Genomic DNA, 115,343 nt, shown 5'->3' on the forward strand with positions numbered 1-115,343 from the left:
CTCACCTGTCCCGCTGCTCCCGCAGGAGTCTCACACTTCCGCTCCAATCAACCTTAAATAGTTTCGTTTTAAAAACAACAATCTTTACGAAAAGAGCCTAAATAAAAAACTGCAGGCAAACTGATCTTCTTTAAATTTGTCTGCAGTCTGACATATAAAGATGTGTTTTTCTTATTCCAGATGAATTTTCCAAACATCATTTACCGGTTATTGTGATTTCAGAACAGGGTATATTATTAAACCATTGTATTTGTTAACTTTGCGATTTTCGGAATCCAGCATCCTGTGCGTCTTGTTCAGTACAAAACATTTCTTCTGGTTTAGTTATTTCGTAATATTGGCCCGAAGGAATGTGATAAATTTTATTGCCTTTGGAATTTATATTCCCTTTAATTTGCGGGTTATTGCAAGACCCAGTGGGCTTTTCCACAAATGCTTCTTTTGACTTCGAATCATCAAACCCTTTTGAAGTTGCATAGTTTTCAATTGACCAAATACCGATTTCGTCTTGTTGCGCTTGTTTTTGAATATTTTCCAATTCATCAAGGTATTTCGTGTTCGGTGCATAAACATAGGCTACCCTTGCCAGTCCTTTTTCCAGCAGGAGTTTATTCACCATTTTACCATCAACATAAAAATAGGCCAGCAGCCGGCCATATTTATCTCTTTCACCTATGCCGGTTTCTACTTCCACTTTAGAGCCCGCAGGCATAAGTTCCTTGGCGAACTTGCTTGCTTCAGGTCCAAAAGGCTGAACGGGCTTGGATGGGTGCACGGTTTCTGGAGTATCTATCAAAAGGAGCCTGACCGTTTCTTCATTTCCATTAGCCATATTGATTTTTACTGTATCTCCGTCAATAACTTTGATGATCTCGGCTGTGAATGTCTTGCCTTTTTCTTCATTTGAAGAATCCGAATTGGATCGGATGTCTTCGTTGGAAAGTGAATCTTCCTGTTTGGATTGATTGATCAGGTTATCGGATGCTGCCTGGCAGCCAGATAACGTGATCAGGCAAAGTGCAGTAAGGAGAAAAACATTCAGGTAAGAATGTAAAAAGGATTTTCCGTTCATGATAAGTCCCTCCATTTATTAAGGTGTTTTCCACGTACGTCATGGATATATTCAGCAGGACTAATACTAACCTATAAAAATCCGAAAGAAAATGAAAATCTTTACATGCATCGCTACCCCATATCATGATAGTTTCTTATAATGTTATGGTGGAGTAAGGGAGGCAGGCGGCAAAATGATATTCAGGCTAGAAAATATTGAGTATAAAGGGATTTTGAAAATTGATGATTTGAAAATACCGGCGGGCATGGTCACTTGTTTGACTGGGGAAAGCGGTGCAGGAAAAACCTCACTACTACGATTATTGAACAGGATGGATGACCCGGACAGCGGGTCGATTTATTTTCAAGATCAGTTGCTGGATAAATTCAACCCGATAGAGCTCCGGCGTAAAGTCACAATGCTTTCTCAGGCACCGTTCACTTTACCGGGTACGATTGAAGAAAATCTTCAGGTTGGCCTGGAATTGACAGAACGGGAAAAAAAAGATAAGGCAGAATTGGTTAAAGCACTCGAAACCGTCCAGTTGCAGAAGTCTTTAGACGAGAGTGCGGAGAATCTTTCTGGCGGGGAGAAACAGAGGCTGGCACTGGCAAGGTTACTTTTATTGAACCCCGAGGTGTATTTACTGGATGAGCCGACTTCAGCTCTTGATGAGGAAGCCGAGCTGACGGTCATGAGCCGATTTTTAGAAGAAGTAAAGCGGGAAAAAGGAACGGTCATCATTATAACCCATTCAAAACAGCTGGCGGACATTTGTGCTGAAAAAAGGATCGTTCTGAAAAAGGCGAAGGAGGGTGACTATTAATGGAGGCGAATGGGATAATAGATATTGAGTTCTGGCGTCTTTGTGCAGCCTACGTGTTTGTAGTGATTCTGCTCATAATCGTGAAATGGCGCGGGATTTCACGGGAAAAGCAAATCATGCTCGCTACGGTGCGGATGACTGTCCAACTCATTCTCGCAGGATATGTTTTGACATATATCTTTGAAAATCCCCACCCTTTACTTTCTTTAGGGTTTTTATGTGCGATGGCCATGTTTTCCATCCATAATATTTTTAAGCAAGTGTCCCATACACTCAATAAGAAAATCAAAAGGATGGTTATCATAAGTATGTTGTCAGGTCCCATGGCTGCCTTGTTTTATTTTAATGTGGTCGTGATCCATTTCACGCCATGGTACGAGCCGAGGTATTTCATTCCAATTGCAGGGATGATCGTGGGGAATGCCATGACAGGAGTGACATTGGCGCTTAAAAACCTCCATGATGGGATTAGCAGTAATCGTGAAAAGGTAGAGGCGATGTTGATGCTTGGAGCGACTCCAGCGAGGGCTGTTAAGAAATATGTGGATGCTGCATTCGACTCGGCTGTGCTCCCGACTTTGAACAATATGCTCGGGATGGGGATTATCTTCCTTCCAGGAATGATGACAGGGCAAATCCTGTCGGGGATAAGCCCGCTCATAGCTATTGAGTACCAGATTGCGATACTAATCGGGATTCTCGGAAGTGTTTCATTAACGGTGGTCCTTTTCATTATGCTGAGTTTCAGGGCTTTTTTTACCAAAAATGCACAGCTGTCCATTTAATCATTGAAGAATCTGAAAAGTAATAGTTGCAGTTCCATCTATATTTTTGTACTATTTTGTAGGTACCAATAGTTTTGGTTTGTTTGTTGGGAATGATAATGCTATCCTGATAAGGAAAAGGGCATTTCTTTTTTCATTTCTTCCTGATTGGATGGAGAAAACCCCTTACATAACCTATTTTTGTTAATTTATCTTAAAGGAGATTGATTTATATGGTAGAAAAAACATTTACAGTAACTGCAGAAACAGGAATTCACGCTCGTCCGGCTACATTGCTTGTACAAGCTGCAGGAAAATTTGATTCAGAAATAAACCTTGCATATAAAGAGAAAAAAGTGAACCTTAAGTCCATTATGGGTGTAATGTCCCTAGGTATCGGCAAAGGGGCGGAAATTACGATTTCTGCTGAAGGAAGCGATGAAAATGATGCACTAAACACACTTGCTGAAACGTTGAACAGAGAAGGATTAGCAGAATAATGTCCACTTTGATTAGTGGGATAGCAGCTTCAAACGGAATAGCCATCGCTAAAGCCTATCGACTGACTGAGCCAGATTTATCGATTGAAAAAAGAAGCATAGAAGATGTCGGGGCTGAAATATCCCGTTTTAAGGAAGCTATTCAAAAGTCAACAAATGAATTGGAAATAATCAGGGATAAAGCCGAAAAGGATCTAGGGGCCGATAAAGCCGCGATCTTTGACGCGCACCTGCTTGTTTTGGCTGATCCGGAACTTATCACTCCGATTCAGGATAAAATACAATCAGAAAACGTCAACGCTGAGTATTCCTTAAATGAAACCGCAAGCATGTTCATTACGATGTTTGAACAAATGGATAATGAATACATGAAGGAACGTGCAGCGGATATCCGTGACGTCACGAAACGGGTGCTGTCACATCTTTTAGGTGTTCATATTCCAAATCCGAGCATGATTGCTGAAGAAGTGATCATCATTGCGGAGGATTTGACTCCATCCGATACAGCACAGTTGAATCCGGCATATGTTAAAGGATTTACGACCGATATCGGTGGACGTACATCCCATTCAGCCATAATGGCACGTTCATTGGAAATTCCAGCAGTCGTTGGAGCGAAGTCAGTGACCTCGTCCATTGAAAATGGTGACTTGGTCATAATTGACGGGTTAAAGGGTGAAGTTCACATCAATCCTACTCCTGAACTCGTGAAACGCTACGAAGAGGAGCAGGAAGCCTATGCTAGGCAAAAGGCTGAGTGGGCGAAGCTGGTTAATGAAAAAACCGTTACGAATGATGGACATCATGTGGAATTGGCAGCCAATATTGGCACGCCGAAAGATCTGGAGGGCGTCCATCAAAATGGCGGTGAAGGCATCGGGCTATATCGTACGGAATTTCTTTATATGGGCAGAAATGACTTTCCAAGTGAAGAAGAACAGTTCGAGGCATACAAAGCGGTGCTGGAAGGAATGTCAGGTAAGCCTGTAGTCGTCAGAACGCTTGATATAGGCGGAGACAAGGAGTTGCCTTATTTAGAGCTTCCAAAGGAAATGAATCCTTTCCTTGGATACCGTGCGATTCGCCTTTGCTTAAATGAGCAGGAGATTTTCCGGACTCAGCTCCGTGCCTTGCTTCGTGCAAGCATTTACGGGGATTTGAAGATCATGTTCCCGATGATTGCCACACTGGCTGAATTCCGCGAAGCTAAAGCCGTCTTGGCTGAAGTCAGGCAGGAATTGCTTGATAATGGTATACAAGTTGCCGAAAAGATTGAAGTCGGAATCATGGTTGAAATCCCTTCAACTGCAGTGATGGCTGATATATTTGCTAAGGAAGTCGATTTCTTCAGCATAGGCACTAATGACTTGATTCAGTATACGATGGCCGCTGACCGAATGAATGAGAGAGTATCTTATTTATATCAACCATACAATCCAGCGATTTTACGCTTGGTTAAAATGGTCATAGATGCAGCTCATAAAGAAGGGAAATGGGCCGGAATGTGCGGGGAAATGGCTGGAGATGAAGTGGCCATCCCGATTTTGATCGGATTGGGCCTTGATGAATTCTCAATGAGTGCCACTTCGATTCTGAAAGCACGTTCTTTAATTAGCCAACTTTCGCTTGAAGAGATGAAAAAACTATCTCAGGAAGTTTTAGGTCTGGATACGAATGATAATGTGAAAGAAGCGGTTGTTAACGCTTTGAAGAAATAATTAAAATCAGGAAAAACGCACCCCATCCATAGAACCTTCGGATGGGGTGCTGTCCTGTTAATTCTTGCTTGAATATTTGAGAAAAAGTGTTTATTGCACCAAAATGGGGGTAAATAAAAAGCAAGCACAGTTCTTTAGCTCTATTAGGGCAGCTGACATTCTCATTTCCCCCTTTGAAGCCGGTTGGTTATCCAGCCGGCTATTTTTTTTGCAAAAAATCATAAGAATGATTATTCAGATTTTTCACTTTACGGTTATGACGATATAATGGAATTATATTTTTAAGAAGATGGAGGTTAAATATTATATGGAATTACATTTGGGAAAGAAAAATGCCTTGATTTTAGCTTCAAGTCAAGGTTTGGGGAAGGCTATGGCAGCCGAATTGGTTAAAGAAGGAGCAAATGTCATGCTAGCCAGCCGTGATGGAGAAAAGCTAGCCGCCGTACAAAGGGAATTATCGCAGCTTGGGACTGGAAAAGTTTCTTATATGGTAACGGATATAACAAAAGCTGAAGATATTAAAAGCCTGGTTGGGCAAACTGCTGAGGAATTCGGCGGTATCGACATTCTTATTAATAACGCCGGAGGTCCTCCAGGGGGTTCGTTTTCAGATTTCAATGATGAAGAATGGCAACAATCTTTCGAACTTAATTTACTAAGCTTCATAAGGACGATTCGTGAGAGCTTGCCACATTTAAAAAAACAGGGCGGCAAAATCGTTAATATTGCTTCTTCATCCATTAAGGAACCGATCCCAGGACTGATATTATCGAATACATTCCGGACGGCAATCGTTGGATTGTCAAAGACATTAGCTTCAGAATTAGCACCAGACAGGATTTTGGTCAATACAGTCGGACCAGGAAGAATCGCAACGGACCGCGTTCAGCACCTTGATGAAATGAATGCAGAGAAACAAGGCGTCACTCCTGAGGAGATGACTGAACAATCCATTAACAAAATCCCTCTTGGCCGTTATGGGGAACCCGAGGAATTTGCAAAGTTCGTTACCTTCCTTGTTTCAGGTGCTAATACATATTTGACAGGGCAGTCCTATTTAGTTGACGGAGGAATGATAAAGTCCATTTAAGTTTTTTGAAACAAAATGATTGGGAGGAATCTGCAGTGATGCAATCGAACAAAGTGATCGGATTCATAGGTTTAGGAGTTATGGGAAAAAGCATGGCCGCACATCTACTTAAGGCGGGATTTGAGGTAATTGTTTATACAAGGACGAAAGATAAGGCAAGTGAACTGCTCTCACAGGGTGCGAAGTGGGCATCTTCACCAAAGGAAATTGCCCAAAAAGCTAATGTGATCATTTCCATGGTGGGATACCCTAGTGATGTGGAAGAAATCTATCTTGGGGAAAATGGGCTTATCGAGAACGGGAAACAAGGAACCCATTTAATCGATATGACGACCTCCACTCCAACTTTGGCAGTGACAATAGCAGAGGAAGCCAAGAAAAGGGGCATGGAATCATTGGATGCACCGGTTTCCGGAGGAGATATCGGTGCTCGTGATGCAAAGCTCACGATCATGGTCGGCGGGTCTAGTGAGGCATTTGAAGCGGTCCGGCCCATTTTTGATATCATTGGCAGCAATGTTGTCCATCAAGGCCCGGCTGGCTCAGGACAGCATACGAAAATGTGCAATCAAATCGCCATTGCATCCAATATGATCGGAGTGACTGAAGCGATTTCCTATGCCAAAAAAGCGGGGTTGGATCCGGACCGGGTATTAAGAAGCATATCATCGGGGTCTGCCGGGAGCTGGTCATTGTCCAATCTTGTACCGCGGATGGTTGAAGGCGATTTTGAACCTGGTTTTTATATCAAGCATTTTATCAAGGATATGAAGATTGCACTTGATGAAGCGGAAAGAATGGGAATGGACGCTCCTGGATTAAGCCTGAGCAAATCCCTGTATGAGGGGCTGGCAAAAGCTGGCGAAGAAAATAGCGGTACACAGGCATTATATAAACATTATAATTAAGTGCTAGCATTTCTTTATCATGAATAAGCTGATAGCGACAGCCTTTACAAAAAGGAGTGAAAGCTATGGGCGAATTCGATGATATCAATATGAAATTTCAGGAATTGGAAGATGGTAGATATATTGTAAGGATTGAAGGATTTAAACGAGAAAAAACCATTCATCAAACAAAGCCCATTCGTTGGGATCTGAAATTAATGAATGAAAGTCCGCTAATCTTGCCGGTGAAATTCAGTCATATCGAAACGAATGCCGGTTTTCAGATACTGATGCGCGAATTGAAGAGCTTAGGTTTTTCAAAGCCGCGCTCCGCAAAGGAATTTGAAGAAGTGATGGCTGATTTACTTGGGTCCATCGTCGAAGTGAGCCTTACCACGACAAACAAGGAAGAAGGATATCGGGAAATTCGTTTTTTACGGAGATTGTATTAGTTGGCTTGCTTGGTGAAAAAACTTAGGTAGCCTGACATCATTGAAAATAGGAAAGTGGCCTTCAATTGTCCATTCAATTGAAGGCCACTTTTTTTTTCGATTACTTTTTAGCTAAAAAAGCTTCAATACGGTCCAAGGCCTTTTCCAGGGTCTCCATGGAATAGGCATAAGATATCCTGAAGTAACCTTCGCCAAGGGGAGAGAAGGCATCTCCAGGGACCACTGCCACTTTTTCCTGTTGAACAAGCTTGAGGCAAAAATCAAGGGAAGAGGCAAAGCCTTCAGGCAGCTTTATAAAGAAGTAAAAGGCACCATTCGGTTTGACTATTTCCAGTTTCATCGCTTGTAAGCGACTGTATACGTATTCCCGTCTCCGTGCATACTCGGTCTTCATGGGTATTGCATCATTTCTGCCTGTCGTCAATGCTGCCAAGGCAGCTCTCTGCGATATGGAAGCGGCACATGTCACATTGTATTGATGAACCTTCAGGAGATGCTGAGAGATGGCTGCAGGTGCAAACAGAAGGCCGATCCTCCACCCGGTCATGGAATGGGACTTGGACAGTCCGTTCAGGACGATGGTTTGTTCTTTTAAGAAAGTGGCAATCGAAACATGCTCCTGATCGAATACCAGTTCACTGTAAATCTCATCAGCCAATATGAAGGTGTCCTTGCCCCTAACAAGTTCGGCAATGTCCAATAATTCTTCGGCAGATAATGTAACCCCGGTCGGATTCGACGGATAGGGCAGAACGATGCACCGAGTATGTTCAGTTATGTACTTTTCAAGTATGTCTGCAGTCAAACGAAATCCATTTTTTGTTGTATCGGCATAAACAGGTGTTGCACCGCACATCTTAATGATGGGTTCGTATCCCGGATATACCGGACCCGGTAATATTACTTCGTTCCCTGGGATGAGGATTGTCCGAAAAGTAATGTCTATGCCTTCGCTGGCACCAGAGGTCACTATCACTTCATTCGCCGGATCATAGCCAAGCTTGTATTTATCTTTTACATAATTTGAAGCGGCTTCCCTTAACTCCAAATAGCCCGCATTGTGAGTATAAACGGTATAGTCATTATCGATGGCTTGTTTTGCCGCTTCTTTAATATGCATCGGAGTTGGAAAGTCAGGCTGCCCTATCGTTAAGGAAATGGTGCCTTCGATATCGGCGACCATATTGTAGAATTTACGGATTCCTGATATTTGAATGTCTTTTACTAGAGGGTTTATTAAATGTTCCATCTATGAATATCCTCCCTTTTCTAACTACATGAATTATGTACTGTTTGACTCATTCATTCTATTTTATCATTTAGTTTGGAGGGGGAGAAATCTTTTTGAGATTAATGAATTAAAGGTATAATGTATGATAAGAAAATTTTGAGGGTTGATACATATGATAAGGACTTGCGCAATTACTTCAAATCATGAAGTCAGTTTTGGTTTACCGCTAACGGAAATGAATAATCCGGATATCGAGTGGTACTGGGTGGATTTTTCCAATCCCACGAACAAGGAAATCGAACTTTTAACCAATCATTTTCACTTTCATCCGCTGGCAATTGAAGACTGCCTGGATGATTTTAACCAACGTCCCAAAATGGATTTTTATGAGGGCTACCAATTTCTTGTGATTCATGCTCTAAGGGAGAAGGTATTTAAAGCAGTGGAATTGGACATGTTTGTTGGTGAAAAATGGATAGTCAGTTTTCATAAGGAGGATTTGCTTGAACTGGAAAAGGTTTGGGAAGAAATTGATGGTAATAAAATGTTGAAGCAAAGTCCTTTTTTCTTGTTGCATAGGATTATTGACAGGATCGTCGATGAATTCTTCCCGCCTGTTTATAAAATTGAAAGCGAATTGGGCAGCATAGAGGAAAATACTGAAAATGACTCGATTAACGAATTGATGGATCAGCTTTTCGATTTACGGACAGATATGTCCAGGCTCCGTCGGACCATATTGCCGATGCGTGATTTATTGTACAGAATGATTTCATCAGAGCGTCTGAATTACTTGAAAGATCAGCATCTTTATTTTAATGATGTGTACGATCATCTTCTTAAATTGACAGAAATGCTTGAATCGTATCGAGATTTTTCGTCCGATATCCGTGATAGCTATTTGTCTGTGAACTCTAATAATATGAATTCAACGATGATGACATTGACTGTCATCACTACCATTTTCATGCCGCTGACCTTCATTGTGGGCGTTTATGGGATGAATTTTGAATATATGCCGGAATTAAATTGGCATTATGGTTATTTCCTCATTCTTGGAATGATGGGCTGTATTGCCTTGACTATGTTTTTATTCTTTGTAAAAAAAGGTTGGCTCAATCCAAAGAAAAGGTCACGAAAGAGATGAGTATCAGTTGAGAAATTGGTGAATAAGCTGGGTTTTGTTTGCTCAGTTAGAATATTGAGGGGGTTAGAGGCAGGCCTTACGATCGATAGGTTGGCCGGAATGGCAGTGGTGAAAAATGGGCTTGGAAAAAGGGGACTCTGATGGGTCCCTTTTTAGTTTGGCTTTAATAAATGATTACTTATTGATTCTTTTTTTATCTGTGCTCTAAACAAAAGAAATATTTAACCGAATTATTAGGTATGAGTTCATTGATAAAACCATGATTTTTTCCTAGCGGTTAATTGATTATGGAATTATGAAATGAAAAAGCAGAAGGGCGAGATGAAACAATGGAAGCGAATAAAGGAATATTACTGGAAAGTGGAACGAATGAGCTTGAGATAGTGGAATTCGGTCTCGGAAAGAATAAATTCGGCATTAACGTAATTAAGGTGAAGGAAATCATTAATCCTGTCCCCATCACGCTTGTCCCTCATTCCCATTCAAATGTGGAGGGGATCATCGAGCTTCGCGGAGAAGTCCTGCCAGTTGTGAATGTCGCGGATGCTTTAGGATTTCCGCCATCTGAAACTCCTGAGCAGGATAAATTCATAGTGGCTGAATTCAATCAGCAAAAAGTGGTTTTCCATGTCCATACCGTAACACAGATCCACCGTATTTCCTGGTCCCAAATCGAAAAGCCTTCGGATATGTATCAAGGCCTTGAAAGTCAGATTATCGGAGTAATAAAATTAAATAGTGAAATGTTACTGTTACTCGATTTTGAAAAAATAGTGGTCGAAATCAATCCAGAATCAGGAATAAACATCCAACAGGTTAAAAAGCTTGGTATCCGGCAAAATTCAGACAAGAGAATCCTGATTGCGGAAGATTCTCCATTACTGAGAAAGCTGCTGTTTGATACATTATCAGAAGCCGGATTCAAGTACTTGGAGTTTTATGAGAATGGACTTGATGCTTTTAATTATCTGGAGAATTTGATTGAATCAGGAAAAGTGGTTGAAGATGAAGTGCAACTGGTGATTACCGATATTGAGATGCCTCAGATGGATGGACATCATTTGACTAGAAGAATAAAGGAAAACGGGGAACTCGCTGGTTTGCCAGTGATTATTTTCTCTTCTTTGATTACTGACAGCCTGCGTCATAAAGGTCAGGTCGTAGGGGCTGACGCACAAATCAGCAAACCTGAAATTGCAGAGCTTATAAAGTTGATAGACAAATTGATATTATGAATGTGAAAACGGGCCGATGAGGTGTTACCTCACGGCCCGCTTGGTTTATCAATGATTAATACTTGGAACCTTTTCCTAAAAAGGAGGATGGGAATGGATTGTGAAAAGGTTGCTTGACCGACCCGCGCCCGTGAGCCCTTTTCTCGGTGTTGGTTGGGTTCGGTTGTTTTTCACCTGCTTGTCCAACATAAGATTGCAGGATCTGTTTTGCTTTGGATAATGACAACGCGGCTTTAGGGTTCCGTATGGAGGCTGCCCGGCTGCCGAGGTGGGGTAGTTTTTTCAAATCTTCCTTAGTGGGAGGTAAATGAAAAACATATGATCCGCATTCGACAATGACGTCGGATTGTTGTGCTGCAAAGCGAGGGTTATCAGAGAAATGAAGTCCAATCTTCTTCGCTTTTCCTTCTTGCATAAGCTTGCTTAATGCGAGCCGTTTTAAATTATATAAATTCTTGGGCTCCAATGCAGTCTTTGCATGTTTATTGACAATAAACACGGCTTGGGCAAGGGAGTTTATCGAAAACTCATCCCTTTCAGAATGTCCTTTCGTTTGGTTCATTAGTGGAAACTCCTTTTCTTAATAAGGTTAGAAGGACGTTACAAACAGACTTCCTTCAGCAAAAACCTGTTTTATATATTGGTTGAAATAGAGACATGTGTGCAACCAGGCAGAAAATAGCGAAACAATTATGCATGTACATCTCTAGGGTATGACCATCATTTCCCAACACTTTACCATCTATTCATTTTCATATTATACCACTTCAAAATATATAGGGAAGTAAAATTCAATCGGACTCCCTTTTGGTCCAAGAAAAAGAAGGCGTTTATGTCGCCTTCTGTCCAAACCTTATTGAGTGTATATATTGATATTTTCAGATACCCCAGCCTGTGCGCCGAATTGTTGTTGCTGGTAACCCTGAAAGCCTTGATAGGGAGGGTACGCTGGATAAGCAGGGTAAGAAGGATAAGCGGGCGGGTATGGAGGAGGATATGGAGGATAGACAGGTGGACGGTTATTGAATAGCAACGGTCCAATTGCCAATCCTGCAACAAAAGCTACAGGCGCCAATAGCGGAAAGAAAGGAAAGTAGCGCTGGTCATTCCAATATTCAGGTCCATATTCATTCCCATATGCATTTCTGTAATCGTTCTGCAGCATTATGGTCTGCGGATAGTGGTAGTAAGGAAAATACTGTGTTTGCATAATTAGCCTCCTTTTCTCAAATTCTTTACATAGTATGGATTTTTTTTAGAAAAGAGCCTGTTTCATCTTAATCTGTTATAATGAATCTACTTATGAGAAAAATTTGGGGGGACCTTGATGGATCGGTTTAAAGGCATTTTTGCAGTCGGTTTTGGAGGAGCGGCTGGAGCGATGTTGCGTTATTGCGTAATCTTGACTGCGGACCATTCCTTCTTTCCGTTTGGAACCCTTTTAATAAATATAGTAGGCAGCTTTTTACTTGGAATGATAAATGGGTATTTCGCCTCGAAAAAGAAATCGTTTGTTTTTTTGGCGCTGGGCAGCGGGTTTTGCGGCGGTTTCACCACGATGTCCACATTTTCCCAAGAAGTGGTGAATCTCCTGCAGACTTCTCTGCCATTGGCGGGACTGTATCTTGGAGCCACGCTTTTATTTGGTTTGGTGGCTGGTTTCCTCGGACTGGGCCTGTTTAATAGACGGAGAGGTGAGACTCTTTGATTGAGGTTCTTTCGGTTTTTATAGGGGGATTTTTTGGAGCGGCCTCAAGATATGTCTTGCAGATTATTTTTAATAGGCTATTTCCAGCCGTCTCGATACCCATTAGCATTTTACTGATTAACCTTATAGGTTCCTTTGGGCTGGGAATGGTGTTGCCACAGAAAGAAAGCTGGGCTTTATCTTTGCAGGTTTTTCTGACGATAGGTTTCCTGGGCGCTTTTACGACCTTTTCTACATTCAGTATGGAAACACTTGAACTTATTAGAAAACACCGTTATATAGATAGCCTTATCTATATAACGGTGTCTGTTTTAGGTTGCATCGGCACTTTTCTGTGTGGTTATTTAAGTATGGTATAACCTTAATGGCAATTACCATTGGTACTGGTAAAAAAAACCTGGTTTTCTCAGATATACTTCTAATGCTATAATTCATAGGAGTCGATTACAAATGATTCATGGCAACAAGTTGTTTTATCCGCACAGGTTTTGTTAATAAGTCTGGCGGTTTTTCCCTGTGTTCTTTTTCTATCATTTTTCGGCTTGGAATTCGTAAACAGTTAACTCCGGACGTGAAAGAAAACGATATGGGAGACGGGTAGTGCCAAGTCCTCTATTAACATGTAACGTTAATGAATCGATTTCATATGTGCCTTCCCGGTACTTTTCAGCGTATGGAGGAGTTACTAGGGCACCGGCAAAGGGGATTTGTACTTGACCTCCATGACTGTGACCGCTTATTTGATACTGGATGTCATAAGTCCTTGATATGTCGGCAAGGTCAGGGGCATGCGAAAGCATAATGGTGAACACTTCTTCCGGGATGCCAGAAAGTGCTTTTTCAAAATCCGGTTTTCCAAGCATGGCATCATCAACACCAGCAATGACTATTTCTTCATCTGTTAATAAGGTAATTTTAGTGGAGGTATTTTGCAACATGGTAAAATGGGATTTTTCCATGACATCGCTGTAAATTTCTGAGCCATATCCCCCATGATCATGGTTACCGTAGATGCTGAATTTTCCAAGCGGCGCTTTGAGCTGTTTCAAAACGAGAGGGATTTTCTGGTGAGCCTTGTATTTATTAGGCTGGTCCATCAAATCTCCGGTAAATAAAATAACATCAGGGTCCAGTTCGTTTATCTTATTGACAATTGCTTGTAAATCTTTAAGCTGAAATTGAAAGCCTAAATGCGTATCACTGAATTGGGCCATTTTCATGCCATGAAAACCTTTTGGGATAAGCGGGTGACTGATAATTTTATGCTTGATTTCTAACCATTTTGGCTCCAAATTGTGGGCATAATAGCTTCCGCCGATACCTAAACCGGTTAAGGTAGCCAAAGTGCCAAGACTTTTCTTTAAGAATGTTCTTCTGGATATGGGTTTATTCAAATTAATCAACCTATCTAATATAAAAATGTTACTTCCTCATACTAACAAACAATATACATAAAAAGAAGAAAATATCTTCTATAAGCCTATGAAAAACATGTAAACTGGGGTTTGATAAAACCGTATCCGGTTTGAAATTGAACATCTATACGGAGGTAACATGATGACCGAACCAATGTTTATTACACTGATTATACTTCTATGCGCGATTGCGCTTTTTATACAAGGAAAATTTCGAGCAGATTTAATTGCACTTAGTGCACTATCCATTCTGGGTTTACTGGGGATTCTTACATTGGATGAGCTAATGGCAGGTTTTGCGAATCAAGTGGTCATCATGCTGGCTGGACTATTTATCGTCGGTGCCGGCCTGTTAAATACAGGAATCGTGGAAAAGGCAGGAAATAAGTTATTGGGTTTATGTGGGGGCAGTGAATGGAAATCGCTGCTTATCGTCATGCTGACAGCAGGAATATTAAGTGCTTTTTTAAGCGGGGCAGGAATTGTTTCCATACTGCTTCCGCTCGTTATGAGCATGGCGTTACAACAAAAAACAAGTCCGACAAGGTATTTATTGCCCCTTGCCTATGCAAGCAGTATTGGAGGGCTATTAACACTGACAGGTACTCCCTCCAATATGATCGTTGCTGATGTATTACGGCAAAACGGAATAGGGACTTTAGCATTTTTTGACTTTACACCTGTGGGCTTAATCGCCTTTGCGGCAGGGTTATTCTTCATGCTGACACTCGGACGCCTGTTGCTTCCCGAAAAGACCATTGCCGCGAACAATAGTGTCAAGGGACTGTCGGCAGGGGAGCTTGCCGGCATGTACAAAGTATATGATCGATTGCATTATCTGCATATACCCGCTACTTCCGATATTGTTGGGGAAAGGCTGTCGGACCTCCAGCTTCCCATTCAGTATGAATTGACTTTGATTGAAATCCAGCGGAAGGCAAAGGATAAGCAATTGCCGCTGTTGCAAAGGCAGCAGACGATTTCAGCCAGGGCGGATGAGGTTCTTCACCCTGAAGATATCATTTTGGTGTTTGGAGAAGAAGAAGCAGTTGAGAGATTGGCTCTTAACTATGAACTGGAATTTAAACATTTCAATACCGAACAAATAAAGAAACATTTTCTTAGCAGTAGATTTGGATTGACGGAAATATTGATCGTCCCGAACTCGGATTATGAAAATCAAACCTTGATAGATGTCCATTTTCGTGAGAAATACCAATGTAATGTGCTGGCAATCAATCGGAATGGGGAATATATTCAAGCGGATGTCGGAACGGAACGCCTGAAACCGGGGGATGCAATCCTGATACATGGAGAATGGGAAAACATTGAAAGGATTTCCTCGGATTTACAGGATGTCATCGTTATTGGGAGTACATCGGAAGATGGCTCTCCGGTGAACTCCAAGGGCAAAGCATGGATTGCCTTGGGAATCACTGCTTTGATGGTCATTCTTTTATCGATGGAGTCTGTCCCTGCTGTACTGTCGGTACTGACGGCAGCATTGTTGATGGTGATTACTGGCTGTGTCCGTTCGATGGAGGATGCTTACCAAAAGATTAACTGGGAACCTGTTCTATTGATTGCCGCCATGTTCGGAATAACGGCTGCATTGGATAATACGGGTGGAGTGAGAATGATAAGTGATTGGCTGGCCGTTTTATTCAGTAATATCGGGGCACACGGCATTTTAGCGGTCTTTTACCTCCTGACACTGATCCTGAGCCAATTCATCCCGTATGGAGCCGCGACGGTTATTATGACGCCTATTGCCCTGACATCTGCCGTTAATCAAGGAATCGATCCACTTCCTGTATTTCTATGCCTTGCCGTTGCTGGCAGTTTGGCGTTATCCACTCCAAGGGTTGCCACTACCAACGCGCTTGTCATGACGGCAGGTGATTACAAGCATAAAGATTTTATCATGATCGGGATATCCATACAGATCTTCATTGGGGTTATCATGGTGATCACGATACCATGGTTCTTCCCTTTTTGATAAGACATAAGGCATTGTCCATTTATGGGCAATGCCTTTTCAGTGTGCTTCTTTTCAATTGGATAGGATGAATGGGGAATTTTAATGTACTGAAAAAAGAGTTATGCAGTAGGAATTAAAATTATTTATTATCAATGCAAGAAACTAATGGTATAATTTTGGCATATTGGTGTTTTCGTAATTAGGGGGAAGATGCATCATGGATACAGAAAAGATATTGAAGAATTTAGACAGGGTGACACCATTCTTTCAACCGATTTTCAGTGCAGATCAACATCAGGTAATCGGATATGAAATTCTAGGGCGCTATGAGGAACAATCTGAATATAAAAGCCTTGGCCCATTTTTTCACGATTCTGCAGTGCCGGAAGAGTATAGGGTGGAAGTGGATAATTACGTACTTGAAATTGCCTTGGAGAGAATAAAAGACTATGGTGAAGATTTTCTTATCTTTATCAACAGAGATCCTAATTTGCTTATGCTGGATCATGGCGAAGAATTCATGGAGATTTTACATCGTCATTTTCAACCGGAGGAAATGCACCGGATCGTGTTGGAATTATCAGACACGATCAGTCCGGAAAACTTAGATCCTCTGCAGCATGTGCTTGCTTACTTTAAAACATATGGGATTAAGATAGCTTTAGATCATTTAGGACAAGATACGCAATTGGACCGAATCGCGCAGATTTCTCCGAATATTTTAAAAGTTAACCTGGATCAGCTTCGCATCTCAGGCGGAGATGCCTATCAGGTCATCCTGTTTTCTTTAAGCATGCTAGCACGTAAAATCGGCGCCAACTTACTATTTGAAAACATTGAGTCCGAATACCAGCTTCGCTTTGCATGGAAGAATGGGGGACGATATTATCAAGGGTATTTTTTGGCGAAACCGGAAGGCGAATTCATTAATAAAGATTTACTTCGTGAAAAATTCCATCAAGAATGCCAGTCCTTCATTTCTTTAGAGACCAAGAAGCTTGAAGCCGTTTATCAAAAGACTTTGCAATTCAACGAGAATATGCAAAATTTCTTAAAACAGCAAAAGCGTGCCGGCTCCCATGAAGAGTTTCTCGGTGTTTTGGCGAAAAAATTGGATTCCGTATGTTTTCGTCTTTATATTTGTGATGAAGAGGGGTATCAAAAATCCCCCAATATCCTACATAAGGACGGGAAATGGTTAGTCCAACCCAGTTATATGAATAAAAATTGGAGCTGGAGACCTTATTTCCTCGAAAATATCGTAAAGATGCGAAATGAGAAAAAAGGAATACTATCCGATTTATACAGTGATATCGAAACGGGGGAAACCATTCGGACCTTTTCATATCCACTGAATAATAAGGAATACATTTTCTGTGATCTTTCTTATAGTTATTTATATGAAAATGAAGCACTATTATAAAAAACGATTCATGAATATTATCGCTTTAAATGTGTAACGATAAGCAGAAATGATGCGCTTGGAGGAGACATATTTTGAGCACGTACATCTGGATTCTAATCATAATCGTTACAGTCATGGCGTTATATCTGCTCTTTTATACTTATTCTGTAGCAAGGGCACAGAAAGTGAAAGTCAGATATGATTCGACTATCGATGATTCAGTTAAGGAACACCCTTATTTAAAGAACCCGATATTCGTTTCTCTTTTTATTGGTACGATTTTGGTTGCCGGTTTTATTTTTTACTATGCTTTTCGATAATTGTAAGAAGAAGATTTCAATATCATGAAATCTTCTTTTTTATTGTGAAGAATGGGCAATGGTTTCAAGGTCTAACGGAGAATGTGATTTTGTAGTTTGGCTTTGATCTGGACGGGTATTGAAAGACATAGGCAAAAATCCGAATCAGTAGGAGAAATTCTATAACTAGGAGATGATTGTAATGTGTAAGTATTTAGTTGCATGTCTTGCCAGCGTCCTTTTATTTTTAAGTGGGGGGTTCACTGCTTCAGCGGAGGGCTTACATAGAGAGGAAGTACTATCTTTAGTACAAGATGCCATGGAGAATCAAGGTTCTATCAGTGAGGAAGTACGTTCTAAGGAAGCTATTGAAGGAAAGTTGGATCAACATTTCACAGATGATTTCATCGAGAAGTTTGTCCAAGCGAATGTAGTGAAAGTCGATGGCGGTTATATCGCATTTGGTTCAGATTTCGCTCCTTATTATATCCCTTTTTTCAGTTACGACAAGAATACTGAAATTGTATATGGGAAAAACGGTGATGTCATTTATGTTCAGGAAGAATTCCAGGACACTGGGGACGGACCTGTATCGATGGGAAAACATGTTGAATCAGTTACTTTGAAAAAGGAAAATGGCGTTTGGAAGGTAATGGATGTAAAGTATGAAAAGGGAAAATGAAATGGAGATATTAAAGGAAAGCCCTTCAAAGTTAAAAAGTATGGGGCTGAAATGAAAAAGTCTAGAGGAGGCCACAGCCTTCTCTAGACTTTTTATTATATATTCAGTTCTTTTTTTATTTCTTCCAATTCAAAACCAATAATGGCTTTCCCGTCGATGACGACCGTTGGTGTGGAATAAGCCCCATATTTATTGGTTAGTTCTTTACGTGCATGCCCATCTGCTTTAATATCTTTTTCTTTGTATACTATATTATTATCATCAAAGAACATTTTCATGATTTTGCAGGGAGGGCAATCAGGTTGGGTATACAGTGTAACGTCTTTCATTTCATTCCTCCATATATGCTTTAGTAAGATTCACTTTTCATTATAGAGAATGCCAAGACATTTGAATAGGGATAAACCTTAAGGATCGTTTTACCGATCTTTCTCCTGTTTTACAAGATAGTCTATCAATCCCATGGAACAAACGTTCAGGTCCATGGCAATGATATCAAAAACAGGATGATCAGCGGTAATTCCTTTTTCGCTTAAATGAACAGCGACTTCCGTGAAAATATTTTTACTGGTTGCTGCCACTTGATCCTCGAAGCTAGCATATTCCCTATATGCCGATTTGGCAGTCTCCACAAATATAGGCAACCAATAATGAAGTTGTTTATATACTTCCTTAGGATTTTCCGATACCCCGTAATGGCCGAAATATATACGTTCGACGCCGATGCTTTCATACAATTCCGCTGCAGCAAGCATCGCATCGGGATTAAATTGGTTTGGCGATGTTGAAGGTAAGTAAAATTCCAAACCTTCTTCATCGAGTTCACGATAATAGATGCCTACGGTGTCACCTGAAAACATCCCTTTGGAAACCGAATCGTAAATGCTTAAATGATGGTTCGCGTGTCCTGGCGTATCATAAAAGGTCAACGTGGAAGTTTCACTTGTTTTTAGGGATTCCCTATCTTGTTTAATCAGCATTCTTTCAAATGGAATAGGTAATATCGGATCGAAAAGCTTATTGAATTCTTCACCATAGACTGCTTTAGCCCCAGCGATCAAACGTGTTGGATCTTCTAGATGCCGTGCGCCTTTTGGGTGGACGATCACTTTGGCATTCGGACAATGCTGTAAAAAAAGTCCAGCTCCACCTGCATGGTCCAAATGAATATGGGTAAGAATGATATATGTAATATCTTCGAGGGCGATTCCCAAATGTTCGAGCCCCTTCATTAAGTGGGGGATGGAAGGGCTGGCGGAAGTTTCGACTAAGGTGATGTCTTCATCGGCAATTACATATGTTCCTGTACGATTTCTTCTATCCAAATCAAAACCATCAATCAATGAAATACGATAACCAAGCTCACTAATGTTTTGCAACAGAATCTACCCCCAGAAAATTTTTCATGTACAAAATCCATTCCTTATTTTATTCTGTTAATAGTGCCATGTAAAGAATGAAGTTTTAAATTATTCTGAATTTATTTCGGCGTGGCTACTGGATAGAAAAGTATGGTATAGTGAAACCTATCGAAAAGGTTTTATTCAGAAAGGAGAGGGAGTATGTCTCAATTACAGGGCATCCTTACCAGATTGAAAAGTCTTCAAGAGCAAGCGAAGGAATCTGAATCTGCTCAACGTTTTTTTGAAATAGATGGTGTGAAAAAGTGCCAGGTTACATATTTCAGCAAAACAGAAATGTTCGAGCTTGAAGTATACAGTGATAAAGGGAAATCATCAAAATATCAATTCGATAATATTGATATGATTACCATTGAAATCTTTGATCTTCTTCAATCTTAAAAAAATCACAAAAGGCCGCCTTCCATTGGAAGCGGCTTTTTTATTGTGACCCGGTCAATTTTTACTTGAATGAAGTAGTGATTTTTACGACATCTTATTAATTGGAGGGATGTAAATGAAAAATCCAATGGTAATATGCCCGGAATGCGGTGAGAAAAGGGAAATGGAAAATGTATTAACGGCACAATCCAACCAAAATGTGATTTATCAATGCCCGGAATGCGGTTTTAAACAGGTTAACATCAAAACTAGTAAGGGCTAAAGATCTCTTGCGAATCCCATCGTTTGGGATTTTATTGGTCTAGGAATGAGCCTTTTCTGCTTACATATGTTAAACTATAGAAAGAGCTGTATATAAAAACATATGGTAAGGGGTTTTAACATGATCGGTACTCATGATGGGGATTTATTGGCATCCAGCGTTAAAGACTTAATGATTTCTTCTGAACGCGTGGCCCACGTGCAGGTAACCAATAATTTAGAACATGCACTATTGGTATTAACAAAGAGCGGTTATACGGCCATTCCTGTGTTAGATCCGATGTATAAACTGCATGGTTTAATTAGCACACCAGTCATTCTTGATTCGATCTTGGGACTGGAACGAATTGAATTTGATAATCTTGAGCATAAAAAAGTTTCCGAAATAATGAATATAGAAATACCTCGCCTGCATATTGAAGATACATTGACCAAGGGTGTGGAATTGTTGATTGATCATCCATTTGTCTGTGTGGAGAATGACGAACATGTGTTTGAAGGTATCTTAACAAGAAGGGCAATCTTGAAAAAAGTATTTAAACAATATACACCTGATAAATAAGCAAGGCATAAAATGACGGTTAACCTCTAGACTCGCCAGTTGGCGAGTTTTCTTGTTTTTTACATATTTGATCCAGTTAGTGGTGAAGTCTATAAACAGTTAGGATCATTAGGAGAGGATGCGAAAATTGGGCCATACAGTGGATAGTGCAAAAGTGCAGAATAAAAAATTGAAACGTCCCTTCATATTAGCTGCCATCATGTTGGCTATGTTTATGAATGCTATTGAAGGGACTATCGTTTCGACGGCAATGCCGGCCATTGTTAGTGATTTAGGTGGTTTTTCACTATACAGCTGGGTCTTTTCAGGCTATTTGTTAATGAACGCCGTAACAGTTTTGATATATGGAAAGCTATCGGATATTCTCGGGAGAAAACCTGTCTTATTATTTGGAATCGTTGTCTTTTTAATTGGCTCCCTTCTTTGCGGCTTTTCCAATTCGATGACGGAACTCATCATTTATCGCTTTGTACAAGGTTTTGGGGCGGGAGCTGTAGCTCCTGTAGCTTCGACAATTATTGGTGATATCTATAAAAATGAAGAGAGGGCACGCGTTCAAGGGTATCTCTCGAGCGTTTGGGGCATTTCAGCTATCATGGGCCCAGCTTTGGGTGGCTTGCTCGTTGAATCCCTGACTTGGAAGCTTGTCTTTTGGGTCAATATTCCTTTGGGCTTACTATCTTTTATTGGAATTTGGTTTTTCCTTCATGAAAATATCGAAAAGAAAAAACGTGATATCGATTACCTAGGTGCAACTCTATTGACATTATCCATTTCCACTCTAATGGTGCTGCTCGTAGAAGGAGGAGTGAAATGGTCATGGGCTTCGGCTCCGGTCATATCCTTGGCATTAGTGGCCATCATCACCTTTATCTTATTCATTCTTCAGGAAAAGAAAGCGGCCGAACCGATGATGCCATTTGAAATCTGGCAGGAGCGTTCCATTCTGATTGCGAACCTAGTATCCTTGACGACCGGGGTGATGATGATTGGATTATCAAGTTTCCTCCCCACATTCGTTCAGGGTGTGATGGAGCGCTCGCCTACGGTAGCTGGTTTTACATTGACAGCCATGTCAATTGGCTGGCCGATCGCATCTATGGTCTCAGGCAGGTTATTGTTGAAAATAGGATTTAAATCAACCTCCCTTCTTGGAGGGTGCTCATTGATCCTTGGGAGTTTGATCCTAGTATGGATGAAGCCGGAATCCGGCCCCGTTATTGCTGCCATGGGATCCTTCTTTGTCGGTGTAGGAATGGGCTTGACTTCTACCTCATTCATTGTCGTCATTCAAAAAAACGTCAGCTGGGAACGAAGGGGGATTGCGACAGCTTCCAATATGTTCATGCGTAATTTAGGAAATACTGTAGGTGCTGCATTACTTGGGGGAATCATGAATATGAGGCTTCACGCTTATTTGAACGAGCATGCGCCAGCCGGTTCGGGAGTGACAATAGATACGGCTAATAAACTGTTGAACAGTCAAGAACGCACGTCGCTTCCTGAAAATGTGGTAAATGTTTTACAGGAAGGACTTACATTGTCTTTACAGACGATTTATCTCATCGTACTGGTCTTCTCTGTAATCAGCTTCCTGTTACTTACGAGACTAAGAAAGAATAAGAAGGCATAGGAAAAAGGGCAGACTCATTTAATGGAGTTTGCCTTTATATTTAAGGAAACGCAATTCTGATGACCAATTGAATCAATAATGCGATCGTGACCGAATGTAAAATGAATTTCAACTGTCTAGTGGAGATTTTTTGAGCCACACACAAGGCAAGCTGTGATCCGATAAGGAAACCGATCGTGTAATAAATGGCAATCCACCATGCAATGTTACCGGCAATGAAATAGGTAGTGAATGCAGACGTATAGCTAATGGAAGTTTGAAATCTAGTAAAGGTCGCCTGTCCCGGCCAATGTGCTGACAAAGGATGCTGCAAAACTGATCGCAAGCAATAAAATGATTGTCAAAGGATATTCACTCCATTTCTTTTCTCTTGTATTATAAGCGGACTTTGTTGATAATAAAATTTAAATAAATTAAATCATCATGATAAGAATTAATTATCAAGAGGTTGGTGTGTATGTCATTTTCAGAATTTCATTTATTATCAGTGCTTGCTCAGGAAATGAATATGAGAAAAGCAGCTGAGCGGTTGTTCGTTTCCCAGCCGGCTTTATCCCAGCGTTTACAATCAATAGAAAAGGATTGGGGCTCGAAACTGTTTCTGCGTTCACAAAAAGGGCTGTCACTGACGCCTGCAGGTGAAGCGGTAGTTCGTTTGGCCAATGAGGTTATAGAAAAAGAAGAAAAGGTCAGGGAAAGCATTCAAGCCATGGACCATGAAGTATATGGCACTTTGAAAATAGCCTGTGCATCGATTGTCGGTCAAAATTGGCTGCCGCAAGTATTGAAAAAGTTCGTCCAAAAATACCCGTATGCAAAAATTTCCTTGATCACTGGCTGGAGCAGTGAGATTTTAAAGTCTTTGTATGAAGGGCAAGTGCATATTGGCATCATAAGGGGAGCCCCGGATTGGAAAGGGGTTAAACAGCATTTATTCACGGATATGCTGTATTTAGTGGATACTGAAATGAAGGAACTGAATCAAGTGTTCGAAACGGACCGGCCATTCATTCAGTTTAAAAGCGATTCGAATTATTACCAGGAAATCCAGGACTGGTGGCATCGGCAATTTAAAACGACACCAAAAAACACCATAGTCGTTGATCAAATCGAAACATGCAAACAAATGGTATTTAATGGGATTGGTTATGCGATCCTGCCAGCCATCACTTTACATGATAAAGATACGAATGTTTTTAAAATCCCTTTACTGGATGGGCATAATCACTCAATCGAACGTGATACATGGCTTTGCGGCTATGAATCTGCATTCCAGTTAAAGCAAGTACAGGCATTCACGGAAGTGGTGAAAGAGCACATTCGCGACCAAGGAATGTTATAGGTTCGCCGACAAAAATGTCAATGGGGCAGAATAATATATAAGAGTGACATTCAACTTGTCTTGCCGGCAGTTGTCTGGTAAATTTAAAACGAGTAATGATACATAATTAGGAGGTTTACCCGGAATGAATAAAATGGATGCAAACGAAATTATTTCTTTTATCTCGAATAGTAAAAAATCAACACCTGTAAAGGTATATGTCAAAGGCGATTTAGAAGGCGTGGATTTTGGTGCAGCTTCTAAAACTTTCATAACAGGAAATACAGGGGTTGTATTCGGTGAGTGGTCTGAAGTCGAAGAAGCAATCAAGGCAGCAGGAACAAAAATCGAGGATTATGTAGTTGAAAATGATCGTCGTAACTCTGCGATTCCTTTATTGGACCTAAAAGGCATCAAAGCCCGTATCGAGCCAGGCGCAATAATCCGTGACCAAGTGTCCATTGGAGACAACGCAGTCATCATGATGGGTGCATCAATCAATATTGGTTCTGTCATCGGTGAAGGTACAATGATCGACATGAACGCAATTCTGGGCGGACGTGCAACAGTGGGCAAAAACTGTCACGTAGGTGCTGGTGCCGTTTTAGCAGGTGTCATCGAGCCGCCTTCAGCCCAGCCGGTCATTTTGGAGGATGATGTGTTAATCGGAGCCAATGCGGTCGTACTAGAAGGTGTCAAAATCGGTGAAGGTTCCGTTGTGGCAGCTGGTGCAGTTGTAACGAAAGACGTTCCTCCTTACTCCGTGGCTGCTGGTATCCCGGCGAGGGTCATTAAACAAATTGACGAAAAAACTAAATCAAAAACAGAAATCATGCAAGAACTTCGTCAACTTTAATTTCTTTAGTGAATATTGCCTGAAGCGTGGATAAATATATCCACGCTTTCTGTATAGGAGGGAATAATGTGGAAATAAACCCTTTTGCCAAGATCCGGCGTGATTTGCATCAAATACCGGAGATAGGGTTCAAAGAATTCAAGACACAGCAATACCTACTGAATTACATAATGAATTTGGCCCAGGAGCGGATGGAAATAGAAACTTGGCGGACTGGGATATTCGTGAAAGTGAAGGGAATGAACCCGCGAAAAACAATTGGCTACAGGGCTGATATTGACGGTCTGCCGATAAAAGAGGAAACCGGATTGCCGTTTTCATCCAATCACGGGGAATATATGCATGCCTGCGGTCATGATTTTCATATGAGCATAGGTTTGGGATTATTGACATATTTCACGGAAAATCCGATCGATGATGACTTGCTATTCATCTTCCAGCCTGCAGAAGAGGGTCCTGGCGGAGCTGAACCGATGCTTAAATCGGAAACCATGAAAAAATGGAAGCCGGATATGATTCTTGCTTTACATATTGCTCCAGAGTATCCAGTTGGGACGATTGCCGTTAAAGAAGGGCTTCTATTTGCCAATACATCTGAATTATTCATCGATTTGAGGGGGAAAGGAGGACATGCAGCCTATCCGCACGAAACAAATGACATGGTCATTGCGGCCTGCTCGCTTGTAGGGCAGCTTCAAACGATCGTTTCCAGGAATGTCAATCCACTTGATTCGGCTGTCATTACAGTTGGGAAGATTACTGGAGGCACCGTTCAAAATATTATTGCGGAGACAGCGCGGTTAGAAGGCACAATACGCACTCTTAACCCCGAATCGATGGTAAAGGTCAAGTCTAGAATAAAAGCGCTTGTGGATGGTATACAAGTGGGATATGAGTGCTTTGCTGAAATCGACTATGGCGCGATGTATCACCAAGTGTATAATGAAGAACGGTTGACCCGGGAATTCATGGAATTCACAGAGAAGTCAACATCTGTTCATTTGCATCAATGTACTGAAGCGATGACTGGTGAAGATTTTGGTTATATGTTAAAGGAGATTCCAGGATTCATGTTCTGGCTGGGGGTTTCATCGGAATACGGATTGCATCACGCTAAGTTAAGCCCGGATGAAAAAGCGATTGAACTTGCCATCGATCACTTAACGGATTATATAACGTTTAAAGGAAGCGAAGCGTAAAAATGATTTTCAGTACAGAACATGCTCTAAAGAAAGAACGAATGACGTTGGAGGGCTTATTGTGAAAAAAGAATTTGCGGTGATTGGACTTGGCCGTTTTGGCGGCAGCATAGTCAAGACATTAGCTGAAGAAGGATTAGGGGTTCTGGCTATCGATGCCGACGAAGATCGAGTGAATGAATTTGCCAGAATAGCTTCACATGCCGTAGTAGGGGATACGACAGATGAAAATGTACTGAGAAACATAGGAATTCGTAATTTTGATCACGTCATTGTAGCGATTGGCGAGAATATTCAAGCTAGTATATTGACGACTCTCATGCTTAAGGAATTGGGTGTCGGAAATGTTACGGTTAAAGCGCAAAATGATTATCATGAGAAGGTTCTTCGTAAAATCGGGGCCGACTTTGTCGTGCACCCCGAACGAGATATGGGGAGAAGGATTGCCCATAATATCGTCTCCAATAATATTCTCGATTATTTGGAGCTTTCTGATGAACACTCCATCGTCGAAATTGTTGCAAGCCAAAAGATGAATGGAAACTCGATATTTGACCTTGATATCCGTGCTCACTATGGGCTGAATATAGTCGCGATCAAAAGAGGGAACGAAATAAATGTCTCCCCACAGGCGAGCGATTTAATTCATAAAGGTGATATATTGATCGTCATCGGCGCGGATTCGGACATCAATCGCTTTGAAAAAAAGATTGTGGAATAAGTAAACGTCCTGCTAAAATCGAGCAGCGCTTTTATCAAAGGAAAACAAAAAGGTTTCGGAATGGTCTCATTCCGAAACCTTTTTGTTTTTGGATTTTAAGTAGTTATAGAGAATAGCCTGCATTGACAATTTTTTAATTCCTTTAAGTAGTCCTGGAAAACGATTCTTTTCTTTTACATCTGAGAGTACAAGCAATATTGTTTCTTTGCGTTTCGCATAATAGATTTAACATCTACATAATGACAAAAATGATCTTTACTTTCTGTACACTGTGATAAAAGTGAACAAGTCGCACAAATGGGTTTGGATGATTTGTACTCTATTTTGATTTATTTCTTCTTGAAGGAGTACTTGATAAACTCGTGTTTCCGGCACTGGCTTTCCACAGTGTGGAATCAACAAATACATGCTTCTTATCAGTTTAGTTTCGGAAGCTTTCCGATAGAAAATCCATTCAAGCATCCTTATCACCTCAAGTTTTAATACTCCTTTTTTAAAACAAAAAAGACAGTAGTCAAAAGGAGTTCTATCTAACTGTTAAAACAAAGTTGATTGGAATGGGTGTTCGAGACTCCTGCGGGAGTACGCGTCAAGGGAGACCCCACATACGCTAAGGCGCCGAGGAGGCTCCCTGACAGCCCGCGAAAAGCGAGTGCCTGGAGTGTGGAATTCAACGTTCGAGATTTACAAACCTAAACAAAAAAAGCCCAGCTGAATGATGGCTGGGCTTCTATTATTATTGGACTTCCATGATGATCGGCAGGATCATTGGACGGCGTTTAGTTTTTTCATATAGGAATGGAGATAAAGTGTCTGTAATTTCATTTTTAATTTCAGACCATTGTGTAGTTTTGCGATCCATCACTTTATTTAAATGCTTTGTGATCAAGGATTGAGCATCGCTGATAAGGTCTCCGGATTCCCTCATATAAACAAATCCGCGTGAGATGATGTCAGGACCGGATGCAATTTTGAATTCCTTCATATTGATGCTGACAACAACAACGACAAGGCCTTCCTCGGAAAGAATCCGACGATCACGGAGAACGATATTACCGATATCCCCAATGCCGCTTCCATCGATATAAACTGAACCTGAAGGGATTTTACCAGCGATTTGAGCTGTGTTTTCACTTAAGGAAAGAACTTCACCATTATCCATGATAAAGCAATTTTCTTCCGGAACACCGCAATCGACTGCATGGCGGGCATGCAGTTTTTGCATACGGTATTCACCATGGATTGGCATGAAGAATTTTGGTTTTATCAAACGAAGCATTAGCTTTTGTTCCTGCTGTCCGCCATGTCCTGATGTATGAATGTCATTCAAAGGACCTGAAATGACGTCTGCTCCTGCACGATATAATTGATTGATCGTTCTGGAAACACTGATTGTATTACCTGGGATGGGTGATGATGAAAATACTACCGTATCACCAGGAATGATTTGAATTTGACGGTGAGTGCCATTCGCTATGCGCGATAGGGCTGCCATTGGTTCACCTTGGCTGCCTGTACAAAGGATGGTTACTTTATTCGCAGGCATACGATTCAATTGCTGTACATCAATAAATGTATCTTTAGGCGCTACGATATAACCAAGGTCTTGTCCAATTGATATGGCTGAATCCATGCTTCGGCCAAAAACGGCTATTTTACGGCCGTTAGCCACGGCTGCTTCCACAACTTGCTGAAGGCGATGGATGTTCGATGCAAACGTTGCAAAAATAATCCGGCCGTCAACCTTACGGAAAATGTCTTGAATGGTATCGCCGACACGGCTTTCGGACATAGTAAAGTTCTGCACTTCACTATTGGTGCTATCCGAGAGTAAGCACAATACACCTTCTTTACCGATTTCAGCCATTTTGGTCAGGTTTGCTGGCTCGCCCACTGGTGTGAAGTCGAATTTAAAATCACCAGTATGGACAATTTGTCCAGGTGGGGTTTTAACAACGATTCCATATGAGTCAGGGATACTGTGAGTTGTGCGGAAGAAAGAGACGGACGTTTTCCGGAACTTGATCACTTCATCTTCACTGATTTCAATCATGGTTGTCTGACGTAAAAGGCCGTGTTCTTCCAATTTATTACGAAGCAGTCCAAGTGCAAGCTTTCCGCCGTATACAGGGACATTCACTTTTCTAAGTAAATAAGGAATTCCGCCAATATGGTCTTCATGACCATGGGTAATGAAAACACCTTTAATTTTATCTACATTTTTCTCTAAATAGCTGTAATCTGGAATCACATAGTCAATACCGAGAAGTTCATCTTCAGGAAATTTAATTCCAGCATCAATGATGATGATTTCATCTTGAAACTGAACAGCATATGTGTTCTTACCGATTTCGCCTAAACCGCCCAGGGCGAATACAGCTGTTTGATCGTTTTTTACAAATTTCATAAATTATAGCTCCAATACTTTGTAATCTTCATTTTGTTTTTCATATTCTAAATATGCTCCGGTTACGGGTAGTACGATTTCTACGTTATAAGGTTCTTTTTTTAATTTTAAACGAACGTCACGAACGGATTCACCTTCGACAAACATTGTTTTAGTATTCTCCCTGATGGGAACCTCTGATATGGTTACTTGATAGTATACCTTAAAAACCATTTTAATCTCTCCTCACTTGTTTGCATTGCTTTTTTCATTATATATAAAAACAACAATTTTTTCATGTTTTTCAACATCATGTAAAAATAAACCCAGCTCCGCCATAAAAACGGAAGGGGTTTGATGAATTAAATATACCAATGTCTAAAAGTATATAAAAAAATAGATGGCCGATTCTGGTATCAATCCAATTGTAGCTTCCTCTATCTTATATCCTATCCGTTTTTGCCATGTGTAAAACTTAAATCATGGGATCTTTTTTCGTAAACGATTTCTTTCTAAATTAATACAGTGCCAGTGTACAGAGTTTCATGAAAACACAATGGACTCATATATTGATTGAAATATGTATTCACCTGACCGTATAACAGCCAAGATAGAAAGAATGCTTAACAAGAACTTTACAACAAGGAAGAAGCCCTCCGCAAGTTTTTGAAGGGCTGTCCGAAAAAAATTCGCATATGGATGACGGCCAAGGCAGGAATGAGTGGCAAATCATGCGATAGATTTTTTTCTTAAAAGATCATTCCACTGTTTAGCAAGCTTTTTACGAAGCTTTTTTAACATGGCGATCACGCTCCCTTAGTTATTATTGTATAGGATTATTCAATAATGTAAATACGTCTTTACAGGTCCTTGGCCCATTTTTGAAAAAAAAGGCTCTTTCAAACAAGCAACTGGGATTATTAGAGGCAAGAAGGATGGGAGAAGTGTAATCTCGAAAGCCTGAGTTGGTTTCTATTAAGAATAGTATATGCCCATTCCTGAATTAAAAACGTAACTTTGAGTTGGATCTGGTAGAGTTACTTGACTTATCTTGATGACAATTATTAAATGGGTACATATTAAAAAGGAAAAAATGAATGAATTGGAAGTGAATCGTTAGTGAAAATCGTATTCTTTGATATTGACGGAACATTGCTTGATCATGAAAAAAAATTACCTGCTTCAACAAAAGGAGCCATTAAGCAACTGCAGGAAAGCGGGGTTTTTGTAGCGATTGCCACAGGAAGGGCTCCGTTCATGTTCGAGTCTTTAAGGGAAGAGCTTGGCATCGATACATTCGTAAGTTTCAATGGACAATACGTTGTTTTTGAAGGGAAAGTCGTTTATAAAAACCCTTTGAGCATACCTGAGATAAAACGGCTCCACGAACATGCTGAAAAAAATGAAATACCGATCGTTTTCATGAATGAGGAGACAATGAAATCGAGTGTTCCACATCATAGTAGAATTGAAGAAGCATTAAGCAGCCTTAAGTTTCCCCACCCTGAACATGTGGCGGATTTTTATGAGGACCATGATATATACCAAGCCTTATTATTCTGCTCGGAAGATGAAGAAGTGAACTTTGTTGGGGAATATGATGATTTTCACTTCATTAGATGGCATGAGTATTCGACGGATGTACTTCCATTCGGTGGTTCAAAGGCTGAAGGCATTAAAATATTAATGGAAAAAGTCGGGTTTGCTCTTGAGGATGTTTATGCCTTTGGAGATGGCTTAAACGATATAGAGATGTTAAAAGTAGCGGGATATGGCGTGGCAATGGGGAATGCCGGTCAGCTTGTGAAGCAAGAGGCCGACTTTGTAACGAAGGATGTCGATGATGATGGCATACTTTTTGGTTTGAAGGAACTTGAACTGATATAAAAAATAAACCCCCGTCAACAAACAGACGGGGGTTTTGCTTATTACATTACCTTTCTACCGCAATTGAATTTTCCGGAATGGCATAGGGGTCTTCCTGATTGATATGATCATAAAACATGATTCCATTAAGATGGTCGATTTCATGTTGAAAGCAAATGGCTGCGATGCCTTTCAGGCGGAGTTGAACCGATTTTCCTTCGAGGTCCGTACCCACAACCGTTATTCGGGCATAACGTGGCACATAGCCGGAAACGGGACGATTTACGGAAAGACAGCCTTCCCCGGATGTCAAGTATGCTTTTTCCACTGAATGGCTAACGAGTTTAGGGTTGAAAAGTGCATAGCTATAAAGTTGATCATCTTTATCTTTCAAATGAACCGCAATCATCCTTTTTGAAACGTTAACCTGTGGTGCAGCCAAGCCAATTCCTGCCCTTAACCCGTATAGAGAAGCAATATCAGGCTTCTGGCTGTTTTGGACATATTCCATCAAGCTGGCTAAAAGTTGCTTATCTTCATATGATGCCGGAAGCGGAACCTCTGCTGCAACTTGCCTTAAGATTGGATCGTCTTCATTAACAAAATCATCCATGGTAAGCATAATCTTTCACCCCATAAAAATTCTAATAATATGTATAGGATTATTTTAACAAAAAAAATGCTGAAAGTTAATGGATGGTTTAATGAAAGAAAAATGGAAGGGATGGATTCAAGTCGTTGATTTCCTATCCCAGCCATTATTCTATTTGCGTGTTAGGTGTCTATTTAAAAAAATAAATCATTTTTTGTGAATCAGGGTAAATAGTTAACATTTTCGGGTAAAGGTAATAGTAATTATCTGCTTAGCATAAGCAAGCGCCGACGATGATTAACAAAATGAACAGGACAATGATCAGGGCAAAGCCGCTTCCAAAGCCGCAGCCTCCACCATCACCATATCCATAGCTGGGTGCAACGGAAACCGGATAACAACATTCTTGGTTGAAACCTCCATACATAATTTCATACCTCCGTTTTTGTATTATTAAAATGCTGACCACTCTGATTTGAAACGGTCCCTACAGCCTATGCAGTATGGTTTAAAGGGTGTAGGCTAGCGCCCAGTAATGAAAAAAACCTGTTCGGAATATGATTGTAACAAATGTCTGCGTCTTATAGGAATTGAGAAATATGAATCTTCGAAGAACTATCAGAAGGAGTTGTCTATGTTGAATCGTTTTGGTCCATTTGTTATCTTACTTCTTTCTTTAGTGATCTTGACTGGTTGTTTTAATGGTTCACCGGAAGAAAGAATCCACAAAATCCTGGAGAAAACTGCAGAAAAGGAAAGTGAATTCACCGAGAATCAAGAGCCGCTTAATGATTTGGAGAAAAAAGAAAAAGAAAAATATGAGAAAATCATTAACCTTGGATTGGATGATTATGAACAGATCGTCGAGCTTTCAAATGAAGCAACCAAGAATATCGACGAAAGGGAAAAAATAATTGAAAAGGAACAAAGCAGTATGCAATCCTCAAAAGAACAATTCAATCAGATAGATGAACAAATCGGGAAAATAGAGGATGAAAAGATAAAAAAAGAAGCGACTGAAATGAAAAAGGTCATGAGTGAACGCTATAGCACCTACGATGATTTATATGATGCCTATCAACAAAGTCTCGCTTATGATCGTGAATTATATGAGCTTTTTAAAAAAGAGGATTTGAAAATGGATGAATTACAGGTGCAAATCGAGAAAATAAATACCGCATATACAAAAGTTTTGAAAGCGAATGAGGAATTTAATGCATTAACGGAAAAATCAAATCAAAAAAAAGAAAGTTTTTATGATAGTTCCGGCATAGAAATGGCGGATTCAACAAAATAATATAAATAATGATGGGCTGTGATCCTCACTCACAGCCCATATTTTGTTCAATGCAGTTCTTTTTTGGGCTGAAAAATTCTAGAATGGCTCTTTTTTGTGCAACCAGCTTGATGTGAAATTTTCATAACCTGTACTAAAAAAAAACGATAATTAAAAATCAAACAGCAGACTAAAATGAAAGCGTTTGAATATTTTTTCGGAATATTATTTTAAAGGCTCAAACGCCTTTAGTTAAAGCGGTTTTGGAATCGATGGGATATGCTGGGGAATTGAAATGTTATCCTTCGCCATCCTTAAATTCATAATTACGGGAAATTTAATGGTACAGTTGTAAATCGAAAACTAATACAGAGAAGAAGTATGGGTATTGGAAATTCTATTAAATCAAAATTATAAGGAACTCCAAGTGATTGACTTGATGTTAATTCATCTTGTAAACTTAATCTATAAAAAATCTTGTATCATTTTCCTTGATTTTTTTTATGGTACAGAATAAGATTGAGACATATTAAGCATATCCACGTTTGAGGATTGGTCTTAAGGGAAAAATAAAAGAATGAATTGTTGAAGAAACTAAAAAGCAAACTATTTTTGCTTTATAGAATAATAATAGCAAACCTTTTTAATGAAAGGATGAGGTGCCAAATGGCTCAAAAAACTAAACAAGCTAAAATTAATGTTCAGGATCAGCTTAAGAAAGTAGAAGAACAATTTGAAACTTTTCAAATTTTAAATGAAGAGGGAGAAGTCGTTAATGAAGCGGCTATGCCTGATTTAAGTGATGAACAATTGCAAGAATTAATGCGTCGTATGGTTTATACACGCATCTTGGATCAGCGTTCCATATCACTGAACCGCCAAGGCAGATTAGGTTTCTATGCACCGACTGCCGGTCAAGAAGCTTCTCAAATCGCTTCCCAGTATGCTTTGGAAAAAGAAGATTTCATTCTGCCTGGTTACCGTGATGTTCCGCAAATCGTTTGGCATGGCCTGCCGCTTTGGCAAGCATTCCTATTCTCCCGGGGACATTTTAAGGGAAATCAAATTCCTGAAGACGTCAATGTAATTTCTCCTCAAATCATTATCGGCGCTCAATATGTCCAAGCTGCCGGAGTGGCTCTTGGGTTGAAGAAACGCGGGAAAAAAGCGGTTGCCATTACATATACGGGTGACGGTGGTACTTCACAAGGTGACTTCTATGAGGGAATTAACTTTGCAGGTGCATATAAAGCGCCAGCTATCTTCATCGTGCAAAATAACCGTTTCGCAATCTCGACACCAGTTGATTTGCAATCAGCAGCGAAAACATTGGCCCAAAAAGGTGTGGCTGCAGGTATTCCTGGAATCCAGGTTGATGGTATGGATGCGTTGGCCGTTTATACAGCCGTTAAAGAAGCGCGTGAGCGTGCAATCAATGGTGAAGGGCCTACATTGATTGAAACATTAACTTACCGTTATGGACCACATACGATGGCTGGGGATGACCCGACACGCTACCGTACTTCCGAAATGGATAACGAGTGGGAACTGAAAGATCCGTTGGTTCGTTTCCGCAAATTCTTGGAAAACAAAAAACTTTGGAATGAAGAATTAGAGAACGAAACGATAGAAAAAGCAAAAGACGATATTAAAGAAGCAATCAAATTGGCTGATGCAGAACCTAAACAAAAGGTTACAGACCTAATTGAAATCATGTATGAAGAAATGCCTTATAACTTAAAAGAACAATATGAAATTTATAAAGAGAAGGAGTCGAAGTAAGCCATGGCTCAATTGACGATGATTCAAGCAATTACAGAAGCATTACGTACAGAACTTAAAAATGACGAGAATGTACTCGTTTTTGGGGAAGATGTAGGTCTTAATGGAGGAGTTTTCCGTGCAACGGAAAATCTTCAAAAAGAATTCGGTGAAGATCGTGTATTCGATACACCTCTTGCTGAATCTGGAATCGGTGGATTAGCGGTCGGTCTTTCTTTACAAGGTTTCCGTCCTGTTCCTGAAATTCAATTCTTTGGGTTTGTATATGAAGTGATGGATTCCGTAAGCGGTCAGCTTGCTCGTATGCGCTACCGTTCAGGCGGACGTTACAGTGCACCGGTTACCATTCGCTCACCATTTGGGGGCGGAGTGCATACTCCGGAAATGCACGCTGATAGCTTAGAAGGTTTAATGGCTCAGCAACCAGGGTTAAAGGTAGTTATCCCTTCCACTCCTTACGATGCAAAAGGCTTATTGATTTCAGCGATTCGTGATAATGACCCTGTCATTTTCCTTGAGCACATGAAATTATACCGTTCTTTCCGTCAGGAAGTTCCTGAAGAAGAATACACAATTCCATTAGGAAAAGCGGATGTGAAAAGAGAAGGAACGGATTTATCCATTATTACGTATGGTGCGATGGTGCAGGAATCCATCAAGGCAGCTGAGGAATTGGCTAAGGATGGTCATTCCGTCGAAGTGGTCGACTTACGGACTGTATCTCCATTGGATATCGATACAATCATTGCTTCTGTAGAAAAAACAGGACGCGCTATCGTTGTTCAAGAAGCACAAAAGCAAGCTGGTATAGCAGCGAATGTCGTAGCGGAAATTAACGAACGTGCCATTTTGAGCTTGGATGCTCCAGTACTGCGAGTGGCGGCTGCTGATACGGTATTCCCGTTTTCACAAGCTGAAACAGTATGGCTCCCTAATTATAAAGACATTATTGAAACGGCGACTAAAGTCTTGAAGTTTTAACAATCTTAAGTAATGGAATGAATGTCCTGCTTGGGAAAGTGATTTTGCATTAACGGTAATGCAAGATAAAGGACTTTATTCAAAGCACTAAGTATGATTTAATATAGGAGGTTGAACTCAGTGGCATTCCAATTTAGACTCCCTGATATCGGAGAAGGTATACACGAAGGTGAAATAGTGAAATGGTTTGTAAAACCAGGAGATAAGATACAAGAAGATGACGTGCTTTGCGAGGTTCAAAACGATAAGGCCGTTGTGGAAATCCCATCACCGGTGGAAGGTACCGTTGAAGAAATCCTTGTTCAAGAAGGAACGGTTGCCGTTGTTGGCGATGTGCTTGTAACATTCGATGCTCCAGGTTATGAAAATCTTCAGTTTAAAGGGGATCATGGAGAAGAAGCGAAGGCAGAAGGCGAGAAGAATACGGAGGCCCAGGTTCAAGCAACTGCTGAAGCTGGACAGGAAGTCAAGAAAGAGGCTGCTCCGGTTCAAGAAAATAGCGGAGTAACGGGCGCGGGAGCACAACCACAGGTTGAGGCAGATCCTTCACGCCGTATTATCGCCATGCCTTCTGTCAGGAAATATGCACGCGAACAAGGGGTAAATATTCGTGAGATCACTGGTTCTGGGGATAACGGCCGCATCATGAAGGAAGACATAGATGCTTTCAAAAACGGCAAAACCGCTCCACAGCAACCAGCAGCTCAAAGTGAAGCTTCACAACAAAATGATACGGAAACAACCGAAAAACAAAAAGTTTCAATTCCAGAAGGGCAATATCCTGAAACTCGTGAGAAAATGAGCGGTATGAGAAAAGCGATCGCAAAAGCAATGGTTAAATCCAAGCAGACAGCTCCGCATGTAACATTAATGGATGAAGTCGATGTGACGCTATTGGTTGCTCACCGTAAGAAATTCAAGGAAATTGCTGCACAAAAAGGAATCAAGCTTACATTCCTACCTTATGTTGTTAAAGCGTTAACAAGTGCATTGCGTGAATTCCCTATGCTTAACACATCATTTGATGATGAAGCTAGTGAGATTATCCATAAACACTATTACAATATCGGAATTGCGGCAGACACAGAAAAAGGACTGCTCGTTCCAGTTGTAAAAGATGCAGATCGTAAATCAACTTTTGCTATTTCACAAGAAATTAACGAATTAGCAACGAAAGCCCGTGACGGCAAATTGGCTCCTAACGAAATGAAAGGTGCTTCTTGCTCCATTACGAATATCGGTTCCGCAGGCGGTCAATGGTTCACACCTGTAATCAATCATCCAGAAGTTGCCATTCTAGGGATTGGACGCATTGCCGAAAAAGCAATTGTACGCGACGGGGAAATTATCGCCGCTCCAGTTCTGGCATTATCACTGAGCTTTGATCACCGCATGATTGATGGAGCAACAGCTCAACATGCATTGAATCATATCAAAAAGTTATTGAACGACCCAGAATTATTGTTAATGGAGGCGTAAACAATGGTAGTAGGAGATTTTCCAATCGAAACAGATACTTTAGTAATCGGTTCAGGACCAGGGGGATATGTTGCCGCAATTCGCGCAGCACAGCTTGGACAGAAAGTAACGGTCGTTGAAAAAGGAACAATCGGCGGAGTTTGTTTGAATGTAGGCTGTATCCCATCGAAAGCATTAATTTCGGCTGGACACCGTTTCCATGAAGCTCAGCATTCAGAAGATATGGGTATCTTTGCAGAAAAAGTTACTGTTGATTTTTCTAAAGTACAAGCTTGGAAAGGTTCTGTTGTAAAAAAATTAACAGGCGGTGTAAGCAGCCTGTTAAAAGGCAATAATGTTGATGTTGTAACTGGCGAAGCTTATTTCGTTGATGAAAACAGCATCCGTGTTATGAATGATGACTCAGCCCAAACATATACATTTAAAAACGCAATCATCGCCACTGGTTCAACGCCAATCGAGATTCCGTCATTTAAATATACGAAACGTGTACTTAATTCCACTGGCGCTCTTGCTTTGGAAGAAGTTCCAAGTTCGATCGTGGTAATCGGCGGAGGTTACATCGGAACGGAGCTTGGCGGAGCATTCGCAAGCTTTGGTACTAAAGTGACGATCCTTGAAGGTACGGAAGAAATCCTTTCAGCGGGCTTTGAAAAACAAATGGCTGCACTTGTTAAGCGTAACCTTAAAAACAAGGGTGCTGAAATTGTTACTAAAGCAAATGCTAAAGGCGTGGAAGAAACTGAAACAGGTGTAACCGTTACTTATGAAGTAAAAGGCGAAGAGAAGAAAGTTGAAGCCGATTACGTTTTAGTAACAGTTGGACGTCGTCCAAATACTGCTGAAATCGGTTTGGAACAAGTCGGAATCAAAATGACTGACCGCGGTTTGATCGAAACGGATAAACAATGCCGTACAAGCGTGAAAAACATTTACGCAATCGGTGATATCGTTTCTGGACCTCAGTTGGCTCATAAAGCTTCTTATGAAGGTAAAATTGCAGCTGAAGCCATTGCAGGACATTCATCTGAAATCGACTATCTTGCTATTCCGGCTGTTGTATTCTCTGAACCGGAACTTGCTTCTGTCGGTTATAATGAAAAAGAAGCGAAGGAAGCTGGAATCGAAGCGCTTGCTTCTAAATTCCCATTCGCTGCAAATGGACGTGCTCTTTCCTTAAATAATACGGACGGATTTGTGAAGCTTATCACTCGCAAAGAAGACGGATTGGTTATTGGAGCACAAATTGCAGGACCAAACGCTTCTGATATGATTGCAGAACTTGGTTTGGCTATCGAAGCAGGAATGACTGCCGAAGATATTGCGATGACAATCCATGCACATCCAACTTTAGGGGAAATCACAATGGAAGCTGCTGAAGTTGCCCTTGGAACTCCTATTCACATCATTAAGTAATTGAGTTATATAAAAAGCGTACTGCATAATGCAGTACGCTTTTTTTTGTGATACCAGATTCACAAAAATGAAGGATGTCTCCCCATTCATGATTTTCTTCTCGCCAGTTAAATGAAAAGGTCAAAAAGGGCATAAGCTATAAAAAGGACTTCTTACTTTTTTCCTTGAAAGGGTTTGAAAACGGTAATAGATGATAAAAAATAAGATGAGCGATTTGTTAAAGGAATATTTTTTGCCAATAAAAAGATCATGGCTGATATATTTATATTAAAATGGGGTGGATCACTTGAAAAATTATCTGGTAATCCTCTTTCAACTAATCGTTTGGAGTGGGTATACATTAGTTGAATGGCTGTCTGTTAACGATCGATTCGTTTTCAAAGTATTCATGTTTCTGGTTTTTTCTTATCTAGCCATTTACATTGGTAAAATGATTTTAAAAACCAATAGACGAACCATGCTTGTTACCGTAATAAGTCTATTATGTTACGGGATTTTGCAAATCCTTTTGGAAACGCTGGTACCCGTTTATTGAATTTGTCGTAAGCTTCATGACACAAGAAACCACGGAGGTATCATGATAAACAAAGTAGTAGCATTATTTACATTTGTATCATTTTTATTGATGGCTTGTAATGACCTGAGTTCCGGTCAAACTGAAAATGAGAATGAAAAAAGTGTGGAAACGGCGACAACGGTCCAAGATGAAAGCCAGCAAGAGAAAGATTTGGAAATAGAAACATCACAAACGATTGGAGAAGGGAATGTAAAGGCAGAATATCGGGTGGATAAAGAGAATTGGTCATTTAAACCGATTGGGGATGCAAATCCGAAAGTTGTGCTGTTAACATTTGATGATGCACCTGATACATATTCCCTGGCAATCGCCCAAACCCTGAAGCGACTTGAAGTACCTGCGATATTTTTCGTGAACGGTCACTTTCTTGAAAATGATCAAAATAAAGCGATGCTGAAAGAAATTCATGAAATGGGTTTTTCCATCGGCAATCATACGTATTCCCATGTAAATTTAAAAGAGTTGAACGAAAAGGAACAAGAGCGGGAAATCGTAAAATTGAACAATTTGGTTGAGGGAATAATAGGGGTACGCCCTAAGTACTTCAGGGCGCCATTTGGATCGAATACCGAGCATTCAATAAAAGTCGCTGAGAAAGAAAAAATGTTGGTCATGAATTGGACTTACGGATATGACTGGGAAAAAGAGTATCAGGATAAAAAAGCTTTAACGGAAATCATGTTGAACAGCCCTTATTTAGGAAATGGTGCGAACTTACTAATGCATGACCGGAAATGGACGAGTGAAGCGATAGAGGATATCGTGAAAGGTTTTCAAATGAAAGGCTATGAGATCCTTGATCCCAAATTAATTGAAACGCCTGCATGAGCCAATTTCGGCATTTGCAGGTTTTTTTATTTCCTTGGATAATAATACATCACCCGTTTATTGAAGAGATGCAGCTGCGCCCGTAATTTCTTTGCAAGGAATTTGCACAATTCATTAGCTTTTCCCTTATCTCCGAAAGTTGCTGTTTCAGGGAGGGTGAATTGGATATAGGATTGAATCCGCTCTGATCCATCTTCATCCTTTACGACTTCTTGGTCAACTCCTATCAATATCATGTGATATCGATCTTCTTTGGCTTGTAGATATATGGCTTTATCTTTCATTCTTTCCGGTTCTTTCATTTCATAAGGAAATGCTTTCTTATCATAGTCCCAATCCAGTTGCTTTCCGGTTTTCGCTGTGATCATTTGATAATAGTTCAGCAATTCTTTCACGTCTTCGATGGTTACAGTCCCTTTCACGGACTCAGGAACAAGTTTGATATAGGCGTTTTCAGTCATGTGGATCCCCCTTAAATCGATAAGATGTAAGAATATATTAACATTTTATGGATGTATTATATACCTATCTATATGTAAATGAAAAGGCGAAATTTCTGTTTCACCTTGCTATGCTAAAGCGAGGAGTGTGATCAATTGAGTCCAGGGCCCTTCGTTTATAAATAAATTCCCGTGTTTTTAAAAAAAGAATCAGTCTAACGAACGATTGGAATCCAATTCTTTCAAGATGATCGTTCATTAAGTGGGAAAAAGTATATATGTTATACTTTTTAGCTTGAAATAATAAATGTGTTATATTATAATTCATTTAAAGCGGTTACATTACGTCAATAATGCATACAATATAGGGGAAGGGGTTGTAAAAATGGGAACTATCGTATGTCAAACTTGCAATAGCACGATTGAACATTTTGAAGATGAGAAAGTAAGTGTACTATATACACACAATCACAACTGCCAATGCTGTGATACAGCTGCCTCTGATAAATAAATGAAAAAAGGATTTTAAGATTAATAGAATGTAAGGGTGTTTCAGGATTGTAACCTGGAGCACCCTTTTTATAGAAGCCAGTGCTTAAAAAATAAAAGGTTCAAAAAAACCAGAGCAGTACCCTGCTCTGGTTTGAGGGGATCAATCAATTTTTTATGATGCGTAAATGTTTTATTTCTGGGTCCTCAGGGCCTTGAACCGGAAGGCCGGCCTCGATGTTTTTCCGGATGTAATTGATATTATCTTCAGTAATCAGTTCACCTGGAATGAAGATCGGGATTCCAGGCGGGTAAACCATGATGAATTCAGCGCTAATTTTGCCGACGGATTCCTCAATGGGAACCACTTCGGTTTCTGCATAAAATGCCTCCCTGGGTGATAAAGCCAGCGGTGGTGTATCAGGAAGCAGGACTTCGATCTTTTCATGTTCAGCTGCCATTTCCTTAAACTCATCCGCTAAGTCCCTAAGGGCAGCGATCAGCAGGTCCGCTTCTGTTTTTGTGTCTCCAGGTGTTATCAGGCAAAGGATATTGTACAAGTCGGAAAGTTCCACTTCGATATTATGCTTTTCACGAAGCCATTTCTCAACGTCGTATCCGGTAATATTCAATTCCTTGATGGATATGATCAATTTTGTAGGATCATAACTAAAGGCTGCCTCGCTCTCGAGAATTTCGCTGCCGACGCAGTAAAGATAAGGAATCTCATTAACGGCCTCACGGATATACCCTGCGAGATTGATCGCTTCATCGATCATTTCCCTGCCTACCGTCGCAAGTTGTCTTCTAGCCGTATCCAGGGAAGCCAGAAGGATATAGGAGGTTGAGGTGGTTGTGAGCATGCTCAATATGGCTTGAACACGATTTGCGGAAACCAATCCAGTCTTAACATTCAATATGGAACTTCCCGTTAGTGAACCGCCCAGTTTATGAACACTAGTTGCAGCCATGTCTGCTCCAGCCTGCATGGCTGACATCGGCAAGTCCTCATGGAAGTGTATATGGACACCATGCGCTTCATCTACGAGTACTGGGATTTGGTGGGAATGAGCAACTTCCACTATTTTTTGCAAATCAGCCGAAATGCCGAAATAGGTGGGATTGATGACAAGCAATCCTTTTGCATCGCTATGTTCCCTTAAAGTTTTTTCAACGGCATCGACGGTGATTCCATGTGAGATGCCCAAATCTTTGTCTATTTCAGGATTGATGAAAATGGGAACAGCTCCGGAAAATACAATGGCAGACATTACGGATTTATGTACATTCCTTGGGACGATGATTTTGTCCCCAGGTCCGCAGACTGTCATGACCATCGTCATGATTGCTCCACTTGTTCCTTGAACGGAAAAGAATGTGTGATCTGCCCCAAAAGCTTCAGCGGCAAGATCCTGAGCTTGTTTGATGATCCCCTTTGGCTGATGGAGATCATCGAGTGGAGCGATATTGATTAAATCTATCGATAATGCATTTTCTCCAATGAAATTACGGAAATCAGCGTCCATTCCTTTTCCTTTTTTATGACCCGGAATATGAAATTGAACGGGATTTCTTTTTGCATGCTGCAATAAGGCAGTGTATAAGGGTGTTTCATTCTGTGACAATTCTTTGTGGCCCCTTTTCAGTAAAATAGGTACGAAATATGGGAGGTTATACTCCCTTTCTATTAATGATCGTATGTTTCTCCGATTCCATTCAAATGGTTAGTAAGCTGTGGATAGACATAAAACATATGAATTATAGCACGTCTTATAATAAATGCCTAGTGACTTTAATGTCCTGACTTAAACAATTTATATATGTCTTTGTTGTTAAGGAACCCAATAAAATTATCAGCAGTTTATAAATATCCATTTTCCTAGTATTTACTGGATTTACTCAAGAATTCTTCTTTTTTATATTGTATGTGTGAGTTAAAAATTGAACGGGTAAACAATATTTGCCATAATGAAGCTAATGATTTGGATTCAGCTAAATAAACTTAACCAGAAAATGAAAAGGGAGATGAGGAGTTTGAAGTGGAAAACGCGTGTGACCGATTTGTTAGGTATTCAATACCCAATCGTACAGGGGGGATTGGCCCATTTGGCATATGCAGACTTGGCTGCGGCAGTTTCGAATGCAGGGGGGCTAGGGCAGGTAACGGCCATGTCCTTGGATAACCCGGAGCAACTGGTAGATGAAATTAGAAAAACCAAATCATTGACGGATAAACCGTTTGGTGTGAACTTTGCGATCGGTCAGCATGGAAGGCCTTATGAACACATGCTGGAAGCTGCGTTGGAAGAGGGGATAGCAGCTGTTTCGGTAACCGGCGGCAACCCTGGCCCATTTCTTGATTACGTCAAAGGCACTCAAGTGAAGAAACTGGTGCTTGTTGCTGCAAGAAGGCAGGCAATGAAGGCTGAACAGCTTGGTGCAGATGCAGTGATGGTAGTTGGCCAGGAGGGCGGAGGACATTTAGGGCGTGATGATATTGGAACTTCTGTGTTAATTCCTCAAGTTGTGGACTCCGTTAAAATTCCAGTCATCGCCTCGGGTGGTTTTGGCGATGGGCGCGGTTTGATGGCAGCATTGGCACTTGGTGCCGAAGGAATCGAGATGGGGACACGATTCATAGCAGTCAAGGAGTGTGTTCATGCACATGAATTATATAAAAATGCCTTGGTTTCCGGCACGGAAAATGATACCGTTATCATCAAGCGGTCCATTGGTGCACCAGCAAGGGTAATTGCAAACAGCTGGACCGATAAGATCCTTGAAATAGAAAAAGAAAACGGCGGATATGAACAATTGCAGGATTACATAAGTGGCAAAGCGAACCAGCGTTATATCCATGACGGTGTCGAAGCTGAAGGCTTTGCCTGGGCTGGACAAGTGATGGGGCTGATTCATGATGTACCATCGACTGCCGAACTATTCAGTCGGATTATCGACCAGGCGGAAGCAATTCGTTCAAAATGGGCAGACTGAAAATAGTCTGCCGGACAACATGAAAAACTATCTAGAAGGAGCGTGTTTAGGGTATGGATTATCAATATCCAATGGATCTTGATTGGTCTACTGACGAAATCGTGGATGTGATTAAATTCTTTGAAGCGGTAGAAAAAGCTTATGAAAATAAAATACAAAAGGAAGAATTCATGAAGGCTTACCGAAGATTCAAGGAAATAGTCCCCGGTAAGGCAGATGAAAAAAAGTATACGGATGAGTTCGAGCAAGTCAGCACCTATTCAGCCTATCTTGTTATAAAGAAGGCAAAAGGAATCGATGACGGGGAATGGATAAAAATGAAAAATTAAAAATATAATTTTTCGAAAACTCCATTGACTTACTGAAAAGATTGTTTTAACATAATAATCAAGAAAAAGATAAAGGCAGTGACGAAGAAGAGTACCTTAATGATGTTCTGCAGAGAGCCAGTGGTTGCTGAAAACTGGTGAACGAATTTAAGCGAATGGACTTCCGAGCCCCAAACCGAAACGGATGTACGGAGTAGGCTTTGGCGATTATCTCATCGTTAATGGAGATAGGCATGTTAATGCCGTAAAGTGAGCTAATTTAGCTAATTAAGGTGGTACCACGGGTTCCTCGTCCTTTGGATGAGGGCCCTTTTTGCGTTTTTATGGAAATGATAATTAAATCTATGAATGAGAGTAGTAATCTTTTTAGATGCGTCACAGAGAGCCGGAATAGGTGGAAACCGGTACGATATAAGAAGATGAATGGACTCATGAGTGGTTTCTTGAAAATAAGTAGGGAAACTCGGCTGCCACCGTTAAAGGGTAATCGCAAGAATTTTTCATTCTTGCTTGAGAGGGAAAAATGATGCATTTTTCCAACTTGAGGTGGCACCGCGGTATACCGTCCTCTGCAGGCACATATTTGTGTTTGCGGGGGATTTTTTTATTGGAATTTCAATATATATACTTTTTAAAGAAAATATCCAGAGGAATGAAAACTCAGTCACTTGGCCAAAAGTTTTTTCCCTTCGGGGGGTTATAAGGGCGCATAAGAATCGGGAGGGAATTAATATGAATAATTTGGATGAAAAAAAAATACTCCGTTTCAAAATGGACACAATTGAAGGGGATATCCATACACCCATTGCCATATTTCAGAAATTGGATGGTGACCAGAAGTTTTTATTGGAAAGTTCGAATTCGCATCATGACAACGGCCGCTACTCATATCTAGGTTCAAAACCTTATCTGGAGGTGACATCACTTGCTGACCAAGTATATGTGAAAGACACTGAAACAGGTGATCAAATCGTAAAGAACATCAATATCATTGAGTTTCTAAAAAAAGAATTATTAGTGGAAATAGAAGAGGTTCCCATACATCTTCCGCCATTTAACGGTGGTGCAATCGGGTATATGGGCTATGATATCATTCGTCTTTATGAAAATATTGGTCCGGTTCCTCCTGATTCTTTACAAATGCCTGATGCTCACTTTCTTTTTTATAAAGAACTGTATATATTCGATCATGTTTTGCAGAAGATCCATCTTTTGACTGCGGAAGAAGATAGTGAAAAAAGTTTATTGGGAATGAAGGAAAAAATCAATCAGGCAAGCAAGCCGTCAAAGGAGATATCGTCGGAATATTTGGAATTCAACTCGAATTTCAGTCAGGATGAATTCGAGAAAATGGTCCTTGAAGCTAAATCAGCGATCATAGCTGGTGAAGTGTTCCAAGTTGTTTTATCACAAAGGTTTAAAGCGGACTTCGATGGGGAGCCTTTCGATGCTTACCGTCGTTTGCGATTAGCCAACCCCTCTCCTTATATGTTTTATATAGAATTTGGTGACTATACAATCATTGGGTCTTCTCCAGAAAGTTTAATCAGTGTTTCATCAGGAGTGGTTCATGTTAATCCCATTGCCGGTACACGGCCGAGAGGGAAAACGGATGAAGAAGATAAGGGCTTCGAAAAAAGCCTGCTGATGGATGAAAAGGAACTTGCCGAGCATAAGATGCTTGTTGATCTAGGTAGAAATGATCTTGGCAGGGTTTGCGAAATCGGTTCAATCCACCTTACCGAGGAAATGGAAATACAAAGATATCAGCATGTCATGCATATTGCTTCGAAGGTTAGCGGAAAGCTTAGGGAAGGGTACACGAGTTTAGATGCACTGACGGTCTGCCTTCCTGCCGGAACAGTTTCAGGTGCTCCTAAAATCAGGGCAATGGAGCTGATCAATGAACTGGAAAATTGTAAACGGGGGATGTATTCGGGCTCGATAGGCTACATAGGTTTTGGAGGGGATCTTGATATGGCATTAGCCATTCGGACGATGATCATTAAAGATGGCAAGGCCTATGTACAGGCAGGAGCTGGAATTGTATATGATTCAGATCCAAAAACGGAATATGAAGAAACACAAAATAAAGCACGCGCTTTAATGGAGGTTCACACTAAATGATTTTATTAATTGATAACTATGACTCGTTCACTTACAACCTTTACCAGTATTTGGGCGAAGTGGAAAAAGAAATCGTAGTAAAAAGGAATGACGAAATCACCATTGCGGAAATTGAGGAACTGAATCCAATGGCAATCGTCATTTCCCCGGGACCCGGCAGGCCGGAAGATGCTGGCATCAGTATGGAAATCATCCGCAATTTTTACGAGAAGGTTCCGCTATTAGGCATTTGTTTGGGGCATCAGGCCATTGGGGCGGTTTTTGGTGCGAATGTGGTTGGAGCGAAACAAATCATGCATGGGAAAACATCGGCAATCGAACACGATGGAACAGGTGTATTCGCCAAACAGGACTTACAATTCCCGGTAATGCGTTACCATTCCCTTGTAGTTGAAAGGGCGAGTTTGCCAGAAGAACTGACTGTGACGGCAGTGGCACTGGATGATGGGGAAATCATGGCCCTTAAACATCAGGAATTCCCTCTCTACGGTTTACAGTTCCACCCTGAATCAATAGGGACGAAAATCGGCAAGGAATTATTACATCAATTTTATGAGATTGCGAGAACCTTTCAATCAGAGAAGGAACAATCCATTTTATAAAACTAAAAACGACTGGGGGAGTTAGCGGTGAAGGAGTATTTAGCGAAGTTAGCAGAGCGTCAAACATTGACGGAAGAAGAGATGAGCAGAGCAGCCCAATCGTTATTTTCAACAGATATCACCGAAAGCGAGATGGCAGCATTCATGATTGCCTTAAAAGCCAAAGGGGAAACCGCAGGTGAAATAGCAAGCCTTGTCAGAGTCATGAGAAAAGAAGCAAGAAGTGTACAAACAAGCTCCCTTAATGTAATGGATAATTGCGGAACGGGAGGAGATGGGTCACAAAGCTTCAATATAAGTACAGCATCGGCCTTCGTACTTGCTGGGGCCGGTGTCAAGGTTGCCAAACATGGCAACCGTAGCATATCAAGCAAAACGGGAAGTGCGGATGTATTGGAAGCATTAGGCGTTAATTTGTACTTGGAGCCTGACATGTTAAAAGAGCTGTTGGAGGAAAATGGAATCACATTCTTATTTGCGCCATCGGTCCACCCTAATATTGCAAGGGTAATGAAAGTGAGAAAAGAACTGAAAATTCCGACGATATTTAATCTCATCGGTCCTCTGACAAATCCAGTCCAACTCGACACGCAATTAATGGGAATCAATCGACGCGATATGCTCGAGCTTTTTGCGGAAGTGCTACATAAATTAGGCAGGAAACGCGCTGTCGTGATAAATGGTGCCGGTTTTATGGATGAAGCGAGCCTGCAGGGTGAAAACTCACTCGTCCTTTTGGAGCAAGGAGATATTATACCATTTACGCTGCATCCTGAAGAAGTCGATCTGCCGGTTTACGGAAATGATGCCATCCGTGGCGGTGACGCCAAACAAAATGCCGATATCATGCTTAGGCTTCTCAAAGGGGAAAAAGGGGCCTATCGTGATACCGTTTTATTGAATGCTGGCTTGGGATTATACGCACATGGTACGGCAGCGACGATCAAAAAAGGAATCTCCATGGCCAAAGAAAGCCTCGATAGCGGATCGGCTCTTGCAAAGTTAGAAAATCTGATTGCTTATGGCAATAGAAATAAGGTGGTCATGTAATGGAAAATATCTTAACGAAAATCATCGAACAGAAAAAGGTGGAAGTCGCAAAATTAAAAGAAAGGGGCTTACAACATTCGGTAATGATCAACATAGTCAGACCATCTTTGGTGGAAAATTTGAAAACGGCGAAATCGATGGCTGTCATCGCGGAAATAAAACGGGCTTCCCCTTCAAAAGGGGACATTAAAATCAATGTAAATCCGATCGAGCAGGCCCTTTCATATGAAAGGGGCGGAGCGGCAGCGATATCCGTATTGACCGATGAGGTTTTCTTTAAAGGATCAATTGCAGATTTGAGAATCGTAAGCGAAGCCATACGGATTCCAAGGTTGTGCAAAGATTTCATCATCGATGAAATCCAAATCGATCGGGCCCATCAAGCTGGTGCCACTATCATTCTTTTGATTGTGGCAGCACTTTCTAAAGAACGCCTTCATGAATTATATCAATATGCAAAAAAGAAAGGGCTTGAAGTATTGACGGAAGTCCATGATGAAGACGAACTGGAATGTGCTCTAGGGCTGAATGCAGAGCTCATAGGGATTAATAATCGGAATTTAAAGACCTTCAAAGTGGATTTGGCTGTAACGGAGCGACTGGGGAAGTTACTTGATCCCAAACGCCATATCATTATCAGTGAAAGTGGGATCAAAACAAAAGAAGACGTGATGCGTGTAAAGGATGCTGGTGCAAAAGCGATTTTGGTTGGGGAGACACTGATGACTGCATCAAATCTTTCGCACACGATGGCCGAACTGCAAATGAGTATATAAGGAGATTAATATGTTAGTGAAAATCTGTGGGATAAAGACTTTGGCAGCTGCTCAGACTGCTGTTAGTTCCGGGGCGGACTTCATTGGTTTTATTTTTGCCGAGAGTAGCAGGAAGGTTGAGCCAGAGATAGTAGGAGAATTCGGAGCGAATCTAGCTGGACATATTAAAAAAGTCGGAGTGTTTGCCAATCAAACTGAGCAAGAAGTGATAAAAAGTGCTGAAATTGCGGGATTGGATTATATTCAGCTTCATGGTAACGAGCCCGCCAGCTTTGCTAGCAGAATGCCCCTACCGGTGATCAAAGCCTTTGCCGTAAATTCAGAGAAAGACCTTGAAAACCTTCATGAATATCCAGCAGATTATCTATTGGTCGATCTTCCTAAGAGTGCATCTGGAAACGGATTGACTTTGGATTGGGATATGATTCGAAAAGCGGATCTGCCACTGGGGAAGGTAATTCTAGCAGGTGGCCTGACTCCGGAAAATGTTGGAAAAGCGATTAATGCCGTTTCACCATTCGCAGTTGACGTAGCCAGTGGTGTTGAAACAAACGGAATAAAAGATGCTGTAAAAATAAAAGCATTTATTAATGAGGCTAAAAAACAGCCGGAAAAGAGGAATGAATAGATGAACACCTATACACAGCCTGATAAAACTGGACATTTTGGAGCATATGGAGGCCGCTTTGTTCCGGAAACTTTAATGGCGGCGATTACTGAGCTTGAAGAAGTATATGAACAATCTAAAAATGATCCTGAATTCCAAAGGCAGCTAAGTTATTACCTGAAACAATATATCGGTCGGGAAACACCTCTTTATTTTGCGGAGAACTTAACGAGACTGGCTGGTGGTGCAGATATTTACCTGAAGCGCGAAGACTTGAATCATACCGGGGCCCACAAAATAAATAATACGATCGGTCAGGCTTTGCTGACTCAGAAAATGGGCAAGAAAAAAGTGATTGCCGAAACGGGTGCAGGACAGCACGGGGTTGCAACGGCGACTGTGTGTGCTTTGCTGAAGTTGGAATGCATCATCTTTATGGGAGAAGAAGATATCAGGAGACAGAAATTGAATGTATTCAGGATGGAGCTTTTGGGAGCCAAGGTCATATCTGTATCACAAGGAAGCGGGACACTGAAGGATGCAGTAAATGAAGCGTTACGATATTGGGTGGCGAATGTGGATGACACCCATTATATAATGGGATCAGTTCTTGGTCCGCATCCATTCCCAGTAATTGTCCGTGATTTTCAAAGCGTGATAGGGAATGAAACAAAACGTCAATATTCTGAGGCGGTTCATTCCCTGCCGGACGCAGTAGTCGCATGCATAGGCGGAGGAAGTAATGCAATGGGGATGTTTTATCCCTTCATTGAGGATGAAACGGTAAAATTATACGGAGTGGAAGCAGCAGGGCATGGACTTGAAACACCATTACATGCTTCTAGTTTGACAAAGGGGAAACCTGGGGTGCTCCACGGGGCATTCATGTATGTTTTGCAGAACGAGGACGGTCAGATCCAGGAGGCACATTCAATTTCAGCAGGGCTTGATTATCCAGGGGTAGGGCCTGAACATAGTTATTTAAAAGATACGAATCGGGTGGAATATACTTCCGTAACCGATGATGAAGCCTTGGAAGCCCTAGCGATGCTGTCAAGGGAGGAAGGGATCATCCCTGCTTTAGAAAGTTCACATGCCATTTCCTACGGTTTAAAGCTTGCTAAGGAAATGGAGAAAGGAACAGGACTGGTGATTTGCCTGTCCGGCCGTGGTGATAAGGATGTTGAAACGGTCCAATCATTGATGGGGGGTAGTGAACATGAATAAATTAACAAATGCACTTGAAGAATGTCAAACAAAGCAGGAAAAAGCATTCATACCATATATCATGGCAGGCGATGGAGGTCTTGAACGGTTAAAGAGCCAGCTTCTTTTTCTTGAAAACAGCGGGGCGACTGCCGTTGAACTAGGTATACCTTTCTCTGACCCTGTCGCTGATGGCCCCGTTATCCAACAAGCTGGCATCCGTTCTTTGGAAAATGGAACAACTTTAAAAGATGTCCTTAAAAAAGTAATGGAAATCAAAAATGATGTGAACATCCCAATTATTTTAATGGGATATACGAATTCAATCCTGGCATATGGACTTAAAGAGTTTACGAATGACTGTCTGCTAGCAGGGATTTCCGGGTGCATCATCCCCGATTTACCGATTGAAGAAGAAGCCATCTTTTCATCAATCAAAACTGCAGGGATCGTTCTTATCCGACTTGTGACACTCACGTCTCCGGAAGAGCGCATCACCGAGATTACCGCAGGGGCGGAGGGTTTCATCTACGCAGTTACAGTCAAAGGCATCACAGGTGCCCGTGACGCCTTCGGGGAAGAACTTGGAGGCTATTTAAAGAAGGTAAAAGAGATAAGTCCGGTTCCCGTTCTTGCTGGGTTCGGCATATCGACGACAGAACATGTCCGTGATGCAATACAATACTGCGATGGAGTCATTGCCGGCAGCAAGATCATCGAATGCTTCGAGACAGGTAAGGAAGACCAAATTAGAGACTTGATACAAGCAAGCAAAGGCTTAGTGCAAAAATAGGAATGGAGAGCTCCCAGGCTGCCCTCAGTTTGTAGGCAAGTTCTAACTTAAACAAAGTCGATGGGGGCGGGTGTTCGGGACCGCCCGCGGAAAGCGAGTGCTGGTGGCAACGGTCAAATTTTAAAAACCTAAAAAACTGTAGGCAAACTCAATGATTGAGTTTGCCTACAGTTTGAGGAGAGCCTTAAGGCTCTCCTTTTATCTTAACCTTAACCAGTTTTTTTGTCGGATCCGAATAGGAATCAAATGTGTTTAATTTAATTGATATAAGGGTAAAAGATGTTCAAACGCATCTTGAATGGTTTGAATGAAATCATCATCTTTTAACTTTATAGCGTCATCACGTGAAATTTTTATACCGCATAGGATTTCGGCTTTCTTTACCGTTTGCAAACGGGTGAACATTGAATTCAAATCATCTACTCCAAGACCATCATGAGGGATGACATCAGGTTTTGTATGGTCCATTGACCAAACATAATGGGAGGGAATGCTATTCACCAAGCGGTCTGCCTGCTGCTCCAGATGCTTTCCGATTTCCATTTTATTAGGGGCTTCATAAATGACGGCATACCAGATGAACATATGCGTTTCCCATAACCCGATTTGGAAATGCGGCATCATTTTATAACCTCTGCTATTGGCAGCAAAAGCAACCCATGTATCATTGGGAGGATTCACTGTCCGTCTAGCATGCTTTGCAACGTGAGGGTGCATTTCATCGCCGGTCATAACTGACAGTTTTTGAGAAAAGTGCTCTCCTAGGGCTTGTAATTTGGGCTGGATCCGTTCTTTTAAAGCATCCATGCGCGGTTCCAATCCATCAATTTTAAAAACATCAAAATCATTTGCTGTAAAACTTTCTATATTCATTTTCATCTCTCCTACCGTAATATCTGCACATATTGTAGCATAAGTAAAAGTAAAATTTAAAAAATACGATTCGGGTTGGCGATGTAAAATTCCTTATAGGTTATAGCACAAATTAGTTGCTATTTGAGGTAGGAAGTCATATGATAAAATAAATTCAGAAAATTACGTTAATTAACGAAGGGAGAATGTTAATTATGAAACAAGTCATGAACCAAGCATTAAAAGCTAAAGAAGTTGAAAAACATAGAGCTGCAGTGTTAAGAATGGAAATGGACTATGAATTAGCAACCCTTTTTGAAGCAATCGGTGAAGAGAATGACCAAAAGAGGTCACAATGCAAGCAAAGGCTAGAACGCATCCGCTTGGAATTGTTGAAACTGAAAGCCTTGTAAATGATGGGCTGCAGAGATCTTGAAGGAGAATGAATTAAGGAAATGAATCAATTTCAATACAAGGAATTTTATTATAGATGAACGGGCACTTTATTTTATTAAAAATAATGTGTCCGTTTTTCATTAAATGTCCAATATATATAAGGCGGTATTTTATTTTGGTTCGCGTCCCTTTAATAAGGAAGGGAAGCGTCGAGTAAAGGATTAATGGATGGGTAGTCAAGGAACCTTCTTTCCCCATAAGATAAAAAAATGGAAAATTTAAGATGTTAAAAGCTTGAAGGCAAGCTATATTTGCTTTAATCTTTAAAAGAGGATCATTTTAATGTAGTTTCTGATCATAAAGGACGGGGATATTATAATGGCATCGGTCAAGGAAATGGATACATATGCGAAGTTATGGATGAAAGAAGCGGGTACTAGGCTAAGGGCGTCCTTTAAAACCAAGTTGAATATTGAAATGAAAACGAATCCGAATGATTTGGTCACTAATATGGATAAGGGGATAGAAAAGTTTTTTTGCGAAAAAATCGGCGAAGTTTTTCCAGAACACCGCATTTTTGGTGAAGAGGGAATGGGCAATGATATTAAAGACCTAAAAGGTACGGTGTGGATCATCGATCCTATTGATGGAACTTTGAATTTCATTCATCAACAGAGGAATTTTGCAATTTCTCTTGGGGTTTATGTGGATGGCATCGGAAAGATTGGCATGGTTTATGATGTCTTTAGTGATGAATTATATCATGCGATTAAGGGTCAAGGAGCATTTTTGAATGATCAAAGGCTTCCCTCTCTTGAAGAAGCATCAGTAAGCAAAGCGATCATTTCCATCAATGCAAGCTGGGTAACGGAAAACCGGAGGATAGACCCGAGTCTTTTGGCACCGTTAGTTCGCGATGCAAGAGGAACACGATCTTATGGCTCGGCAGCATTGGAGCTGGCATTCGTGGCCGCTGGAAGGATTGATGCATACATAACCATGAGACTCATGCCTTGGGACTTTGCCGGGGGAGTTTTACTGGTTGAGGAAGTGGGCGGGGAAATTAGTAATATTAAAGGTGACAAATTGGATTTTTTAGAAGGCGACTCACTTTTTGTATCTAAACCAGGGCTACACAAAGAAGTATTCGACAAATACTTGTCAGGAAACTCCAACCGTTAGTAAATGCGGCCATGATAAAAGTCTTGCACGGAAGGAATTCTCATTTAGAAATAATTAACAAAAAAAACTCGCTGTCTGTCAGCGAGTTTTTTATATTATAACTTCCCGGCTTCACGTAATTTCTTCTTCTGAGTGAAACCGAACCCCATGATTCCGCAAAGAATAACGATTGCAGCTAATATTCCAATCAAGCTTTTTTCAGCAATGAAGATGCCAATGGAGCCAATGCTGGCTGTTGCCAATAACGCTAATATTAAGAAATTCCATTTAATGTTCATTAATATCACCCCTAATAAATCTATTGTACATAATTTCTGTATTTGTTTCTAGTATGTTTGTGATATAATATGTAAGTTAATACTAGTGATACGTTTTACACAAACTTTTTTAGGAGTGAATTTTTTGAAATTAAGAGAAAATATTCGTAATATAGCCATCATCGCTCACGTTGACCATGGTAAAACGACGTTAGTGGATCAGTTGCTAAAGCAATCTGGTACTTTCCGTGAAAATGAACATGTGGAAGAACGTGCGATGGATTCTAATGCGATTGAAAAAGAACGCGGAATTACGATTCTTGCGAAAAATACAGCAGTTCAATACCAAGACACAAGAATCAATATTTTGGATACACCTGGTCATGCCGACTTTGGCGGTGAAGTGGAACGGATCATGAAAATGGTTGATGGTGTTCTTCTTGTAGTTGATGCATATGAAGGCTGTATGCCGCAAACTCGCTTCGTGTTGAAAAAAGCATTGGAACAAAAGATCACACCAATCGTTGTCGTGAATAAAATCGATAAAGATTCTGCACGTCCAAATGAAGTGGTAGATGAAGTAATTGACTTATTCATCGAACTAGGAGCAGAAGAAGAACAGTTAGACTTCCCAGTTGTCTTCACTTCAGGTATCGCTGGTACTGCAAGCTTGGATTCAGATCCTGCTAAACAAGAAAAAGACATGACCCCACTTTTCGAAACAATCGTCGAAACGATCCCTGCACCAATTGATAACTCAGATGAACCGCTTCAATTCCAAGTGGCTTTACTTGACTACAATGATTATGTAGGACGTATTGGCGTTGGCCGTGTATTCCGCGGTAAAATGCATGTAGGTCAACAAGTTTCATTAATGAAACTTGATGGGACGGTCAAACAATTCCGTGTAACGAAAATCTTTGGTTATATCGGCTTGAAGAAAGTTGAAATCCAAGAAGCCGTTGCCGGTGATTTAATTGCCGTATCTGGTATGGAGGATATAAACGTAGGGGAAACGGTTTGTCCGACCGAGCACCCTGATGCACTACCTATCCTGCGTATTGACGAGCCAACATTACAAATGACTTTCCTTGTAAATAACAGCCCATTTGCAGGCCGTGAAGGGAAATTCGTTACAGCTCGTAAAATTGAAGAGCGTTTGAGAAACCAATTACAGACGGATGTCAGCTTAAGAGTCGAAAATACTGATTCTCCGGATGTCTGGGTTGTTTCAGGTCGTGGAGAGCTTCACCTTTCCATCCTGATCGAAAACATGAGACGTGAAGGTTATGAACTGCAGGTTTCCAAACCGGAAGTTATCGTTCGTTTGATTGATGGTGTCCGTTGTGAACCGGTTGAACGTGTACAAATCGACGTACCTGAAGAGCACACTGGTTCGATCATGGAATCAATGGGAGCCCGTAAAGGTGAATTGTTGGACATGATCAATAGCGGAAGCGGTCAAGTTCGTTTACTATTCACTGTTCCAGCTCGCGGACTTATTGGATATTCAACTGAGTTCTTAACGATTACACGCGGATATGGTATCATGAACCATTCATTTGACAGCTACCAGCCAATGGCTCAAGGTCAAGTCGGCGGAAGACGTCAAGGTGTACTTGTATCCATGGAATCAGGAAAAACTACACAATATGGTATTATGCAAGTAGAAGACCGCGGTGTTATTTTCGTTGAGCCAGGTACGGATATTTATGAAGGCATGATCGTTGGGGAACATAACCGTGATAGCGATTTGACTGTTAATATCGTGAAAGCGAAACAAATGACAAATATGCGTTCAGCGAATAAAGACCAAACTTCTTCCATGAAAAAACCGAGAATCATGTCCCTTGAAGAAGCTCTGGAATATTTGAACGATGACGAGTACTGTGAAGTAACTCCGGATTCTATCCGCCTTCGTAAAAAAATACTTGATAAAAACGAGCGTGAAAGAGCAGCTAAAAGAAAAAAAGTTGCACTTGAAGAAAAATAAATAGCAAGAGGAGGAGAAAAGATTGGATATCCAAGAGCGATTATCATTTTTTGCAGCATTGTACAGAGTGGATGAAAATCCTGAAGCAGGAATGTGGTATTTATATTTGACGGTCTTTGGATTATGCATCCTTGTCTATCAGTTGGGTTTTGCCAAAAAGTTACCTTTGCTAAAAAATGTGGTCATTTATGTGGTAATGGCACTTGGATGTACCCTTCTTTCTTTCTTTGCTGTGTTTCTTCCTATGGGGGAGGCATTAGTCATCGCTTCACTTGTTCTGGGGATTTATAGAATCCGTCTTAATAATTCAAGAAAAGAAGAACAGGCTTAAGATGATGAAATCATTACAGGATGCTTTATACAATTGGTTGACGATCAAAGTTGTCTGTGATGCAAGGCCTGATGATACAGCTGCACGTGATACAGAAATGTTTTTCATGAAGATGCTGAAAGATGATCATCAGGTGATTATCGATTCGGTTACAAAAACAGAACCTTTTTATTTCGTCGAGTATCTTTTGGGAGACGAAATGAAAAAGCAGCGTTATCCGATTGAATTGATTGATATCATGTTAGACCAAATTCAGTTAGAGCCAGAAAAGTATAAAAATATCGAGTAATGATAAAAAAAGAACCGTGCGATAATATGCACGGTTCTTTTTTTATATTGCTTTGGAGAGGGAAAATCCGTATAAAAGATGTAGGATTGTCCATAAAAAGAAAGCTGCCAAATCAGAAGGAAGGACAACTCCTGTATTCGACAGCGCCGATAGTAGGAAGTAAAGCATGATGGCTGGAATGGTCGTGATAAAAGCAAGTGCGTATTTGTTCCATTTCCTGAAAAATTTCAAAGGATGAAGAATAAGCGTAACCATTACGTAATGGCCAGTGAGACAAGAAGGTGGAAAAAGAACAATGATGCCTCACTCCAGGAAACTGCTCCAATTAGGGGAAGGAAGTCCACATTCATTAAAAGCTTATACAAGCTTATACACTTGTTTACCGGAAAACATTTCGACCCACTTCATTATCCATCCAAGCAGAATTCCATTGATCAGACCAATCAGGGTAACTTTATGAAATGTTCTACCATTCATCTTCATTTTTGATCGTCCGGTAAAGGCGGAAGTTACCGGTAGCAATCCGCTCGTTCGTACGCTCTTCTATGCGTTGGTTGCATGTATTGCACATATAGGTATGTATAGGACGGTTTCGAAGTTTTTTTGCTTCTGGGCTATCGTCAGGTATAGATTCAATTTGATCGCATATTACACATTTAACCTTCATATTAGTTGAACCTCACTTCAATTTGAATATGCTTTTAAGTATACCAATATTTTTATGGTAAAACGAGGATAAAGTGAAACTAACATTTGAACGTTAATTGTTGAGTATGAAAAAGACCCGAAGATTCATTTCGGGTCGGGAAAATTCATTCTTTAAAGTGATTGGATTGATCATTTTGCTCTTTATCGAGTTCTTTTCTTTCCGTATCATCATCAAGTTTATTTTTTTCCTTTTCAATGTTCTTAGATGGCGTTGGGGTTAAAATATCACCAGGAACCTCAGGAATGACTCTACTTGTGATGTCAGCGAGTTCATTTAGTATCCCGGTTACCGGTTTGCCGTCTTTAATATCTTTGGCTACCTCCCTGATACGCTCATTTAAATCCGGGTCAGCGACGATGATGGCATTTGCACCGTCAGGATCATGTTTTAAAGTTTCTCCGACTGAGTACTTTATCGTTCCAACCTGTGAACGCTCAATATCTTGGTCAATATCTATTCCGACGATGGCGTATTTGCCAAGTACGACTGCGGTGGCATCGTTCACCTCCGGAATGGATTTAGCCAAACCGGTGAGTCTTTCCGCTGTTTGCTGACCTGTATTTCTGTCTGCTTCCTTAATGGTCGTATTATTGACTTTCGTTATATTGTTTTCCGCATTATTTTCAGACACTTCATTTTTATTATCCATTGTGCAACCTGACATCAACAGAACAGCGGCGAGCGACAATATGATTTTTTGCAATGTAAAACCTCCTTAATGTTTTTCTTTGGTTCCAGCCTGTCCATCGCTACCTAGTCTGATGCATATGAGTATAAAATGCAGCTGAACATGGTGTAATCAATGGTGGGGATTGCATTCTTAGCTGGAAGTTTTCTTTATAGTCTGTAAATGTTCTTCTATCTTTATGCAAAGGAACATATATTTTATCAACAGTCTCGTCCGCTACATAACTGCTGAGTGTAGTAAATGGTAAGACATATTCTATAGAGCAGGCAGGAGGCGTCATATTGGGGAAAAAAATCTATGTTTTAGATACGAATGTCCTGTTGCAGGATCCGTATTCGATTTATTCATTCGAAGATAATGAAGTTGTCATTCCAGCAGTCGTATTAGAAGAATTGGATTCGAAAAAAAGGTATATGGATGAAATCGGAAGGAATGCCAGGCAAGTATCGAAATTGATCGATAGCTATCGTGAAAAAGGAAAGCTTCATCAGAGCATTCCGCTCCATAATGGAGGCAGCATAAGGATTGAACTCAACCACCGTTCATTTCATAAACTTCAGGAAATTTTTGTTGAGAAAACGAATGATAACAGGATATTGGCAGTCGCAAAAAATTTATCTTTGGAAGAAGAGACGAAGGAAGATGGAAAAACGGTCATTCTGGTTAGCAAAGATACTCTCGTCAGGGTTAAAGCTGACGCGATCGGTCTAGAGGCAGAGGACTTTTTAAATGATCGCGTCGTAGAACTGGATCATATATACGCTGGGCACAAAGAAGTGTTTGTCTCGATTGATAATCTGAATAAGTTTTATGAAAAAAGTTTTCTGGCACTGGAAGAACTGACAAAGGATTCATATTATCCAAATCAATTCCTGTTGATGAAGGACACGCTGGGCAGTTCAGCTTCTGCGATTGGGATAGTGGATGAGAACTGCAGGTTGGTTAAGAAATTGATGTATGAAGGGGAGCATATTTGGGGAATTAAACCGAGAAATGTCCAGCAGACCATGGCCCTTGATTTGTTGCTTCGTTCGGATATCCAGCTTGTGACGCTTATTGGTAAGGCGGGGACAGGTAAGACTTTATTGGCATTGGCAACAGGATTGATGCAAACTGAAGATTTGTCACAATATAAGAAACTTTTGGTTGCCAGGCCCATTGTTCCGGTCGGTAAAGATATTGGTTATCTGCCAGGGGAAAAAGAAGAAAAATTAAGACCATGGATGCAGCCGATTTTTGATAATCTCCAATTTCTGTTCAATACGAAAAAACCTGGGGAATTGGATGCAATTTTAGCAGGCATGAGTTCGATCGAAGTGGAAGCCCTCACCTATATCAGGGGAAGGAGCATACCGGATCAGTTCATCATCATCGATGAAGCGCAGAACTTAACGAAACATGAGGTCAAGACAATCTTGACGAGGGTCGGGGAGCGGAGCAAAATTGTCTTGATGGGAGATCCGGAGCAAATAGATCATCCTTATTTAGATGAATACAATAATGGTTTGACCTATGTTGTGGAAAAATTCAAGACCGAGCGTATTGCCGGCCATGTTAAATTGATAAAAGGGGAAAGGTCTGGATTGGCCCAACTGGCAGCTACACTTTTATAATGCAATCGGCAAGGGATATCCCTTGCCGATTTCCAAAGTTTTTGGCAAGAATGAACTAAGTCTTATTTAACAGTGAAAGACCGTACATTTTTTATCGGATCATTGATGTTGGAAGCGTCTCCGAAATAAATTTCCAGAGGGCCGCCCTCGGATATTTTAAGCGGCTTTCCATCCTTGGAAAAGCCCAGGAAAAATTCAAGTGCCGTTTCCAACGGGAATGTAAGCTCCTCATCATCGGTTGTAACGATGACTTCAGTCACCCCATTTTCAGGTTCGGCATTTTTTAAAAAAGGTTCAAAAGGGATGCCGAAAGTCCCTTCCAGCAATCTTTGCTTCTCGAACTTTCGTTCCGTTTTTATTGTGGGTGGCATTATTGCGCCTTCCTGTATTTCTTTTTGCCAATGTTTGGAGGCGGCAATCGTATATTCTTCTAATTCATTGACTTGGACTCTTTCAGCGTGGAAATATGTATCGATTTCAACTTTACGGTCATCAAAAATCCATACTCCAGGATCTAGCGTAATTGGATATTTCACTTTTCCATTTATAAATACGATGGGTTCCAAATATCTCATTCCTTTCTGTTGCTCTTTAATGATTATAATCAATTATAATTGAAATGTCACATCTTCATGATGGGTGAACAAATTCCATGGCTGGGTATATTCATTTGAGAGGTGATCGTGATATCTCAATGGCAAATTGTTTGTCAATGTCCTTGCTTTTTCACAAAACTAAAGGTAGAATTTAGAGATAAGATTTAATCGCTCTGAGCGGGGGGATTTAACATGGCATCTGATATGCTTGTCAATCATCGAGAAAAAGCTTATGCTTTATTAAAAGCAGATGCTGACAAGATTCTAAAACTGATAAAAGTTCAAATGGAAAATCTCACTATGCCTCAATGTCCTTTATATGAAGAGGTACTTGATACGCAAATGTTCGGCCTATCACGAGAAATTGATTTTGCCGTACGCTTAGGTTTGGTAGAGGAGACCGAGGGTAAATCCCTTTTGGAAACCCTTGAACAGGAATTGTCAGTTTTGCATGAAGCATCGTTAAAAAAATAATAGATAAAACATACTAACTCAAACAAATCTCGATGATTGTTTGAGTTTTTTATTTATATACATAATTAGTTAATAATGTTATACTATATTCAATAGTGACATACTAATTAATCCGCAGAAGCTCAATTTGAGTTTTTTATTTTTTGAATTTTCGATCTAAAGTTCAATGGTCATCCTCCCCATTTTTAAAAATTTCTCAATCGCATTAAACATGTGGGTTTTTCCGGTCAAATGAATTTGACAAACAATGAATCGTTAGTAGGAGAGTCAGAGCTAATTCCTTGTTTTTTTATACGAATATATGTAATTTTTTATTTTTTTATTGTATTCAGTTAATTTTAGTATTATGGTTATATTAATTGAATGTTAAATTAAATTGATAATATATTATTATAGCTAATTTTTCATTTGCTAGTGGTGTAGTGCTCTTTTTAGTTTTTATCGGATGTGAAAAACGAAAATATAAAATATATCGAAATAATTACATCAGCGATAAAATGAGCTTAATCAGAATGGACTCCTTCTTTGGGAAATGAATTCTTGAATAAAAAGTGGTGGAAATCTTTCACGCTTTTTTTCTATATATTCAATAAAAATACATATTGATTAGGGTGGTAGCAATGGGGAAACGTATAGAAAAAGTACTTGCGGCAAATCGTGGAGAAATAGCGATTAGGATTTTTCGGGCATGTACGGAATTAGACATTCACACAGTTGCAATCTATTCAAAGGAAGATTATGGTTCTTATCACCGATATAAAGCGGATGAGGCATATTTGGTTGGGGAAGGCAAAAAGCCGATTGATGCATACCTGGATATTGAAGGCATCATTGCGATTGCCAAAATGAGCGGAGTCGATGCGATTCATCCCGGTTATGGTTTCCTTTCAGAAAATATTGAATTTGCGAAACGTTGTGAGGAAGAAGGCATAATCTTCATAGGACCAGAATCAAGACACCTAGATATGTTTGGTGACAAAGTAAAAGCTAGAACACAAGCTGAACTGGCTGATATTCCGGTAATCCCTGGTAGCGATGGACCGGTGACCAATGTTGAAGAAGTCAAGGAATTTGGTAAACAATACGGTTTTCCAATTATTATAAAAGCCTCATTAGGAGGCGGCGGACGCGGCATGCGGATTGTCGAAAAAATCGAAGAAGTTGAAGAGGCTTATGATCGCGCAAAATCAGAAGCTAAAGCAGCTTTTGGTAATGATGAAGTCTATGTAGAGAGATTCATACAAAATCCGAAGCATATCGAAGTTCAAATTTTGGCGGATACTCATGGGAATATCGTCCATTTATATGAACGTGACTGTTCCGTTCAGAGACGGCATCAAAAAGTTGTGGAAGTGGCACCTTCCGTTTCCCTTTCCGAAGATTTGAGGGAAAGGATTTGTGAGGCAGCCGTCAAGTTGGCAAAAAATATTGATTATGTAAACGCTGGTACGGTCGAGTTCCTAGTCGCAAATGGCGAATTTTACTTTATTGAAGTCAATCCACGGGTGCAGGTTGAGCATACCATCACTGAAATGATTACGGGCATTGATATCGTTCAATCTCAAATCATGGTTGCTGAAGGGCATGAACTCCATGGCAAAAAGATTGGGATTCCCGAACAAGCAGGAATTAAAACTCATGGATATGCGATTCAATCAAGGGTGACGACCGAGGACCCATTGAATAATTTCATGCCTGATACCGGGAAAATGATGGTTTACCGTTCCGGTGGGGGGTTCGGTGTTCGTCTGGATGCAGGGAATGGGTTCCAAGGTGCGGTCATCACACCTTATTATGATTCCCTTCTCGTAAAACTCTCTACTCATGCGCTTTCATTTGAGCAGGCAGCTTCCAAAATGGTTCGTAACCTTAAAGAATTCAGGATTCGTGGTATTAAAACAAATATCCCCTTCCTTGAAAATGTTGTAAAACATGAAAAATTCATAAATGGGGAATATGATACATCGTTCATTGATTCAACACCTGAATTATTTAGCTTCCCAATTAGAAAAGACCGTGGGACAAAAATGCTTTCATATATCGGAAATGTGACAGTGAATGGATTCCCGGGAGTCGAGAAAAAGAAAAAACCTGTTTTTGATCCTGCTCCAATTCCGAATGTTGGTGGCCTGCCGCTTAACTCGGGAACAAAAAATATACTTGAAGAGCAAGGTGCAGAGGGACTTGTCAATTGGATCAAAGAGCAGAAAGAGGTATTGATCACAGATACGACTTTCCGTGATGCCCATCAATCTTTACTGGCGACGAGAATTCGGTCGAAAGATATCCTTGATATCGCTGAGCCTACAGCAAAACTGCTTCCTGATTTATTTTCAATGGAAATGTGGGGCGGGGCAACTTTCGATGTCGCATATCGCTTCTTGAAAGAAGACCCGTGGGACAGGCTGTTAAGTTTCAGGAAAAAAGCACCGAATGTCCTATTACAAATGCTTTTAAGGGCTTCAAATGCGGTTGGTTATAAAAATTATCCTGATAATGTCATTCGTGAATTCGTAGAGAAATCAGCGGATGCAGGCATTGATGTTTTCCGTATCTTCGATAGTTTAAACTGGGTTAAAGGGATGGAATTGGCGATTGATGCAGTCCGTCAATCCGGCAAAATTGCGGAAGCTGCCATTTGTTATACAGGGGATTTGAATGACCCATCACGCAGCAAGTATAATATCGACTACTATAAAAATATGGCGGTGGAATTGGAACAAGCCGGTGCCCATATTTTAGCGATCAAGGATATGGCTGGCCTCTTGAAACCTGATGCTGCTTACCGCCTTGTCTCCGAACTGAAAGAATCGACATCCCTTCCGATCCATCTGCATACTCATGATACAAGCGGAAATGGAATTTACATGTATTCTAAAGCGATTGAAGCTGGTGTGGATATCGTTGATACGGCGATTGGTTCATTGGCTGGACTTACTTCGCAGCCAAGTATACAAACACTTCATTATGCATTGGAGGGTTTAAGCAGACAGCCTAAGTTGGAAGTCGATTCACTAGAGCGTTTAGGGGAATATTGGGGTGAGGTCAGGAAATACTATCATGACTTCGAAAGCGGCATGAATGCACCTCATACCGAGGTTTACAAACACGAAATGCCGGGCGGTCAATATAGTAATCTGCAGCAGCAAGCCAAAGCAGTGGGGCTCGGAGACCGCTGGCATGAAGTGAAAGAGATGTACCAGCGCGTCAATGTAATGTTCGGCGATATCGTTAAAGTGACTCCTTCATCCAAAGTTGTTGGGGACATGGCTTTATTCATGGTACAAAATAACTTATCTGAAGAAGATGTTTTGACAAAAGGTAAATCCATCGATTTCCCTGATTCAGTCATAGAGTTATTCGAAGGCTATCTAGGTCAGCCAGTTGGGGGATTCCCTAAAGAGCTTCAGGAAGTTATCCTGAAAGGGAAGAAACCTATAACAGTAAGGCCGGGTGAATTATTGGAAGAAGTGGACTTTGCAGCGCTTAAAGAAGAATTATTCAAGGAATTGGGACGGGCAGTCACTGATTTCGATGTGCTTGCATATGCCCTATATCCAAAAGTATTCCTGGACTACAATAAAACGATTGAGCTGTTTGGAGATGTTTCCAACCTCGATACCGCGACTTTCTTATATGGTATGAGGCTAGGGGAGGAAATCGAAGTTGAAATTGAAAAGGGTAAAACGCTCATCGTAAAATTGGTTTCAATCGGTCAGCCATTGGCTGATGGAACACGGGTTGTGTATTTTGAGTTGAATGGTCAATCACGTGAAGTGATCATCAAGGATGAAAACATTAAATCTTCCGTTGTATCAAAAGTTAAAGCTGACCCAAAAAATAAAGAACAGCTCGGTGCGACAATGCCAGGTACGGTTATTCGTGTAGTGGTCGAGAAAGGAGATCAGGTCAAGCAGGGTGATCACCTGATCATTACGGAAGCGATGAAAATGGAAACTACCGTGCAAGCACCATTCTCCGGGACCATCAAAGATATTTATGTAAAAGATGGAGAAGCGATCAGTACTGGAGACTTATTGATTGAAATAACTAAGTAATATCGCTGACTGTGACCTTGTGAATGATTTAAGGTATATGGGGTATGCTTGAGGTTTCAAGCTGCTCTGTACCCTCTTTTTAGGCAATATACGGTCATCTTAAGATAAAACAAAAACCACCATTCCGGGAATGGTGGTTTTTGTTTTATCCTATTATATTATTGATTGAACAATCAGACATTAAGGGGCGGGGACGGTTGGTGTTATATCCTGTTCATCCTGTCCTTTGACTGTGTGCGTGGAGTTTCTTTTTTGCTTGGCAAGTGCATTTTTTTTGCTTCTTGATGTCAATAGCAACAAATAGCTCATTACACCAAAAAAGCAGGCAATGAATAATGCATGTGTCAATGCGATATATAAGTTTTGCCTTGAGAAAATGATAAAGGCTCCAGCGGTAACCTGTAAAAATACGAGAATGAATGCAGCAATCCAACCGCCATATAATACTTTTTGATTTTTGTAATGTTTTTTTGCTATATAAGCCACATATGATACCCAAATGAAAATAACGCCTGCGATTGCACGGTGTCCCATCTGAATCCATTCATAAAGGTTAGAGGGGAGTGCAATACTGTCATTTACACATAAAGGCCAATCCTTACAGATAAGACTTGATTCTGTATGCCTTACAAGAGCACCCGTATATACGACTACCAGACAAAAAGTCAATACTCCAATAATATGGAATTTCATTCGTTTGTCAACTATAAGTTTTTCGGCTTCGAACTTCTTGTCTACTTCAAAAATCAACAATGTCAGTAAAAAGACGGCAGCAAAGGAAATGAGCGATATGCCAAAATGAAGGGCAAGGACGAAATCGGATTGTGACCAAATGACGGCAGCGGCACCGATTAACCCTTGCAGTAACAGAAAACCAAAAGAAAGGACGGATAAGAAACGTGCTTCACGGATATGGCCGATTTTTTTCCAAGACAAATACGATAAAAGTAAAACCAAGAATCCTCCAGCACCTGAAACGAGACGATGGGAAAGTTCAATGACCAATTCAATCGTGATTTTGTCCGGTATCAATTGGCCATTGCACAATGGCCAGGACCTGCCGCATCCCATGCCGGAATCCGTCTTCGTGACTAAAGCTCCGCCAAGTAAGATGAAAAGCATTACAATCGTTGTTAAAACAGCAAACCATTTAAGAGACGATTTCACTAGTAGCCCCACCTTTTTCTCTGTAGCAAATTAGGATTGTTCCATAAAATTAATAATAGCATAAGATTTTTCATAATATTTGTCGAACTTCCTCGATATTACACAAAATAGAATGATTTTACAAGTTCAGTTAATATTATAACTATTAATTAAAATGCCTGAAATAGTTGAAAGTTACAAGAGACTTTGATAGAAATAAAGGGAGTGTAAACCTTCAAGTAGGAGCAAAATAGGGAATGAGCCTAGGGGATGATGATAATAGCATACTATTCATGTTCTTGATGAACATCTTACAAGAGCAGTAAATTATTGAGACACAAATTGGTCAAAAATATCCGAAAAATTTTCACAAAAGCTTCCAAAAATGTGTTTTAATATATTGAAGAAATGATTTTACTAAATTTTACTGTTATTAAGCATGATATTAAGAATGATAGCTCTCGATGGATTCCATTGACGACGGTCATTGGTAAATAATTTACTTTTTGCTTACGCTTCCTTGGTTACAAATATCAAAAAGTATGAAATAATGTTCTATAGCATATGTAAGTATTTTTTTGCATTTGCGTCTGTGCTGAATGATTTAAAGGAGGAAAACAAATGTCAGAAACAAGGGGTTTGTCAGAAGCTGTCATGGAGGACAGTAAAGCCGCCCTTCAATCGGATATACCTGAAACAACAGCTTGGAAGGATTTTCTTGCACTTATAAAAGTGGGGATCGTCAATTCAAATATAATTACAGCTTTTACCGGCGTGTGGTTAGCTCTTCATTTTTCGGGGCTTAGCTTCTTAAACAATCTAGATGTAGTGTTTTATACACTTGCAGGTTCAGCGCTAATAATGGCGGGATCTTGCAGTTTCAATAATTATTATGACCGTGATATCGATCATTTAATGGAAAGAACGAAAAACCGTCCAACGGTAACTGGGAAAGTACAGCCTTCAAAGGTATTGGCTTTAAGTTTCGGTTTAATTGCTGCAGGGCTGATTTTACTTGCATTTACTAATATGACAACTGCCATACTAGGTGCATTCGGCGTCTTCGCCTATGTTGTTTTATATACTATGGTTTTCAAACGTAGATTTGTCTCGAATACGATTATAGGCAGTATCTCCGGAGCGGTGCCTCCACTTATCGGGTGGGCTGCAGTCGACCCGGGCCTTGATAAGATCGCCTGGGTCCTGTTCGCGATCATGTTCTTGTGGCAGCCCCCTCATTTTTATGCACTTGCAATGAGGCGTGTCGAAGAATATCGGGCAGCTGGAGTACCTATGCTTCCGGTCGTAAAAGGGTTCAAGGCTGCAAAAAGATCGATTATGCTATGGATCGTCTGTTTAATGTTCATTCCTTTCTTTTTAACTCCATTAGGAACTCCGTTAGTTATTCTTGCTGCATTATTAAGCACAGGTTGGCTTATTTTGGGGATTAAGGGGTATAAAAAGAAAGACGATATTAAATGGGCAACATCCATGTTTGTATATTCTTTAAATTATATGACCATTTTATTTGTAGCGATGGTTATTGTCACACTCATCTAGTTTTAAACTGGCGGCCTGTTCTTTTACAGGCTCCAGCTTTCTGATAAATAATGCACTGACCGCCATTCATACATATTAACGGAACCAACCGGGTCATACATAAGAGCGGTTACATGAATCATCTTAATAATTCCTTAGATTAGGGATTCTTTCTTTTTAGAAATTGACATAGAGAGAATATTCGCAATTGCGCCCATTTTTATTTTTGTGAGAAAATTTTGACGAAAGAGGGGTTTCTGAAGCTATGAAAAAAAGGCTGCACAAATGGCGCCTAATTGCTCTGCTGGGTATTGTAGGACTTGTCCTTTCGGGCTGCGGCGAACCATTTCTATCCGCGCTGAAGCCAGCTGGCGATGTTGCGCAATCTCAGTATGACTTACTGATATTGAGTACACTAATCATGGTACTGGTTATTATTGTTGTGATTATTTTGTTCGTTGTAGTTTTACTACGCTTCCGCCGGAAGGAAGGCGACGAAACAATACCGAAACAAATTGAAGGAAGTCATAAACTCGAAATTATCTGGACTGTTATTCCTATCCTTCTTTTAATTGTTCTGGCTGTTCCAACCGTCGTCACGACTTTCGACTTAGCCGACACAAAGGCAATGGATAAGAAAGATAAGGATGGAAAAACGAAGGATGCACTTGTCGTGAATGTTAGGGCAAACCTTTATTGGTGGGAGTTTGAATATCCAGACCTTGGCGTTGTAACCAGTCAGGATTTGGTTGTGCCAACAGATCAAAAAGTGTACTTCAATCTAACAGCTTCAGATGTTAAGCACTCATTCTGGGTACCGTCTGTCGGAGGAAAGATGGATACAAATACAGAAGGGGTCAATCAGTTTTTCTTAGAATTTGACAGTGAAAAGGCAGAAGATTCGAACAACTTGTTCTACGGAAAATGTGCTGAGCTTTGCGGTCCTTCACATGCTTTGATGGATTTTAAGGTCATACCGAAGTCTAAAAGCGATTTTGAAGCATGGACAAAAGATATGAAAGCCGCTAAGGAACCTGTCGTTGAAGGTGATCTAGCCAAACAGGGTGAAGATGTCTTTAATCAAAGTTGTATAGGCTGCCATGCGGTGACACCGAATGACAGCAGGCCTGAAGCTGCTCGTCAGGCTCCGAATCTGGCTACATTCGGTGAGCGTCAAAAAGTAGCTGGCGTATTGGATCATACGGAAGAAAATGTAAAAAAATGGATCAAGGATCCTGAGAAGTATAAACCGGGCAACACGATGACCGGTACTTACGGTGAACTTTCGGATTCAGATATTAATGCACTGGCAGCTTATCTATTAGAGCTTAAGGTGGAAGACAAATAGAACATTGGTTAAGGAGGTTAAATCGTGAGTACGTACGCTAATAAAAAAGGATTTGGCGCTACGATTTGGGATTATCTGACGACGGTAGACCATAAGAAAATCGCCATTTTATATCTTATCTCTGGCGGGTTATTCTTTGTAATCGGCGGTTTGGAAGCGATGTTTATCCGTATCCAGCTTGCAATCCCAAATAATGACTTCGTAAGTGCCGGATTTTATAATGAAATATTGACCATGCACGGTACGACTATGATATTTCTGGCAGCCATGCCATTGGTGTTTGCTGTAATGAATGCGGTTGTACCCTTACAGATAGGGGCACGTGATGTCGCGTTCCCATTTTTGAATTCATTAGGTTTTTGGTTGTTTTTCTTTGGAGGAGTCTTTCTGAATCTTTCATGGTTTTTAGGGGGGGCTCCTGATGCAGGATGGACATCATATGCATCACTTTCCCTGCACTCCGAAGGCCATGGTATTGATTTTTACGTCCTGGGATTACAGATATCGGGATTGGGAACATTAATTGCGGGGATCAATTTCCTTGTAACCATTATCAATATGCGTACGCCTGGTATGACATATATGCGTATGCCGCTGTTTACATGGTCAACTTTCGTTGTTTCCGCATTGATATTATTCGCTTTTCCTCCGCTTACGGTAGGATTGGTGTTGATGATGTTCGACAGGATGTTCGGCTCGAATTTCTTTGATGTAGCAGCTGGCGGGAATACGATCATTTGGGAGCATTTATTCTGGATATTCGGTCACCCGGAGGTATATATCCTAATCCTTCCTGCTTTCGGTATTTTTTCCGAAATTTTCGCTACCTTCTCAAGAAAAAGATTATTCGGATATTCATCGATGGTATTTGCAACCGTTTTAATCGGTTTCTTAGGTTTCATGGTTTGGGCGCATCACATGTTTACCACTGGTTTAGGACCTATCGCGAATGCAATCTTTGCCGTCGCTACCATGGCTATCGCAGTACCGACAGGTATTAAGATATTCAACTGGATCTTTACGATGTGGGGAGGAAGCGTCAAGTTCACGGTGCCGATGCTTTATGCAGTTGCCTTTATTCCTTCCTTTACCATGGGTGGCGTGACAGGTATCATGAACGCATCCGCTCCTGCTGATTACCAGTTCCATGACAGCTATTTCGTTGTTGCCCATTTCCACTATGTAATCGTCGGTGGGGTTGTATTGGGATTATTGGCTGGTATCACATTCTATTGGCCGAAGATGTTTGGAACGATGTTATGCGAGAAATTGGGGAAAGTCACATTTTGGACGTTCTTGATCGGTTTCCATTTAACGTTCTTCATTCAACATTTCTTAGGTCTAATGGGTATGCCTCGCCGCGTATTCACGTTCTTGGACAATCAAGGACTCAATACGGGTAATATGATCAGTACAGTCGGTGCCTTCTTGATGGCTTTTGCAGTCATCGTCATGGTAATCAATATCATCATGACTTCAGCGAAAAACGAAAAAGTCGGCAATGATCCTTGGGGAGACGGCCGTACACTAGAATGGGCCATTCCATCACCGCCGCCGTTTTATAATTTTAAACAACTGCCGCTTGTCCGCGGATTAGATCCTTACTGGGTTGAGAAAATGGAAGGGAAAAAGGAAATGACTCCTGCAGAACCACTGGGGGATATCCATATGCCTAATTCATCCATTCTGCCTTTAACGATTTCTTTCGGTTTATTCGTAGCCGCATTCGGTGCTCTATATAATATGGATGATAAGACATGGACACTGCCTATAATCATTGTCGGGCTTTTGATTACATTCGTTTCAATGTTAATCCGTTCCGTTAAAGATGATCATGGATTCCATATTCATAAAGAAGACCTTATGGACGATAAAGACAAGGGAGGTAAGGCATAATGCAAGCAGATGAAAGATTCACGGATGCCACTTGGCCTGCTTCTCCCGAGAAAGCGACTTTAGAAGGTAAAAATAAGTATTTGGGATTCTGGTTGTTTCTTGGTGGAGAGACGGTATTATTCGCCTCACTTTTTGCAACTTACCTTGCATTGAAGGATAAAGTTCCAAATGGTGACGCTGCCTTAGCTAAAGATTTATTCGAATTACCGCTGACTTTTGTAGCAACCATGCTGTTATTGACCAGTTCATTAACCAGTGTGTATGCGATGTACCATATGAAAAATAACCACTTTAAACAAATGCAAGCATGGCTTGTAATTACGGTTGCTCTTGGCTTTGCTTTTCTAGGTCTCGAGATATATGAATTTAATCACTATGTTCATGAATTCCATCATACTTTTACGAGCAGTGCATTCGGCTCCGCGTTCTATACGTTAGTTGGTTTTCACGGCGCGCACGTTGCCTTTGGTTTGGTTTGGATCATATCTCTTATGGTACGTAATGCAAGAAGGGGTTTGAATTTGTACAATGCCCCTAAATTTTATGTTGCGAGTCTATATTGGCATTTCATTGACGTAGTCTGGGTGTTTATCTTTACTGTCGTATACTTAATGGGAATGGTGGGATAACTGATGGCGAATGAACAATCAAATTCAGCGAACCCGAATGTCGATTTAAAATATCGCCGTAAGAAAAATGCTGAAGAGATGAAACACCAAGTGATAACATTTACACTTATGATCTTCTTTACATTAATTGCTTTTGCTGCAGTAGGAATTGAGGGTTTTTCACATTGGTTCATTAAACCAGTCATTTTGCTGCTGGCAGTTGTACAAGTGATTTTCCAATTGTATTATTTCATGCATATGAAGCATAAAGGGCATGGAACCATTGCATTGTTTTTATTTTCCGGCCTTGCAGTCGGCTTGATAACAGTGCTGACTTTCGTAACAATCGTCTGGATATGAATTATGCAGAAAATCGGCTATTGAATGATAGCCGGTTTTCTTTATGTGTTGATTGCTAGAAAAAGAATCCAGGTTTATCTATATTTGTTACCATGTTTCTTTTTAGGTATAATGAAAGTAAGAAAAAGTTCATGAACGAGGTGATTTTTTTGTCTATTGATATTTTCGGATTTCGCGCTTTGTGGAGTCCTTATTATTTTGCCGTCCTCGTACTAATAACCGTTGGCTATTTTTGGCTGGTGACAAAAAAAAGGGCGAAGTTTTCGGACAGTTCATCGCTTTCCGTTAAACAGGCAACTTATTTTTTGATAGCCATGTTCCTTCTATATGTGGTAAAAGGATCGCCACTGGACTTATTGAGCCATATCATGTTCAGCGCCCACATGTTTCAAATGGCACTGCTCTATCTCGTGATTCCGCCTTTATTTATCATAGCGGTTCCAGATTGGCTTATAAGAACTTTCATAAATTCAAGGGGAGTGAAGACTTTATTTCGATTTTTCACGAGACCTCTTGTCGCCCTTTTACTATTTAATGTTCTTTTCTCGCTGTACCATATCCCATTAGTGTTCGACTTTATCAAAACTGGGATGTGGTTTCATGCCGGATACACGGTCCTTTTATTTACGACTGCCGTTTTGATGTGGTTCCCGCTTGTCAATCGACTGCCGGAACGTGAAAGTCTATCAGGTGTGAAAAAAGTAGCTTATATTTTCGGCAGTGGCATTCTAATGACCCCTGCTTGCGCTTTAATCATTTTTGCTAATGATCCGATGTATGATACATTTACGAATGCGGAATCTTGGGCGAGTGCCATGGAACTTTGCGTTCCTGCTTCAGCACTGTCGGGCTTAACGCTCAGTGGCCCGGAAATGTTCAATGGCCTGCCATTGCTTGAGGATCAACAGCTTGGTGGGGTTCTGATGAAGGTGATTCAAGAAATCGTTTTAGGCTATGTATTAGGTGTCATTTTCTTTGCTTGGTTCAAAAAGGAGAATGGCGGCCAAAATGATATCGATCCGATACCTTCGGATTTTCAGACTGTAGAATAATTGTACGATAAAAAGACTTGTCTTGAGGCGGACAAGTCTTTTATCTGCCTTTGACTGATTTTCGAATTAAAGCAAATAGCCAGTGATTTGACTTGGCTATTCTATAAAAGTGAGCATTCTGTTAATAATCCTTGATTTTATTGAATTTTATGATTGCCTCTTATAAAATGGTAGTTGATTAATAAATATAGAGAGGACTACACTTCATATGTCTTTACCAATCCTTCCAACGATAAGTACAGCCTTCATTGTATTAAGTGCCATCACTGTTGCAATTGGCTGGTATCAAATTAAACAACGCAAAATCGAGACCCATAAAAAAACCATGATGGCAGCTGCGATTTTTGCGGTGATCTTTTTCACTATATATCTTTCCCGGACGGTCTTCATTGGTAGTACGTCATTTGGCGGACCCGATGACATAAAAATTTATTATACGATTTTTTTGATTTTCCATATAACTCTTGCAACAACTGGAGCTGTTTTGGGGATCATCATGCTTACCACTGGGTTTAAAGGAAAATTCGCCATTCATAAAAAAATCGGGCCTGCGACAAGCATCATTTGGTTTTTCACTGGGATTACTGGAGTAGCTGTTTACATCCTGCTTTATGTGATTTATCATGGCGGCGAAACAACATCTTTAATAAAGGCGATCCTAGGATTTTAAAATGACGAAAAAGCCTGGTGCAAAAAAGCATCAGGCTTTTGTAATGGATACAAAAAAAGAGAGCATCACGCATGACCCTCTCTCTTTGTACCCGCTTTTCGCTGACGGCTTTTACAGGCCGTTGAATTGTGTAAGTTCTTCTTTGATTTGAGCGAGGATTTTTTCACATTGTTTAACTAGTGATGCAGGGAAATCCTCTCCTTCACCATATTCAACTCCGTGTGGATAATAGTGTTTTCCTAATAGAGGAACCATTAGTTTGATGATGGCCCTGTGAGCGCCAACATCGCCCTCTGTAGCATAGCCAAGTATTCTCAGGTAAAACGTGCCTTCTTTTAATTCGAACTTACGATCGTAACTGACTCTTTCGTAATCCCATTGTTCTGCTCGTATTAAACCATATTGCGGCATTAGGTCATCTAGTCGGTTTAAGTCGGCTGTGATGTTTTCGATTCCAAAGCTTTCAAATTTCACGAGTAGTACCTCCTATGTTTACTATTGAGAATTAAAATGACATACCGGGAAAATATTATGTACATGAATATATTAAAAATCTCCAAGTATGTTTATAATATACCATTTTATCCTATATTTTATAATAGTACGAAATGGTGGAAGTTGCAATGAACTCAACCATGGTATTTTAATCATTCACAAAGGTTCCATTTTTTTAATAAATTTAATGAAGGGGCAGTCAATCGTAAATTAGAAAATTATGATTGAACAGTGATATAATCAAGAAAGAAAGGTTTTTGCATTGGATACATAAATTAGATAGAGAGAGGGAGTGTTCCTCTGCGCAGTTTAGGTAAGGTGTTGGTGTTAATCATTATTTTTTTCGTAATCGGTATTTATCTTAATATCGGCGATGAAGATGAAGGAAACCCTCTTATTGATGGTAACAAAGGTGTTAACCCCAATGGACATATAAATGAAAAAAGCACTTCCTCTGAAAAGGAAGGGGTTACTGAAGTGACAGAAGGTCTGGCAGTAACGATCGGGAAAAATGCAAAAGAGATAGAAAGGCAATATGGTAAGCCGGATCGAATTGATTTGTCAGCCTACGGATATGAATGGTGGGTGTATAAAAAGGACTATAATAATTACTTCCAATTAGCCGTTGAAAATGAAAAAGTGGTATCCGCTTATGGAATAGGTGATGAGGTCAATGTCGCTCCTTTTAAAATTGGACAATCGATTGATGCCATCTATTCTAGTTTATATGTGGAACCTACCGTTGATATTGAAGTTGGTCACAGTTCCTATCGTTTTGAATTGTCGGAGGAAGATATGAACATGAGGCCGTTGATTGATTTAGGGAATATTAATGTTCAGCTTTATTTGGATAAATTCACCGGGACTGTTTCAAGCATCCGATTTTTGGATGATTCCACCCTATTGAAACAAAAGCCGTATGAGTTGACCTATCATGGTGAACTTGTGACAGTTAAGGATCTTTCTGATGAAGACATGGTTAAAGTGGAAGATGGCAATGAGCAGCAAATTTTCGATATTACGAATATAATGCGAAGCAGGTTTGATTTGAAGCCTTTAGAATGGGATGCCGCAACTGCGGAGGTTGCTTACCTTCATAGCCGGGAAATGACGGACACACCTGAAGGGACCCATGTGTCTGAAATAAAGGGGGATTTGGAAAAGCGTCTCGATGCAGGTCATGTAAAATACAGGGCGGCAGGTGAAAATATAGCGGCCAAATATGTGGATGCAGCTGCAGTCATGGAAGGTTGGCTAAATAGCAAAGGGCATCGGGATGCGATGCTGGACGAGGAATTTACAGGTCTGGGCGTCGGGGTATATAAAAAGTATTACACCCAGAATTTCATAAAGAGATAAAGAAACGGATCCGATTTGGGTCCGTTTTCTTGTTGTGGATCATATTTTCAAAATGAAAAAGGTTTCTGTCGATATAGCGTAAAGTTCCTGATCCCCACCGTGGGCCTTCCCCTCGATGAGGATCTTTTGCCAATGGAGTGTTTTACATAAGGAACTTGGATTCCGCAGTTAGTCCAATTGCATATGAAAAGGAATGTTATGCACTTTTTATTTACCTTTAGCATATGGTGCAATAGGCGATGTCTAAGTGTGAGGTGAGAGTAATGGCAAAAAGAAAGCGGCCCTCCGTGGATAAATTTCGGGAATTTGTAAAGGAACATCCTCATTTAGTGAATGAAGTGAGAAGCAAACAAGCAACGTGGCAGGAACTTTTTGAAGAGTGGTATTTACTCGGAGAAGATCATCCACGCTGGCAGGCTGACGGCAGTGTGGGTGAGCCCAAAGAGAATATAGGATCTCCATCACCGCCGGTTGAAAAGGGAGACCAAAGCACTGAGTTGATCGGTTCGTTAATGAGTGCCGTTAAAAACATGGATATGGGGCAGATTCAACAATATATTACGAATGCCAATCAGGCCATCGGTGCAATCCAAGGAGTGCTATCTGCTTTCCAAGGGAATAAATCAGGTGATACCAGTCCTCCCCCAAAAGAAAAAGAGCAGAGAGCTAACCCTTTTTTATTCTCCAAAGATTAAGGAGGGTTTTTCATGCGTCAGAATATATATGAATTCATTCAAACAAATGAAGATATGCGAAATTACTTGAGGATTCAGCCTGCATGGTACAAAAGGTTAATGCGTAATCCACATGAAGTGGATGTGTTTGAAACAGAAGCGAAATATTATTTTGAGAAGTCGATTCCACATCGGGTCTCTAAATTTTCGGAAAGCGTTCAGGTTGCCTCAATGATGCTTCATATGTTTCAAGCGATGAATGCTCCAGGTGAATGAAGAAAATAAGAGTAAATTACTCCTTTTGGCGAACAATAAAGGCAAAAGGGGGACGATGGAATGAGAAAGTTGATATTGGCTCTAACAGTGTTGATGGCAGCGTCGGGGTGTGGGAAGAAAATACCGGAACCTGAAAATTCAGGAATAGCCATGCAAGGTGTTTCTGCACTTGCTGCCAACACTGTATCGAGCATCCAAAACTCGGATGAGGACTTTCGGGTAAAAACGTTTGTAAAAGGCAACTCTGTCTATGTAGAGTGCTACTTGAAAAACTATGTTTTTTCTGAATCAAATCCTGAACAATTGGCAACTGTGTCCGTATTTATTGATAATCAAAAGAAAGTCGATATGAAAACCGCGGCATTTATCTTAAAGGATGTTCCGAATGGCATGCATAAGATTAAGTTGGAGATTTTGAATGGTGCAGGTGAAAAAACAGGTCTGCAAAAAGAGATTGAGGTACATATCACTTCCTCGATTTAATCAAACCATTAGCATCTAAAAGGGAGAAATGGTAAAATGGTTGTGGAGGTGAGCTTGTTAATGCTTGCTACTATGGAAATCATCGACATTTTACATCAGGCTGATGGATTAGCTGAAATGATCCTTCATTCTGAAATAGGGGAAGAATACCTCCTTAGTTTATATAAATTACAAAACGACAAAGATGCCCAGCGGAAAATTTCCAAGTTTACTTCGCTAAAGGATCTATTTGAAGATGTTCAAAGGTTCGGTAAATATCATCCGGATTATAAACGCATCAATTTAGAAACGAGGCAAGCTAAACGAGACATGGATATGCATCCTGCCGTAGCAAGGTTCAAGCGGGCGGAGACCGAATTGCAATCCGTTCTTGATGAAATAAGCGGAAGAATTGGCCGAGCGGTTTCTGAACAGGTCAAAACGCCGGCGGGGAATCCATTTTTTGTTTCATCCGGCGGATGTTCAACGGGAAGCTGTGGAACCGGGGGAAGTTGCGGGTGCTCTGCTTAAGGTAATGGCCGGATTGTGAACATTAGGCCGGTATATAACATGCAGCCATCGAAATTCGACATTGCTACGAAGTTCGGTGGCTGTGTCATGTTTGGAACCTTCGTCGGGACATTCAATGAACCGATGCATGTATAAAGGTCTTTCATTGTACCTTGATTTTATCATTTATATTCCGGATACGTGACAAAGCGATTAACTGCGAAATAAAATACAATCCGGACAAAGGTTGCCGCAGCAAAACATCTTTTGCTGCGGCACATAAAAACGATGCCGGAATACATATAAATGTTCTTCCTGCCGTACGAAAATGGTTTCACAATGAAGCTGCTTGCCACGCATTGAAAGGCTTGCGGCTTTTTTTATTAAGAGAGAAAGCTTACCATCATCATTTTGTGCCGGATGATAATGGATATATATAAATGGTATACCTGTGAACTTTTTTATCGAAGCTTGGGTAATATCATCATTATCTAATAGATGATCAATAAATTGATGCCAGATTTGGTTTAAATCCATCGTTTGTTTGGCTCCCTTCACAGTGTGTATATTCATAATAGTGAGAGAATTTTGTTTATAATCTTTTTTTCTTGGTTGAAAGTAAAGATTCTGCTATGCTACACTTAGTTAAAACCTTTATAAAAGGGAGTTATTGATATGCTTGGAGCGAGACAGGGAATCATCGTCTATTTACATACATTAAAACAAGCCAAAATGCTTAGGAAATTTGGAAATATCCATTATGTTTCAAAAAAGTTGAAATATGTTGTGCTTTATACGAATATGGATGAAGTGGAACCACTAGTGGAAAAGCTGAATAATTATTCGTTCGTTAAAAAGGTGGACCTTTCTTATAAGCCTTTTCTGAAGGTGGAGTTCGAAAACTCCAAACCGGATAAAGCGAAAGAATATGATTATAAAATGGGAATTTGAAAAAAGCTGACTCATGCGGAGTCAGCTCTTTTCATTTTCCGGGCATCAACATCTTTCAACCTAATGGCGGAAGATATCTATTCATTCGCAAAATGCCGATTAAGTGTTGGTAGTACAACTCTATTTCTGCAAAGAGCACCGAAGGTTTCACGTCGATTTCAATAATTGGTCTATCCAGTTCCTCCGCCAAGTTCTCAAAAAGCTCATAGCGTTTGTTTTTGGTGGCATGTGGATTAGGTATACCTTCACGGCAAATGTAAAGCGGCTGGAATTTCCCGGGATCTGTGGGCTCCATGACGATAACCAATGACGTTACCTTTTTATCATTTATAGTAGTATGCATGGCCAAGAGCCTTGCAACTCGATGTTTCTGATTGCGACCTACTTCCAGCAACTCATATATATCGGAATATCCTTGTCCAATTTCAATAAAACGTTGAATCAATTAAACCTCTCCTAACTAACTTATTATTCATTACTTTATCATTATCCCTCATAAAAGAGAAGGACAACTTCATTGACGAATCATGACAAAGAAAAGTGGTTTATGAATAAAAAAAAGCCCTGCAAAAATATGCAGGGTCCTTCTATGTCTAACTAAGGACCAGAAGGCAAAGGGAGAGGAGAAACCGGAGGAAGAACTTATGGGGAAACGTAAGCCTTCTCCGCGGTTGGCAACAACACCTAAAAAGGAATGTTGTTATTCACATTATTGCCAAAAACCACTTTATTATTCAAAATGTAAAAGATTTATAAAAAGAATGGATATCTTCTATCCATGGTACGAAATGATAAGTTCTTTTCATCTTGGAAATGAAGCCAAATGGGTTTAAATATTGGCTAGCTTTTTCTAATATGTTAGGATAGGAAAGTAACAGAAATTTGTCATAAAATGTGGTGAGGATGATGAGGGTCGTTTCCGGAATTTGCAAAGGAAGACCACTTAAGGCTGTACCGGGTACAGGAACCCGGCCGACTACTGATAAAGTCAAGGAATCCATTTTCAACATGATTGGTCCTTATTTCGAAGGAGGGCTGGTCCTCGACTTGTTTGCGGGAAGCGGTGGACTGGGAATTGAAGCGTTAAGCAGAGGCATGGATAAAGCCATATTTGTCGACCGGGATTTTAAAGCAAATCAAACGGTTAAGGCCAATTTGGAACTATGCAAGTTTTCAGACCGTGCAGAAGTTTATAAAAATGATTCAGAGCGTGCACTGAAGGCTTTGGTGAAAAGGGAAATGACTTTTGAATTGATTTTTCTTGATCCACCTTATAAGAAACAAAAGCTAGTCGAGATTCTTGAAGAAATACATAAATACCGATTGCTGAACGATATGGGATACATTGTTTGTGAGCATGGCCATGATGTTACTTTGCCAGAAAAAGTTGGTGACTTTACCGTTAAGAGAAAAGAAGTTTATGGCGTCATTGCCGTTACGATTTATCAATGGGGAAACGTACACGAACAGGGGGAACTATGAATGTCCAAAATAGCGATTTGTCCGGGGAGTTTTGATCCAATAACTTTTGGTCATCTTGATATCATTCAAAGGGGAGCGAATGTTTTTGATGAGGTGTATGTGGTCATCGTGAACAATTCAGCGAAAAATTCTCTTTTTACAGTGGAGGAGAGACTGGAACTAATTACTGAAGCGACTGCCCATATGCCGAATGTTAAAGTGGATTTCTATCAGGGATTGACGGTCGACTATGCTGAAAGCGTTTCCGCGAATGCGATCATCAGGGGATTGAGGGCGACTTCCGACTTTGAGTATGAAATGCAGGGAACTTCGATGAACCGATTCCTTAACAATAAAATAGAGTCATTCTTTATCATGACGAAAAATCAATATTCTTTCTTGAGTTCAAGTATCGTGAAAGAGGTTGCGAAGTATGGCGGGGATATTTCCGAACTAGTGCCAAGCGTCGTCCAGAAAGCTCTGGCCAAAAAATACGAGGAACTGAAAGGATAGAAAAAAGAGCATTGCCAACGCGCAATGCTCTTTTTTCGGTTTACGAAAGGCCTTTGAATAGCCTTTTGGTAAATATGATGATGTATAGGATCAAAAACACAAGTGTTAGAATGGGGCCAATATCAAGCATGCTTTGATATAGGGAATTCGCGTGTTCATCTGATCCGCTGACTGGGAATGCGTTTATCGGGTTGCCGCTGTACATTGTGCCTTTATAGAATGGTTCCCAAAGCAGGACGGTAATAATGGATGCCAGAAGGCCATGTGCTATCCTAGCCAGAAAAAAGGGAGTGAAACGAATGTCCGTTGCGGCAATGATGCTGGCAACTTGCGCTTGAATGCTGAACCCGTTGAAAGCTAAGATGAAACTTGTCATCACAGTTTGCTGAAAGAGTGTCGCCTCTTCGACCGTGCTGGTTAATTTTGAACCTAGAGTCATTTCAAACATGCCTGATATGAAGGGGAGGCTTAAGGAATCGGGGAAATTAAAAATATGTAAAATTCCTCCGACCCCAGAAGCTAGCAATCCGGTAATGTTCATATGAAATAAAAGCTTGTTCACCACAGAAAAGAGAATGATGAAACCCCCGATCATCAATAGGGTTTGGATGGATGAGAGTACCGCATCTCCAAGTAAACTGCCAAATGGTCTTGTTTCTTTTATTCTGGTTCGATGCATTTGGCTAAAGGCTTGTCTTATGGAAGGGAGCTTGGTCAGTACTTTTGTATGGGATTTTTCTTCTTTCCAACGGTAAAAACGCATGATGATGCCTACACAAAAATTTCCTAGGTAATGGGAAAGCGCAAGGATGATCCCTAAATGAGGATTGTGGAAAAAACCAACGGCAACGGCAACGAACAGGAACAATGGATTGGATGAATTAGTAAAACAAACGAGTCTTTCAGCTTCAATGCGGGTCAATTGTTCTTCCTGACGAAGCCTTACAGTGAATTTCGCCCCGGCTGGAAATCCTGATGCAAGTCCCATTGCCCAAACGAAACCACCCACTCCTGGTACACGGAATAAGGGACGCATAAATGGTTCGAGCATGACACCAATGAACCTGACAACCCCAAAACTGATTAATAACTCCGAGAAAATCAAGAAAGGTAAAAGCGAAGGGAAAACAATTGTCCACCAAATATTCAGTCCGCCTTTGGAAGCTTCAAAGGATTCTTGGGGGAAGATGATCAAGCCAACTGCCATCATCGTGACGGAGGTAGCTAACAGTACTGTTTTAGATTTTGATTTTAGCAAAATTCAGCCTCCTCTTGAAGGTTACTAAATAAGGGCAGTTCGTTTCGTATATAATAAAATATGAACTTCTTTTTCTCGAAAAGTAAGCGCATGATGGAATAAGGATTGTACCGACATGTAATGAAGATGTTCTGCACAATGGAATTTCAATGCAGCCCTTCACTTCATTGGCTACATGGTTTATATTTGCCAAGCTTGTTTCACTGTCAATATAAATAATATGCTTCTATAAATCCGTTTAAGACCATAACTTTGAATGAGTGTTATTTCAATATTTTGAATTAGTTAAAGCGGGAGGGATATCTTTGTCGAAACCAAAGGTCGGGCTTGCACTTGGGTCAGGAGGAGCTAGGGGGTTTGCACATATTGGCGTGATAAAGGTATTGCAGCAAGAAGGCATTCCGATAGATATGATTGCTGGAAGCAGCATGGGAGCTATGGTTGCAGCCTTTTATGGAGCGGGGTCGGATATCGAGAGGCTCTATAAGTTGTCCCGTGCATTTAAGCGAAAGTATTATTTGGACTTCACCATACCTAAGATGGGCTTCATTTCGGGTAAACGGACAAAGGATTTAATCAGGGTATTTACATATGGCAAGAAATTTGAAGAACTTGATATTCCTGTGGCGGTGGTCGCCACTGATATAAAAACGGGGGAAAAAGTCATTTTTCAGGAAGGCCCCATCGCACCGGCTGTAAGGGCAAGCGTCTCCATTCCAGGCATTTTCATTCCCGAAAAAATCGGAAACAGACTGCTTGTTGATGGCGGTGTTGTTGACAGGGTTCCTGTTTCAGTCGTGAAGGATATGGGAGCAGACATCATTATTGGTGTGGATGTAGCCCACGTGAAACAGGATATGGAGATAAACTCCATTTATGACGTCATCATGCAAAGCCTCGATATCCTGCAAATGGAGCTGGTTAAAAGCAGGGAGTTTGCTTCAGACGTCATGATACGCCCCAGGGTTGAGAAATACAGCTCGAAATCATTTACAAACGTACAGGAAATAATTAGTATTGGAGAAGAAGCTGCAAGAGGTAAGATAGATCAAATTAAGCAGAGCATTGTTACTTGGAAGGAGTCCTTTGAAGATGAGCCGTAAAATGTATGTACGCACTTTCCTGGTGGTGGCTATACTTCTCATAGCATCAGCCCTTTATTCCCTACCTTTTTATGTATCAAAACCAGGAATGGCTAAAGAATTGGAGCCAATCATTGAGGTATCCGGAGGAGATGAAGCAAAAGGAAGCTTTATGTTAACCACTGTAAGGATGGGCCGGGCGAATATATATTCCTACATGCTGGCGAAGTGGAGCAAATATCAGGAGCTTTATCCGGAAACCTCCATCCGAACCGAAGATGAAACAGATGAAGAATATAATATCAGGCAGCTCCACTTGATGGATGGCTCTAAAAATAATGCCATTAAGATCGCATATGAAAAAGCAGGGAAAGAAGTCGAATACGAGTACCTGGGTGTATATGTTTTGGACGTGCTAAAAGGAATGCCGGCAGCTAAAGAGCTGAAAGCGGGCGATCAAATCATTCAGGTTGATGATGTTAAATTCAAGTCCGCACAGGAATTCATGGACTATATTAACGGAAAGAAGGCCGGAGATGAAGTTAAAATAGTCTATAAGCGGGAAGAGACGGAGAAAACGGCTGTTCTTTCATTGCAGCCATTTAAAAATGACCCAAATAGGGTAGGAATCGGCATTTCGCTGGATGACAATCGAAAAGTGACCACTAAACCAGCGATTGCCATAGATTCAGAACAAATAGGCGGTCCTTCGGCTGGTTTAATGTTTTCATTGGAAATTTATAATCAATTAACCAAAGGTGATCTTACAAATGGATATGAAATAGCGGGTACGGGAACGATGTCCGATGATGGGACAGTCGGTCCAATTGGGGGAATTCAACAGAAAATAGTTGCAGCCGATAAGTCTGGAGCCGAAATATTCTTTGCCCCGAATGAAAACGGAGCAGCAGGTTCGAATTATGAAGATGCACTCATTGCAGCAAAGGATATTGACACCGACATGAAGATCGTGCCGATTGACACCTTTGAAGATGCAATAACCTATTTAACGAAGCTAAATGGAAAAGAAAATTGAAAAAAAGCGCAGGCAGTCACCTACTGTTTGCGCTTTTTTTGATGATTAGTTTTTTTTACTCTAAAGGATGAAACGGACCAATCTTGAACCATTCTTCATTTGAAAATGATGGGAGATTCATATTCCCGTTTCATCAATGCGGCTTGATACGGTTCGGACAAGCCCAGTGCATACACCTGTGCTGCTCGCAAGTCCGTATCGATGTCCTGCTTCCGATAGGACGAAAGTTTAGAGATGAGCGGGAGGGGCAAGCCTTTTTTTACAGAGCCAAGATATTCTTGTCCCCGGCCATTCATGCCGAGAAGTCTGATATAGGCTGGTTGGTCATTGTGAATCACCTGTTCCTTTAATGTATGGGTCAATATATGGACACACATCCGCTGTAGCCGTGTCCATGTATAGCGTTTTGTCTTAAGCGCTGCCATGAACCCAGTAAAGCTCGAAGATTGGTTGGCCATCTCCTTTATTCGGTGTTCTATGCCTTCCTCAATTTCGTATATTGCTGCCAATTCGGTTAAAGAGGAGGAAAGGATACGGTATTTCAACATGGACCAATACATTTCCCAGTCATGCAAGGCATGGTAGTGCATTAAATATTTTTCAAGACCACTCAACGTCGCTTGTGGAATATAGCTGGAAACAGAATTTAAATCCTGATGTTCATGGATGGCTTTACGTATCCCAGTTGCGCTGGCAATAGGGTCTTTGGACAACTTTGTTTCATGGTATCCGGCAGCGACCCTTTTAATCGTATAAGGGCGAATGGAGTAGCCGTTTGAAAGGGCAGCACTTACATATTCCTTTCCAAGGATATTATTCGGCTTCGTCAAATCCAATGCCGCATCATCATTGATGATCGAACGATAAGCCTGGGCAGCACTTGCCGGATAACTATTACCGGCATCCATGGCCGATTTAATTGTGGCATCGAATGCAGCGGAATTATCCGAAAGAATTCTGTGGGCGGTGATGAATGGTTCAATTTTGCCATCCTCGCTTCCGAAGCAAAAGGAGTCACAGCCAAGGGATTCCAAAAGAGCGATAGATCCTTTTGCAAATATTTCCGCCTTCTGTGTCGCGAAAGCATAGGGCAGCTCAATGACAAGGTCTATGCCGCCATTCAAGGCCATTTCGGCACGTGTCCACTTGCTGACGATAGCGGGCTCGCCACGCTGTAAGAAGGGTCCGCTCATAACAGCGACAACAACATCTGCCCCTGTTTTTTCTCTACTTTCTCTCGCATGTAAAACATGTCCATTGTGAAAAGGGTTATATTCGACTACTAAACCGCAAGCTTTCATTCGTTCACCTCAGAGAAAAACTTTGTATTTTATCAACTTAGTGCTAAAATAGTATTTCAAGTAAAATTACTATAAGTAATCGTCTGGATTTTTTGTTTGAAAATGATTCATAAAACTTAGACAATCAGTTAGGATGACTACATTATAGTGTAAAGAAAAAATATTGACAAACTTATAATTGAAAGCTATAATTATTTTTGTTGCCTTGAGGTGATTTCATTTGAAATGGACGATTAGTCAACTTCAAAAAATTCGGGACAAAGATTTACGGTTTGATGAACTGGTGGATGTCTTGGACATTAGAGAAAGAGACCCGCAAATTTGCGATGTTTCTCCGATCAGAGTAGCAGGAAGAGCTGATATCAGCTCGACCGAGATTACTTTTCACTTGCATCTTTCAGGTGAATTAACATTACCTTGCTCCCGTACACTGGTAGACGTTAAATATCCGATTGATATTGATACAAAGGAAACCTTTCTTTTAAAGGCAGATGGCACAGATTTCTACGGAGATGATGTCACTGTTGTGGAAGGTGACGTTGTAGACCTAATACCGGTAATTAAAGAAAATTTATTGCTAGAAATTCCGATGCAGGTTTTTTGTGAGGATGTCGATTCGAATGAAGCTGCTCCTCAATCTGGGAAAGACTGGGCTGTTATTTCCGAAGAGGAAAATGAGCATAAGGTTGATCCGAGATTTGCAAAGCTTGCCGACTTTTTTGACAACAATAAAGAATCTTGATTGGAACGAAAAATCGTTAATCCGATTTTTCCAGCTTTTTTATATTTTTTAAGGAGGTGGGAATAATGGCTGTACCTTTTAGAAGAACGTCGAAAACTGTAAAAAGAAAACGTCGTACGCACTTCAAGCTTCAAGTACCTGGTATGGTAGAATGCCCGAGCTGTGGTGGAATGACTCTTTCACATCACGTTTGTAAAGAATGTGGAACATATAAAGGAAAAGAAGTTGTCGCAAAATAATTTCTTGACCTACTTGAGAGCTTAGCTTTCTTGATGCAACACGCTAATCAAAGCGCAGGGATTTTTCTCTGTGCTTTTTTTACAAATATATTTGGCAGAATATTTTGAATCATCCACATTTGCCAATGATTTTGGAGAAGGTGTTTATATGGATCAGGTGATTGAAGTTGAAAGGGATAAACGCGGTTTCGTGAAGCTCCTATTTAATAGACCGGAGAAAAGGAATGCCGTGAATTATCAGCTGATGGACGAACTTGAGTCGATATTGTCAGAAGCTGCATGCGATGATGAAGTTAAGTTGCTGGTCCTGACAGGGGCGGGCTCTGAGGCGTTCTGTTCAGGCGGGGATCTAAGGGAATTTCAGGATTTGCATACAGATGAAGAGGCCTTTGCTATGTTATCGAAAATGGGTGAAATTCTTTATAAACTAGCAGTTTTCCCAAAACCGACAATAGCGCTAATCAATGGAAGTGCTTTCGGCGGTGGATGCGAAATAGCGACAGCTTGTGATTTCAGATTAGCAAAGAGGGAAGCTAGGCTAGGGTTTGTGCAAGGTACTCTAGGAATAACGACAGGCTGGGGCGGAGCAACGCTTTTACTTGAAAAAATACCAGAGCAAAAAGCGCTAAAGCTATTATTGGATGCAAAAATACATAAAGCCGAGGAAGCGAAGGAACTTGGTTTCGTAGATGAGATAGTCGGAGAAGGTACCGATGGATGGGAATGGTTCGCGGAAGATTTTCTCCGCCATGAGACAGGGGTATTGATGGCCTATAAACGATTGCTGGTCCATAAATGGCAGGATAGCGGGCTTAAAGGAAGAATGGATGCGGAAATCCGGGAATGTTCCATACTGTGGGCGAGTGATGAGCATCATGCTGCAGTCGAGCGTTTTTTAAATAAGAAAAAATAATCATTACACGCTCTATATACCTTCTATCTTTCCTAGCATGTGCATATTATGAATTAAAACTTGCTAAGGAGGTAGAGAGATGACGATTGCGAGACAAGATGCATGGACTCATGATGAGGATCTGTTGTTGGCTGAAGTGGTACTAAGGCATATACGAGAAGGCAGTACACAATTAAAGGCGTTTGAAGAAGTGGGGAAACAGTTATCGAGGACATCTGCTGCTTGTGGGTTCCGTTGGAATTCATTTGTCAGGAAGCAATATAAATCAGGGATAGAGCTGGCGAAAAAACAAAGGAAAGAACAGGCAGTCAATAATCCTGAAGTGGAAAGGGATTCGGTTGCAGCGGTAGAAAATGTCATGATTGAAGAAAAAAAGCCCGAGCATGCAGATAAAGAATCTATTACCCTTCAGGAAGTTATATTATATTTAACCAAAATGGATGAATTCTTTCAGCTTGATAATAAGGAAAAGGAACGGATTTCTGAGCGGTCCCTATTTCTTGAACGGGAAAATGTCCGATTACTGGAAGAGAATGTCCTGCTTAAGGAAAACCTGAAAGCTGTTGAGGAAGATTATCGTGCGTTAATGCAGATCATGGAGCGTGCAAGAAAACTTAGTGTGCAAGAGGACGAAAAGGCGAATCCGAAGGTGAGTTTTCAAATGGATAAGAATGGTAATTTGGAAAGGGTCAATAAATAAAAAATGCGGGTGGGAAAATCCGCCCGCATTTTCTTGCTACTTCCTTATTCTTCTGTATCTATTTCTTTATTATCTTGTATGTCAAATGGGCTCCAAATCAGTGGGTTCTCTCCGAGGTCCCTGTCCAAATCATAGGAAACAGCAGAAAAACCCATCTTTTTCCAAAATTCTTGTGAATGGACTCTTGGGTTGGTTTTGATAGGCATGTTCAGGCTTTTGGCGAATTCGACCAAAGCTCTTCCATAACCTTTTTTCTGATAGTTAGGCAGGACTTCAAGTTTCCAAAGAACAAGGAAATCCCTGGACTTGTCAAAATACCGGTCGAATTTAGCGCTTCTTTTATACAGGCTCATGCGGGCTACGAGTTTATCGCCATAAAAGATTCCGTAAAAAGGTGATTGGCTGTCATTTTCGATGATGTTACCCTCTAAATCATCTAGCATGGACAGTTCCTGTATCCCGTATTCTTTGAATTTTTTGAATTCCTCAAGCGTTTTAAAATTTACAAGTAATCGTTCAACCTTGTATTCCATAAAAAAGCTCCCCCTTAATTCTGATAAACCTCTTCCGATAGTACCCTTTGAAAGTCATCCCACTGATCTTTACATGTGGAATTCCAGCTCAGGTTAAATCTAGTATGACATCATCGACTTATCCTGGCTGACTAAATGCTTATAGCCTTTTATCCCCCGCCCTTTTCCCTTCAATTTCTCTTGGGTTGAGTTTGGAGTTATCTTTTGTTCCTGTAAATTCTTCAAAATGGCTAAGCTTTTCGTATCTAATATACCATTAAATTAACACTTAAAGAAGAAAATATATCTTCAATGGCGTATTAATAATTCTTTCCATTGGTATTTTATGATGAGACATCGTTAATGGCAGTTCAATTTCATTCAATCAGATTGGCTGCGTTTTCCAACGATGGGAAAATTGGTGCAGGGTAAAAAAGATAATGTGATAAAATAGAAATATATTTCAAAAAGTAAGGAAGGGTATTATGAGAATTGGAATCATTGGCGGAGGGGCCATAGGGCTGCTGTTTGCGTCTCATTTAAGTGAAAAACATAATGTGACTCTATATACTCATACCTCGGAACAGGCGTCCATCATTCAACGTGATGGAATCCGCCTTATTGAGGATGGTGAAAGCCGACTGCTGACAGGCATCATTTCTAAGGGACTGGATGAAGGGATATCGGATGTGGATCTTCTTATAATGGCCGTCAAGCAATATCACCTTCCGCAAATACTGCCTAGGATCAAAGGCATTCAGGTTCCATTGCTATTCTTGCAGAATGGCTATGGGCATATTTCTTATTTAAAGCAGCTTCAATCCCCAACCATATATGTGGGGGTAGTGGAGCATGGAGCATTGAAACATGACGGGAATACCGTGGAGCATACGGGGCTCGGCATTACAAAGGTTGCTTCCTATAAAGGGGAACTTGAGCAACTATCGTTAGTGAATGAAAGGATCGATCATTTTCCTTTTACGATGAGTGAAGATTTTCACTCGATGCTGATGGATAAACTGGTCGTCAATGCAGTGATAAATCCATTAACGGCGATACTTAATGTGGAAAATGGCGGTTTAATCACTAACTCTTTTTACTACCAATTATTTCAAGAACTTTTTGAAGAAATCTCCAGTATTTTGGAAGTTCAAAATAAGGCTGAGTCATTTGAACATGTGAAATCCGTTTGTATGGCAACTGCGGAAAATCGATCGTCAATGCTAAAAGATTTAGAAAATGGCCGTAAAACGGAAATTGATGCTATTTTGGGTCATATCCTCTCGGAGGCAAAGAGTAAAGGGAAAAGTGGTTGCCTGACGTCTTCTCTATATAAGATGGTCAAAGGAAAAGAGTCTCAGGGGGGATGAGGATATGCCGTACGTAGTTTCAAGCCTTGCCGCGATATTTATTACCTTGCCATTCGTAGGGTATATACTTTTTTTTATAGGGGCCAAACAATTCACTGGAAACCATCGGCGCTCCGTTCAATTTGCAATGGACATGAGTACGCTGCTGTTCGTATTATCCGTTCATTATTTGATCATTACGATTTGGGATATGCAAATTCTTTGGGTGATCATGCTCATCATGCTCATCAACGCATTCGTGGTGGTTCTTGTCCATTACAAGGTAAAAGAAGAAATCATTTTCCATAAGGTATTAAAGGGTTTTTGGAGAGTGAACTTCGCCTTCTTTTTTGTGGCTTATCTATTATTATTTTCAATTGGTATAATTACAAGTATTACGAAGGTATTGACTACATAACATAGAACATCGCATCAATTTTCTGCTGCTGGGCAACTTCTTTTGTTTTCTTAAACCGGAATGTTATACTCTAAAAAGAATTGTAGTTGCAGAGAAAGGGAGAACAGAAATGGAGATGAAAGATCTCGCGTTACCATCTTTAAACCGTTTTGCATCGGACTATTTACAAAACCGTCTCGAAACGGAGGATTATTTTCACTATGACTTGTCTAAGCCTGACATTTATCTCAATAGGCATAATGAATTGATGAACCGTTCTTTTTCACGTGATGAATTGTCGGATTACATACAACAATACATGTCTCGTCTTTCATTCAGTGAGGCAGTTAAGGGGAATATTGAAAGGTTGCGCAGGGATGATTCCGTGGTTGTGATCGGAGGACAGCAGGCTGGGTTATTATCAGGACCGCTGTATACCATTCATAAAGTGATATCGATCATTAAACTTGCGGAAGAACAGGAAAAGAAACTGGGGCAGCCAGTCATTCCAGTTTTTTGGATAGCTGGGGAAGATCATGATTTGGCTGAAGTCAATCATGTTTATGTTATGAAAAACGGAAAACCAGATAAAAAAACCTATCCTTCCTACCAGCCATATAAAACAATGGTTTCTGATGTGGAGCTGGAAACGGAAAAGGCAGAGAAGTGGCTTGAGGAAATCATTGAAACATATGGAGAAACGGAATTTACGAACAAACTCCTGATTGATATGAAGGAAACCATTAGGAAATCGAATACCTTTGTCGATTTCTTCGCCGAGCTGATTCATGAATGGTTCAAAGAATATGGCCTTTTACTAGTCGATGCCGGAGATCCGGATTTAAGGCGAATTGAGAAGGCATACTTTGAATCGATGGTCAATGAAAGTGGACGGATTGCTGAAGTGGTCGAGGAACAGCAATCATTCATGCATGCGAAAGGGTATGCAAAAATGATTGAAATGGATAAACGGGCAGCTAACTTATTTTATTATGATCCAGAAAAAAAAGATCGATGTTTACTCGAACGTGTAGAAGGCGGTTTCAGCGGAAAAAACGGTGAGGTAACATTTACCGGGGAGGAACTCTTGCAGATAGCCAAAAATCATCCAGAACGATTAAGCAACAATGTCATTACACGCCCGCTCATGCAGGAAATGCTTTTCCCTGTATTGGCTTTCGTTTCTGGGCCAGGGGAAATAGCCTATTGGGCAGAATTAAAAAAGGTGTTTGAGTTGTTTTCCATGAAGATGCCGCCAATCATTCCTAGGTTAAACATCACGCTGGTTGAGCGGAGTATCCACAGCGACCTTGAAGAAATGGAACTCAGTTTGGAAACTGTTCTGACTGAAGGAACCGCTAATGCTGTGGAAAGTTACCTTGATTCCGTTAAAGATGAAACGATTGACACTCTGTTCGGGACGCTGAAATCACAGCTTGAAGAGAACCATGAAAAGCTATTTGTCCACGCTGTCTCTTTAGATAGAGGACTTGAGCCGATGTTGAATAAAAACATTGAATTCATTCAAAAGCAATTGAATTTCATATATGGCAAAATCGGTGACCGTACAAAGGAACGACATTCGGTCATATTGAAAAAATATGACCGGATTGCAAATTCACTGTACCCTCTCGAATCACCCCAGGAGAGGATTTGGAATGTGTTTTATTACTTGAATCAATACGGGCCGGAGTTCGTACGGGATATGATGAAACTGGACTATCGGTTCAATAATCAGCATAAATTGATTTTCATTTAGAAAAACCATCCGTTTTGGGGAAAAGTGGCGGACAAATCATTTTGAATACGGTTGCCGCAGACCAATCCTGATGAAGGGATTGAAAGGTGAAAAAAAGACAGGTGCTAAAGCCTGTCTTTTTTTTCTGTTTCCTGGGCAATTGTCAGGTGGTGCTTCGACAGTAATAGTGGGACTGCGTCTTAGTCTGAGTGCATTCGAGGGAAATGCACGTTTCTTTGAATAATTTGGCTAAATAAACTTAAGAAGAAAAGAAGGTAATTTTTACTTGGAAGGAGAAAGTAAAAACAAGTGGAGAAAGGTGGGGGAATGTGGTACATTGAGATTAGAATGTGGGGGTAGTGGGTATGTTCATGGGAGAGTACCATCATAACATCGATATAAAGGGCCGTTTGATAGTCCCAGTGAAATTCAGGGAAAATCTTGGGGAGCAATTTGTCCTTACCCGCGGACTCGATCAATGTTTATTTGGTTACCCTATGGAAGAGTGGAAGCTGCTAGAAGAAAAGCTGAAAGCCCTGCCTTTAACAAAAAAAGATGCCCGAGCCTTTACCCGTTTTTTCTTTTCTGCAGCTACAGAATGCGAAATTGATAAACAAGGGCGAATTAATATCCCCACGCCGCTTACTTCATATGGCCAATTGGAAAAAGAATGTGTAATTCTTGGTGTTACCAATCGCATTGAGATTTGGAGCAAATCCCTTTGGGAAAACTATTTTTCAGCTTCGGAGGATTCTTTCGCTGAGATAGCAGAAAATATGATTGGCTTTGATATTTAAGGCTGCCCTCAGAAATAGAGTCACTCAATAACCGATTGGAAGGATGTCTAGCATGTTTCAACATACTACAGTGTTATTAAAAGAGACGGTTGATGGATTAAACATCAAACCTGATGGAATTTATGTGGATTGTACTTTAGGAGGAGCCGGTCACAGCGAATACTTACTTTCACAGCTCTCTGACAAGGGAAGGCTTTATGCTTTTGATCAGGACGAAACGGCGATTCGGAATGCTAAGGAAAAATTGGAAAGCTATGGCGAACGTATTGTTCTTGTTCCTAATAATTTTAAATACTTAAAAGAAGAGTTGAATGCCCGGGGAATCGAGAAAGTGGATGGGATCCTTTATGATTTAGGTGTGTCATCCCCACAATTGGATACACCGGAGCGTGGTTTCAGCTATAACCATGATGCGCCTTTGGATATGAGGATGGACCAAAGTGCTGCCATTTCTGCCTATGATGTCGTGAATACTTGGTCATTCCATGATTTGCTGAGGATTTTCTTCCAATATGGAGAAGAAAAGTTTTCGAAACAAATTGCCAGGAAAATTGAAGCGGCACGTGAAATAAAACCGATTGAAACGACGTTCGAGCTTGTGGAATTAATCAAGGATGGGATACCGGCCCCGGCAAGGCGTAAAGGCGGACACCCTGCGAAACGAGTGTTCCAAGCGATAAGAATCGCTGTGAATGACGAACTTGGTGTCTTTGAAGATTCCTTGGAGCAAGCCATATCGCTTTTGGATAAAGAGGGAAGAATATCTGTCATTACATTCCATTCGCTTGAAGATAGAATATGTAAAACGGTATTTAAAAAGGCCAGTAGCATGCCGGATCTTCCGCCTGGACTTCCAGTTATCCCGGATGAATTCAAGCCAACTATGAAAATAATTACGAGAAAACCGATTTTACCTTCAGAAGAAGAATTGGAAGGGAATAATCGTTCCCGGTCGGCTAAGCTCAGAATCGCCGAAAAGCAATAATTACAAAAAAACAGTGAGGGGGAACATGAATGAGTTCCATAGCCAAAAAAGTGCAAGAACAGCAATATGAAGACCAACAGCAGCAACAGACACATCAAACAGTGGTCATCCGTAAAGCGAAGATATCCATTGGTGAAGTTTTCTTACTATGTGCCCTTGCTATCATGGTTACCTTTATGGGAGTGAAAATAGTCTCTAATCAAGCGGCCATCTATGAAACGAATAGAGAGATCCAGCTAGTGGAAACGTCGATTGAAGAACAGGGTAAAGTGAATGATGATTTGAAAGTGCAGGTTGCTGAACTTAGTACATACGAAAGAATTTGGAAAAAAGCTGCAGCGCTAGGGTTCAAGCTAAATGAGAATAATGTGAAGGGTGTGCAGTGATAATGCAGAAACAAAAAAATATGAAGCATGGGGCAGCCGGATTATTCTTCTTATTCGGCCTGCTCTTTTTTGTGTTAGTCTGCCGCTTTTTGTATATTCAGGTGACAGGTACAGCAGGCGGGGAGGTATTGGCTTCGAAAATCGACAAGAAATATGAAAAAAAACAGGTCATAGAAGCAAAAAGGGGAAGCATACTCGATACAAAAGGTGAAGTCATTGCCGAGGATACTTCCTCCTATATCTTAAGGGCAGTACTTAGTGAAAAGGAGCCGGAGCATGTTAAGGATCCGGAGATGACCGCTAGTAAGCTTGCTAAATATATCGACATGGATGAACAGGACATCTATGAAAGACTTACGAAAAAAGGGGCATACCAGGTGGAATTTGGCAGCGCCGGCAAGGATTTGACTCAGGTCGTAAAGCAGAAAATAGAAAAATTGGAACTGCCGGGAATTACATTCGGAAGAACCAATAAACGTTTTTATCCTAACGGAATTTTCGCCTCCCATCTGATTGGCTATGTTGAAAAGGATGAAGAAACGGGAGAAATGGCTGGTAAGTTCGGCATCGAAAGGTACCTCAATAAAGAATTGCAGGAAACGGATGGGAAACTGACATATGACAGTGACTCATGGGGCTTCCTCTTACCGGATAAGAAGGAAAAGGTTGTTGCTCCTGATAATGGCAATGATGTCATGCTTACGATCGATAAGAAAATACAAACGTTCCTGGAAGACTCGATGAGCAAAGTGCAGGAAAAATACGATCCCGAACAAATCATAGCGATTGTCTCCAATCCCAAAACGGGGGAGATTGTGGCGATGGGGCAAAGGCCTACCTTCCATCCGACAACGAAAGTCGGGCTTACGGATACATGGCGTAACCTGGCTATTGAAGAAACCTTCGAACCGGGTTCAACCATGAAAACATTCACCCTTGCGGCGGCTGTTGAGGAAGGGGTCTTTAATCCGAATGAAAGCTTTGTAGCTGGAACCTACAAAGCCGGATCGGGGAAAATCGGAGATCATAGCGGAATCGAAAGAGGTAAGAGCATGACCTTTCTTGAAGGGGTTCAACGTTCCTCGAACGTCGCTTTTGCCACACTTGCAATGGATAAGATAGGAGCGGATACTTTCCGTGAGTATTTGACTAAGTTCGGATTTGATAAAAAAACGGGAATTGACCTGCCGAACGAGATAACCGGTAAAATTCAATACAAGTATAAGCTTGAAAAAGTTACTACTTCCTTTGGACAGGGTTCGACCGTTACACCGATTCAACAAATCCAAGCTGCATCCGCAATAGCCAATGATGGAAAAATGATGCGGCCGTACGTGATAAAAAGCATTTCCGATCAGGATACCGGAAAAATATTGAAAACGACTAAGCCGAAGGTGACAGGGCAACCGATTTCGACAGAAACTGCAAAACAAGTACGTGATTATTTGGAAACGGTAATTTCCGCGAAAAAAGGAACAGGGAAAAAATATGCCATTGATGGATATGAAGTAGCAGGAAAAACCGGTACTGCACAAATTGCGGGTCCAACAGGTAGATATTTAGAGGGAAAAAATAACTATGTGTTCTCCTTTTTAGGAATGGCTCCAAAAGATGATCCGCAGTTGGTCATGTATGTGGCGGTCAAACAGCCAAAGTTAGGTGTATCTTATGTTGGGGCTGATCCATTGTCAGAGATATTTAATCCTGTCATGCAAAATAGCCTGCAATATCTAAACATAAAACCTTCCGAGGTTAAAAAACAAAAAGCAAATAAAATCGTGGACTATACGAATCAAACCGAGAGTTCAGCTGTCAAAGAACTGAAGGAACTTGGTTATGATGTAAGTACGATCGGAAGTGGACGTAAAGTGCTCGATCAATCCCCGAAAGCGGGGAGTAAACTTTTACAGGGTGAAAAGATAATTCTCAGGACGGAAGGTGAAATGGAAGTTCCTGACATGAAGGGATGGTCACTGCGCGATGTCATGAAATTGGCCAAGGTTGCAAAACTGGATCTGAAAACCAAAGGTACTGGATACGTGAGTAAACAGAGTCTTGAGGCCGGGAAAAAGGTTAATGAAGGAGAGACCTTCAATATTGAATTATCCCAGCCTGATGGGGCTGGTGAAGATATACCGACAAAAGAGAAAACAGAGTGAAGGTAAAGAGGGGATCCAAATGGATCCCCTCTTTATTTCTTTCAAAGTTTATAGTCTAGCATCGAGTAGACAAGCATATATTGAAGCATGTATGAAATGGAGGTGCCTGTTTTTGCGTGTTTCGAATGTTACTGTCCGAAAACGGCTGGCAATCGCATTGGCAATCGGTATCGTTGTTTTTTTTATCATTGATATCCGATTGGGAATTGTACAGTTTTATCTGGGGGATAAGTTGACGGGGCTGGCTAAAGATTCCTGGAGCAGGAATATTCCTTTTGAAGCCAAACGAGGAGAAATCCTGGATCGGAATGGTGTCGAGCTGGCAACGAATATATCCGCGCCAACAGTCTATGTCATCCCAAGACAGATTGAGAATCCTGGGGAGACGGCGGAGGAGCTTGCTTCAATATTGGATATGACAAAGGAAAAGGCTTATCAATGGTTAACGAAACAAGCGATGAGCGTCAGAATTCCGGAAGGAAGAAAGATATCTCATGAAAAGGCGAAGGAAATTAAAGCATTAGGGATAAAGGGCGTATATATCGCTGAAGATTCAAAGCGCCATTACCCATTTGGTGAATACCTTTCGCATGTTCTTGGCTTTACAGGATCTGACAATCAAGGGTTGATGGGCATTGAATTGTCTTATGATAAGGAACTAAGCGGGGAAAAGGGATTCGTTAAATTTTACTCGGATGCGAAGGGGAAAAGGCTCGAGAATATGGCCGATGACTATAAGCCCCCTGTTGATGGTGATAACTTGAAGTTGACCATTGATAGCAAAATCCAGACCATTGTGGAGAGGGAGCTTGATAATGCGGAGGCGACATATGATCCCGATGGGATAATTGCCATTGCAATGGACCCGAACACAGGGGAAATATTGGCAATGTCCAGCAGGCCAACCTTCGATCCGGCCAATTTTCAAAATGTACCCTCAGAAGTGTATAATCGTAATTTACCAGTTTGGAGTATATATGAACCAGGTTCTACTTTTAAGATCATCACGCTTGCTGCGGCGCTTGAAGAAGGGAAGGTCGACTTACAAAAGGAACATTTTTATGATTCCGGACATGTGGAAGTTTCAGGGTCTACGCTGCATTGCTGGAAAAGCGGAGGACATGGGGACCAAACTTTTCTAGAAGTAGTCGAGAACTCATGTAACCCTGGTTTTGTAGAATTAGGGAACCGGCTTGGTAAAGACAAGCTGTTTAAATATATAAATGATTTCGGTTTTGGGCAAAAGACGGGGATTGATTTAACCGGAGAAGGAAAAGGAATCATGTTCAACATGGATCGAGTGGGTCCGGTTGAGCAGGCAACGACTGCGTTTGGACAAGGTGTAGCCGTAACGCCCATTCAGCAGGTGACAGCGGTATCGGCGGCCGTGAATGGCGGGACTTTATATACACCTTATATCGCGAAGGAACTGGTGAATCCAAAAAATGGGGAAGTGCTGATGCGAAAGACCCCTCAGGCGAAGAAAAAGGTGATTTCAGAAGCAACCTCGAAGAAAGTCCGTGAAGCACTTGAATCCGTTGTCGCCCAAGGAAGCGGTAAAGGAGCATTCGTGGAGTCGTACCGCGTCGGCGGGAAAACGGGTACAGCCCAAAAAGCTGAAAATGGCAGATACCTTGAAAATAATTATATTCTTTCATTCATTGGTGTCGCTCCAGCGGATGATCCGCAAATCGTCGTTTATATAGCTGTGGATAATCCGAAAGGAACGGTACAATTCGGCGGGGTCGTTGCCGCACCGATCGTTGGGAATATCATGGAGGATTCACTTAGGGCCATGGGCGTCAAGCCAAGGAAAAACCAGATCGAGAAGGAAACGGTATGGACGGATCCCGTCATGGTCGAGGTACCCGACGTCGTGGGTCTCAGCAAAAAAGAGTTGCAAACCCAGCTCATCGACCTTAAGCTGGATATTGCCGGCAATGGGGATAAAGTCATAAATCAAGCCCCGGATCCAGGTGTTAAAGTAAAACAAGGCTCTACAATAAGAATTTATCTTGGCGAAAATACAGAATAAGTATAATATAATAGATGAATAGTTAAAGCGGCTGAAGAATCATCAGCCGCTTTGTTTACGGAGTCGGGATAACCCCGTATAATTGAAATTGGTTTCTCGACAAGCCAAGGCTAATCACATATAATGAATCCTCAAATTAAGTTGAGAGGGATGGAAAAATGAAGCTTCACAAATTACTATCTTATTTAAACTCCTTATTTACGTATGAAGGAGAAAATCCTGAAATCACCTCCATTGAAAATGATAACCGTAAAGTCATAGACGGAAGTTTATTTGTTTGTATAAAAGGTTATACAGTCGATGGTCATGATTTTGCCCAACTTGCTGTAGAACATGGAGCTGCAGCAGTCATTGCCGAAAGGCCGCTTGACCTCGATGTTCCCGTGATCGTAGTCAGGGATTCGAGCAGGGCGATGGCAGTGCTTGCCGATGCATTTTATGGCCATCCGACTCAAAAGATGCGCTTGATCGGAATTACAGGAACGAATGGAAAGACGACGACCAGTCACTTATTGGAAAAGATTTTCGAGGATCGACATGAAAAAACAGGTTTGATTGGCACGATGTATACAAAAATTGCCGATACAGTATATGAAACTAAGAATACGACGCCAGATAGCGTTACACTGCAGAAGGCTTTTCATGAAATGGCAGAAGCATCCGTCACCACGGCCATTATGGAAGTTTCATCGCATGCACTTGAGCTTGGGCGCGTCCATGGCTGTGATTATGATATTGCCGTCTTTACGAATCTCACTCAGGATCATTTGGATTTTCATAAAACCATGGACAGATACAGGCAGGCAAAATCCTTATTTTTCTCACAGCTTGGCAATGCTTACATAGAAAATCGCCCTAAATATGCTGTGCTCAATGCCGATGATGAGGCAACAGCTGATTTCATTAAAGCGACTGCTGCTACAGTCGTTACATACGGCATAGACAATGAAGCGGATATAAGGGCCAAGGATATAAAAATTGATGCAAATGGCACATCGTTCACCTTGACAGCAGGTAAAGAAGAGCGTTACATTCAGCTGAAGCTAATTGGTAAATTCAGTGTTTATAATGTACTCTCAGCCATCACTGCTGCTTTGTGCGCCGGTAACGATCTGGATGGGACGATTAGATCCATCGAGGATATAAAAGGTGTTGCAGGCCGTTTTGAGCTCATTTCAGCGAATCAGGACTTCCCGGTCATTGTTGACTATGCCCATACTCCGGACAGTTTGGAAAATGTTCTAAAGACTGTTGGTGAGTTTGCTAGAAAGAAAATTTTCGTGATAGTGGGCTGCGGCGGGGACCGAGACAAGACAAAGCGTCCAATAATGGCTCAAATTGCATGCAGTTTGGCGACTGACCCGATCTTCACCTCGGATAATCCGCGCAGTGAAGATGCTGCCCAGATCCTCCGGGATATGGAAGCTGGTGTAGCAGGCAAAGAATATACGGTTATTGAAGACCGCAGGCAGGCGATAGCATACGCAGTTTCCAAGGCGGAAGAGGGCGACGTTATCTTAATAGCTGGAAAAGGTCATGAAACCTATCAATTGGTCGGTGATGAAGTGCTTCACTTCGATGATCGTGAAGAAGCGGAAAAGGCGATTCAAAGTCGTTTGGGTTCAGTTTGAACCAACGCTGAAATTGACCTGCAACAAATTAAGAAAAGACATCAAGCAGAATTTTATATTTGAATTGTGTTAGGAATGAGGGAATAAGGAATGTTGGAACAAGTGATTTTTTATACGATTTTGGTGGCGTTTTTAGTAACCGTTCTTCTTTCGCCGATTTTCATCCCGTTTTTAAGAAGATTGAAATTCGGGCAAAGTATTAGGGAAGAAGGCCCGCAATCGCATCTGAAGAAAACGGGAACACCCACCATGGGCGGTTTGGTCATATTATTATCTGTTACCATCGCTACACTAGTTATGACTTTGAAATTTTCGGCACCTTCAACCGAAACGTATTTATTATTATTCGTTACTTTAGGTTTTGGTTTATTAGGTTTCCTTGATGATTTCATCAAAGTGGTCATGAAGCGTAACCTGGGACTGACTTCCAAGCAAAAACTGCTTGGACAAATTGTGATTTCGGTCATCTTTTACTTCGTCTTCAAGCAGACAGACCGTTTTAATCCTGAACTGACGATTCCAGGCACTGACTTTGCTTTTGATTTTGGCTGGTTTTATCTGTTTATCGTTATTTTCTGGCTGGTAGGTTTTTCGAATGCCGTCAATTTGACGGATGGGCTTGATGGACTTGTCTCAGGAACATCAGCCATTGCCTTTGGTGCTTTTGCCATTTTGGCCTGGAGTCAGTCACAATATGATGTCGCTATTTTTTCGGTGGCGGTTGTCGGTGCAGTACTCGGATTTTTGGTATTCAATGCACACCCGGCAAAGGTTTTCATGGGGGATACGGGTTCCTTGGCCCTTGGGGGAGCAATCGCAACCATCGCCTTGTTAACGAAGCTTGAAATCCTCCTGGTAATCATTGGCGGAGTCTTCGTCATTGAAACGCTCTCGGTCATCCTTCAGGTAGGATCTTTTAAAACGACTGGTAAACGTATTTTTAAAATGAGTCCGCTTCACCACCATTATGAGCTTTCCGGCTGGTCGGAATGGCGCGTCGTCGTCACTTTCTGGACAGTGGGGCTGCTGTGTGCGGTACTCGGAATCTATTTAGAGGTGTGGATATAATTGAAAGAGACTGCAAAGTATTCAGAGAAAAAGATATTAGTATTGGGTTTGGCAAAAAGCGGAGTGATGGCAGCTTCGCTTCTACATAAATTAGGTGCTTTCGTTACGGTTAATGACATGAAGCCATTATCGGAAAATCCTGAGGCTCAAGGACTTCTTGAACAGGGAATCAAAGTCATCTGCGGCAGTCATCCGATCGAGCTTCTGGATGAGGGTTTCGAGCTGATCGTGAAAAACCCGGGAATCCCATATCGGAACCCTATCGTTAAAGGGGCATTGGAAAAAGGGATTCCTGTTATCACGGAAGTTGAACTGGCCTATCAGATAAGTGAAGCACCTTTCATAGGAATCACTGGTACAAATGGGAAAACGACCACGACAACATTGATATACGAAATGTTGAAATCCGGTGAAAAATCCCCGTTGATTGCCGGTAATATCGGGACAGTGGCTTCTGGTGTTGCTGAAAATGCAAAACCAGATGACTCGATCGTCATTGAATTATCATCGTTTCAGTTAATGGGAATAGACGAATTTCGTCCTGAAATCTCAATCGTGACAAATTTGTATGATGCACATTTGGATTATCACAGTTCCAAACAGGAATATGTCGAAGCAAAAGCTGCCATTACGAAAAATCAAATAGCATCAGATTTCATGATTTATAATGCAGATCAAGATCTTGTTTTATCCATGGCGAATGAGACCAAGGCAGAACTTGTTCCTTTTTCAGCTGAAGTGAAACATGAGAATGGAGCCTATGTGGAAGATGGTGCCGCCTGTTTCCGTGGGGAAAAAATCATTGAAGTTTCAGAGATAGCACTTCCCGGGAAGCATAATTTGGAAAATGTGCTCGCAGCCATCTCAGCGGCCAAGCTGAAGGGTGTAGCTAATGAAGCCATTCAGACTGTACTGAAAACATTTTATGGTGTGGAGCACCGTCTGCAGTTCGTGGCAACGATCGATAACCGTAAATTTTATAATGATTCGAAAGCGACGAACATTCTTGCAGCATCCAAAGCATTAACATCCTTTACGGAACCTGTCATCTTATTGGCAGGCGGTTTGGATCGCGGAAATGAATTTGATGAGCTGAAACCGGCGATGAAAAATGTCAAAGCCGTGATAACTTTTGGTGAAACGGCGGAAAAAATTGAACGGGTAGCCAAAGAAATAGGAATAGCGAATATAAAACGTGTCGATAATGTAGAAAAGGCCGTGCCTGCTGCATTTGAATTATCAAATGAAGGCGACTGTATTCTCCTCTCCCCGGCTTGTGCAAGCTGGGACCAATATAAAACTTTTGAGCAAAGAGGAGACATGTTTATGGAGGCCGTGCATAAACTTAAGTAAGAGCTTTCGCAGAGAGAAGTGAACCTGCTTCTACGTTGACACCATGAAAAAAAGCGATAATGAGCCGTTATCGCTTTTTTTTTGACTAAAGTGCTGACAAGCAATCAGTACTGATGTATATATTCGCAGGCTCGAAAAACTTCCTAGAGGTGGATGTCCGTGCCATTAAAAAAATCGAATCCTGATCTCATTCTCATTATCGTCACCTTAAGTCTTTTGACTGTTGGATTAATCATGGTTTACAGCGCGAGTGCCATTTGGGCAACATATAAATTTGATGATTCGTTTTATTTTGCTAAAAGGCAGTTGCTGTTTGCCTGCGTCGGTGTCATAGCGATGTTTTTTATCATGAATGTGGATTACTGGACGTGGCGGACATGGGCCAAGATCCTTATCATCATTTGTTTCATTATGTTACTGGCTGTGCTTGTACCAGGTATAGGGATGGCGAGAAATGGTTCAAGGAGCTGGATTGGTGTAGGTGCTTTTTCGGTCCAACCCTCTGAGTTCATGAAGCTGGCGATGATCGCTTTTTTAGCTAAGTTTTTATCAGAACGGCAAAAGCTGATCACCTCCTTTAAAAAAGGGATGCTTCCATCCTTGGGTTTAGTGTTTTTGGCATTTGGATTGATCATGTTACAACCGGACCTTGGAACGGGAACGGTAATGGTTGGAACGTGCATTGTCATGATTTTTATTTCCGGGGCAAAAATCAGTCATTTTGTCGGCTTGGGGCTAATTGGGGTAGCAGGTTTTATCGGTCTGATTTTGTCAGCGCCCTACCGGATAAAAAGGATCACGTCTTTTCTGGATCCTTGGGAAGACCCTTTGGGCAGTGGATTTCAAATGATTCAATCGTTTTATGCAATCGGGCCAGGAGGATTGTTCGGATTGGGACTCGGGCAAAGCCGCCAAAAGTTTTTCTATTTACCAGAACCGCAGACTGATTTCATTTTTGCCATACTTTCCGAGGAACTTGGCTTCATCGGGGGCTCTCTGGTCATTTTATTATTTGCGCTTATGCTTTGGCGGGGCATTCGGATCGCACTTGGTGCCCCTGATTTATATGGTAGCCTTGTAGCGGTGGGAATCATTGCAATGGTCGCCATTCAAGTGATGATCAATATTGGGGTGGTAACAGGTCTGATGCCAGTTACGGGTATCACCTTGCCCCTCTTAAGTTATGGCGGTTCATCGCTGACGCTCATGTTGATGGCGATTGGGGTGCTCCTGAATATTAGCCGATATTCAAGGTTCTGAAATAAGTAAAAAATGTGGTTTGGCAAAGTGGAAGCCCTGTTAAACGCAGGGCTTCCCTTTTTTACGTTGAAAACCCTTCCAGGAAAACGATTTTGGAGGGTGCCTTGCCGAAAATTAGAAATAAATGAAATGCCGCTTAAATATTACCATGTATGAATGTTGGGGAATCCACAATAAATATTGGCAATACGTCTTTGTTTAGACTATAGTATAAGAGGGTTAGGCCGTACTGGGGCTTGCTTCTGTTCATTTTTCTGCTAAAAAGGCGTTATTAATCTTGTAATATAAGTGACCTCATGGAAGAGGAAATGAAAATTATAACTTGGAATTTTTGGAACAACAAGGAGGTTTATCATGGATAATGTGATAAAGCAATTAACTGAAATGAAAATCGGCAAAGTTCTTGAACAGGAACCGCTTGCAAATCATACAACTATGAAAATTGGGGGGCCGGCTGATTTATTCATCGTGCCGTCATCCATTGAAAATATAGAAAAAGCGATGCAGGTCATCAAAGAAAATGGAATGCCGTGGAGGGTGATCGGCAGAGGCTCGAACCTACTGGTCAGTGATGGCGGAATTGAAGGTGCCGTGCTTAAATTGGGTAAAGGACTTGATCATCTCGAGATAAATGGGACGGAGATTAAAGCAGGAGCTGGGGTATCACTTGTCAGCCTATCCGTACAAATCAGTAAAAAAGGATATGCAGGATTGGAATTTGCCAGTGGGATTCCTGGTTCCGTCGGCGGGGCAGTCTATATGAACGCTGGTGCACACGGTTCCGATATGAGTGAAATTCTCAAGGAGGCACATGTTCTTTTTGAAGATGGAACTCTAGCTTGGCTATCGAAAGAAGAAATGGAGTTTTCTTATCGAACTTCTCTGCTTCAGAAGAAAAGACCTGGTATCGTGCTGGAAGCAATTTTTCAATTGATAGAGGGTGATAAAACCGAAATCGTTGAAAGAATGCAAAATAACAAGAATTACCGTAAAGATACCCAGCCATACAATCTTCCATGTGCCGGGAGCATATTTAGGAATCCACTTCCACACCATGCTGGTAAATTGGTCGAGAATGCAGGCCTGAAGGGACATTCTATTGGCGGCGCTCAGATTTCACCGATGCACGGGAACTTTATCGTTAACACAGGTAATGGAAGTGCAGCGGATGTTCAAGCCTTGATACAGCATGTGAAGGATACGGTATATGATAAATTTGAGATTGAAATGGAAACAGAAGTGGAAATTATAGGAAGGAAATAATGTGATTCATTATATCCAAATATTGTGATATAATGTATTACCTTTAAAGTTAGTTAATAACATAATATTGAGTTTGTCTTGATTTCACACTGTCAAGAACCATCCATTTTTTCAGGAAGAGGTGAAGGGGATGGAAAAGGGAAAAATCGTTTCCATTGAGGACCGCATCCCGAAATTAAAACAATTAAGAAAAAGCAAAGCAAACAGGCGACTTGTTCTTTTGCTGTCCCTTTTCTTCATTCTGGTTGCTTGTGTGCTATATTTCTTATCCCCGTTGAGCTATGTGAAATCCGTGCAGGTAGAGGGGAATCGTTATATTACTTCCAAACAGATCATTAAATTGAGTAAGGTGAAGAAGGATCGAAGCATTTGGAAGGTTGATACAGGGGCAGCGGCAGCCAATATCAAAAAAAATCAAGAAATAAAAAGCGTCAAGGTGACACCGGTATTTCCTAATTCCATTAAAATTACCGTTTCGGAACATAACAGGATGGCATATCTGTCCAATAATGGGAAGTTTGCACCCATTTTGGAAAACGGGTCTGTTTTAGAGGAGTTGGCAACAGGAGAAATTCCAGTATTTGCCCCTGTTTTAATTGGTTTCAAAGAGGGTAAAGCACTAAAGTTGCTTTTAGAAGAGCTGGACAAGCTTCCTGCCGAGATTCAGAATGCCATTTCGGAAATTCATTACGCTCCTACAAAAACCGATGACTACCACATCGTCATGTTCATGAACGATGGGTTTGAAGTAAGTGCGACAAGCCGGACTTTATACGAGAAAATGATTCACTATCCATCGATAGTCGGCCAGTTGGATCCAGATGTAAAGGGAGTCATCGATCTGGAAGTGGGTTCTTATTTTAAAGCATATGAAGACGCTGAACAAAAGGAAGGCACCAATGAGGAAAATTAATGGCAAACGGGTGGTTTTACCCCTGGTTTGCGTGGTTCTCGGATTCATGATTGCCTTCTCTTACAATCTGACCAAAGAAGGTGAAGGTGCAGGTGCAGGGAAGGACAAAGCCTGGGATCAGGAATATGTGCTCAGGCAGCAACTGATCGAACAAGAGAAGCAGAACCGGGAACTTCAGAAGGAACTCCTTAAGAAGCAAGAAAATGTATCCCAAATAGAAAAAGACCTAGCGCAGGAAAAGCAGCTTTTTTTCAATTTGGCAAAGGAAACGGAAAAATACCGTATGTTTCTCGGAAAAGTGAAAGTGAAAGGCTCAGGCCTTCAGGTGACGCTTGAAGATGGTACAGATATGGATTCAGAAGCCAATGTTAATAATTACCTCGTCCATGAACAGCATGTCTTCAAGGTCGTCAATGAACTATACATATCAGGTGCAGAGGCTGTTGCGATTAACGGTCAAAGGTTAAATCATGATTCATACATAATCTGTAATGGGCCTGTGATTACAATCGATGGCCATCAGCATCCTGCTCCCTTCATCATATCTGCGATTGGGAACCCGGATGTCCTGGGTGCTTCACTGGATTTACCCGGTGGCATCAAGGAACAGCTAGTTAATGAGAATATTATCTTTACAGTGGAAAAGCAAAAGAATATCATTTTTGATCCAATTATTGGAGGGTGATCAGACCGCCGGATTCGATGAAAGATTGGTGAGAAACTGGAAATGAAAAAAAAGCTTTCTTTTAGTTTGGTTACGTTGATTGCTGGCTTCATGCTCGCTATTCAATTCAATTTGGTGAATCAGCCTGTCGTTTCCGATACAAGGGATATGTGGGAACTGAAAAATGATTTATTGAAAGAACAGCAGACCCAGGCGGAATTAATAGAGGGTATCAGTAAGCTTGAGGGAAAAATAGCATCCTATGAAACAAAGAAAAATGAGAGTAAAGAAGAAGTATTGCGTAACACCCTGACCGAATTAAAGACGGATGCAGGCTTGACCGAAATAAAAGGTAATGGGGTAATCGTATCTATACAGCCTATCAAAGCAGATATCCTTCTTGGTAAGAAGACCGAGTATATTTCACCTGTATTGATCATTCGGCTCATTAATGAAATGTATAGGTATGGCGCTGACGAAATTTCCATTTCAGGACAAAGATATATATCAACATCGGTTATTCGTGATATTAATGGGCAGCCGAAAATGGACGGATATCCTCTAGTTCATTACCCGGTCGAAATACAGGCAATAACCGTTAATCCAAAGAAACTGAAGCAGCGCATTGAAGGTTCCGAACTTATGGATGATTTCTTTATAGATAATTTTGAAGTGCAGATCAATGTGCCTTCACGCGAGTTGACATTGCCGGCTTACCAAAATGCTATTAATGTGGAACACATGGAACCCATTATGGATGGGGGGGAATCGTAATGTGGCTTTCAGTTTTTGGGCTGTTGATTGGAATCACCCTTGGTTTTTTGGTGGATATTGATATTCCCCATGAATATTCAAATTATCTCTCCATTGCCGTGCTTGCTGCTTTTGATACCTTATTTGGGGGCATACGGGCTCATTTGCAAAATCTTTATGATGAAGTTGTATTTGTAACAGGATTCTTCTTTAATATTGTTTTAGCCGCAGGTTTGGCTTTTCTAGGTGTACATCTTGGTGTAGACTTATATTTAGCCGCAATCTTTGTGTTCGGTGTAAGGCTCTTTCAAAATATTGCCCTGATTAGAAGGATCCTGATTGAAAAATGGTCCATTTCCCGGAAAAAGCAGAAAAAAAATCTATAATTTTAAAGGGAATTAAGTTATAAATGACGAATAGTTTATGGCAGTATCTAGTTTATTAAGTAGATCAGTTTCATTGAGAAGCGAACAATATGCACCATAAAGTGAGAAATCTACGAGTTTTGTTCGGGAAATACCAAATGAAACGCTTATCTATGAAATTCGCCAGTTGTTGTATTCAGTTCTGTTATTCTATAATGTATAAGTCTTCGATATAAAAATGTTATTCTACTAATACATGTATAAAACTGAAGGAGGTGCCATGGAATGAACAGCAATGAAATATACGTAAGTCTTGACATCGGTACATCCAGTGTAAAAGTTATCATTGGGGAAATGGTCAATGACACATTAAATATAATCGGCGTAGGAAATGTTAAATCAGAAGGGCTCAAAAAGGGTTCGATCGTCGGTATAGATGAAACCGTCCAATCCATTCAAAAGGCTATAGAGCAAGCAGAACGGATGATAGGGATGGAGATAAAAAAGGTAATCGTAGGCATAAGTGGAAATCATGTGACGCTTCAGCCGTGTCATGGGGTAGTAGCGGTATCCAGTGACAATAAAGAGATTACCGAGCATGACGTTTTCCGTGTCAGGGAAGCAGCGGAGTTAATAACGATACCTTCCGACAGGGAAATCATCGACGTGGTGCCGATTCACTACAAAGTTGATGAACTTGATGAAATCAGTGATCCAAGGGGCATGATAGGTGTCCGGTTGGAAATGAGAGGGATATTAATCACAGGTCTTCGGACAATTTTACATAATACGCTGCGCTGTGTGGAAAGGGCAGGATTGGAAATAACCGATATCGCCCTTCAGCCCTTAGCCGCAGGTTCCCTTGTTTTATCCAAGGATGAAAAAGAACTTGGTGTGGCACTTGTCGATATTGGCGGAGGTTCCACGACCCTGGCGATTTTCGAACAAGGCTATTTACAATATACGTCTGTGATACCTATAGGCGGGGAAACACTTACGAAGGACCTTTCCATCGTTCTAAGGACGACTATGGAAGAAGCTGAGAAAATAAAAGTAAAGCATGGACATGCCTTTTATGATGACGCGTCTGAAGATGAAGTATTCCAAATACCGATCATCGGCAGCGATCAGCAGCAGACCTGCAACCAGTTAATGCTTTCGGATATCATTGAAGCGCGGGTGACCGAAATATTCGAGTTGATTCAAGATGATTTGAAGAGACTTGGCTTCCAGGATATACCGGGTGGTTTCGTGTTGACCGGGGGCGTCGTCAAGATGCCGGGAGTCCTGGAGCTGGCTCAATATGTGTTCCAAAACCGAGTAAGGACAGCTGAACCCAATTACATTGGTGTTAGGGAACCCCAATACACTACGGCTGTTGGTCTGATTAAACACGCATGCAAGAAAGAGAGAATGAAAAAAAACACCGCTAATAAAACTCCTGTAGCAGCTGGACAAGCTCAAGAAGATAACGACCAGCGCAGCCAGAAGGTTTCTCAGAAAAACAAAGAGAACACGGCTAAAAAACAAGGTGAAAAAGGTGAATCTAAATTCAAAAAAATCCTGGGTTACTTTTTTGAATAACAATCATTAAGAATCGGGAATTTCGTCAAAATAGGAGGATTGTCATGTTGGAGTTTGATTCTAATCTAGAACAATTAGCAACGATAAAAGTAATAGGTGTTGGCGGCGGCGGAAACAATGCGGTAAACAGAATGATCGAGCATGGTGTACAGGGTGTTGAGTTTATTTCTGTCAATACTGACGCACAGGCTCTTAATCTATCAAAAGCAGAAATCAAAATGCAAATCGGTGGGAAGCTTACACGCGGTTTGGGTGCAGGTGCCAATCCAGAGGTAGGAAAAAAGGCTGCTGAAGAAAGCAAAGAGCAGATTGAAGAAGCGCTTAAAGGTGCCGATATGGTATTCGTAACGGCTGGAATGGGCGGCGGTACGGGAACGGGGGCTGCTCCTGTCATAGCGGGCATTGCTAAAGATTTAGGGGCCCTTACAGTGGGTGTAGTTACACGTCCATTTACTTTCGAAGGCCGAAAACGTGCAACACAGGCACAAGGCGGCATTTCATCCATGAAGGAATCGGTTGACACACTGATCGTCATTCCGAACGACCGCCTTCTTGAAATCGTCGATAAAAGCACGCCAATGCTTGAAGCATTCCGTGAAGCCGATAATGTACTTCGCCAAGGTGTACAAGGGATTTCAGATTTAATTGCTGTTCCAGGTCTTATTAACTTAGACTTTGCCGATGTGAAGACCATCATGTCCAACAAAGGTTCCGCTCTTATGGGAATCGGGATTTCCTCCGGGGAAAACCGTGCGGCGGAAGCGGCGAAAAAAGCCATTTCCAGTCCGTTGCTTGAAACATCAATTGATGGTGCCCAAGGCGTACTGATGAATATTACCGGTGGTACGAACCTAAGTCTTTTTGAAGTCCAGGAAGCGGCCGATATCGTGGCTACAGCATCCGATCAAGACGTCAACATGATTTTTGGTTCGGTTATCAATGAAAACCTTAAAGATGAAATCGTCGTTACGGTAATTGCTACAGGCTTTAACGAGGTTGAAGCTTCAATTAGGCCTACTGGACGTCCAACACTCGGACAGCAGCAGCAATCAAGACCTCAGACACAACAAACGCCACAGCCAAACGTGAAGCGTGAAGTGAAGAGGGAAGAAGTCAATGAACAGCCTGCACGTAATGCCAATCAAGGTGATGAGGCCCTGGATATTCCAACCTTCCTCCGTAACCGTAATAGACGCCGTTAATACCGACGTCATATGCCGTTCCCATTTGGGAACGGTTTTTTGTCGTTAATAAAATGCATTCCTTAAAAGCAATTGTGTCAAATGACCTCATAATAATGGGGAATTTCTGTAGGATCACGACTTTCGTTTTTGTTTTTGATAGTTTTTGGCTTCAGCCAATGGTTTATTTTGATTCAAGGCTATTTCTTGCCGCCTTGAAAGAATTCGTTGTGCTTTGGCCAGTTTTTTTTCGACCGTCCGTAAGAATTTTGGGTTTTGATAAACCGTACCATCTGAAAGAATCGAAAAGTTCTTCAAACCAAGATCTACACCGCACGAACGATTCGTTTTAGGAAGTACTGGTACATTGGTTTCCGCTAAAACGGAAATGAAATATTTACCCGATGGGTTCCGCCTGATTTGTGGCATTGATGATTCGCCCTTCGACTTCGCGGCTTTTAGCAAAACGAACGAGGCCGAGTTTGGGCAATTTAATTTGGTTTCCAATCATTCCGATATTTCCATTCGTATGTTTAGCCGTGTAGGATTGGACCGGATTTGAAACGTGGCGACTCGTTTTGTTTTTTAATATCGACTATAGGAATCTGCTGAATTTTCCGCCGATTTCTGTAAGGCTATACTGTCTACTTCTTTCAGGATAGAATACTCTTTCTTTATAGCTGGAAGTTCTTTGATTGTTGTGTATTTATTCAGAAAAGAACCTTTCCATTCATTAGAGGGTAATTGGCCGTTTTGCTTCATTTCTTCACAGATATACCAGTAAGCATCTTTCTCATTTTGTTTGCCTAAATAGAAGTTATAGGTCAAAACGAGAGCAGCCAAACGTTTTATTGATAGGAATAAGTTGTTCTTTCGTTGGATAGATTCGAAATTTATAAGCCTTGTTTACGACCATTGGTTTCACCCCCCGTTATTATCAAACAAGGAACATATGTTTGTCAAAAAATACTTTGGCTTAGGCCAACTGCCATTCATCCCCCTTACCGTTGGGCTCTAGCCCTATACACGCTTGAAGAGGGAGTCTTCTGGTGGGAAATGATAAATTATTAAACTTTTATAACATAAATCGACAGAAGTAAAAGGGAGCAGGATAGTCTCTAAGACAGTCTTGAAAATATCAATAGCTGTTTTTCTACAAAAAGGGTAAAAATGACTGAAAAACTCTTAAGTTTTCGGTACAAAAAGTGACACACTTTCTAAGGGCAGGTACGCTATACTTTTTGCTAGTGGAAGGTTAGTTCATATAAGGAGGGGAGGGTGTTTGACTTTATATTTAGATGTGATCTGGTTATTGAATTGGTTATTTGACTGCCTCCTTTTATATTGGACCGCAATCATTCTCAAACGAAGGGTAGCTCTTTGGCGGGTGTGCATCGGCGGACTGATTGGTTCCTTCATTATCGTATTGGCATTCACTCCTTTTTATGCAATTGCCGACCGGGTATACATGAAGATTTTCGTATCCATGGTCATGGTGCTGGCAACCTTTGGGTTCAATAGGTTAAAACTTTTCGTGAAATCGGTGGCCACTTTATATTTTGTGACATTTTTATCGGGAGGAATCCTTCTGGGACTTCACTACTTATTTGAATTCCAAATCGTGTCCAAGGACCCTGGTCAATATGCCGGAATCAATCGTTTTGGCGACCCTGTCAGCTGGATATTCGTAATGATCGGGTTCCCGCTCGCATGGCAATTTTCCAAGCGAACACTTGAAGGGATGGAAATGACCAAGCTTACACATGAACAAATGGTTTCGGTCTCGGTTAAAATTTCTGACTTTGAAGGAACGTTTCATGGATTGGTGGATAGCGGCAATCAACTATATGACCCGATTACACGTTCCCCAGTAATGATCATCTCTCTTTCAGGCGGGGAAACAGGAATTCCGAACGATATGCTGGAGCTCTTTAAAAACCCTGATAACCTGATTAGTCAGGAAGTGCAGCCCGAATATTCATGGACAGGAAGAATGCGTGTCATCCCTTATAAAGTCGTAGGGCATGAGCATCAGCTGTTAACCGCAATCAAACCGGATTATATTAAAATCGTTCAAGGAGAAAAAGAATTTCATGTCAAGCAGGGTCTCGTTTCGTTTACCTTTCAACAACTCTCTCCCGATAATAGCTATCAATCTATCGTTCACCCGAAGATGTTAACCGGGATCCCGGTACAAACTGCCTCCTGAACCATCGATTCACTCTTAAATTTGACCCATAATCCGTTTATTAGAAGGGAGAATTATTTTGAAGAAATTCATTCTTCGGCTCACTTACTTTTGGTACAAACTATTGTTCAAGCTCGGATTGAAAACGGACGAAATATTTTATATAGGAGGGAGTGAGGCGCTGCCGCCACCCCTTTCAAAGGAAGAAGAGGCAATACTGATCAATAAATTACCAAATGGTGATGAAGCTGCACGCTCGATCTTGATTGAACGTAATTTAAGGCTGGTTGTTTACATTGCCAGGAAATTCGAAAATACTGGCATCAACATTGAAGATTTAATCAGCATAGGTACCATAGGTTTGATCAAAGCTGTGAATACATTCAATCCTGAGAAGAAAATAAAACTGGCTACATATGCATCGAGATGCATCGAGAATGAAATATTGATGTATTTACGCAGAAATAACAAAATCCGCTCTGAAGTTTCTTTTGATGAGCCTCTGAATATTGATTGGGATGGAAATGAACTTCTGTTATCGGATGTACTTGGTACGGATGATGACATTATCACGAAAGACCTTGAGGCAAACGTTGACCGTAAGCTCCTGACAAAAGCACTTACACAGTTATCAGAACGTGAAAAACAGATAATGGAACTCCGTTTTGGACTTGCAGGCGGGGAAGAAAAAACCCAAAAGGACGTTGCCGACATGCTGGGGATTTCCCAATCTTACATTTCGCGTTTAGAAAAAAGGATTATTAAGAGGCTTCGTAAAGAATTTAATAAAATGGTGTAAAAAAATAAAGTGCTTAAATGTCAATCAAATCAATACTTTGGTAGCTATATTGAAAAATAATCGGGATTTTCTGTTCTAGCCATGTGCATATTTTTTCCTCCCGCGGAAATACTGTTTTTTGTACAGCGCTCCTGTGAGGAGGGAATAATTTTGTCTCGTAATAAGGTTGAAATCTGCGGTGTGGATACATCAAAATTACCGGTTTTAAAGAATGAAGAAATGAGAAAACTCTTTAAAGAACTGCAAGATGGCGATATTTCAGCAAGAGAGAAACTGGTAAACGGGAATCTTCGACTCGTTCTAAGCGTCATTCAACGCTTCAACAATCGGGGAGAGTATGTAGATGATCTATTTCAGGTAGGCTGTATAGGGTTGATGAAGTCGATAGATAACTTTGACCTAGGTCAAAATGTTAAGTTTTCAACGTATGCTGTACCGATGATTATTGGAGAAATCAGAAGATATCTCCGTGACAATAATCCGATTCGGGTATCCCGTTCTTTAAGAGACATCGCTTACAAAGCTTTGCAGGTAAAAGAAAAGCTCATAAGCCAGACCCTTCGTGAGCCGACAGCTGAAGAAATCGCCAAGGTGTTGGAAGTTCCTCATGAAGAAATTGTTTTTGCACTAGATGCTATACAAGATCCAGTTTCACTTTTTGAACCGATTTATAATGATGGCGGGGATCCGATTTATGTACTCGACCAACTGAGTGATGAAAAAAATAAAGATAGTACCTGGATTGATGAAATAGCTATAAATGAAGGCATGAGACGGTTGAATGACCGGGAAAAAATGATCCTTCGCAAACGGTTTTTCCAAGGGAAGACGCAAATGGAGGTAGCCGAGGAAATCGGCATTTCACAAGCACAGGTCTCCCGATTGGAAAAAGCGGCAATCAAGCAAATGAATAAAAATATCCAACAGTAGAAGCTGAGCAAGAGAAAAAGTTAGCTGAAGCGGGTAGGGCAAAAATGTCGGTACCCGCTTCACAGCTACTTATCCATTGCGGCTTTTTTATTTTGTTGAAAATCCCTTCCGGAAGGGATCGTGAATCGTGGACGTTTATTTATCGTAATCTTCATCCTTGAGCGCATCTTGTCATATACATAGGAATAGGACCTTCATCTATGATGAATTTTTGAGGAGCTGAGTGATGTGACCAGGATTTCCGAATTTCAAATTAAGGATATCGTCAATATAGCGGATGGTAAGAAATTGGGTAATATGTCAGACCTTGAAATAAATACGGCCACGGGGAAAATAGAGGCAATCGTCGTTTCAAATGGCACCAGATTAATGGGTTTTTTTGGGAGAGAGCAGGATATTGTGATTCCATGGCGCAAAATAAAAAAAATCGGTGCAGATGTCATACTTGTTGAACATCAGACGGTATTTCAAGGAGAACTGAAAGATGAACGTTTTTAAAGGTGCGTGGCGCAAATATATGATACACTAGACTAAAAATAAAGAGGTTTATAGCATGAAAGAGCCATTTGTTTTAATAAAAGACCAATATATGCTCATTGACAGCTGGAGACAAAAAAATCTCCAGCTCGTAGCGGGCTTCACCACAAAAAACGGGGGGGTCAGTACAGCTGATTTTCAAACATTGAATACCGGTTTTCATGTCGGGGATAAACTTGAAGATGTCCAGGGAAACCGCAGGATTATAGCCGATAAGCTGATGTATCCGCTTAATGAATGGATAGGTGCCGAGCAGACTCATGAAACGAATATCCATCAGGTTACCAGCCGCGATGGCGGGAGGGGCGCTACGGATTATGATTCAGCCTTTAAAGCGACTGATGGATTCTATACGAAGGACCAAAACGTTCTATTGACCCTTTGCTATGCAGACTGCGTGCCCTTATACTTTCTTGCTCCGGCACATGGAATGATTGGGGTTGCACATGCTGGCTGGAAGGGTACGGTTAATGGAATTGCACGAAAAATGGTTGGGGCATGGCTGAATGAGGGTATAAAAGCAAGTGAGATATTTGCTGTTATTGGACCGTCGATTTGTTCGAAATGCTATGTAGTTGATGATTATGTCATGGATTTAGTGCAGAATTTGCTGGTAGATATTGACGAAAAGCCCTATAATTTAATCAGTGAAGGACAATATCAGTTAGACCTTAAGCAACTTAATGCATTGATTCTTCAAAAATCAGGAATTCCAAATAGTCAGATCGACGTTACATCATACTGTACAAGCTGCGATCATGAATTGTTTTTTTCACATCGCCGTGATAATGGGAAGACAGGCAGATTGATGAGTTTTATCGGTTGGAAGGAGGATTTAGAGTAACAGTGAAAGTAGTGGACAATTTAAAAAACATCGAAGAAAAAATAAATATAGCATGTGAAAATAGTGGAAGGGACCGTGATGCGATTAAGTTGATCGCAGTGACGAAATATGTTTCGGTCGAGAGAGCGAATGAAGCATTGGAAGCGGGAATACTTGATTTGGGTGAAAACCGTGACGAAGGGCTTCTGGCTAAATATGAAGTGCTGAAGGACAAGCCAAACTGGCATTATATTGGTTCCATGCAAACACGTAAAGTCAAGAATGTCATCGATAAA

At 41.0% G+C, this 115,343-nt stretch carries 122 protein-coding genes, 1 pseudogene and 2 other annotated features (1 of these 125 only partly in view); of the genes and pseudogenes, 96 read left to right on the forward strand and 27 right to left on the reverse strand.

All coding sequences use genetic code 11. The annotated features are described in order from the left end of the window. Positions 1 to 253: 253 nt before the first annotated feature. A complete protein-coding gene (locus ACIQ0C_RS08805) occupies positions 254 to 1,072 on the reverse strand; it encodes a thermonuclease family protein (RefSeq protein ID WP_403059112.1) in 819 nt (272 codons plus the stop codon). Between the two features lie 178 nt (positions 1,073 to 1,250). Between ACIQ0C_RS08805 and ACIQ0C_RS08810 the strand changes: the two genes are divergently transcribed. The 7 genes from ACIQ0C_RS08810 to ACIQ0C_RS08840 all read left to right on the forward strand — a co-directional run bounded on the left by ACIQ0C_RS08810 (position 1,251) and on the right by ACIQ0C_RS08840 (position 7,294). After that, positions 1,251 to 1,880, forward strand: coding sequence for an ABC transporter ATP-binding protein (locus tag ACIQ0C_RS08810; RefSeq protein ID WP_403059432.1), 630 nt, complete (start codon positions 1,251 to 1,253; stop codon positions 1,878 to 1,880). Then, the gene (locus ACIQ0C_RS08815; RefSeq protein ID WP_403059114.1) at positions 1,880 to 2,665 is read left to right on the forward strand and encodes an ABC transporter permease; all 786 of its coding nucleotides are present in this window, start codon (positions 1,880 to 1,882) and stop codon (positions 2,663 to 2,665) included. Before ACIQ0C_RS08810 ends, ACIQ0C_RS08815 begins: the two co-directional genes overlap by 1 nt. A 212-nt stretch (positions 2,666 to 2,877) precedes the next feature. Then, positions 2,878 to 3,144, forward strand: a complete 267-nt coding sequence (locus tag ACIQ0C_RS08820; RefSeq protein ID WP_034314127.1) for a phosphocarrier protein HPr — start codon at positions 2,878 to 2,880, stop codon at positions 3,142 to 3,144. Continuing rightward, positions 3,144 to 4,862: a phosphoenolpyruvate--protein phosphotransferase gene (gene ptsP, locus ACIQ0C_RS08825; protein WP_402839195.1), complete on the forward strand. Its 1,719-nt coding sequence runs from the start codon at positions 3,144 to 3,146 to the stop codon at positions 4,860 to 4,862. Before ACIQ0C_RS08820 ends, ptsP begins: the two co-directional genes overlap by 1 nt. Positions 4,863 to 5,169: 307 nt before the next feature. Then, positions 5,170 to 5,955: an SDR family oxidoreductase gene (locus tag ACIQ0C_RS08830; RefSeq protein WP_403059116.1), complete on the forward strand. Its 786-nt coding sequence runs from the start codon at positions 5,170 to 5,172 to the stop codon at positions 5,953 to 5,955. Between the two features lie 5 nt (positions 5,956 to 5,960). Next, positions 5,961 to 6,863: an NAD(P)-dependent oxidoreductase gene (locus ACIQ0C_RS08835; RefSeq protein WP_403059118.1), complete on the forward strand. Its 903-nt coding sequence runs from the start codon at positions 5,961 to 5,963 to the stop codon at positions 6,861 to 6,863. Between the two features lie 65 nt (positions 6,864 to 6,928). After that, a complete protein-coding gene (locus ACIQ0C_RS08840; RefSeq protein ID WP_034314117.1) occupies positions 6,929 to 7,294 on the forward strand; it encodes a hypothetical protein in 366 nt (121 codons plus the stop codon). 100 nt (positions 7,295 to 7,394) lie between these two features. Here ACIQ0C_RS08840 and ACIQ0C_RS08845 read toward each other — a convergent pair whose 3' ends face one another. Then, positions 7,395 to 8,543, reverse strand: coding sequence for an aminotransferase A (locus tag ACIQ0C_RS08845; RefSeq protein WP_403059120.1), 1,149 nt, complete (start codon positions 8,541 to 8,543; stop codon positions 7,395 to 7,397). A 154-nt stretch (positions 8,544 to 8,697) separates the two neighbouring features. Here ACIQ0C_RS08845 and corA point away from each other — a divergent pair, with 154 nt between their 5' ends. Together corA and ACIQ0C_RS08855 are read left to right on the forward strand one after the other, a co-directional pair. Then, positions 8,698 to 9,672, forward strand: coding sequence for a magnesium/cobalt transporter CorA (gene corA / locus ACIQ0C_RS08850; RefSeq protein WP_403059122.1), 975 nt, complete (start codon positions 8,698 to 8,700; stop codon positions 9,670 to 9,672). A 329-nt stretch (positions 9,673 to 10,001) separates the two neighbouring features. Continuing rightward, a complete protein-coding gene (locus ACIQ0C_RS08855; protein WP_403059124.1) occupies positions 10,002 to 10,907 on the forward strand; it encodes a chemotaxis protein in 906 nt (301 codons plus the stop codon). A gap of 55 nt (positions 10,908 to 10,962) precedes the next feature. Here the strand turns inward: ACIQ0C_RS08855 and ACIQ0C_RS08860 are convergent, their stop codons facing one another. After that, positions 10,963 to 11,469, reverse strand: coding sequence for a YkyB family protein (locus ACIQ0C_RS08860; RefSeq protein ID WP_063232011.1), 507 nt, complete (start codon positions 11,467 to 11,469; stop codon positions 10,963 to 10,965). Between the two features lie 291 nt (positions 11,470 to 11,760). Continuing rightward, complete coding sequence (locus tag ACIQ0C_RS08865; RefSeq protein ID WP_403059435.1) at positions 11,761 to 12,072, reverse strand: hypothetical protein; 312 nt, start codon at positions 12,070 to 12,072, stop codon at positions 11,761 to 11,763. Between the two features lie 162 nt (positions 12,073 to 12,234). Between ACIQ0C_RS08865 and ACIQ0C_RS08870 the strand changes: the two genes are divergently transcribed. Further along, positions 12,235 to 12,615: a fluoride efflux transporter FluC gene (locus tag ACIQ0C_RS08870; protein ID WP_403059127.1), complete on the forward strand. Its 381-nt coding sequence runs from the start codon at positions 12,235 to 12,237 to the stop codon at positions 12,613 to 12,615. After that, the gene (crcB, locus tag ACIQ0C_RS08875) at positions 12,612 to 12,974 is read left to right on the forward strand and encodes a fluoride efflux transporter CrcB (RefSeq protein ID WP_403059129.1); all 363 of its coding nucleotides are present in this window, start codon (positions 12,612 to 12,614) and stop codon (positions 12,972 to 12,974) included. The genes ACIQ0C_RS08870 and crcB overlap by 4 nt, the downstream gene beginning before the upstream one ends. 171 nt (positions 12,975 to 13,145) lie before the next feature. On the opposite strand, the gene ACIQ0C_RS08880 is transcribed toward crcB, so the two are convergent. Continuing rightward, complete coding sequence (locus tag ACIQ0C_RS08880) at positions 13,146 to 14,009, reverse strand: metallophosphoesterase (protein WP_403059131.1); 864 nt, start codon at positions 14,007 to 14,009, stop codon at positions 13,146 to 13,148. 160 nt (positions 14,010 to 14,169) lie between these two features. Between ACIQ0C_RS08880 and ACIQ0C_RS08885 the strand changes: the two genes are divergently transcribed. The 4 genes from ACIQ0C_RS08885 to ACIQ0C_RS08900 all read left to right on the forward strand — a co-directional run bounded on the left by ACIQ0C_RS08885 (position 14,170) and on the right by ACIQ0C_RS08900 (position 18,397). Beyond that, positions 14,170 to 16,029 (forward strand): SLC13 family permease, encoded by a 1,860-nt coding sequence (locus ACIQ0C_RS08885; protein WP_403059133.1) that lies wholly within the window; start codon positions 14,170 to 14,172, stop codon positions 16,027 to 16,029. 199 nt (positions 16,030 to 16,228) lie between these two features. After that, entirely contained in the window at positions 16,229 to 17,434 is a 1,206-nt protein-coding gene (locus ACIQ0C_RS08890; RefSeq protein WP_403059134.1) for an EAL domain-containing protein, read from the forward strand. A 74-nt stretch (positions 17,435 to 17,508) separates the two neighbouring features. Beyond that, positions 17,509 to 17,736, forward strand: coding sequence for a hypothetical protein (locus ACIQ0C_RS08895; RefSeq protein ID WP_127777019.1), 228 nt, complete (start codon positions 17,509 to 17,511; stop codon positions 17,734 to 17,736). Between the two features lie 181 nt (positions 17,737 to 17,917). Then, positions 17,918 to 18,397 carry a DUF3993 domain-containing protein gene (locus tag ACIQ0C_RS08900; protein ID WP_403059136.1) on the forward strand — a complete coding sequence of 160 codons (480 nt, stop codon included), beginning with the start codon at positions 17,918 to 17,920 and terminating at the stop codon, positions 18,395 to 18,397. Between the two features lie 95 nt (positions 18,398 to 18,492). Here ACIQ0C_RS08900 and ACIQ0C_RS08905 read toward each other — a convergent pair whose 3' ends face one another. Further along, positions 18,493 to 18,726, reverse strand: coding sequence for a glutaredoxin family protein (locus ACIQ0C_RS08905; RefSeq protein WP_403059138.1), 234 nt, complete (start codon positions 18,724 to 18,726; stop codon positions 18,493 to 18,495). Between the two features lie 90 nt (positions 18,727 to 18,816). Then, positions 18,817 to 19,776, reverse strand: coding sequence for an MBL fold metallo-hydrolase (locus ACIQ0C_RS08910; protein WP_403059140.1), 960 nt, complete (start codon positions 19,774 to 19,776; stop codon positions 18,817 to 18,819). A gap of 183 nt (positions 19,777 to 19,959) precedes the next feature. On the opposite strand from ACIQ0C_RS08910, the gene ACIQ0C_RS08915 reads away from it, so the two are divergent. From ACIQ0C_RS08915 to ACIQ0C_RS08930, 4 genes are all read left to right on the forward strand, one after another. Further along, positions 19,960 to 20,199 (forward strand): YkuJ family protein, encoded by a 240-nt coding sequence (locus ACIQ0C_RS08915; RefSeq protein WP_034314086.1) that lies wholly within the window; start codon positions 19,960 to 19,962, stop codon positions 20,197 to 20,199. Between the two features lie 115 nt (positions 20,200 to 20,314). Continuing rightward, entirely contained in the window at positions 20,315 to 20,461 is a 147-nt protein-coding gene (locus tag ACIQ0C_RS08920; RefSeq protein WP_403059142.1) for a hypothetical protein, read from the forward strand. Positions 20,462 to 20,581: 120 nt separating this feature from the next. Further along, positions 20,582 to 21,022: a cyclic-di-AMP-binding protein CbpB gene (gene cbpB / locus ACIQ0C_RS08925; RefSeq protein WP_402839227.1), complete on the forward strand. Its 441-nt coding sequence runs from the start codon at positions 20,582 to 20,584 to the stop codon at positions 21,020 to 21,022. A gap of 127 nt (positions 21,023 to 21,149) precedes the next feature. Continuing rightward, positions 21,150 to 22,655 carry an MDR family MFS transporter gene (locus ACIQ0C_RS08930; RefSeq protein WP_403059144.1) on the forward strand — a complete coding sequence of 502 codons (1,506 nt, stop codon included), beginning with the start codon at positions 21,150 to 21,152 and terminating at the stop codon, positions 22,653 to 22,655. Between the two features lie 40 nt (positions 22,656 to 22,695). Here the strand turns inward: ACIQ0C_RS08930 and ACIQ0C_RS08935 are convergent, their stop codons facing one another. Continuing rightward, on the reverse strand, positions 22,696 to 22,956 hold the full coding sequence (locus tag ACIQ0C_RS08935) for a hypothetical protein (protein WP_403059146.1): 261 nt from the start codon (positions 22,954 to 22,956) through the stop codon (positions 22,696 to 22,698). Between the two features lie 156 nt (positions 22,957 to 23,112). Here ACIQ0C_RS08935 and ACIQ0C_RS08940 point away from each other — a divergent pair, with 156 nt between their 5' ends. The 4 genes from ACIQ0C_RS08940 (at position 23,113) to ACIQ0C_RS08955 (ending at position 26,752) form a co-directional block, all read left to right on the forward strand. Continuing rightward, entirely contained in the window at positions 23,113 to 23,997 is an 885-nt protein-coding gene (locus ACIQ0C_RS08940; protein ID WP_403059148.1) for a transcriptional regulator CcpC, read from the forward strand. 124 nt (positions 23,998 to 24,121) lie between these two features. Next, the gene (dapD, locus tag ACIQ0C_RS08945) at positions 24,122 to 24,832 is read left to right on the forward strand and encodes a 2,3,4,5-tetrahydropyridine-2,6-dicarboxylate N-acetyltransferase (protein WP_402839233.1); all 711 of its coding nucleotides are present in this window, start codon (positions 24,122 to 24,124) and stop codon (positions 24,830 to 24,832) included. 74 nt (positions 24,833 to 24,906) lie between these two features. Beyond that, positions 24,907 to 26,031, forward strand: coding sequence for an N-acetyldiaminopimelate deacetylase (locus ACIQ0C_RS08950; RefSeq protein ID WP_403059438.1), 1,125 nt, complete (start codon positions 24,907 to 24,909; stop codon positions 26,029 to 26,031). A gap of 61 nt (positions 26,032 to 26,092) precedes the next feature. Further along, entirely contained in the window at positions 26,093 to 26,752 is a 660-nt protein-coding gene (locus ACIQ0C_RS08955; RefSeq protein WP_063231996.1) for a potassium channel family protein, read from the forward strand. A gap of 736 nt (positions 26,753 to 27,488) precedes the next feature. Here ACIQ0C_RS08955 and rnjA read toward each other — a convergent pair. Next, a complete protein-coding gene (rnjA, locus tag ACIQ0C_RS08960; RefSeq protein ID WP_034314071.1) occupies positions 27,489 to 29,159 on the reverse strand; it encodes a ribonuclease J1 in 1,671 nt (556 codons plus the stop codon). A gap of 3 nt (positions 29,160 to 29,162) precedes the next feature. Further along, entirely contained in the window at positions 29,163 to 29,372 is a 210-nt protein-coding gene (locus tag ACIQ0C_RS08965) for a DNA-dependent RNA polymerase subunit epsilon (RefSeq protein WP_034314070.1), read from the reverse strand. Positions 29,373 to 30,257: 885 nt separating this feature from the next. Here ACIQ0C_RS08965 and ACIQ0C_RS08970 point away from each other — a divergent pair. Next, positions 30,258 to 31,025 carry a Cof-type HAD-IIB family hydrolase gene (locus ACIQ0C_RS08970; RefSeq protein WP_402839236.1) on the forward strand — a complete coding sequence of 256 codons (768 nt, stop codon included), beginning with the start codon at positions 30,258 to 30,260 and terminating at the stop codon, positions 31,023 to 31,025. Positions 31,026 to 31,071: 46 nt separating this feature from the next. Here the strand turns inward: ACIQ0C_RS08970 and def are convergent, their stop codons facing one another. Together def and ACIQ0C_RS08980 are read right to left on the reverse strand one after the other, a co-directional pair. After that, entirely contained in the window at positions 31,072 to 31,626 is a 555-nt protein-coding gene (def, locus tag ACIQ0C_RS08975) for a peptide deformylase (RefSeq protein WP_402839239.1), read from the reverse strand. A gap of 241 nt (positions 31,627 to 31,867) precedes the next feature. Next, a complete protein-coding gene (locus ACIQ0C_RS08980) occupies positions 31,868 to 32,023 on the reverse strand; it encodes a YjcZ family sporulation protein (protein ID WP_402839240.1) in 156 nt (51 codons plus the stop codon). A 207-nt stretch (positions 32,024 to 32,230) separates the two neighbouring features. Between ACIQ0C_RS08980 and ACIQ0C_RS08985 the strand changes: the two genes are divergently transcribed. The 7 genes from ACIQ0C_RS08985 to ACIQ0C_RS09015 all read left to right on the forward strand — a co-directional run bounded on the left by ACIQ0C_RS08985 (position 32,231) and on the right by ACIQ0C_RS09015 (position 39,935). Next, positions 32,231 to 32,893 (forward strand): YkyA family protein, encoded by a 663-nt coding sequence (locus tag ACIQ0C_RS08985; protein WP_403059150.1) that lies wholly within the window; start codon positions 32,231 to 32,233, stop codon positions 32,891 to 32,893. Between the two features lie 645 nt (positions 32,894 to 33,538). After that, the gene (pdhA, locus tag ACIQ0C_RS08990) at positions 33,539 to 34,654 is read left to right on the forward strand and encodes a pyruvate dehydrogenase (acetyl-transferring) E1 component subunit alpha (protein WP_076366782.1); all 1,116 of its coding nucleotides are present in this window, start codon (positions 33,539 to 33,541) and stop codon (positions 34,652 to 34,654) included. Positions 34,655 to 34,657: 3 nt separating this feature from the next. Beyond that, entirely contained in the window at positions 34,658 to 35,635 is a 978-nt protein-coding gene (locus ACIQ0C_RS08995; RefSeq protein WP_034314063.1) for an alpha-ketoacid dehydrogenase subunit beta, read from the forward strand. A 120-nt stretch (positions 35,636 to 35,755) separates the two neighbouring features. Then, positions 35,756 to 37,114: a dihydrolipoamide acetyltransferase family protein gene (locus ACIQ0C_RS09000; protein ID WP_402839245.1), complete on the forward strand. Its 1,359-nt coding sequence runs from the start codon at positions 35,756 to 35,758 to the stop codon at positions 37,112 to 37,114. A gap of 3 nt (positions 37,115 to 37,117) precedes the next feature. After that, positions 37,118 to 38,530: a dihydrolipoyl dehydrogenase gene (gene lpdA / locus ACIQ0C_RS09005; protein WP_402839247.1), complete on the forward strand. Its 1,413-nt coding sequence runs from the start codon at positions 37,118 to 37,120 to the stop codon at positions 38,528 to 38,530. 277 nt (positions 38,531 to 38,807) lie between these two features. Then, positions 38,808 to 39,065: a hypothetical protein gene (locus ACIQ0C_RS09010; protein WP_403059152.1), complete on the forward strand. Its 258-nt coding sequence runs from the start codon at positions 38,808 to 38,810 to the stop codon at positions 39,063 to 39,065. A 42-nt stretch (positions 39,066 to 39,107) separates the two neighbouring features. Then, on the forward strand, positions 39,108 to 39,935 hold the full coding sequence (locus tag ACIQ0C_RS09015) for a polysaccharide deacetylase family protein (protein WP_403059154.1): 828 nt from the start codon (positions 39,108 to 39,110) through the stop codon (positions 39,933 to 39,935). A gap of 26 nt (positions 39,936 to 39,961) precedes the next feature. Here ACIQ0C_RS09015 and ACIQ0C_RS09020 read toward each other — a convergent pair whose 3' ends face one another. Next, entirely contained in the window at positions 39,962 to 40,396 is a 435-nt protein-coding gene (locus ACIQ0C_RS09020; RefSeq protein ID WP_137018837.1) for a DUF1885 family protein, read from the reverse strand. A 364-nt stretch (positions 40,397 to 40,760) separates the two neighbouring features. Here ACIQ0C_RS09020 and ACIQ0C_RS09025 point away from each other — a divergent pair, with 364 nt between their 5' ends. Further along, on the forward strand, positions 40,761 to 40,886 hold the full coding sequence (locus tag ACIQ0C_RS09025; RefSeq protein WP_402839252.1) for a GapA-binding peptide SR1P: 126 nt from the start codon (positions 40,761 to 40,763) through the stop codon (positions 40,884 to 40,886). A gap of 145 nt (positions 40,887 to 41,031) precedes the next feature. Here ACIQ0C_RS09025 and ACIQ0C_RS09030 read toward each other — a convergent pair whose 3' ends face one another. Continuing rightward, positions 41,032 to 42,489 (reverse strand): aminotransferase class I/II-fold pyridoxal phosphate-dependent enzyme, encoded by a 1,458-nt coding sequence (locus tag ACIQ0C_RS09030; RefSeq protein ID WP_063576939.1) that lies wholly within the window; start codon positions 42,487 to 42,489, stop codon positions 41,032 to 41,034. Between the two features lie 400 nt (positions 42,490 to 42,889). On the opposite strand from ACIQ0C_RS09030, the gene ACIQ0C_RS09035 reads away from it, so the two are divergent. The 9 genes from ACIQ0C_RS09035 to trpA all read left to right on the forward strand — a co-directional run bounded on the left by ACIQ0C_RS09035 (position 42,890) and on the right by trpA (position 51,348). Beyond that, positions 42,890 to 43,858, forward strand: coding sequence for an NAD(P)H-dependent flavin oxidoreductase (locus ACIQ0C_RS09035; protein ID WP_403059156.1), 969 nt, complete (start codon positions 42,890 to 42,892; stop codon positions 43,856 to 43,858). Between the two features lie 53 nt (positions 43,859 to 43,911). Next, on the forward strand, positions 43,912 to 44,187 hold the full coding sequence (locus tag ACIQ0C_RS09040; RefSeq protein WP_402839258.1) for a UPF0223 family protein: 276 nt from the start codon (positions 43,912 to 43,914) through the stop codon (positions 44,185 to 44,187). Positions 44,188 to 44,256: 69 nt separating this feature from the next. Further along, positions 44,257 to 44,487: a binding site (T-box leader), on the forward strand. Positions 44,488 to 44,522: 35 nt separating this feature from the next. Then, positions 44,523 to 44,760, forward strand: a binding site (T-box leader). A gap of 159 nt (positions 44,761 to 44,919) precedes the next feature. After that, entirely contained in the window at positions 44,920 to 46,314 is a 1,395-nt protein-coding gene (gene trpE, locus ACIQ0C_RS09045; RefSeq protein ID WP_402839260.1) for an anthranilate synthase component I, read from the forward strand. Next, positions 46,311 to 46,916, forward strand: a complete 606-nt coding sequence (locus ACIQ0C_RS09050; RefSeq protein WP_402839262.1) for an anthranilate synthase component II — start codon at positions 46,311 to 46,313, stop codon at positions 46,914 to 46,916. Before trpE ends, ACIQ0C_RS09050 begins: the two co-directional genes overlap by 4 nt. 27 nt (positions 46,917 to 46,943) lie before the next feature. Then, positions 46,944 to 47,966 (forward strand): anthranilate phosphoribosyltransferase, encoded by a 1,023-nt coding sequence (gene trpD / locus ACIQ0C_RS09055; protein WP_403059158.1) that lies wholly within the window; start codon positions 46,944 to 46,946, stop codon positions 47,964 to 47,966. Beyond that, positions 47,966 to 48,742 carry an indole-3-glycerol phosphate synthase TrpC gene (gene trpC, locus ACIQ0C_RS09060; protein WP_403059160.1) on the forward strand — a complete coding sequence of 259 codons (777 nt, stop codon included), beginning with the start codon at positions 47,966 to 47,968 and terminating at the stop codon, positions 48,740 to 48,742. Before trpD ends, trpC begins: the two co-directional genes overlap by 1 nt. Before the next feature lie 10 nt (positions 48,743 to 48,752). Further along, complete coding sequence (locus ACIQ0C_RS09065) at positions 48,753 to 49,370, forward strand: phosphoribosylanthranilate isomerase (protein ID WP_402839268.1); 618 nt, start codon at positions 48,753 to 48,755, stop codon at positions 49,368 to 49,370. Continuing rightward, on the forward strand, positions 49,371 to 50,576 hold the full coding sequence (gene trpB / locus ACIQ0C_RS09070; protein WP_134783319.1) for a tryptophan synthase subunit beta: 1,206 nt from the start codon (positions 49,371 to 49,373) through the stop codon (positions 50,574 to 50,576). Then, positions 50,569 to 51,348, forward strand: coding sequence for a tryptophan synthase subunit alpha (gene trpA / locus ACIQ0C_RS09075; RefSeq protein WP_403059163.1), 780 nt, complete (start codon positions 50,569 to 50,571; stop codon positions 51,346 to 51,348). Before trpB ends, trpA begins: the two co-directional genes overlap by 8 nt. A 252-nt stretch (positions 51,349 to 51,600) precedes the next feature. Here the strand turns inward: trpA and ACIQ0C_RS09080 are convergent, their stop codons facing one another. Then, on the reverse strand, positions 51,601 to 52,221 hold the full coding sequence (locus ACIQ0C_RS09080; protein WP_402839274.1) for a YktB family protein: 621 nt from the start codon (positions 52,219 to 52,221) through the stop codon (positions 51,601 to 51,603). A 194-nt stretch (positions 52,222 to 52,415) separates the two neighbouring features. On the opposite strand from ACIQ0C_RS09080, the gene ACIQ0C_RS09085 reads away from it, so the two are divergent. Both ACIQ0C_RS09085 and ACIQ0C_RS09090 read left to right on the forward strand, forming a co-directional pair. Beyond that, positions 52,416 to 52,613 (forward strand): hypothetical protein, encoded by a 198-nt coding sequence (locus ACIQ0C_RS09085; protein ID WP_403059165.1) that lies wholly within the window; start codon positions 52,416 to 52,418, stop codon positions 52,611 to 52,613. Positions 52,614 to 52,974: 361 nt separating this feature from the next. Next, positions 52,975 to 53,778: an inositol monophosphatase family protein gene (locus ACIQ0C_RS09090; RefSeq protein ID WP_403059167.1), complete on the forward strand. Its 804-nt coding sequence runs from the start codon at positions 52,975 to 52,977 to the stop codon at positions 53,776 to 53,778. A gap of 95 nt (positions 53,779 to 53,873) precedes the next feature. Here ACIQ0C_RS09090 and ACIQ0C_RS09095 read toward each other — a convergent pair whose 3' ends face one another. Further along, positions 53,874 to 54,056 (reverse strand): YlaF family protein, encoded by a 183-nt coding sequence (locus ACIQ0C_RS09095; protein ID WP_402839279.1) that lies wholly within the window; start codon positions 54,054 to 54,056, stop codon positions 53,874 to 53,876. Between the two features lie 124 nt (positions 54,057 to 54,180). Between ACIQ0C_RS09095 and typA the strand changes: the two genes are divergently transcribed. The 3 genes from typA to ACIQ0C_RS09110 are packed head-to-tail and all read left to right on the forward strand — an operon-like array spanning position 54,181 to position 56,648. Further along, on the forward strand, positions 54,181 to 56,028 hold the full coding sequence (gene typA / locus ACIQ0C_RS09100; RefSeq protein WP_283917343.1) for a translational GTPase TypA: 1,848 nt from the start codon (positions 54,181 to 54,183) through the stop codon (positions 56,026 to 56,028). Between the two features lie 22 nt (positions 56,029 to 56,050). Next, positions 56,051 to 56,359 (forward strand): YlaH-like family protein, encoded by a 309-nt coding sequence (locus tag ACIQ0C_RS09105; protein ID WP_402839282.1) that lies wholly within the window; start codon positions 56,051 to 56,053, stop codon positions 56,357 to 56,359. A gap of 4 nt (positions 56,360 to 56,363) precedes the next feature. Next, on the forward strand, positions 56,364 to 56,648 hold the full coding sequence (locus ACIQ0C_RS09110; RefSeq protein ID WP_402839358.1) for a hypothetical protein: 285 nt from the start codon (positions 56,364 to 56,366) through the stop codon (positions 56,646 to 56,648). Between the two features lie 466 nt (positions 56,649 to 57,114). On the opposite strand, the gene ACIQ0C_RS09115 is transcribed toward ACIQ0C_RS09110, so the two are convergent. Then, complete coding sequence (locus tag ACIQ0C_RS09115) at positions 57,115 to 57,315, reverse strand: YlaI family protein (RefSeq protein ID WP_072272690.1); 201 nt, start codon at positions 57,313 to 57,315, stop codon at positions 57,115 to 57,117. A 145-nt stretch (positions 57,316 to 57,460) separates the two neighbouring features. Continuing rightward, positions 57,461 to 58,060 carry a YhcN/YlaJ family sporulation lipoprotein gene (locus tag ACIQ0C_RS09120; protein ID WP_403059169.1) on the reverse strand — a complete coding sequence of 200 codons (600 nt, stop codon included), beginning with the start codon at positions 58,058 to 58,060 and terminating at the stop codon, positions 57,461 to 57,463. A 266-nt stretch (positions 58,061 to 58,326) separates the two neighbouring features. Here ACIQ0C_RS09120 and ACIQ0C_RS09125 point away from each other — a divergent pair, with 266 nt between their 5' ends. Then, the gene (locus ACIQ0C_RS09125; protein ID WP_403059171.1) at positions 58,327 to 59,658 is read left to right on the forward strand and encodes a PhoH family protein; all 1,332 of its coding nucleotides are present in this window, start codon (positions 58,327 to 58,329) and stop codon (positions 59,656 to 59,658) included. Between the two features lie 62 nt (positions 59,659 to 59,720). Here the strand turns inward: ACIQ0C_RS09125 and ACIQ0C_RS09130 are convergent, their stop codons facing one another. Next, positions 59,721 to 60,224 (reverse strand): peptidyl-prolyl cis-trans isomerase, encoded by a 504-nt coding sequence (locus ACIQ0C_RS09130; RefSeq protein WP_328144033.1) that lies wholly within the window; start codon positions 60,222 to 60,224, stop codon positions 59,721 to 59,723. 222 nt (positions 60,225 to 60,446) lie between these two features. Between ACIQ0C_RS09130 and ACIQ0C_RS09135 the strand changes: the two genes are divergently transcribed. Both ACIQ0C_RS09135 and pyc read left to right on the forward strand, forming a co-directional pair. Beyond that, positions 60,447 to 60,728, forward strand: coding sequence for an Fpa/YlaN family protein (locus tag ACIQ0C_RS09135; protein WP_034313996.1), 282 nt, complete (start codon positions 60,447 to 60,449; stop codon positions 60,726 to 60,728). Between the two features lie 620 nt (positions 60,729 to 61,348). After that, a complete protein-coding gene (gene pyc, locus ACIQ0C_RS09140; protein WP_403059174.1) occupies positions 61,349 to 64,786 on the forward strand; it encodes a pyruvate carboxylase in 3,438 nt (1,145 codons plus the stop codon). A gap of 180 nt (positions 64,787 to 64,966) precedes the next feature. On the opposite strand, the gene ACIQ0C_RS09145 is transcribed toward pyc, so the two are convergent. After that, complete coding sequence (locus ACIQ0C_RS09145) at positions 64,967 to 65,953, reverse strand: COX15/CtaA family protein (protein WP_403059176.1); 987 nt, start codon at positions 65,951 to 65,953, stop codon at positions 64,967 to 64,969. Between the two features lie 600 nt (positions 65,954 to 66,553). Here ACIQ0C_RS09145 and cyoE point away from each other — a divergent pair. The 7 genes from cyoE (at position 66,554) to ACIQ0C_RS09180 (ending at position 73,405) form a co-directional block, all read left to right on the forward strand. After that, the gene (cyoE, locus tag ACIQ0C_RS09150; RefSeq protein WP_403059178.1) at positions 66,554 to 67,492 is read left to right on the forward strand and encodes a heme o synthase; all 939 of its coding nucleotides are present in this window, start codon (positions 66,554 to 66,556) and stop codon (positions 67,490 to 67,492) included. A 244-nt stretch (positions 67,493 to 67,736) separates the two neighbouring features. Further along, entirely contained in the window at positions 67,737 to 68,819 is a 1,083-nt protein-coding gene (gene coxB / locus ACIQ0C_RS09155) for a cytochrome c oxidase subunit II (protein ID WP_403059181.1), read from the forward strand. A gap of 24 nt (positions 68,820 to 68,843) precedes the next feature. Beyond that, entirely contained in the window at positions 68,844 to 70,715 is a 1,872-nt protein-coding gene (gene ctaD / locus ACIQ0C_RS09160; protein ID WP_403059183.1) for a cytochrome c oxidase subunit I, read from the forward strand. Beyond that, positions 70,715 to 71,344 carry a cytochrome (ubi)quinol oxidase subunit III gene (locus tag ACIQ0C_RS09165; RefSeq protein WP_402839300.1) on the forward strand — a complete coding sequence of 210 codons (630 nt, stop codon included), beginning with the start codon at positions 70,715 to 70,717 and terminating at the stop codon, positions 71,342 to 71,344. Before ctaD ends, ACIQ0C_RS09165 begins: the two co-directional genes overlap by 1 nt. Before the next feature lie 3 nt (positions 71,345 to 71,347). Further along, on the forward strand, positions 71,348 to 71,683 hold the full coding sequence (ctaF, locus tag ACIQ0C_RS09170) for a cytochrome c oxidase subunit IVB (protein ID WP_402839302.1): 336 nt from the start codon (positions 71,348 to 71,350) through the stop codon (positions 71,681 to 71,683). A 140-nt stretch (positions 71,684 to 71,823) separates the two neighbouring features. Beyond that, positions 71,824 to 72,735 (forward strand): cytochrome c oxidase assembly factor CtaG, encoded by a 912-nt coding sequence (gene ctaG, locus ACIQ0C_RS09175; RefSeq protein ID WP_403059441.1) that lies wholly within the window; start codon positions 71,824 to 71,826, stop codon positions 72,733 to 72,735. Between the two features lie 208 nt (positions 72,736 to 72,943). Further along, on the forward strand, positions 72,944 to 73,405 hold the full coding sequence (locus ACIQ0C_RS09180) for a DUF420 domain-containing protein (RefSeq protein WP_048684536.1): 462 nt from the start codon (positions 72,944 to 72,946) through the stop codon (positions 73,403 to 73,405). A 111-nt stretch (positions 73,406 to 73,516) separates the two neighbouring features. On the opposite strand, the gene ACIQ0C_RS09185 is transcribed toward ACIQ0C_RS09180, so the two are convergent. Then, on the reverse strand, positions 73,517 to 73,879 hold the full coding sequence (locus tag ACIQ0C_RS09185) for a YugN family protein (protein ID WP_402839305.1): 363 nt from the start codon (positions 73,877 to 73,879) through the stop codon (positions 73,517 to 73,519). 345 nt (positions 73,880 to 74,224) lie between these two features. Here ACIQ0C_RS09185 and ACIQ0C_RS09190 point away from each other — a divergent pair, with 345 nt between their 5' ends. From ACIQ0C_RS09190 to ACIQ0C_RS09210, 5 genes are all read left to right on the forward strand, one after another. Then, positions 74,225 to 75,259: a CAP domain-containing protein gene (locus ACIQ0C_RS09190; RefSeq protein WP_402839307.1), complete on the forward strand. Its 1,035-nt coding sequence runs from the start codon at positions 74,225 to 74,227 to the stop codon at positions 75,257 to 75,259. A 263-nt stretch (positions 75,260 to 75,522) separates the two neighbouring features. Then, positions 75,523 to 75,954, forward strand: coding sequence for a YlbD family protein (locus tag ACIQ0C_RS09195; protein WP_403059185.1), 432 nt, complete (start codon positions 75,523 to 75,525; stop codon positions 75,952 to 75,954). 12 nt (positions 75,955 to 75,966) lie between these two features. Further along, positions 75,967 to 76,209, forward strand: coding sequence for a YlbE-like family protein (locus ACIQ0C_RS09200; protein ID WP_207437561.1), 243 nt, complete (start codon positions 75,967 to 75,969; stop codon positions 76,207 to 76,209). 60 nt (positions 76,210 to 76,269) lie between these two features. Then, positions 76,270 to 76,692, forward strand: a complete 423-nt coding sequence (locus ACIQ0C_RS09205) for a hypothetical protein (RefSeq protein WP_403059187.1) — start codon at positions 76,270 to 76,272, stop codon at positions 76,690 to 76,692. Positions 76,693 to 76,752: 60 nt separating this feature from the next. Next, positions 76,753 to 77,202 (forward strand): YlbF/YmcA family competence regulator, encoded by a 450-nt coding sequence (locus ACIQ0C_RS09210; RefSeq protein ID WP_402839362.1) that lies wholly within the window; start codon positions 76,753 to 76,755, stop codon positions 77,200 to 77,202. Between the two features lie 192 nt (positions 77,203 to 77,394). Here ACIQ0C_RS09210 and ACIQ0C_RS09215 read toward each other — a convergent pair whose 3' ends face one another. Continuing rightward, complete coding sequence (locus tag ACIQ0C_RS09215) at positions 77,395 to 77,718, reverse strand: hypothetical protein (protein WP_402839313.1); 324 nt, start codon at positions 77,716 to 77,718, stop codon at positions 77,395 to 77,397. A gap of 138 nt (positions 77,719 to 77,856) precedes the next feature. On the opposite strand from ACIQ0C_RS09215, the gene ACIQ0C_RS09220 reads away from it, so the two are divergent. After that, a complete protein-coding gene (locus tag ACIQ0C_RS09220; RefSeq protein WP_048684554.1) occupies positions 77,857 to 78,132 on the forward strand; it encodes a YlbG family protein in 276 nt (91 codons plus the stop codon). 55 nt (positions 78,133 to 78,187) lie between these two features. On the opposite strand, the gene ACIQ0C_RS09225 is transcribed toward ACIQ0C_RS09220, so the two are convergent. Beyond that, positions 78,188 to 78,577, reverse strand: a complete 390-nt coding sequence (locus tag ACIQ0C_RS09225) for a DUF7147 family protein (protein WP_053534320.1) — start codon at positions 78,575 to 78,577, stop codon at positions 78,188 to 78,190. Between the two features lie 199 nt (positions 78,578 to 78,776). On the opposite strand from ACIQ0C_RS09225, the gene ACIQ0C_RS09230 reads away from it, so the two are divergent. The 3 genes from ACIQ0C_RS09230 to coaD all read left to right on the forward strand — a co-directional run bounded on the left by ACIQ0C_RS09230 (position 78,777) and on the right by coaD (position 80,106). Continuing rightward, positions 78,777 to 78,965, forward strand: a complete 189-nt coding sequence (locus ACIQ0C_RS09230) for a hypothetical protein (RefSeq protein WP_402839316.1) — start codon at positions 78,777 to 78,779, stop codon at positions 78,963 to 78,965. Between the two features lie 73 nt (positions 78,966 to 79,038). Beyond that, positions 79,039 to 79,614 carry a 16S rRNA (guanine(966)-N(2))-methyltransferase RsmD gene (rsmD, locus tag ACIQ0C_RS09235; protein ID WP_034313946.1) on the forward strand — a complete coding sequence of 192 codons (576 nt, stop codon included), beginning with the start codon at positions 79,039 to 79,041 and terminating at the stop codon, positions 79,612 to 79,614. After that, complete coding sequence (gene coaD / locus ACIQ0C_RS09240; RefSeq protein ID WP_034313942.1) at positions 79,615 to 80,106, forward strand: pantetheine-phosphate adenylyltransferase; 492 nt, start codon at positions 79,615 to 79,617, stop codon at positions 80,104 to 80,106. Between the two features lie 40 nt (positions 80,107 to 80,146). Here the strand turns inward: coaD and ylbJ are convergent, their stop codons facing one another. Next, on the reverse strand, positions 80,147 to 81,364 hold the full coding sequence (ylbJ, locus tag ACIQ0C_RS09245; protein ID WP_403059189.1) for a sporulation integral membrane protein YlbJ: 1,218 nt from the start codon (positions 81,362 to 81,364) through the stop codon (positions 80,147 to 80,149). 305 nt (positions 81,365 to 81,669) lie between these two features. Here ylbJ and ACIQ0C_RS09250 point away from each other — a divergent pair, with 305 nt between their 5' ends. Together ACIQ0C_RS09250 and ACIQ0C_RS09255 are read left to right on the forward strand one after the other, a co-directional pair. Continuing rightward, positions 81,670 to 82,467 carry a patatin-like phospholipase family protein gene (locus ACIQ0C_RS09250; protein WP_403059191.1) on the forward strand — a complete coding sequence of 266 codons (798 nt, stop codon included), beginning with the start codon at positions 81,670 to 81,672 and terminating at the stop codon, positions 82,465 to 82,467. Next, positions 82,457 to 83,482: a SepM family pheromone-processing serine protease gene (locus ACIQ0C_RS09255; RefSeq protein ID WP_403059193.1), complete on the forward strand. Its 1,026-nt coding sequence runs from the start codon at positions 82,457 to 82,459 to the stop codon at positions 83,480 to 83,482. Before ACIQ0C_RS09250 ends, ACIQ0C_RS09255 begins: the two co-directional genes overlap by 11 nt. Before the next feature lie 95 nt (positions 83,483 to 83,577). Here the strand turns inward: ACIQ0C_RS09255 and ACIQ0C_RS09260 are convergent, their stop codons facing one another. Further along, complete coding sequence (locus ACIQ0C_RS09260; RefSeq protein ID WP_403059195.1) at positions 83,578 to 84,783, reverse strand: nucleotidyltransferase; 1,206 nt, start codon at positions 84,781 to 84,783, stop codon at positions 83,578 to 83,580. A 220-nt stretch (positions 84,784 to 85,003) separates the two neighbouring features. On the opposite strand from ACIQ0C_RS09260, the gene ACIQ0C_RS09265 reads away from it, so the two are divergent. The 4 genes from ACIQ0C_RS09265 (at position 85,004) to ACIQ0C_RS09280 (ending at position 87,377) form a co-directional block, all read left to right on the forward strand. Beyond that, positions 85,004 to 85,525 carry a YceD family protein gene (locus ACIQ0C_RS09265; RefSeq protein ID WP_403059197.1) on the forward strand — a complete coding sequence of 174 codons (522 nt, stop codon included), beginning with the start codon at positions 85,004 to 85,006 and terminating at the stop codon, positions 85,523 to 85,525. 65 nt (positions 85,526 to 85,590) lie between these two features. Then, positions 85,591 to 85,764 (forward strand): 50S ribosomal protein L32, encoded by a 174-nt coding sequence (gene rpmF / locus ACIQ0C_RS09270; RefSeq protein WP_034313929.1) that lies wholly within the window; start codon positions 85,591 to 85,593, stop codon positions 85,762 to 85,764. 148 nt (positions 85,765 to 85,912) lie between these two features. Continuing rightward, positions 85,913 to 86,677, forward strand: a complete 765-nt coding sequence (locus ACIQ0C_RS09275; RefSeq protein WP_403059199.1) for an enoyl-CoA hydratase/isomerase family protein — start codon at positions 85,913 to 85,915, stop codon at positions 86,675 to 86,677. Between the two features lie 79 nt (positions 86,678 to 86,756). Further along, entirely contained in the window at positions 86,757 to 87,377 is a 621-nt protein-coding gene (locus ACIQ0C_RS09280) for an RsfA family transcriptional regulator (RefSeq protein ID WP_403059201.1), read from the forward strand. Between the two features lie 44 nt (positions 87,378 to 87,421). Here the strand turns inward: ACIQ0C_RS09280 and ACIQ0C_RS09285 are convergent, their stop codons facing one another. Further along, positions 87,422 to 87,910 (reverse strand): N-acetyltransferase, encoded by a 489-nt coding sequence (locus tag ACIQ0C_RS09285; RefSeq protein ID WP_403059203.1) that lies wholly within the window; start codon positions 87,908 to 87,910, stop codon positions 87,422 to 87,424. Between the two features lie 464 nt (positions 87,911 to 88,374). On the opposite strand from ACIQ0C_RS09285, the gene ACIQ0C_RS09290 reads away from it, so the two are divergent. The 19 genes from ACIQ0C_RS09290 (at position 88,375) to ftsZ (ending at position 109,791) form a co-directional block, all read left to right on the forward strand. Beyond that, positions 88,375 to 89,259 (forward strand): 2-dehydropantoate 2-reductase, encoded by an 885-nt coding sequence (locus ACIQ0C_RS09290; RefSeq protein WP_403059205.1) that lies wholly within the window; start codon positions 88,375 to 88,377, stop codon positions 89,257 to 89,259. Between the two features lie 4 nt (positions 89,260 to 89,263). Next, complete coding sequence (locus ACIQ0C_RS09295) at positions 89,264 to 89,656, forward strand: DUF3397 domain-containing protein (protein ID WP_402839724.1); 393 nt, start codon at positions 89,264 to 89,266, stop codon at positions 89,654 to 89,656. Between the two features lie 109 nt (positions 89,657 to 89,765). Next, positions 89,766 to 91,394, forward strand: coding sequence for a bacillithiol biosynthesis cysteine-adding enzyme BshC (gene bshC / locus ACIQ0C_RS09300; RefSeq protein ID WP_403059207.1), 1,629 nt, complete (start codon positions 89,766 to 89,768; stop codon positions 91,392 to 91,394). Between the two features lie 344 nt (positions 91,395 to 91,738). Beyond that, positions 91,739 to 92,170, forward strand: a complete 432-nt coding sequence (mraZ, locus tag ACIQ0C_RS09305) for a division/cell wall cluster transcriptional repressor MraZ (protein WP_034313914.1) — start codon at positions 91,739 to 91,741, stop codon at positions 92,168 to 92,170. Positions 92,171 to 92,222: 52 nt separating this feature from the next. After that, the gene (gene rsmH / locus ACIQ0C_RS09310) at positions 92,223 to 93,155 is read left to right on the forward strand and encodes a 16S rRNA (cytosine(1402)-N(4))-methyltransferase RsmH (RefSeq protein ID WP_034313911.1); all 933 of its coding nucleotides are present in this window, start codon (positions 92,223 to 92,225) and stop codon (positions 93,153 to 93,155) included. 29 nt (positions 93,156 to 93,184) lie between these two features. Further along, positions 93,185 to 93,541 carry a cell division protein FtsL gene (ftsL, locus tag ACIQ0C_RS09315; protein ID WP_403059209.1) on the forward strand — a complete coding sequence of 119 codons (357 nt, stop codon included), beginning with the start codon at positions 93,185 to 93,187 and terminating at the stop codon, positions 93,539 to 93,541. 2 nt (positions 93,542 to 93,543) lie between these two features. After that, positions 93,544 to 95,700, forward strand: a complete 2,157-nt coding sequence (locus tag ACIQ0C_RS09320) for a penicillin-binding protein (protein ID WP_403059211.1) — start codon at positions 93,544 to 93,546, stop codon at positions 95,698 to 95,700. 112 nt (positions 95,701 to 95,812) lie between these two features. Then, a complete protein-coding gene (locus ACIQ0C_RS09325; RefSeq protein ID WP_403059213.1) occupies positions 95,813 to 97,735 on the forward strand; it encodes a stage V sporulation protein D in 1,923 nt (640 codons plus the stop codon). A gap of 158 nt (positions 97,736 to 97,893) precedes the next feature. Next, positions 97,894 to 99,366, forward strand: a complete 1,473-nt coding sequence (locus ACIQ0C_RS09330) for a UDP-N-acetylmuramoyl-L-alanyl-D-glutamate--2,6-diaminopimelate ligase (RefSeq protein ID WP_403059215.1) — start codon at positions 97,894 to 97,896, stop codon at positions 99,364 to 99,366. Between the two features lie 90 nt (positions 99,367 to 99,456). Beyond that, positions 99,457 to 100,434 (forward strand): phospho-N-acetylmuramoyl-pentapeptide-transferase, encoded by a 978-nt coding sequence (gene mraY / locus ACIQ0C_RS09335; protein WP_034313901.1) that lies wholly within the window; start codon positions 99,457 to 99,459, stop codon positions 100,432 to 100,434. Then, the gene (gene murD / locus ACIQ0C_RS09340; RefSeq protein WP_403059218.1) at positions 100,435 to 101,787 is read left to right on the forward strand and encodes a UDP-N-acetylmuramoyl-L-alanine--D-glutamate ligase; all 1,353 of its coding nucleotides are present in this window, start codon (positions 100,435 to 100,437) and stop codon (positions 101,785 to 101,787) included. A gap of 153 nt (positions 101,788 to 101,940) precedes the next feature. After that, positions 101,941 to 103,047, forward strand: a complete 1,107-nt coding sequence (gene spoVE / locus ACIQ0C_RS09345) for a stage V sporulation protein E (RefSeq protein ID WP_245406448.1) — start codon at positions 101,941 to 101,943, stop codon at positions 103,045 to 103,047. Positions 103,048 to 103,401: 354 nt separating this feature from the next. Next, positions 103,402 to 104,310 carry a UDP-N-acetylmuramate dehydrogenase gene (murB, locus tag ACIQ0C_RS09350; protein ID WP_402839701.1) on the forward strand — a complete coding sequence of 303 codons (909 nt, stop codon included), beginning with the start codon at positions 103,402 to 103,404 and terminating at the stop codon, positions 104,308 to 104,310. A 130-nt stretch (positions 104,311 to 104,440) separates the two neighbouring features. Then, positions 104,441 to 105,223 carry a cell division protein FtsQ/DivIB gene (locus tag ACIQ0C_RS09355; RefSeq protein ID WP_402839699.1) on the forward strand — a complete coding sequence of 261 codons (783 nt, stop codon included), beginning with the start codon at positions 104,441 to 104,443 and terminating at the stop codon, positions 105,221 to 105,223. After that, on the forward strand, positions 105,210 to 105,908 hold the full coding sequence (locus ACIQ0C_RS09360) for a DUF881 domain-containing protein (RefSeq protein WP_403059220.1): 699 nt from the start codon (positions 105,210 to 105,212) through the stop codon (positions 105,906 to 105,908). Before ACIQ0C_RS09355 ends, ACIQ0C_RS09360 begins: the two co-directional genes overlap by 14 nt. 42 nt (positions 105,909 to 105,950) lie before the next feature. Continuing rightward, positions 105,951 to 106,661, forward strand: coding sequence for a DUF881 domain-containing protein (locus ACIQ0C_RS09365; protein ID WP_403059222.1), 711 nt, complete (start codon positions 105,951 to 105,953; stop codon positions 106,659 to 106,661). After that, entirely contained in the window at positions 106,661 to 107,026 is a 366-nt protein-coding gene (locus tag ACIQ0C_RS09370; protein WP_403059224.1) for a small basic family protein, read from the forward strand. Before ACIQ0C_RS09365 ends, ACIQ0C_RS09370 begins: the two co-directional genes overlap by 1 nt. A gap of 264 nt (positions 107,027 to 107,290) precedes the next feature. Then, a complete protein-coding gene (gene ftsA, locus ACIQ0C_RS09375) occupies positions 107,291 to 108,589 on the forward strand; it encodes a cell division protein FtsA (protein WP_402839689.1) in 1,299 nt (432 codons plus the stop codon). Between the two features lie 44 nt (positions 108,590 to 108,633). Next, on the forward strand, positions 108,634 to 109,791 hold the full coding sequence (ftsZ, locus tag ACIQ0C_RS09380) for a cell division protein FtsZ (protein WP_098371076.1): 1,158 nt from the start codon (positions 108,634 to 108,636) through the stop codon (positions 109,789 to 109,791). A gap of 162 nt (positions 109,792 to 109,953) precedes the next feature. Here ftsZ and ACIQ0C_RS09385 read toward each other — a convergent pair. Further along, a pseudogene (locus tag ACIQ0C_RS09385) lies at positions 109,954 to 110,686 on the reverse strand (RNA-guided endonuclease TnpB family protein); the annotation flags it as partial. Between the two features lie 366 nt (positions 110,687 to 111,052). Between ACIQ0C_RS09385 and spoIIGA the strand changes: the two are divergent. From spoIIGA to ACIQ0C_RS09415, 6 genes are all read left to right on the forward strand, one after another. Continuing rightward, positions 111,053 to 111,979: a sigma-E processing peptidase SpoIIGA gene (gene spoIIGA, locus ACIQ0C_RS09390; RefSeq protein WP_403059226.1), complete on the forward strand. Its 927-nt coding sequence runs from the start codon at positions 111,053 to 111,055 to the stop codon at positions 111,977 to 111,979. Positions 111,980 to 112,037: 58 nt separating this feature from the next. Next, a complete protein-coding gene (sigE, locus tag ACIQ0C_RS09395; RefSeq protein ID WP_034313874.1) occupies positions 112,038 to 112,757 on the forward strand; it encodes an RNA polymerase sporulation sigma factor SigE in 720 nt (239 codons plus the stop codon). Between the two features lie 150 nt (positions 112,758 to 112,907). Beyond that, a complete protein-coding gene (gene sigG / locus ACIQ0C_RS09400; RefSeq protein ID WP_034313871.1) occupies positions 112,908 to 113,687 on the forward strand; it encodes an RNA polymerase sporulation sigma factor SigG in 780 nt (259 codons plus the stop codon). A 228-nt stretch (positions 113,688 to 113,915) separates the two neighbouring features. Beyond that, positions 113,916 to 114,185 carry a YlmC/YmxH family sporulation protein gene (locus tag ACIQ0C_RS09405; protein WP_034313870.1) on the forward strand — a complete coding sequence of 90 codons (270 nt, stop codon included), beginning with the start codon at positions 113,916 to 113,918 and terminating at the stop codon, positions 114,183 to 114,185. Positions 114,186 to 114,240: 55 nt separating this feature from the next. After that, positions 114,241 to 115,068, forward strand: a complete 828-nt coding sequence (gene pgeF, locus ACIQ0C_RS09410) for a peptidoglycan editing factor PgeF (RefSeq protein ID WP_403059228.1) — start codon at positions 114,241 to 114,243, stop codon at positions 115,066 to 115,068. Between the two features lie 2 nt (positions 115,069 to 115,070). Beyond that, positions 115,071 to 115,343: the beginning of a YggS family pyridoxal phosphate-dependent enzyme gene (locus ACIQ0C_RS09415; RefSeq protein WP_402839673.1), read on the forward strand. 399 nt of this gene lie beyond the right edge of the window; the window shows 273 of its 672 coding nt (coding positions 1–273); its start codon is at positions 115,071 to 115,073; the stop codon falls past the right edge of the window.

The sequence above is a fragment of the Peribacillus sp. NPDC096448 genome, from assembly GCF_044762675.1.
Classification (GTDB): domain Bacteria; phylum Bacillota; class Bacilli; order Bacillales; family DSM-1321; genus Peribacillus; species Peribacillus frigoritolerans_B.

Bases quoted from the DNA above. Each gene is read 5' to 3' on its own strand.
- ACIQ0C_RS08805 (WP_403059112.1), bottom strand. From the start codon at position 1,072: ATGAACGGAAAATCCTTTTTACATTCTTACCTGAATGTTTTTCTCCTT.
- ACIQ0C_RS08815 (WP_403059114.1), top strand. From the start codon at position 1,880: ATGGAGGCGAATGGGATAATAGATATTGAGTTCTGGCGTCTTTGTGCA.
- ACIQ0C_RS08820 (WP_034314127.1), top strand. From the start codon at position 2,878: ATGGTAGAAAAAACATTTACAGTAACTGCAGAAACAGGAATTCACGCT.
- ptsP (WP_402839195.1), top strand. From the start codon at position 3,144: ATGTCCACTTTGATTAGTGGGATAGCAGCTTCAAACGGAATAGCCATC.
- ACIQ0C_RS08830 (WP_403059116.1), top strand. From the start codon at position 5,170: ATGGAATTACATTTGGGAAAGAAAAATGCCTTGATTTTAGCTTCAAGT.
- ACIQ0C_RS08840 (WP_034314117.1), top strand. From the start codon at position 6,929: ATGGGCGAATTCGATGATATCAATATGAAATTTCAGGAATTGGAAGAT.
- ACIQ0C_RS08845 (WP_403059120.1), bottom strand. From the start codon at position 8,543: ATGGAACATTTAATAAACCCTCTAGTAAAAGACATTCAAATATCAGGA.
- corA (WP_403059122.1), top strand. From the start codon at position 8,698: ATGATAAGGACTTGCGCAATTACTTCAAATCATGAAGTCAGTTTTGGT.
- ACIQ0C_RS08855 (WP_403059124.1), top strand. From the start codon at position 10,002: ATGGAAGCGAATAAAGGAATATTACTGGAAAGTGGAACGAATGAGCTT.
- ACIQ0C_RS08860 (WP_063232011.1), bottom strand. From the start codon at position 11,469: ATGAACCAAACGAAAGGACATTCTGAAAGGGATGAGTTTTCGATAAAC.
- ACIQ0C_RS08865 (WP_403059435.1), bottom strand. From the start codon at position 12,072: ATGCTGCAGAACGATTACAGAAATGCATATGGGAATGAATATGGACCT.
- ACIQ0C_RS08870 (WP_403059127.1), top strand. From the start codon at position 12,235: ATGGATCGGTTTAAAGGCATTTTTGCAGTCGGTTTTGGAGGAGCGGCT.
- ACIQ0C_RS08885 (WP_403059133.1), top strand. From the start codon at position 14,170: ATGATGACCGAACCAATGTTTATTACACTGATTATACTTCTATGCGCG.
- ACIQ0C_RS08890 (WP_403059134.1), top strand. From the start codon at position 16,229: ATGGATACAGAAAAGATATTGAAGAATTTAGACAGGGTGACACCATTC.
- ACIQ0C_RS08900 (WP_403059136.1), top strand. From the start codon at position 17,918: ATGTGTAAGTATTTAGTTGCATGTCTTGCCAGCGTCCTTTTATTTTTA.
- ACIQ0C_RS08905 (WP_403059138.1), bottom strand. From the start codon at position 18,726: ATGAAAGACGTTACACTGTATACCCAACCTGATTGCCCTCCCTGCAAA.
- ACIQ0C_RS08915 (WP_034314086.1), top strand. From the start codon at position 19,960: ATGTCTCAATTACAGGGCATCCTTACCAGATTGAAAAGTCTTCAAGAG.
- ACIQ0C_RS08920 (WP_403059142.1), top strand. From the start codon at position 20,315: ATGAAAAATCCAATGGTAATATGCCCGGAATGCGGTGAGAAAAGGGAA.
- cbpB (WP_402839227.1), top strand. From the start codon at position 20,582: ATGATCGGTACTCATGATGGGGATTTATTGGCATCCAGCGTTAAAGAC.
- ACIQ0C_RS08940 (WP_403059148.1), top strand. From the start codon at position 23,113: ATGTCATTTTCAGAATTTCATTTATTATCAGTGCTTGCTCAGGAAATG.
- dapD (WP_402839233.1), top strand. From the start codon at position 24,122: ATGAATAAAATGGATGCAAACGAAATTATTTCTTTTATCTCGAATAGT.
- rnjA (WP_034314071.1), bottom strand. From the start codon at position 29,159: ATGAAATTTGTAAAAAACGATCAAACAGCTGTATTCGCCCTGGGCGGT.
- ACIQ0C_RS08965 (WP_034314070.1), bottom strand. From the start codon at position 29,372: ATGGTTTTTAAGGTATACTATCAAGTAACCATATCAGAGGTTCCCATC.
- def (WP_402839239.1), bottom strand. From the start codon at position 31,626: ATGCTTACCATGGATGATTTTGTTAATGAAGACGATCCAATCTTAAGG.
- ACIQ0C_RS08980 (WP_402839240.1), bottom strand. From the start codon at position 32,023: ATGTATGGAGGTTTCAACCAAGAATGTTGTTATCCGGTTTCCGTTGCA.
- ACIQ0C_RS08985 (WP_403059150.1), top strand. From the start codon at position 32,231: ATGTTGAATCGTTTTGGTCCATTTGTTATCTTACTTCTTTCTTTAGTG.
- pdhA (WP_076366782.1), top strand. From the start codon at position 33,539: ATGGCTCAAAAAACTAAACAAGCTAAAATTAATGTTCAGGATCAGCTT.
- ACIQ0C_RS08995 (WP_034314063.1), top strand. From the start codon at position 34,658: ATGGCTCAATTGACGATGATTCAAGCAATTACAGAAGCATTACGTACA.
- lpdA (WP_402839247.1), top strand. From the start codon at position 37,118: ATGGTAGTAGGAGATTTTCCAATCGAAACAGATACTTTAGTAATCGGT.
- ACIQ0C_RS09015 (WP_403059154.1), top strand. From the start codon at position 39,108: ATGATAAACAAAGTAGTAGCATTATTTACATTTGTATCATTTTTATTG.
- ACIQ0C_RS09020 (WP_137018837.1), bottom strand. From the start codon at position 40,396: ATGACTGAAAACGCCTATATCAAACTTGTTCCTGAGTCCGTGAAAGGG.
- ACIQ0C_RS09025 (WP_402839252.1), top strand. From the start codon at position 40,761: ATGGGAACTATCGTATGTCAAACTTGCAATAGCACGATTGAACATTTT.
- ACIQ0C_RS09035 (WP_403059156.1), top strand. From the start codon at position 42,890: ATGAGGAGTTTGAAGTGGAAAACGCGTGTGACCGATTTGTTAGGTATT.
- ACIQ0C_RS09040 (WP_402839258.1), top strand. From the start codon at position 43,912: ATGGATTATCAATATCCAATGGATCTTGATTGGTCTACTGACGAAATC.
- trpE (WP_402839260.1), top strand. From the start codon at position 44,920: ATGAATAATTTGGATGAAAAAAAAATACTCCGTTTCAAAATGGACACA.
- ACIQ0C_RS09050 (WP_402839262.1), top strand. From the start codon at position 46,311: ATGATTTTATTAATTGATAACTATGACTCGTTCACTTACAACCTTTAC.
- trpC (WP_403059160.1), top strand. From the start codon at position 47,966: ATGGAAAATATCTTAACGAAAATCATCGAACAGAAAAAGGTGGAAGTC.
- ACIQ0C_RS09065 (WP_402839268.1), top strand. From the start codon at position 48,753: ATGTTAGTGAAAATCTGTGGGATAAAGACTTTGGCAGCTGCTCAGACT.
- trpB (WP_134783319.1), top strand. From the start codon at position 49,371: ATGAACACCTATACACAGCCTGATAAAACTGGACATTTTGGAGCATAT.
- trpA (WP_403059163.1), top strand. From the start codon at position 50,569: ATGAATAAATTAACAAATGCACTTGAAGAATGTCAAACAAAGCAGGAA.
- ACIQ0C_RS09080 (WP_402839274.1), bottom strand. From the start codon at position 52,221: ATGAATATAGAAAGTTTTACAGCAAATGATTTTGATGTTTTTAAAATT.
- ACIQ0C_RS09085 (WP_403059165.1), top strand. From the start codon at position 52,416: ATGAAACAAGTCATGAACCAAGCATTAAAAGCTAAAGAAGTTGAAAAA.
- ACIQ0C_RS09090 (WP_403059167.1), top strand. From the start codon at position 52,975: ATGGCATCGGTCAAGGAAATGGATACATATGCGAAGTTATGGATGAAA.
- ACIQ0C_RS09095 (WP_402839279.1), bottom strand. From the start codon at position 54,056: ATGAACATTAAATGGAATTTCTTAATATTAGCGTTATTGGCAACAGCC.
- ACIQ0C_RS09110 (WP_402839358.1), top strand. From the start codon at position 56,364: ATGAAATCATTACAGGATGCTTTATACAATTGGTTGACGATCAAAGTT.
- ACIQ0C_RS09115 (WP_072272690.1), bottom strand. From the start codon at position 57,315: ATGAAGGTTAAATGTGTAATATGCGATCAAATTGAATCTATACCTGAC.
- ACIQ0C_RS09135 (WP_034313996.1), top strand. From the start codon at position 60,447: ATGGCATCTGATATGCTTGTCAATCATCGAGAAAAAGCTTATGCTTTA.
- pyc (WP_403059174.1), top strand. From the start codon at position 61,349: ATGGGGAAACGTATAGAAAAAGTACTTGCGGCAAATCGTGGAGAAATA.
- cyoE (WP_403059178.1), top strand. From the start codon at position 66,554: ATGTCAGAAACAAGGGGTTTGTCAGAAGCTGTCATGGAGGACAGTAAA.
- coxB (WP_403059181.1), top strand. From the start codon at position 67,737: ATGAAAAAAAGGCTGCACAAATGGCGCCTAATTGCTCTGCTGGGTATT.
- ACIQ0C_RS09165 (WP_402839300.1), top strand. From the start codon at position 70,715: ATGCAAGCAGATGAAAGATTCACGGATGCCACTTGGCCTGCTTCTCCC.
- ctaF (WP_402839302.1), top strand. From the start codon at position 71,348: ATGGCGAATGAACAATCAAATTCAGCGAACCCGAATGTCGATTTAAAA.
- ACIQ0C_RS09180 (WP_048684536.1), top strand. From the start codon at position 72,944: ATGTCTTTACCAATCCTTCCAACGATAAGTACAGCCTTCATTGTATTA.
- ACIQ0C_RS09195 (WP_403059185.1), top strand. From the start codon at position 75,523: ATGGCAAAAAGAAAGCGGCCCTCCGTGGATAAATTTCGGGAATTTGTA.
- ACIQ0C_RS09200 (WP_207437561.1), top strand. From the start codon at position 75,967: ATGCGTCAGAATATATATGAATTCATTCAAACAAATGAAGATATGCGA.
- ACIQ0C_RS09205 (WP_403059187.1), top strand. From the start codon at position 76,270: ATGAGAAAGTTGATATTGGCTCTAACAGTGTTGATGGCAGCGTCGGGG.
- ACIQ0C_RS09210 (WP_402839362.1), top strand. From the start codon at position 76,753: ATGCTTGCTACTATGGAAATCATCGACATTTTACATCAGGCTGATGGA.
- ACIQ0C_RS09215 (WP_402839313.1), bottom strand. From the start codon at position 77,718: ATGGATTTAAACCAAATCTGGCATCAATTTATTGATCATCTATTAGAT.
- ACIQ0C_RS09220 (WP_048684554.1), top strand. From the start codon at position 77,857: ATGCTTGGAGCGAGACAGGGAATCATCGTCTATTTACATACATTAAAA.
- ACIQ0C_RS09230 (WP_402839316.1), top strand. From the start codon at position 78,777: ATGGGGAAACGTAAGCCTTCTCCGCGGTTGGCAACAACACCTAAAAAG.
- rsmD (WP_034313946.1), top strand. From the start codon at position 79,039: ATGAGGGTCGTTTCCGGAATTTGCAAAGGAAGACCACTTAAGGCTGTA.
- coaD (WP_034313942.1), top strand. From the start codon at position 79,615: ATGTCCAAAATAGCGATTTGTCCGGGGAGTTTTGATCCAATAACTTTT.
- ACIQ0C_RS09255 (WP_403059193.1), top strand. From the start codon at position 82,457: ATGAGCCGTAAAATGTATGTACGCACTTTCCTGGTGGTGGCTATACTT.
- ACIQ0C_RS09260 (WP_403059195.1), bottom strand. From the start codon at position 84,783: ATGAAAGCTTGCGGTTTAGTAGTCGAATATAACCCTTTTCACAATGGA.
- rpmF (WP_034313929.1), top strand. From the start codon at position 85,591: ATGGCTGTACCTTTTAGAAGAACGTCGAAAACTGTAAAAAGAAAACGT.
- ACIQ0C_RS09275 (WP_403059199.1), top strand. From the start codon at position 85,913: ATGGATCAGGTGATTGAAGTTGAAAGGGATAAACGCGGTTTCGTGAAG.
- ACIQ0C_RS09280 (WP_403059201.1), top strand. From the start codon at position 86,757: ATGACGATTGCGAGACAAGATGCATGGACTCATGATGAGGATCTGTTG.
- ACIQ0C_RS09285 (WP_403059203.1), bottom strand. From the start codon at position 87,910: ATGGAATACAAGGTTGAACGATTACTTGTAAATTTTAAAACGCTTGAG.
- ACIQ0C_RS09290 (WP_403059205.1), top strand. From the start codon at position 88,375: ATGAGAATTGGAATCATTGGCGGAGGGGCCATAGGGCTGCTGTTTGCG.
- ACIQ0C_RS09295 (WP_402839724.1), top strand. From the start codon at position 89,264: ATGCCGTACGTAGTTTCAAGCCTTGCCGCGATATTTATTACCTTGCCA.
- bshC (WP_403059207.1), top strand. From the start codon at position 89,766: ATGGAGATGAAAGATCTCGCGTTACCATCTTTAAACCGTTTTGCATCG.
- mraZ (WP_034313914.1), top strand. From the start codon at position 91,739: ATGTTCATGGGAGAGTACCATCATAACATCGATATAAAGGGCCGTTTG.
- rsmH (WP_034313911.1), top strand. From the start codon at position 92,223: ATGTTTCAACATACTACAGTGTTATTAAAAGAGACGGTTGATGGATTA.
- ftsL (WP_403059209.1), top strand. From the start codon at position 93,185: ATGAGTTCCATAGCCAAAAAAGTGCAAGAACAGCAATATGAAGACCAA.
- ACIQ0C_RS09320 (WP_403059211.1), top strand. From the start codon at position 93,544: ATGCAGAAACAAAAAAATATGAAGCATGGGGCAGCCGGATTATTCTTC.
- ACIQ0C_RS09330 (WP_403059215.1), top strand. From the start codon at position 97,894: ATGAAGCTTCACAAATTACTATCTTATTTAAACTCCTTATTTACGTAT.
- mraY (WP_034313901.1), top strand. From the start codon at position 99,457: ATGTTGGAACAAGTGATTTTTTATACGATTTTGGTGGCGTTTTTAGTA.
- spoVE (WP_245406448.1), top strand. From the start codon at position 101,941: ATGTCCGTGCCATTAAAAAAATCGAATCCTGATCTCATTCTCATTATC.
- murB (WP_402839701.1), top strand. From the start codon at position 103,402: ATGGATAATGTGATAAAGCAATTAACTGAAATGAAAATCGGCAAAGTT.
- ACIQ0C_RS09355 (WP_402839699.1), top strand. From the start codon at position 104,441: ATGGAAAAGGGAAAAATCGTTTCCATTGAGGACCGCATCCCGAAATTA.
- ACIQ0C_RS09360 (WP_403059220.1), top strand. From the start codon at position 105,210: ATGAGGAAAATTAATGGCAAACGGGTGGTTTTACCCCTGGTTTGCGTG.
- ACIQ0C_RS09365 (WP_403059222.1), top strand. From the start codon at position 105,951: ATGAAAAAAAAGCTTTCTTTTAGTTTGGTTACGTTGATTGCTGGCTTC.
- ACIQ0C_RS09370 (WP_403059224.1), top strand. From the start codon at position 106,661: ATGTGGCTTTCAGTTTTTGGGCTGTTGATTGGAATCACCCTTGGTTTT.
- ftsA (WP_402839689.1), top strand. From the start codon at position 107,291: ATGAACAGCAATGAAATATACGTAAGTCTTGACATCGGTACATCCAGT.
- ftsZ (WP_098371076.1), top strand. From the start codon at position 108,634: ATGTTGGAGTTTGATTCTAATCTAGAACAATTAGCAACGATAAAAGTA.
- pgeF (WP_403059228.1), top strand. From the start codon at position 114,241: ATGAAAGAGCCATTTGTTTTAATAAAAGACCAATATATGCTCATTGAC.